94 protein-coding genes, 1 tRNA gene and 2 pseudogenes (2 of these 97 cut by a window edge) are annotated in these 115343 nt (G+C 58.6%); 57 read left to right on the top strand and 40 right to left on the bottom strand.

The features are described 5' to 3' along the window. Together BLQ41_RS28745 and BLQ41_RS28740 are read right to left on the bottom strand one after the other, a co-directional pair. Nucleotides 1-1725 carry the 5' portion of a sensor histidine kinase gene (locus BLQ41_RS28745; protein WP_090187541.1) on the bottom strand. 42 nt of this gene lie to the left of the window's left edge, so only the first 1725 of its 1767 coding nucleotides appear in the window; its start codon is at nt 1723-1725; its stop codon lies off the left edge, out of view. A 269-nt stretch (nt 1726-1994) separates the two neighbouring features. Then, on the bottom strand, nt 1995-3518 hold the full coding sequence (locus BLQ41_RS28740; RefSeq protein ID WP_090187537.1) for a fumarate hydratase: 1524 nt from the start codon (nt 3516-3518) through the stop codon (nt 1995-1997). Between the two features lie 462 nt (nt 3519-3980). Between BLQ41_RS28740 and BLQ41_RS28735 the strand changes: the two genes are divergently transcribed. The 3 genes from BLQ41_RS28735 to BLQ41_RS28725 are packed head-to-tail and all read left to right on the top strand — an operon-like array spanning nt 3981 to nt 6798. Then, nucleotides 3981-5087, top strand: coding sequence for a GGDEF domain-containing protein (locus tag BLQ41_RS28735; protein WP_090187534.1), 1107 nt, complete (start codon nt 3981-3983; stop codon nt 5085-5087). Then, on the top strand, nt 5080-6015 hold the full coding sequence (locus BLQ41_RS28730) for an iron-sulfur-binding ferredoxin reductase (RefSeq protein WP_090187531.1): 936 nt from the start codon (nt 5080-5082) through the stop codon (nt 6013-6015). Before BLQ41_RS28735 ends, BLQ41_RS28730 begins: the two co-directional genes overlap by 8 nt. A gap of 33 nt (nt 6016-6048) precedes the next feature. After that, the gene (locus tag BLQ41_RS28725) at nt 6049-6798 is read left to right on the top strand and encodes an enoyl-CoA hydratase-related protein (protein ID WP_090187529.1); all 750 of its coding nucleotides are present in this window, start codon (nt 6049-6051) and stop codon (nt 6796-6798) included. Nucleotides 6799-6990: 192 nt separating this feature from the next. Here BLQ41_RS28725 and pyk read toward each other — a convergent pair whose 3' ends face one another. Then, nucleotides 6991-8442, bottom strand: a complete 1452-nt coding sequence (gene pyk, locus BLQ41_RS28720) for a pyruvate kinase (protein WP_090187526.1) — start codon at nt 8440-8442, stop codon at nt 6991-6993. Nucleotides 8443-8678: 236 nt separating this feature from the next. Between pyk and BLQ41_RS30600 the strand changes: the two genes are divergently transcribed. The 3 genes from BLQ41_RS30600 (at nt 8679) to BLQ41_RS28710 (ending at nt 10084) form a co-directional block, all read left to right on the top strand. Continuing rightward, on the top strand, nt 8679-8978 hold the full coding sequence (locus tag BLQ41_RS30600) for a hypothetical protein (RefSeq protein WP_157695053.1): 300 nt from the start codon (nt 8679-8681) through the stop codon (nt 8976-8978). 124 nt (nt 8979-9102) lie between these two features. Next, complete coding sequence (locus BLQ41_RS28715) at nt 9103-9486, top strand: tetratricopeptide repeat protein (protein WP_090187523.1); 384 nt, start codon at nt 9103-9105, stop codon at nt 9484-9486. 238 nt (nt 9487-9724) lie between these two features. After that, the gene (locus BLQ41_RS28710; protein ID WP_090188900.1) at nt 9725-10084 is read left to right on the top strand and encodes a PilZ domain-containing protein; all 360 of its coding nucleotides are present in this window, start codon (nt 9725-9727) and stop codon (nt 10082-10084) included. Between the two features lie 109 nt (nt 10085-10193). Here BLQ41_RS28710 and BLQ41_RS31245 read toward each other — a convergent pair whose 3' ends face one another. Continuing rightward, a complete protein-coding gene (locus BLQ41_RS31245; RefSeq protein WP_408003526.1) occupies nt 10194-10394 on the bottom strand; it encodes a DUF6124 family protein in 201 nt (66 codons plus the stop codon). A 706-nt stretch (nt 10395-11100) separates the two neighbouring features. Here BLQ41_RS31245 and BLQ41_RS28700 point away from each other — a divergent pair. The 5 genes from BLQ41_RS28700 (at nt 11101) to BLQ41_RS30780 (ending at nt 27538) form a co-directional block, all read left to right on the top strand. Beyond that, entirely contained in the window at nt 11101-14475 is a 3375-nt protein-coding gene (locus tag BLQ41_RS28700; protein WP_157695052.1) for a hypothetical protein, read from the top strand. Nucleotides 14476-14691: 216 nt separating this feature from the next. Then, nucleotides 14692-19347, top strand: a complete 4656-nt coding sequence (locus BLQ41_RS28695; RefSeq protein WP_090187517.1) for a Tc toxin subunit A — start codon at nt 14692-14694, stop codon at nt 19345-19347. A gap of 79 nt (nt 19348-19426) precedes the next feature. Beyond that, nucleotides 19427-23938: a Tc toxin subunit A-related protein gene (locus BLQ41_RS28690; protein ID WP_090187515.1), complete on the top strand. Its 4512-nt coding sequence runs from the start codon at nt 19427-19429 to the stop codon at nt 23936-23938. After that, on the top strand, nt 23935-26769 hold the full coding sequence (locus BLQ41_RS28685) for an Ig-like domain repeat protein (RefSeq protein WP_090187512.1): 2835 nt from the start codon (nt 23935-23937) through the stop codon (nt 26767-26769). Before BLQ41_RS28690 ends, BLQ41_RS28685 begins: the two co-directional genes overlap by 4 nt. A 37-nt stretch (nt 26770-26806) precedes the next feature. Beyond that, nucleotides 26807-27538, top strand: coding sequence for an Ig-like domain-containing protein (locus BLQ41_RS30780; RefSeq protein WP_197678907.1), 732 nt, complete (start codon nt 26807-26809; stop codon nt 27536-27538). A gap of 24 nt (nt 27539-27562) precedes the next feature. Here BLQ41_RS30780 and BLQ41_RS28675 read toward each other — a convergent pair whose 3' ends face one another. Genes BLQ41_RS28675 through BLQ41_RS28650 form a run of 6 tightly spaced genes read right to left on the bottom strand, consistent with a single transcriptional unit; the run spans nt 27563 to nt 34279 of the window. Continuing rightward, complete coding sequence (locus tag BLQ41_RS28675; protein ID WP_090187509.1) at nt 27563-28894, bottom strand: DUF58 domain-containing protein; 1332 nt, start codon at nt 28892-28894, stop codon at nt 27563-27565. Continuing rightward, nucleotides 28891-29892 carry an AAA family ATPase gene (locus BLQ41_RS28670; RefSeq protein ID WP_090187506.1) on the bottom strand — a complete coding sequence of 334 codons (1002 nt, stop codon included), beginning with the start codon at nt 29890-29892 and terminating at the stop codon, nt 28891-28893. The genes BLQ41_RS28675 and BLQ41_RS28670 overlap by 4 nt, the downstream gene beginning before the upstream one ends. Then, the gene (locus BLQ41_RS28665; RefSeq protein WP_090187503.1) at nt 29889-31052 is read right to left on the bottom strand and encodes a DUF4350 domain-containing protein; all 1164 of its coding nucleotides are present in this window, start codon (nt 31050-31052) and stop codon (nt 29889-29891) included. The genes BLQ41_RS28670 and BLQ41_RS28665 overlap by 4 nt, the downstream gene beginning before the upstream one ends. Beyond that, entirely contained in the window at nt 31049-32593 is a 1545-nt protein-coding gene (locus BLQ41_RS28660; protein ID WP_090187500.1) for a DUF4129 domain-containing protein, read from the bottom strand. Before BLQ41_RS28660 ends, BLQ41_RS28665 begins: the two co-directional genes overlap by 4 nt. Next, a complete protein-coding gene (locus BLQ41_RS28655; RefSeq protein ID WP_090187496.1) occupies nt 32580-33557 on the bottom strand; it encodes a stage II sporulation protein M in 978 nt (325 codons plus the stop codon). Before BLQ41_RS28655 ends, BLQ41_RS28660 begins: the two co-directional genes overlap by 14 nt. Then, entirely contained in the window at nt 33554-34279 is a 726-nt protein-coding gene (locus tag BLQ41_RS28650; protein ID WP_090187493.1) for an RDD family protein, read from the bottom strand. Before BLQ41_RS28650 ends, BLQ41_RS28655 begins: the two co-directional genes overlap by 4 nt. Before the next feature lie 182 nt (nt 34280-34461). Here BLQ41_RS28650 and sbcB point away from each other — a divergent pair, with 182 nt between their 5' ends. Next, the gene (sbcB, locus tag BLQ41_RS28645; RefSeq protein WP_090187490.1) at nt 34462-35892 is read left to right on the top strand and encodes an exodeoxyribonuclease I; all 1431 of its coding nucleotides are present in this window, start codon (nt 34462-34464) and stop codon (nt 35890-35892) included. Between the two features lie 99 nt (nt 35893-35991). Here the strand turns inward: sbcB and mvaT are convergent, their stop codons facing one another. Then, nucleotides 35992-36369, bottom strand: coding sequence for a histone-like nucleoid-structuring protein MvaT (mvaT, locus tag BLQ41_RS28640; protein ID WP_007933316.1), 378 nt, complete (start codon nt 36367-36369; stop codon nt 35992-35994). 338 nt (nt 36370-36707) lie between these two features. Here mvaT and purU point away from each other — a divergent pair, with 338 nt between their 5' ends. Together purU and BLQ41_RS30760 are read left to right on the top strand one after the other, a co-directional pair. Beyond that, nucleotides 36708-37556 (top strand): formyltetrahydrofolate deformylase, encoded by an 849-nt coding sequence (purU, locus tag BLQ41_RS28635; protein WP_090187487.1) that lies wholly within the window; start codon nt 36708-36710, stop codon nt 37554-37556. A gap of 86 nt (nt 37557-37642) precedes the next feature. Further along, nucleotides 37643-37819: a hypothetical protein gene (locus BLQ41_RS30760; protein ID WP_167360512.1), complete on the top strand. Its 177-nt coding sequence runs from the start codon at nt 37643-37645 to the stop codon at nt 37817-37819. Here the strand turns inward: BLQ41_RS30760 and BLQ41_RS28630 are convergent. The 5 genes and pseudogenes from BLQ41_RS28630 to BLQ41_RS31520 form a co-directional block, all read right to left on the bottom strand. Then, the gene (locus BLQ41_RS28630) at nt 37806-38801 is read right to left on the bottom strand and encodes a lysylphosphatidylglycerol synthase transmembrane domain-containing protein (protein ID WP_090187484.1); all 996 of its coding nucleotides are present in this window, start codon (nt 38799-38801) and stop codon (nt 37806-37808) included. The two genes, BLQ41_RS30760 and BLQ41_RS28630, sit on opposite strands and share 14 nt — an antisense overlap. Continuing rightward, nucleotides 38798-39574, bottom strand: a complete 777-nt coding sequence (locus tag BLQ41_RS28625) for a DUF2334 domain-containing protein (protein WP_090187481.1) — start codon at nt 39572-39574, stop codon at nt 38798-38800. The genes BLQ41_RS28630 and BLQ41_RS28625 overlap by 4 nt, the downstream gene beginning before the upstream one ends. Further along, nucleotides 39567-40688 (bottom strand): glycosyltransferase family 4 protein, encoded by a 1122-nt coding sequence (locus tag BLQ41_RS28620; RefSeq protein WP_090187477.1) that lies wholly within the window; start codon nt 40686-40688, stop codon nt 39567-39569. The genes BLQ41_RS28625 and BLQ41_RS28620 overlap by 8 nt, the downstream gene beginning before the upstream one ends. Nucleotides 40689-40906: 218 nt before the next feature. Next, entirely contained in the window at nt 40907-41671 is a 765-nt protein-coding gene (locus BLQ41_RS31525; RefSeq protein WP_405046053.1) for a methyl-accepting chemotaxis protein, read from the bottom strand. A 93-nt stretch (nt 41672-41764) separates the two neighbouring features. Next, nucleotides 41765-42796: pseudogene (locus BLQ41_RS31520) on the bottom strand (HAMP domain-containing protein); the annotation flags it as partial. A gap of 187 nt (nt 42797-42983) precedes the next feature. Here BLQ41_RS31520 and BLQ41_RS28610 point away from each other — a divergent pair. Next, the gene (locus BLQ41_RS28610; RefSeq protein ID WP_090188895.1) at nt 42984-44471 is read left to right on the top strand and encodes a helicase HerA-like domain-containing protein; all 1488 of its coding nucleotides are present in this window, start codon (nt 42984-42986) and stop codon (nt 44469-44471) included. A gap of 38 nt (nt 44472-44509) precedes the next feature. On the opposite strand, the gene BLQ41_RS28605 is transcribed toward BLQ41_RS28610, so the two are convergent. Then, nucleotides 44510-44965: a DUF721 domain-containing protein gene (locus BLQ41_RS28605; RefSeq protein ID WP_090187471.1), complete on the bottom strand. Its 456-nt coding sequence runs from the start codon at nt 44963-44965 to the stop codon at nt 44510-44512. 307 nt (nt 44966-45272) lie between these two features. On the opposite strand from BLQ41_RS28605, the gene secA reads away from it, so the two are divergent. The 4 genes from secA (at nt 45273) to BLQ41_RS28585 (ending at nt 51105) form a co-directional block, all read left to right on the top strand. Continuing rightward, nucleotides 45273-48011, top strand: a complete 2739-nt coding sequence (gene secA / locus BLQ41_RS28600; protein ID WP_090187467.1) for a preprotein translocase subunit SecA — start codon at nt 45273-45275, stop codon at nt 48009-48011. A 122-nt stretch (nt 48012-48133) separates the two neighbouring features. After that, on the top strand, nt 48134-49351 hold the full coding sequence (gene argJ, locus BLQ41_RS28595; protein WP_090187464.1) for a bifunctional glutamate N-acetyltransferase/amino-acid acetyltransferase ArgJ: 1218 nt from the start codon (nt 48134-48136) through the stop codon (nt 49349-49351). A 174-nt stretch (nt 49352-49525) separates the two neighbouring features. Beyond that, nucleotides 49526-50158 carry a glutathione S-transferase family protein gene (locus BLQ41_RS28590; protein ID WP_090187461.1) on the top strand — a complete coding sequence of 211 codons (633 nt, stop codon included), beginning with the start codon at nt 49526-49528 and terminating at the stop codon, nt 50156-50158. After that, complete coding sequence (locus BLQ41_RS28585; RefSeq protein WP_090187458.1) at nt 50155-51105, top strand: Nudix family hydrolase; 951 nt, start codon at nt 50155-50157, stop codon at nt 51103-51105. The genes BLQ41_RS28590 and BLQ41_RS28585 overlap by 4 nt, the downstream gene beginning before the upstream one ends. Nucleotides 51106-51226: 121 nt before the next feature. On the opposite strand, the gene BLQ41_RS28580 is transcribed toward BLQ41_RS28585, so the two are convergent. Genes BLQ41_RS28580 through BLQ41_RS28570 form a run of 3 tightly spaced genes read right to left on the bottom strand, consistent with a single transcriptional unit; the run spans nt 51227 to nt 54810 of the window. Then, the gene (locus BLQ41_RS28580; RefSeq protein ID WP_090187455.1) at nt 51227-51808 is read right to left on the bottom strand and encodes a cob(I)yrinic acid a,c-diamide adenosyltransferase; all 582 of its coding nucleotides are present in this window, start codon (nt 51806-51808) and stop codon (nt 51227-51229) included. A gap of 2 nt (nt 51809-51810) precedes the next feature. Beyond that, nucleotides 51811-53847 (bottom strand): sensor histidine kinase, encoded by a 2037-nt coding sequence (locus tag BLQ41_RS28575; protein WP_090188892.1) that lies wholly within the window; start codon nt 53845-53847, stop codon nt 51811-51813. Nucleotides 53848-53892: 45 nt separating this feature from the next. Further along, nucleotides 53893-54810, bottom strand: coding sequence for a putative 2-dehydropantoate 2-reductase (locus tag BLQ41_RS28570; RefSeq protein WP_090188890.1), 918 nt, complete (start codon nt 54808-54810; stop codon nt 53893-53895). Between the two features lie 140 nt (nt 54811-54950). Between BLQ41_RS28570 and BLQ41_RS28565 the strand changes: the two genes are divergently transcribed. Together BLQ41_RS28565 and BLQ41_RS28560 are read left to right on the top strand one after the other, a co-directional pair. Further along, nucleotides 54951-55436, top strand: coding sequence for a YajQ family cyclic di-GMP-binding protein (locus BLQ41_RS28565; protein ID WP_008029244.1), 486 nt, complete (start codon nt 54951-54953; stop codon nt 55434-55436). Between the two features lie 154 nt (nt 55437-55590). Then, a complete protein-coding gene (locus BLQ41_RS28560) occupies nt 55591-56433 on the top strand; it encodes a mechanosensitive ion channel family protein (protein ID WP_090187452.1) in 843 nt (280 codons plus the stop codon). 144 nt (nt 56434-56577) lie between these two features. On the opposite strand, the gene BLQ41_RS28555 is transcribed toward BLQ41_RS28560, so the two are convergent. Beyond that, nucleotides 56578-57909, bottom strand: coding sequence for an OprD family porin (locus tag BLQ41_RS28555; protein WP_090187449.1), 1332 nt, complete (start codon nt 57907-57909; stop codon nt 56578-56580). A 916-nt stretch (nt 57910-58825) separates the two neighbouring features. Here BLQ41_RS28555 and BLQ41_RS28550 point away from each other — a divergent pair. Together BLQ41_RS28550 and BLQ41_RS28545 are read left to right on the top strand one after the other, a co-directional pair. Further along, nucleotides 58826-59251 carry an HIT domain-containing protein gene (locus tag BLQ41_RS28550; RefSeq protein WP_090188887.1) on the top strand — a complete coding sequence of 142 codons (426 nt, stop codon included), beginning with the start codon at nt 58826-58828 and terminating at the stop codon, nt 59249-59251. Nucleotides 59252-59254: 3 nt separating this feature from the next. After that, on the top strand, nt 59255-59461 hold the full coding sequence (locus BLQ41_RS28545; protein WP_090187446.1) for a SlyX family protein: 207 nt from the start codon (nt 59255-59257) through the stop codon (nt 59459-59461). 63 nt (nt 59462-59524) lie between these two features. Here BLQ41_RS28545 and BLQ41_RS31190 read toward each other — a convergent pair whose 3' ends face one another. Continuing rightward, nucleotides 59525-60127, bottom strand: coding sequence for a cold-shock protein (locus BLQ41_RS31190; RefSeq protein ID WP_090187443.1), 603 nt, complete (start codon nt 60125-60127; stop codon nt 59525-59527). Between the two features lie 530 nt (nt 60128-60657). Here BLQ41_RS31190 and BLQ41_RS28535 point away from each other — a divergent pair. The 18 genes from BLQ41_RS28535 (at nt 60658) to nadA (ending at nt 75111) form a co-directional block, all read left to right on the top strand. Then, nucleotides 60658-60996 carry a ribbon-helix-helix domain-containing protein gene (locus tag BLQ41_RS28535; protein ID WP_090187441.1) on the top strand — a complete coding sequence of 113 codons (339 nt, stop codon included), beginning with the start codon at nt 60658-60660 and terminating at the stop codon, nt 60994-60996. A 136-nt stretch (nt 60997-61132) separates the two neighbouring features. Then, nucleotides 61133-61354, top strand: a complete 222-nt coding sequence (locus tag BLQ41_RS28530; RefSeq protein ID WP_010457489.1) for an FmdB family zinc ribbon protein — start codon at nt 61133-61135, stop codon at nt 61352-61354. A gap of 122 nt (nt 61355-61476) precedes the next feature. Continuing rightward, complete coding sequence (gene aspS, locus BLQ41_RS28525; RefSeq protein ID WP_090187437.1) at nt 61477-63252, top strand: aspartate--tRNA ligase; 1776 nt, start codon at nt 61477-61479, stop codon at nt 63250-63252. A gap of 119 nt (nt 63253-63371) precedes the next feature. Beyond that, the gene (locus BLQ41_RS28520; RefSeq protein ID WP_090187435.1) at nt 63372-64118 is read left to right on the top strand and encodes a YebC/PmpR family DNA-binding transcriptional regulator; all 747 of its coding nucleotides are present in this window, start codon (nt 63372-63374) and stop codon (nt 64116-64118) included. A 155-nt stretch (nt 64119-64273) separates the two neighbouring features. Continuing rightward, entirely contained in the window at nt 64274-64798 is a 525-nt protein-coding gene (ruvC, locus tag BLQ41_RS28515) for a crossover junction endodeoxyribonuclease RuvC (protein ID WP_090187433.1), read from the top strand. A 115-nt stretch (nt 64799-64913) separates the two neighbouring features. After that, nucleotides 64914-65531 (top strand): Holliday junction branch migration protein RuvA, encoded by a 618-nt coding sequence (gene ruvA, locus BLQ41_RS28510; protein WP_090187430.1) that lies wholly within the window; start codon nt 64914-64916, stop codon nt 65529-65531. Further along, entirely contained in the window at nt 65532-66593 is a 1062-nt protein-coding gene (gene ruvB, locus BLQ41_RS28505; RefSeq protein ID WP_090187427.1) for a Holliday junction branch migration DNA helicase RuvB, read from the top strand. 127 nt (nt 66594-66720) lie between these two features. Then, nucleotides 66721-67188 carry a tol-pal system-associated acyl-CoA thioesterase gene (gene ybgC / locus BLQ41_RS28500; protein WP_090187424.1) on the top strand — a complete coding sequence of 156 codons (468 nt, stop codon included), beginning with the start codon at nt 66721-66723 and terminating at the stop codon, nt 67186-67188. After that, entirely contained in the window at nt 67178-67873 is a 696-nt protein-coding gene (gene tolQ / locus BLQ41_RS28495) for a protein TolQ (RefSeq protein ID WP_008147369.1), read from the top strand. The genes ybgC and tolQ overlap by 11 nt, the downstream gene beginning before the upstream one ends. A 23-nt stretch (nt 67874-67896) precedes the next feature. Continuing rightward, nucleotides 67897-68349 (top strand): protein TolR, encoded by a 453-nt coding sequence (gene tolR / locus BLQ41_RS28490; protein WP_167360554.1) that lies wholly within the window; start codon nt 67897-67899, stop codon nt 68347-68349. Next, the gene (gene tolA, locus BLQ41_RS28485; RefSeq protein WP_090187419.1) at nt 68349-69428 is read left to right on the top strand and encodes a cell envelope integrity protein TolA; all 1080 of its coding nucleotides are present in this window, start codon (nt 68349-68351) and stop codon (nt 69426-69428) included. The genes tolR and tolA overlap by 1 nt, the downstream gene beginning before the upstream one ends. Continuing rightward, complete coding sequence (tolB, locus tag BLQ41_RS28480; protein WP_090187416.1) at nt 69425-70726, top strand: Tol-Pal system beta propeller repeat protein TolB; 1302 nt, start codon at nt 69425-69427, stop codon at nt 70724-70726. The genes tolA and tolB overlap by 4 nt, the downstream gene beginning before the upstream one ends. 52 nt (nt 70727-70778) lie before the next feature. Further along, complete coding sequence (pal, locus tag BLQ41_RS28475; protein WP_090187413.1) at nt 70779-71276, top strand: peptidoglycan-associated lipoprotein Pal; 498 nt, start codon at nt 70779-70781, stop codon at nt 71274-71276. 6 nt (nt 71277-71282) lie between these two features. Then, nucleotides 71283-72134 (top strand): tol-pal system protein YbgF, encoded by an 852-nt coding sequence (gene ybgF, locus BLQ41_RS28470; RefSeq protein WP_090187410.1) that lies wholly within the window; start codon nt 71283-71285, stop codon nt 72132-72134. Nucleotides 72135-72299: 165 nt separating this feature from the next. Next, on the top strand, nt 72300-72947 hold the full coding sequence (gene queE / locus BLQ41_RS28465; protein ID WP_090188884.1) for a 7-carboxy-7-deazaguanine synthase QueE: 648 nt from the start codon (nt 72300-72302) through the stop codon (nt 72945-72947). Nucleotide 72948: 1 nt separating this feature from the next. Then, nucleotides 72949-73641 carry a 7-cyano-7-deazaguanine synthase QueC gene (gene queC / locus BLQ41_RS28460; protein WP_090187408.1) on the top strand — a complete coding sequence of 231 codons (693 nt, stop codon included), beginning with the start codon at nt 72949-72951 and terminating at the stop codon, nt 73639-73641. Nucleotides 73642-73704: 63 nt separating this feature from the next. Next, nucleotides 73705-73780: transfer RNA gene (locus BLQ41_RS28455), tRNA-Lys, on the top strand. A gap of 272 nt (nt 73781-74052) precedes the next feature. Next, on the top strand, nt 74053-75111 hold the full coding sequence (gene nadA / locus BLQ41_RS28450; RefSeq protein WP_090187405.1) for a quinolinate synthase NadA: 1059 nt from the start codon (nt 74053-74055) through the stop codon (nt 75109-75111). 124 nt (nt 75112-75235) lie between these two features. Here nadA and BLQ41_RS28445 read toward each other — a convergent pair whose 3' ends face one another. The 12 genes from BLQ41_RS28445 to arcD (BLQ41_RS28390) all read right to left on the bottom strand — a co-directional run bounded on the left by BLQ41_RS28445 (nt 75236) and on the right by arcD (BLQ41_RS28390) (nt 89727). Beyond that, nucleotides 75236-75724: an RDD family protein gene (locus BLQ41_RS28445; RefSeq protein WP_090187401.1), complete on the bottom strand. Its 489-nt coding sequence runs from the start codon at nt 75722-75724 to the stop codon at nt 75236-75238. Nucleotides 75725-75818: 94 nt separating this feature from the next. Beyond that, on the bottom strand, nt 75819-76031 hold the full coding sequence (locus tag BLQ41_RS28440) for a cold-shock protein (protein ID WP_003175786.1): 213 nt from the start codon (nt 76029-76031) through the stop codon (nt 75819-75821). Nucleotides 76032-76434: 403 nt separating this feature from the next. Further along, nucleotides 76435-77559: a glycine cleavage system aminomethyltransferase GcvT gene (gene gcvT, locus BLQ41_RS28435; RefSeq protein WP_090188880.1), complete on the bottom strand. Its 1125-nt coding sequence runs from the start codon at nt 77557-77559 to the stop codon at nt 76435-76437. 38 nt (nt 77560-77597) lie between these two features. After that, a complete protein-coding gene (locus BLQ41_RS28430) occupies nt 77598-78974 on the bottom strand; it encodes an L-serine ammonia-lyase (RefSeq protein ID WP_090187398.1) in 1377 nt (458 codons plus the stop codon). 119 nt (nt 78975-79093) lie between these two features. After that, entirely contained in the window at nt 79094-81946 is a 2853-nt protein-coding gene (gene gcvP / locus BLQ41_RS28425; protein WP_090187395.1) for an aminomethyl-transferring glycine dehydrogenase, read from the bottom strand. An 11-nt stretch (nt 81947-81957) separates the two neighbouring features. Next, nucleotides 81958-82341, bottom strand: coding sequence for a glycine cleavage system protein GcvH (gene gcvH, locus BLQ41_RS28420; RefSeq protein ID WP_090187392.1), 384 nt, complete (start codon nt 82339-82341; stop codon nt 81958-81960). A gap of 455 nt (nt 82342-82796) precedes the next feature. Next, nucleotides 82797-84305 carry a sigma-54-dependent transcriptional regulator gene (locus BLQ41_RS28415; protein WP_090187390.1) on the bottom strand — a complete coding sequence of 503 codons (1509 nt, stop codon included), beginning with the start codon at nt 84303-84305 and terminating at the stop codon, nt 82797-82799. A 135-nt stretch (nt 84306-84440) separates the two neighbouring features. Then, on the bottom strand, nt 84441-84809 hold the full coding sequence (locus BLQ41_RS28410) for a DUF5064 family protein (protein ID WP_090187387.1): 369 nt from the start codon (nt 84807-84809) through the stop codon (nt 84441-84443). A 12-nt stretch (nt 84810-84821) separates the two neighbouring features. Continuing rightward, entirely contained in the window at nt 84822-85751 is a 930-nt protein-coding gene (arcC, locus tag BLQ41_RS28405; protein WP_090187385.1) for a carbamate kinase, read from the bottom strand. Nucleotides 85752-85927: 176 nt separating this feature from the next. After that, a complete protein-coding gene (locus BLQ41_RS28400; protein WP_090187383.1) occupies nt 85928-86938 on the bottom strand; it encodes an ornithine carbamoyltransferase in 1011 nt (336 codons plus the stop codon). Nucleotides 86939-87007: 69 nt separating this feature from the next. Then, nucleotides 87008-88264 carry an arginine deiminase gene (gene arcA, locus BLQ41_RS28395; RefSeq protein ID WP_090187380.1) on the bottom strand — a complete coding sequence of 419 codons (1257 nt, stop codon included), beginning with the start codon at nt 88262-88264 and terminating at the stop codon, nt 87008-87010. Between the two features lie 35 nt (nt 88265-88299). After that, a complete protein-coding gene (gene arcD, locus BLQ41_RS28390; RefSeq protein ID WP_090187378.1) occupies nt 88300-89727 on the bottom strand; it encodes an arginine-ornithine antiporter in 1428 nt (475 codons plus the stop codon). Nucleotides 89728-90168: 441 nt separating this feature from the next. On the opposite strand from arcD (BLQ41_RS28390), the gene arcD (BLQ41_RS28385) reads away from it, so the two are divergent. Beyond that, nucleotides 90169-91596, top strand: coding sequence for an arginine-ornithine antiporter (arcD, locus tag BLQ41_RS28385; RefSeq protein ID WP_090187375.1), 1428 nt, complete (start codon nt 90169-90171; stop codon nt 91594-91596). A gap of 77 nt (nt 91597-91673) precedes the next feature. Here the strand turns inward: arcD (BLQ41_RS28385) and BLQ41_RS28380 are convergent, their stop codons facing one another. The 5 genes and pseudogenes from BLQ41_RS28380 to gap all read right to left on the bottom strand — a co-directional run bounded on the left by BLQ41_RS28380 (nt 91674) and on the right by gap (nt 97201). Then, nucleotides 91674-93005 (bottom strand): CoA transferase, encoded by a 1332-nt coding sequence (locus BLQ41_RS28380; RefSeq protein ID WP_090187373.1) that lies wholly within the window; start codon nt 93003-93005, stop codon nt 91674-91676. Between the two features lie 141 nt (nt 93006-93146). Continuing rightward, complete coding sequence (locus BLQ41_RS31515) at nt 93147-93902, bottom strand: methyl-accepting chemotaxis protein (protein WP_456239014.1); 756 nt, start codon at nt 93900-93902, stop codon at nt 93147-93149. A gap of 102 nt (nt 93903-94004) precedes the next feature. Beyond that, nucleotides 94005-95012: pseudogene (locus BLQ41_RS31510) on the bottom strand (PDC sensor domain-containing protein); the annotation flags it as partial. A gap of 566 nt (nt 95013-95578) precedes the next feature. After that, nucleotides 95579-96043 (bottom strand): methylglyoxal synthase, encoded by a 465-nt coding sequence (locus BLQ41_RS28365; RefSeq protein ID WP_090187370.1) that lies wholly within the window; start codon nt 96041-96043, stop codon nt 95579-95581. Between the two features lie 156 nt (nt 96044-96199). Next, nucleotides 96200-97201: a type I glyceraldehyde-3-phosphate dehydrogenase gene (gap, locus tag BLQ41_RS28360; RefSeq protein WP_090187367.1), complete on the bottom strand. Its 1002-nt coding sequence runs from the start codon at nt 97199-97201 to the stop codon at nt 96200-96202. A 220-nt stretch (nt 97202-97421) separates the two neighbouring features. On the opposite strand from gap, the gene edd reads away from it, so the two are divergent. The 11 genes from edd (at nt 97422) to BLQ41_RS28305 (ending at nt 110904) form a co-directional block, all read left to right on the top strand. Then, nucleotides 97422-99248 carry a phosphogluconate dehydratase gene (gene edd, locus BLQ41_RS28355; protein WP_090187365.1) on the top strand — a complete coding sequence of 609 codons (1827 nt, stop codon included), beginning with the start codon at nt 97422-97424 and terminating at the stop codon, nt 99246-99248. After that, on the top strand, nt 99245-100195 hold the full coding sequence (locus BLQ41_RS28350; RefSeq protein WP_090187362.1) for a glucokinase: 951 nt from the start codon (nt 99245-99247) through the stop codon (nt 100193-100195). The genes edd and BLQ41_RS28350 overlap by 4 nt, the downstream gene beginning before the upstream one ends. 156 nt (nt 100196-100351) lie before the next feature. Continuing rightward, nucleotides 100352-101083: a response regulator gene (locus BLQ41_RS28345; protein ID WP_090187359.1), complete on the top strand. Its 732-nt coding sequence runs from the start codon at nt 100352-100354 to the stop codon at nt 101081-101083. Continuing rightward, a complete protein-coding gene (locus BLQ41_RS28340) occupies nt 101073-102542 on the top strand; it encodes an ATP-binding protein (RefSeq protein WP_090187355.1) in 1470 nt (489 codons plus the stop codon). The genes BLQ41_RS28345 and BLQ41_RS28340 overlap by 11 nt, the downstream gene beginning before the upstream one ends. 234 nt (nt 102543-102776) lie before the next feature. Next, entirely contained in the window at nt 102777-104036 is a 1260-nt protein-coding gene (locus BLQ41_RS28335; RefSeq protein ID WP_090187353.1) for a D-mannose isomerase, read from the top strand. A gap of 117 nt (nt 104037-104153) precedes the next feature. After that, complete coding sequence (locus BLQ41_RS28330; protein WP_090187350.1) at nt 104154-105455, top strand: ABC transporter substrate-binding protein; 1302 nt, start codon at nt 104154-104156, stop codon at nt 105453-105455. A 93-nt stretch (nt 105456-105548) separates the two neighbouring features. After that, complete coding sequence (locus tag BLQ41_RS28325; RefSeq protein ID WP_090187348.1) at nt 105549-106457, top strand: carbohydrate ABC transporter permease; 909 nt, start codon at nt 105549-105551, stop codon at nt 106455-106457. Next, on the top strand, nt 106450-107295 hold the full coding sequence (locus BLQ41_RS28320; protein WP_090187346.1) for a carbohydrate ABC transporter permease: 846 nt from the start codon (nt 106450-106452) through the stop codon (nt 107293-107295). Before BLQ41_RS28325 ends, BLQ41_RS28320 begins: the two co-directional genes overlap by 8 nt. 2 nt (nt 107296-107297) lie before the next feature. Beyond that, nucleotides 107298-108458, top strand: a complete 1161-nt coding sequence (locus BLQ41_RS28315; RefSeq protein WP_090187344.1) for an ABC transporter ATP-binding protein — start codon at nt 107298-107300, stop codon at nt 108456-108458. A 128-nt stretch (nt 108459-108586) separates the two neighbouring features. Continuing rightward, complete coding sequence (locus BLQ41_RS28310; RefSeq protein WP_090187342.1) at nt 108587-109933, top strand: carbohydrate porin; 1347 nt, start codon at nt 108587-108589, stop codon at nt 109931-109933. Nucleotides 109934-110049: 116 nt separating this feature from the next. Next, complete coding sequence (locus BLQ41_RS28305; RefSeq protein WP_090187339.1) at nt 110050-110904, top strand: D-hexose-6-phosphate mutarotase; 855 nt, start codon at nt 110050-110052, stop codon at nt 110902-110904. Nucleotides 110905-111011: 107 nt separating this feature from the next. On the opposite strand, the gene BLQ41_RS28300 is transcribed toward BLQ41_RS28305, so the two are convergent. After that, a complete protein-coding gene (locus BLQ41_RS28300; protein WP_173667542.1) occupies nt 111012-111872 on the bottom strand; it encodes a MurR/RpiR family transcriptional regulator in 861 nt (286 codons plus the stop codon). Between the two features lie 239 nt (nt 111873-112111). Between BLQ41_RS28300 and zwf the strand changes: the two genes are divergently transcribed. The 4 genes from zwf to BLQ41_RS28280 form a co-directional block, all read left to right on the top strand. Beyond that, a complete protein-coding gene (zwf, locus tag BLQ41_RS28295; protein WP_090187336.1) occupies nt 112112-113581 on the top strand; it encodes a glucose-6-phosphate dehydrogenase in 1470 nt (489 codons plus the stop codon). Next, on the top strand, nt 113568-114281 hold the full coding sequence (pgl, locus tag BLQ41_RS28290) for a 6-phosphogluconolactonase (RefSeq protein WP_090187333.1): 714 nt from the start codon (nt 113568-113570) through the stop codon (nt 114279-114281). Before zwf ends, pgl begins: the two co-directional genes overlap by 14 nt. 17 nt (nt 114282-114298) lie before the next feature. Further along, a complete protein-coding gene (locus tag BLQ41_RS28285) occupies nt 114299-114964 on the top strand; it encodes a bifunctional 4-hydroxy-2-oxoglutarate aldolase/2-dehydro-3-deoxy-phosphogluconate aldolase (protein WP_090187330.1) in 666 nt (221 codons plus the stop codon). A gap of 264 nt (nt 114965-115228) precedes the next feature. Further along, nucleotides 115229-115343 carry the beginning of an intradiol ring-cleavage dioxygenase gene (locus tag BLQ41_RS28280; protein WP_090187327.1) on the top strand. 611 nt of this gene lie beyond the right edge of the window, so only the first 115 of its 726 coding nucleotides appear in the window; its start codon is at nt 115229-115231; the stop codon falls past the right edge of the window.

The following is a 115343-nucleotide window of genomic DNA, read 5'->3' as shown; positions in this document are numbered from 1 at the left end:
GGTGAACACCGCGCCGTTTGCATGATTGTCGGCGCTCAGGCGTCCGCCCGATTCGTGAACGATGGCAAACGATACCGCCAACCCAAGACCCAGGCCATCGCCCACCGGTTTGGTGGTGAAGAACGGATCGAACACGTTCGCCAAGTGTTCTTCGGCGATACCGCCACCGTTGTCGCTGACGCTCAGGCGCCAGAGTTGTTCGTCGGCCTCGATGCGGATTTCCAGGCGCTTGCAGGGTTTGTCGCGCATGGCGTCCAGGGCGTTGCGCAGCAGGTTGATCAGCACCTGCTCCAGACGAATCGCATCACCGCGCACCCACGCCGGGCGTGTCAGGTGCAGCACGGTGCTGACCTGCTCGTCACGCAGACGGGCGTCGAGTAATTGCAGCGATTGGTCCACCACTGCCGCCAAATCGAGCCGCTCGCGCAGGCCGCTCGGGCTTTTGCGGGCGAAGGTTTTCAGGTGGCCGGTGAGGGCGGCCATGCGGGTCAGCATGTCATCCACCGGTTTCAGCGCCTTGTAGGCGTCGTCGACCCGACCGTGATCGAGCAATAGGCGCAACGTCGCCAATTGCATACGCTGGGCGGTCAATGGCTGATTGATTTCATGGGCGAGGGCGGCTGACATCTGGCCGAGCGCGGCGAGTTTGGCCGATTGCACCAGACCGTCCTGAGCGGTGCGCAGGTCGCGGGTGCGCTCTTCCACCAGTTGCTCAAGCTCTTCGCGGCTGCGCTGGCGCATTTTTGCCAGGCGCCAGCGTTGATTGAGGAACAGCAGCAGAAACACCAGCGCCAGCCACAACCCTGCAGCGGCGAGCGCGGCGTTGCGGCTGTCTTCGAACGCGACTTGCGGGCGACGCAACAGGTGCAAGGTCCAGCCTTCAGTGGCCAGCGGCAGCGATTCCCAGAGGTAATCCGCCGTACCGTCAGGCCCGACGACGCGCGACAGATTGCTGTTGTCGTCAAAGTGCTGCAGCGCTTGATGGTCCAGCGGTGTCAGCGGTTGTTTGTCGTATTGCCGGGTGACCTTCAGCTCGCTGTGATCGCTGTCGCTCAGCGGTTTCAACAGGCGATAGCGCCAGCCCGGCTGATTGGCGATGAAAATGATGCCGCGTGCATCACTGACCAGCAGCGTGTCGCTGCCCTGACGCCACTCGCGCTCCAGCTCCGGAAACTCGAGCTTCACCACCATCGCGCCGAGAAACTCGCCGCTGTCGCTGGTCACTGCACTGGACAGGAAATACCCCGGAATCCCACTGGTCACGCCAACCGCATAAAAGCGCCCGGTGCCCTGGGTACGGGTCTGGCTGAAGTAAGGGCGAAAACCATAGTTATGACCAACGTAACTGCTGGGCAAACGCCAATTGCTGGCGGCCACGGCGAGACCGTTACGGTCGAGCAATTCCAGGGTCGAGGATTGCGCAGCGCCGTTGATTTTTTCCAGTTTGAGGTTCAATGCGTCTTGTTGGTCGGCAGAGACCGAGCCATTGAGGGCCGCGCGTAATTCCGGGTCCAACGCCAATACGGCGGGCAGGGCTCGGTAGCGGTCGATCAGGGTGTGCAGGGAATTGGCGTACAGCGCCAATTGCTGATTGGCGCGCGCGGCGTCTTCAACCAGGGCCTGGCGTTCGGTGTGGCGCAGGGCGACACCGGCTGCCAATGCGGTACCGGCGATGATCAGCAAGGTGTACAGCGACAGTCGCAGGGTTCGAGAAATCGGCAGCATTCTGTGGGAAACAGGAAGAGATATGGGCACGCACCATAGCATGCCGTCCGCACTGGATACTGTCGTGACAACGACCTGTTTCTCAAGCAACAGTGACTCTGGACGACCGAGAGTGCAGCTTGTGTATGGGAATCTCTGAGTTCGCTACACGGCCTTGTCTATCTGATGAATAAAGGCTGGGAGTTTTGATTGCCAAGAGCTTTACGAACCAGCAAAAAAACGGCCGGGTCGTCATTTGACGAGCCGGCCGTTTGGGTCAATCGAAGCGCTTACTGCACTTCAACCGCCAGGCTTTCACTGATCTTTTTCTGCCAGATGGCAGGACCGGTGATGTGTACCGATTCACCTTTGCTATCCACTGCAACGGTTACCGGCATGTCTTTGACGTCGAACTCGTAGATCGCTTCCATGCCCAGTTCGGCGAATGCCACCACGCGGGATTTCTTGATCGCTTGCGCCACCAGATAAGCCGCGCCGCCGACTGCCATCAGGTAAACGGCTTTGTGGTCCTTGATCGCTTCGATTGCGGTCGGGCCGCGCTCGGATTTGCCGATCATGCCCAACAGGCCGGTTTGCTCGAGGATCTGACGGGTGAACTTGTCCATCCGCGTTGCGGTAGTCGGACCGGCAGGGCCCACCACTTCTTCGCGTACTGGATCAACCGGGCCGACGTAGTAGATGAAGCGACCTTTGAGGTCCACCGGCAAGGTTTCGCCCTTGTTGAGCATCTCGACCATGCGCTTGTGCGCGGCGTCGCGACCGGTGAGCATCTTGCCGTTGAGCAGGACGGTTTCGCCCGGCTTCCAGCTCTGCACTTCTTCAGGCGTCAGGGTATCGAGGTTGACGCGGCGGGCCGATGGGCCGGCTTCCCAGACGATTTCCGGGTAAGCGTCCAACGATGGCGCTTCCAGCGAGGCCGGGCCGGAACCGTCGAGCACGAAGTGCGCGTGACGGGTGGCGGCGCAGTTCGGGATCATGCACACCGGCAACGAAGCAGCGTGGGTCGGGTAATCCATGATCTTCACGTCGAGCACGGTGGTCAGGCCACCCAGGCCCTGGGCGCCAATGCCCAGTTGGTTGACCTTCTCGAACAACTCCAGGCGCATCTCTTCGATACGGTTGGACGGGCCGCGCTTTTTCAGCTCGTGAATGTCGATGGATTCCATCAACACTTCCTTGGCCATCACGGCGGCTTTCTCGGCGGTGCCGCCGATGCCGATGCCGAGCATGCCCGGTGGGCACCAGCCGGCGCCCATGGTCGGAACGGTTTTCAACACCCAGTCGACGATCGAGTCGGACGGGTTGAGCATGGCCATTTTCGACTTGTTCTCGGAACCGCCGCCCTTGGCTGCCACGTCCACTTCCACGGTGTTACCCGGAACGATGGAGTAGTGGATAACGGCCGGGGTGTTGTCCTTGGTGTTTTTACGAGCGCCCGCCGGGTCGGCGAGGATCGAGGCACGCAGGACGTTTTCCGGCAGGTTATATGCCCGGCGCACGCCTTCGTTGATCATGTCGTCCAGGCCCATCGTGGCGCCATCCCAACGTACGTCCATGCCCACGCGAACGAAGACGGTGACGATGCCGGTGTCCTGGCAGATCGGGCGGTGGCCGGTGGCGCACATCCGCGAGTTGATCAGGATTTGCGCGATGGAGTCGCGGGCTGCCGGCGATTCTTCGCGCAGGTAGGCCTCGTGCATCGCCTGGATGAAGTCAACGGGGTGGTAGTAGGAAATGAACTGCAGGGCGTCGGCAACGCTCTGTATCAGGTCGTCTTGCTTGATCACGGTCATGAGTCGCGCTCCTCTAAAAGACGGGAACATTCAATAAGGTGCTTGCAGCTTGGGTGCATCGGTCGGTTGCAAGCACCTTTCAAGGCACGCCGGGCATGCTGGCGCGACGCTAAAAAGGCGCGGCAGTATAACGCGCCTCGCTGGCGGGTACACGCGCCAACGGTCAATCGTTGGTCGCATACGCGTGAACCCGATTCCCTTTAGGAGCTGTCGAGTGAAACAAGGCTGCGATCTTTTGACTTTGCTTTTTTTAGATCAAGATCAAAAGATCGCAGCCTTGTTTCACTCGACAGCTCCTACACAGTTCTGCGCAGCGTTTGCGGGGGGGAGTCAGTCATGGTTCTGACGCCAGTTTTTTGCCCCGAAAATTGGATGGTCATTTGTCAGACACCCCACTAAAGTGGCACTCGGTCTGTAGAGTAGGACACTCGATCAGCCTCCTTTCGCACGGTGAGTCAACGATTGACCCATAACGCCATCCAACGGCTTCTGCTCAAACGCTTTGCCCTCGCAGCCGGCACCTACGCCCTGGCTCTGGTATTGCTGTGGCTGGCTTTTTTTACCGGGCATTACGATCAATCGTTGACCAACGTGGCCGTCGGCAGTGCGCTGGTGGTGATCAGCCAAGCCGCGTTGTTCGCGATGTTTTACAGCGGCTGCAACCTTAAGTGCGCCGATCCGAGCCTGACCGAAGTGCAAGTGTTGATGGGCCTGGGTTGGCAAACATGGCTGATCGCCAATCTGGATGAAGCCCGCGGTTCGTTTCTGGTGTTCTACGTGCTGATCCTGCTGTTCGGTCTGTTTCATCTTTCGCGCCGGGCCTTTTTGCGCTGCACGCTGCTGGTGTTTTTCAGTTTCAGCGCAATCACGCTGTGGGAGGGTTACCACTTCCAGCTGACGGATCCGGCACTGGCCGCGCTGCAGGTGTGCGTGCTGTTCATCGTGCTGGTGTGGCTGGAGCTGTATGCCCGTTACGTCCAGGCTTCGCGCCAGCGTATGCGCCAGCGTCGATTTGCCTTGCAGGCGCACCAGGACACCTTGCGTGGGATGATGCGCCAGCTCGAAGACCTGGTCGCCACCGACGAACTGACCGGGCTGTTCAATCGCCGCCATTTCCTGCGCCTGGCCTCTCGTGAATTGAACGCCATGGACGCCGGCGTGGTGCACGGCCTGGCCTTGATCGACCTCGACCACTTCAAGCGCATCAACGACATTCATGGCCACGCAGCGGGTGATCAGGTGCTGCAAGCTTTTGCGGCGGTGGCGAGTGCCTGCCTGCGTGAAGGCGATGTGCTGGCCCGTTATGGTGGCGAAGAGTTTGTGGTGTTGTTGCCCGACTGCAATCCCGAGCGGCTGACTTCCTGCTGTGAACGACTGCGCATCGCCTTCACCGACGTCGAGTTGATCGGCCTGAAAGTGGGTAACCTCAGCTTATCCGCAGGCATGACGCTGCTGGAGCTCGGTGATGATCTGGACGACGCCTTGCAGCGAGCCGATCAGGCGCTTTACCGGGCCAAGCGCGATGGCCGCAATCGTTGCGCGGCGGCGTGGGAGAACGTCGATGCCTGAGTTGCGCGTCGGCGAGCGTCATTGGTCCGTGGCGCCGGGCAGCAACCTGCTCGATGCCCTGAATCAAAATGGCGTGGCCGTGCCCTACAGTTGCCGCGCCGGCAGTTGCCATGCCTGCCTGGTGCAATGCGTCCAAGGAGCGCCCAGCGACAACCGCCCCGATGCCTTGAGCGCCGAGCAACGTCAGCAAGGCTGGCGTCTGGCGTGTCAGTGCCAGGTAGTCGAAGACCTGCAGGTGCACACGTTTGATCCGCAGGTGGACGGTCGCCCGGCCAAGGTCGCTGCGGTCGATTGGTTGAGCGCCAATGTGTTGCGTTTGCGCCTGACAACCGAGCGTCCGTTGCGCTACAGCGCCGGCCAGCATCTGGTGCTGTGGGCGGGCAACGTGGCTCGGCCCTATTCCCTGGCCAGTCTGCCGGAAGAAGACCGTTTTCTGGAATTTCACCTCGATTGTCGTCAGCCGGGAGCGTTCAGCGATGCGGCTCGCCAGCTGAAAATCGGCGATCCGATCCGCCTCGGCGAACTGCGCGGCGGGGCGTTGCAATATGACCCGGACTGGCACACTCGGCCCCTGTGGCTGCTGGCCGCGGGCACGGGGTTGGCGCCACTGTTCGGCGTGCTGCGCGAAGCACTGCGTCAGGATCACCAAGGCACCATCCGCGTCATTCACCTGGCCCATGAGGCGAGCGAGCATTACCTCGCCAAACCCCTGCAAGCCATGGCTGATGGGCGTTCCAACCTCAGTGTCGAGTTCTGGACCCCGGCCGGGTTGCCACAGGCATTGGCGCAACTGCGGCTTGTTTCCCGGCAAACCCTGGCCTTAGTCTGCGGAGCCCCCGACAGTGTCGATGCCTTTGCCCGACGTTTGTACCTGGCCGGATTGCCGCGTAACCAACTGCTGGCGGATGTCTTTGTTCCCCGTGGTTGAGCGCTGATCGTTTAACGACGCGAGACTCGCCACATGCCCAATGCCATTGAAGTTGAACGCGAGCGCGGTCTGCTGACCCTGCGCCTGAATCGCCCCGAGAAGAAAAACGCCCTGACCCGCGCCATGTACAGCCACTTGAACGAGGCGCTCAAGCAGGCCGATGCCGACCCTGAAATCAACGCCGTGCTGATCACCGGCAGCGCCGAATGCTTCACCGCCGGCAACGACATCGCCGACTTCATCCAGCAACCACCGGGCAACCTCGACAGCCCGGTGTTCCACTTCATGCTCAATTTGCTGGAATGCCGCAAACCGGTGATCGCTGCGGTGGCGGGCGCGGCGGTGGGGATCGGCACAACAATGCTGCTGCATTGCGATCTGGTGTATGTCAGCCGTGATGCACGGTTGCGTATGCCCTTCGTCAATCTTGGCTTATGCCCGGAGTTCGGCTCCAGCCTGATCCTGCCTCGAATGCTCGGCCATGCCAAAGCGGCAGAGCTGTTGCTGCTGGGTGAAGGTTTCAGTGGTGAACAAGCCGCGCAGTGGGGCATTGCCACCGAGGCGCTGGGCAGTGGCGAAGCGGCGTTGGCCAAGGCGCGGGAGATGGCGCTGCGCTTTGAGTCGTTGCCTCCGGAGGCGGTTCGCATTAGCAAGCAATTGATGAAAGCGCCGGACCGGGAATTGTTGCGCAAAGTGATAGAAGAAGAGGGCGCGTTGTTCACGCAGCGGTTGCGCTCACCGGAAGCGATGGCGGCGTTGTCGGCCTTTATCAACCGGCATTGAATAGGCGGTGACTGGGCTTACGTCATCGCGAGCAGGCTCGCTCCCACATTGGATCTGTGGCGTTTCACAAATCCCCTGTGGGAGCGAGCTTGCTCGCGAATAGGCCAGCCCAGACAACACACCTTCCAGATCAAAAACCAAAAAGCCCCGCCATTCACATGGCGGGGCTTTTCTATTTCAGCAACCGGTCACTCAGACCATCGGGTCGCCAACGTGCAGGATTTTCATCCCGTTGGTGCCGCCGATGGTGTGATAGCTGTCGCCCTTGGTCAGGATGACCCAGTCGCCTTGCTGGACTACGCCGCGCTTGAGCAACTCGTCCACTGCGGCCTGGCTGACTTGCTCAGGCGGCAAGGAAGCCGGGTCGAACGGTACGGTGTAGACGCCACGGAACATGGCCGCGCGGGCCTGGGTTTCGCGGTGCGGGGAGAACGCGTAGATCGGCACCGAAGAACGGATGCGCGACATGATCAACGGCGTGTAGCCACTTTCGGTCAAGGCGATGATCGCTTTCACGCCCGGGAAGTGGTTGGCGGTGTACATGGCCGCCAGCGCGATGCTCTGGTCGCAGCTTTCGAAGACCTTGCCGATGCGGTGGCTGGAGGTCTTGCTGGTCGGGTGCTTTTCAGCGCCGACGCAGATGCGCGCCATCGCCTGCACAGCTTCCAGCGGATACAGACCGGCAGCACTTTCGGCCGACAGCATTACGGCGTCGGTGTAGTCGAGCACGGCGTTAGCCACGTCGGACACTTCAGCGCGAGTCGGCATCGGGTTCTGGATCATCGACTCCATCATCTGGGTCGCCACGATCACAGCCTTGTTGTGGCGGCGTGCATGCAGAATGATTTTCTTCTGAATGCCCACCAGCTCGGCGTCGCCGATTTCCACACCCAAATCACCACGGGCAACCATGACCGCGTCGGACGCCTGGATCAGCGCGTCGAGGGTTTCATCGTCGGCCACGGCTTCGGCGCGTTCGATCTTCGCCACCAGCCATGCAGTACCGCCGGCCTCGTCGCGCAGTTGACGGGCGTATTCCATGTCGGCGGCGTCACGCGGGAAAGACACGGCGAGGTAGTCGACTTCCATCTCGGCGGCGAGCTTGATGTCAGCCTTGTCTTTCTCGGTCAGGGCTGGAGCCGTCAGGCCACCACCGCGACGGTTGATGCCTTTGTGGTCGGACAGCGGGCCGCCGATCAGCACGGTGCAGTTCAGTTCGGTGGCGGTGGCGGTATCGACGCGCATCACCACGCGGCCGTCGTCGAGCAGCAGCTCGTCGCCCACGCCGCAGTCCTTGACCAGGTCCGGGTAGTCGATGCCGACCACTTGCTGGTTGCCTTCGGTCAGAGGATGGCTGGTGGAGAAGGTGAATTGATCACCGATCTTCAGCTCGATCTTCTTGCCGGCGAATTTGGCGATACGGATTTTCGGGCCTTGCAGGTCACCCAGCAGGGCAACGAAGCGCCCGTGCTTGGCAGCGAGGTCCCGCACCAGCTTCGCGCGAGCCTTGTGCTCGTCGGGGGTGCCGTGGGAGAAGTTCAGGCGGGCGACGTCCAGGCCAGCCAGAATCAGCTGTTCGAGAACTTCCGGCGAGTTACTGGCCGGGCCAAGGGTAGCGACGATTTTGGTGCGACGGACGGACATTCAAAGACTCCTGAGTTCAAGCGCTGAGTGAGGCTACTATGGTCTCGGGGTGTAGTCATTGTTCGTTTGCACTACTTTTCATTTGTTTCTTTAAACGAACATTCCTGAAGATTTCCCGGTGTGGTGGTGTGCACCGTTTGTCGGCACTGTCAGTTCTGTCAGGTAGGCAGGCATCCGAGGGGAGGCTGTAATGCTCCGGAGCCTCGTCAAGGGTGACGAGACATGGAGATGAAAATATGACCACGGAAAACAAAGATCTGCCCGTTCCAGTCATTGTTGCACCCATAATCAACGAGCCCGCACATAATCCGATCCACTCTTGGGGAACCGCTCGAGTGGAAGAAGGTACCCTCGTGACCGTCCGGAAATCAGGGTCAGATGAGGTTTGGTTGAGAGCCCGCGTTTCAAATAGCGGTGAGTGGTCGGGAATTTTTTCTGTAGATTTACCCAAGGGAACTCACTCGATAGAAGCACGCCTGACCCTTGGTAATGAGCATTCGGCCTGGTCGCCAGTGCGCCAGTTTGTAGTCGGATGATTTAGCATTCTTTTGCTTCAAAGCCCGCCGAGCCCCTGAAGCTCCGTGGGCTTTTTTCGTTTGGCGTGATGGCTGAAGATTTCCGCCAACGGGTCGATACAGAGCTCAAGACAGGAGATCCCCCATGCGATTCGTGCCCATTGCCGCCCTTGCCCTCAGCGTTCTCAGTGTGACGGGCTGCGCCCGTTGGTCGATGAACCATCATTTGAATAACGCCTACAGCGCTTACGATCGCGGCAATTGCGAGCAAGTCATGCTCGAACTGTCGAAAGTCGAACGCTCCAGCCGTGCGCGGCAATATGTGTGGCCGGAAGTGTCGATGATGCGCGGCCAGTGTCTGGAACGGCAGAAGCTGTTCATCGATGCGGCGCAGACCTATCAGTTCATCATGGCGTCGTACCCGCAAAGCGAATACGCCTACCGTGCCCGCGCCCGTCTGGAAACCTTGCAGAGCCTGGGTCATTACCCGATGCGCAGCACAGCGACCGTTCGCCCGACCCAGTTCTGATGACGCAGATCATGCAAAGTCTGGCCTGCCGGCGTCGGTGAGCTATAGTCCAATGGATCGGTTTTAGAGCCTTGCTTCTAAACCGAGGTCACACCTGTGATCGGCAGGAGTAAGCGTCAGCGGTTTGATGGACTGACGCACCGGGATCGGGGAGAGCGTGCCAGGCTTTTTTAAGAAACCGGCCCGTTCCGAAGCATTAGTGCGGCCCTGCTTAAGGGCCTTGCTGGGCCATTTGCGCATGTTCACCGACCGCCGGATCGAGCGGCATCAACTGCCGTATTTTCTGAGAGTGTTCAACAGTGTCACCGACAAACCCATCGGCTTTCTGGGCAACGTGTCCGCAGACGGACTGATGCTCATCAGCCAGTTGCCGATGATGGTGGGCGTCGACTTTGACCTGCGATTAAAAATCCCCGCGAGCAACGGCTGCCAACAGATCATCGACCTGACGGCGTGTTGTCTGTGGTGCCATGAAGACGCCACGCCGCACCACTACGACGCCGGGTTCAGCCTGCAACGGGCACCGCCGGAGTATGAGCAGTTAATTCAGGCGTTGACGCAGTATTTCAGCTTTCAGTCGTTGCCTGCTTCGGCCTGACAAGCAAAAGATCGCAGCCTCGTTGCACTCGACAGCTCCTACTGGGATATCGCATACATCCTGTAGGAGCTGTCGAGTGCAACGAGGCTGCGATCTTTTGATCTGCGCCTTACCTCACCTTGATCGCCTTCTCGTTATCCAGCGACCGCTCCACCCGCATCAACCCCAACTCACTCATCCGATAAATCACCCATCGCCAGGTGCCGTGGCTTGTCGTCCAGGCTTCCGCCATGTCGAGCAGAAGGATACTGACCGTCGAAAAGTTCTCGTAGATCTCGATAGTCAATGCTTCGGGGTTGGCATCTGGGATAACGGCAAGAGATCCACACGCCGCTCGTCGGAACTGTCAGATTTTACAGGTAGGCAGCATCCCAATACGCGACGTAAAAAGGAAACCTAGGAGTTTTCCACATCGAGCGGCGACGGAGCGGACCATGTCTGAGGACGAAAGCAAGGCAAGTGAGGCTGGGCGTAGCGGTATTGAAGAGCGCAATGAGGGAGGGCCGTTGTCGTCAACCGACCTTGCTAACCCGGAGGTCGCTGCGATTGAACCGCTAAGTATTAGAAATATAGAATACAGGAGCATCGTGGATCCCGGTCACACGTTCCAATACTATGTGGGTGCGATGGGCCACCATGATGTTTCCATGTACGTCTATGTGGGTGGCGTCATGGAATCGTTGCGGGATAAGGAGTTTACGCCAGCGTGGGTATGGCACCCTTCTAAACTCACTAATTCTAGCGGGACAGGTCTCGTACAGCTCTTCCATAGGTTAAGGTATAATAATCAGGACTCAGATTGGCATAACTTTAATTGTGTGATTAGTCCCCTTCCTAAAATTGACCCCCAGTTAGTGTATACAAACGCCATTACGGGGTCGGGTGGTGATTCAACTTCGGTGAGTGTTTGGGTGCATGAGGGTAGTCAAATATCCCCAGAAGTAACACCTACTAATAGTAGATGGTCGCTACCTTTGTATTCGAGTGTGCACCCTGGGACGTATGTCATCACCGTTATGCAACATGTCTCAGGTTATAAGCAGCGGTACGCTTTAGGAAAGACAATTACCTACCTTACCTATCCAAAAATTCTGGTGCCCGCTAATGAAGCCGTGATAAGACTCAGTGCGGAATTGAAAGTCAGTGGCAATTTCGGAGCAGCACGTCGAAAAATTCAGCTCGCGAATGCTAGTAAAGATCGTGAGCTAGGAACGGCTTTTGCGGATGACAGCGGCCGCTGGGAAATTAAGTTTGATGCCGCGGCTCATTTCCCTGTCGGAGGTTCGATAACCCTCAATGCACGGCACATCGAGTCAATCGATGCTGCATGGACGACATTGAACGTAGTTCTACTGGCTCCGCCCATTATCGATACAATTCCTTTAGAAGTAGAGATGAATGCTCTCATCGAGGGGACGGGGCATACAGATATTGATGGACATTCCGTAGATTTATATTTCCATGGGGCAACGGAGAGGATTACCGGTAATTGGGTTAAAAATGGACGTTGGTCTATAGTTGTGCAATTGCTTCCTGGTAAACACACTCTTACGGCGGAACAGGTGCACAATGAGGTGACATCCCTACGTGCACCATTGCGTGTCGTTCATGTTCGGCCGCCCATGCCTGGTCCCCTTCAATCCAGGCGTGAAGGCGATTTTATAATCCTGCACGGTACCGGATATAACGGCTCCGGCGTTCAAATTCACATTAATATTCACAACGTCGACGCGAACTACCTCTCTGCACCGGTCACGAGCGGTGAGTGGAACATTGCAATTCCGGCCACTTTAGCCCCAACCAAATACGCATTCTCCTGCAGACAAAGCGTCGACAATGGAGAAAACACGCGTATTTACAGCAACGGTTGGACTTCTTTAGTCGAGGTCATTGTCCCCACCCCCAAACCGACCGTCGCTACTCCCGCTGTCAGCACTCAGGGTGTAACTTTTTCTGGATTAGGTCGTCAGTGGGGCAATGCCGTAGTTCAAGTGGTCATTTTTAATGGTAATGGAATAACGCCAGCGGACGTGATAGTGAAAGCCGATGTGTCTCCTTCGCTTGCCTGGACGAAGCTTGTAAGTCTGGCCCCCGGTACCTATAGCAACTTGAACGCCCGGCAATGGGTAAAATCTCAATTTTCCGACCCCGTTGCCATCCCGCAGGTGATTGTGCCCTCTGCGGTTCCGGGCCTGGAAAAGCCTGGGGTAGGTGCTATCGTCGGGCAGACTCCGCAACTAAAGGGCAGCGCCTACAAAGGTTCCGTAGTCACTTTTTCCATTCCAGGGATAGAGCCCTTCACGGCTACCGCTAGTGCCGAAGGAATATTCGATGTAACTGCTGAAGAACTGCCTCCAGGTACTCACACTATGGCGGTAACAGCGCACTTTGGAGGGCAGACATCCCAGGCGCTCACGAGAACGTTTACGGTAAAAACTCCGGTGCCGAAGATCAGTATGTCCGACGGCGATAAATTGGACCCCGTCCCAACGATTAATGGCCGAGGTTATAAGGGGTGCTGGCTGATTATTCGTTCGGCGGTAAATCATAGAGACCTGGGGAAAGGGCCTGTGGGCCAGAATGGCGATTGGTCAGTGGAGTTGGCTGAACAACCCTTGGGTGAGTTAAAGTTTTATGCCCTTATGTTCGAAAAAGAAAACAGCCCTAATGTGTCCGATGCAACTGAAGTAGTAACGGTGGATATTCAATTAAAACCCCCCACCATACTCCAGCCAGCCCCCAACGGGAAAACGGAGCGTGTGTCTGAGTTTTCTGGAAAAGCAGTGTATCGTTCCACCGTCGAGTTGTATGTAAAGGGGCAACTCCAACCGTTTATTAAAGACATTGTGGTGGGAAGGGACAATACATGGAGGCACATAGTTACACTGCCCGCAGGCCACACTGACCTCGAAGTTGCTGTTCGCTATGACGGTACCCTGAGTACCAAGGCCGACCATCCCGTTATCGTAGTGCCTGCTGCGCCGAAGATCGATACGCCGTTAAGGGCCGAGAAGGTAGGCACGCGGCTTACGATATCCGGGTTCGGTTACGAGGATGATGAAATAGTTATTGAAAGCCGCGATCCTCGCGCCATCCTGGGTAGCACGACAGTACTGGCTGATAAAACCTGGTCGACCACCATCGAGCAGACCATGGCCACTGACCTGCGTGTTGCGGTGATGGCGCGAGCCGGTGCGGGGCTGGATTCCGCCTATACAGACACTATTCCGTTCACCAAGCTGACACCCGCTCCGAAAATCGTCGAGCCTCAGCCGGGCGACTGGACCGGGGTCAGGCCGCTGTACAGTGGGTTGGCAGAGCCCGGCGCGACTATCACCGTGGCCTTATGGTTTAACTCCGATACCCTGCTCACCGAACCAACGGTGGCTGATGAGAATGGACGATGGTCCGTGTGGGGAAACAAGGATCTCGTTGAAGGCGCCGTGTGGGTGGTCATGCGTCAAACCCTGAACGGTATTCTTTCCGAGTGGGGCGAAAGCGGGCGCTTTATGGTGGAGCGAATGCCCGCCGACTTTGAAGCGCCGACAGTGTCCTTCCCGCTCCACGGGCAAGACGTCGGCCGATGGCCGATGTTCAAAGGGACTGGCGTGCCGGGATCAGAGGTAACCATTGTCAAGAAGGGTGACAGTAACACTGTATTGGGTACTGCAAAGGTCGAGCGCAATGGCGCATGGGAAATGCGCTCGCAGATTGAGTTGCCAGTTGCGGATAACTACGAGTGTTCGGTGTGGCAAACCCGCGATGGTGTGACATCCACGTGGTTAATGCCCGATCGCAAGTTCAATGTGATCCAGGTTCCCGACGGCTTTGGGGCTGCGATCATCCAGGCGCCGCAAAACGATTCATTGGAGTCTCACGAACAACAACCAGAGTTTTCTGGTACCGGCATGGCCGGGGCGGAAGTAGTAATACGTATATATAACAAGACGGATGTTCTCGCCAAAACGATAGTGGATGCACGAGGCAAATGGCGAGTTCGCAGCGAGGTGGTGATGACGGTGGGACAGCACGAGATCGTGGCTGACCAGCACAGGGACGGTCAACGCTCGGCCCTTTCAAACACGGTGACGTTCGCCGTTGCCGAAAAACTGCACGTACCAATCATCGTGAGTCCGAATCACAACGCGCATATTTCGCCTTATGGGGTGATAGAAGGCAGGGCTTTGCCAGGCACGGTGGTCAGGTTGGTCGATGCGAATCAGGTCTCCGTCGACTACGGAACAGGCGTTACCGATGCGCACGGGAGGTGGCTGATTGTCCTCAAAGGACTTCCCGTGAGGAAAATTTCGCTTACTGGGGACGGCAAAAAGAATGAGCTGAAAGCCCACTGGATCCTGGCTCGCGTATTCAGGGTGATCGATGTCGGGTGAAGCGAAGATGTATTAAAACCCTGGCCCTCTTGCGAGGGCCTTTTTTTTGTCCATCCGACGTATCCAGCTGTTTTGGTTCCGACAGGCGGTCGTTAAACCTGTCAGATATGACAGTAGATATTCCCGGGCAGGCAGCGCTAAATCCTCTTGACGATCACCAGGGCAAACTCGCTGGCCGTGCTCAGCATTCGTTTTGTCTGCTAAGGAAATAGCGCAATGACTGCATCCGACAATCTCCCGATTCATCAGTTGGTCAAGACGGTGCTGGGCGAGCAAGGTATTGGCGTGTTCACTCGTTTGTATACACACATCGAGCAACATCCCAGTGTGTTTGAATTGATCAAATTGCGGCCTGATGAATTGCAGGCGCTGGGCTTGAGCCCGATAGAAGCCAAATCCTTGCTGGCACGAGGCAGGGCGTTGGCGTCATACATGGCCAGGGTTTATCGCGAGCAGAAATTGCGCACAGCTCCACCGACAGGCGATGAAAAAGCATTGGTCCCATTGCCCACGTTTAACAAACTGTTCAAGCCGGATATCGACGGTAGCGCCCCAGTGGACGGCATGGACAACCGAGCGTCTACCACCGCTTACCTGGTGTATCTGGCGGAGTGGGTGCGGGACAAGATAGAACCGCGAGGCAATAACGCTATACCGCTGCAGGAGCGTCGCCCGGACGTGCACAAACTGTTGCTTGACAACGTGGCAGTCAACCAGCAGCAGTCGAGGCTGGCGATTGTTAACACGGTGCTCGAAGCGCAGATTAAGGCCAGACTCAATATCACGGATGTAAAGGCCTACCTTCGCACCATCCGGTATCAAAATAGCCTGCCCTTCGACCATGATTGGGCAGGTATCTGCCATGTTGCTCAATCCGTCCTGAAGGACGGGGTATTGGGAGATGTGATCCGCCTGGTGGATCCCAGTTATCCTTATTTCAAGAATCCGGGTGCCGTGGGGGATCGCGCTAACGTTGCCTTGCAATTGAGCATCGGGCTTGGGCCGCTTCTATTGTCTTTGCTTCTGGAGTCACCGTATGAGTTGACTGCCGATCAGGCCAAGGCCGGACTGCGCAGGGTGGATCCGCTGACCCGTTTGGTTGATCCGGACCCAAAAAAATCCGCCGACGATTTCTATAGAGATAATTTCGGTCCCTTGGCGGTGGGGGCGTCCAGTCTGCGGATGCTTTGGATCTTCGCTCATGTAACGCGCCTTGACCAACGAGGGGTGGAATCTTTACTGGGACTCGGCGCCTTTACCCCTACGCTCTCTGCCAACGCGCCAGCCATGGGTAACCCGGATATTCCTGTGACAGGCGTCTTGTCAGGTGCCCGGTATATCCATGGAGGGGAAGGGCCGGCCATCGAGTTGATCAGAAGCGGCGTGGCAAACGAGATCCGCTTGCACCATGTGGGGGAGCCCCCTTTCCGGTCGCTGGAATCGCGCTTTGATCGCATCAACCGCAAGTGTCGTCTGGACCGCGCGCTGCAATCATCAAGCGATGGGGTCGACGAGTTGCTTGATGCCGCGAATCAGGCCGAACGCCGTGGAACCGGAGAGGACTCACTGTGGATCAGGACGAATACCTTGCGATGCCTGGGGCTGTTCAAAATGTTGAACCGCACGCATGGCTGCCTGGCCGAACAGTTTGCAGCGCTCCTTAACGTACTGTCGGTATACGGTCGAGACGGCCAACTGTCGCACTTTGATCGCGTTTACAACCGGACCGCCACGTATGAGGAACCACTGCGCATCGATGACAAGGAGTTTGCGATTGTGCCGTCGACCAAGGCCGACGACATGACGGTTCATCAGATTTGCGGTGCCCTTGAGATTAACTTCGAGACCTACCGCTTCCTGGCGACAGTCATTGCCAGGGCCTATGGGCTCACGACCCATTTGAAACGAAGTCTGGCGATTTTTTCCAGTTTCTGGCGGTTGGTCTGGCTGGCACGGTTGTTCAAGCTGACAGCCATTGAAGCGACGGCGTTGCTCCAGACGCTCAGCAATGGTGAAGGGCTGGTAGCGCAACTGGCCGGAGAACCTGCGGTGTCCAGTCAGGGGGCGGGTGATGGCGCGGATGCCTTGAGTGCAATACATGCGTTGATGACGTGTGCGGCCTGGTTGCAAGAATACAAGGTGCCGATCCTGTGGTTAGTGGAAAATGTGAACCCGGTCTATGTTCCAACCGTCTGGTCCGAGGCACAGGAGTATTTTTTGCGCACATTGCGCAGCCAGGTCCTGCCGGTGCTGGTATTGCAAGCCACGCTGCTGGAGGAAGGTGCACCGCTGCGTGACGTCCATGAAGAGCTCATCATCTGGATCCCACGCTTGAAAAACCTGGTGGACGACCACGGGCTGGTGATCGGGCGTCACGATCAGACCGAAGCGCAATACCTGGAGTATGCCGGTAAAGAAATCGGGGAGGTCGTGTCCGTGGTGCTTGGGAAAGACGCAGATGACCCTGAGCACAAGCGCCTGCATAACATCATCAGCGCGATCGTACTTCGATGCCGGGACGAACAACGAGTGGTGGTGGAGCAAGGCCTTTCGGTTTACCTGAAAATGGATTCATTGCTGGCAGCGCAGGTGCTGTCCTGGGCTCAGGGGCATCCATATGATTTTCTGGCCAAGGCCATGCCATTGTCATCCGATCATCTGTCGCTGGTACGTCAGGAGCTCAATGAACCTGACGAGTTCTTGAACATGCTGGCGGAGCTGGAGCGACGCGGGCGGATTGCCGACAAGCTGGACTTGACGCCACAACTGCTGCAGACACTCCTGACGGGTGAACAGTACCAATGGTTCAGTCTCGAGAGCCCTTACGAGATTTCGATCCAGTCGGTGTACTACCTGGCGTTTTACCGTCGAATGATCACCCAGGCCCAACAGCCCGAAGAAAAAATGCTCGACTATCTGCGTCAGGTCAACCTGTTGCCCGACGACTTGAGTCCTGACGCGTTGCAGCTGATTCGTGATGCCGCTGCCAGCAAGCTGGCCGCTTATTTTGGCTGCGGGATCAAGCACGTTCTGACCTGCGCAGAGCACATCAGCGAGGAAACCGAGGGCAGTGACCGTCCAGGCAGGCCGATTTTGTGCACGCTGGCGCACCTTGATTTGTTGAGCCGAACCCTGGAACTCGCCAGGAAGGGGATGGATGCTACCGCCGCGTTTGGTTTAGGCAAGCTGGACCCTTTGGATCAGGAACCGGTCTATGCCAGCGCCGCACAAAACGCTCTGGAAAGCCTGGCCCGATTCACCACCCTGACCACCCCGCCAGATTCGGCTGAAGTGGGTCAGAGCATCACCACCCATTGTGTGGTTGACAACGAAAAATTGATCGCGAACGTGTCACAGGAAGTCGCAGAGTTCAGACTCAAGCTGCTGGACTTTTACGGTGAGCCACTCAAGGGGGTCGTTGTTCACTGGATGACAGACCTGGGGGCCATGCTTACACCCGAAACCACCACAGATAATCAGGGGTGGACCACGGCGCTATTGCAGGCGGGCAGGACGACTGGCACTGCTCATGTTTCATACTTTCTGCCACTGCACGAGCCGACTTACGCTCCCTCTGTGCGGATTGACTGCGACGAAGCGACCCTGTCTTTCCCTTCAGAGCTGGCATCGCTGCTGCCTGAACACCCGGTGCTTGCAGGTCACCTGTCGGTGCAAACGCTTTGGGCTGTACTACGCGATCGTTATGGAAACAGTGGTATGCACCGAGAGGTTGCATGGTCCACGACCCTTGGGGAAATCCGGCCAACCGTAACATTTACGGACGAACAAGGAATGACCCCCGTGCGGATTTCCAGCCTGAGCCCGGGCGACGCCATAATTTCCGTTCGGGATGTAGAAAGTGGCGCCAGCATGGATTTCAACGGCAGCATCAAATATCTCGACAGACCGCGAATTATCGAGCCCGAGGCCATTACCGTGGCCATGGTCGGTCACCTACTGGAAGTGCGCTGCAAGGTGGTCAAACTTGATGACAGCCCTGCCGTAGGAGAGTCGGTGCGATGGTGGACGAGTGACCAACCGGATAAGACCAATCAACCCACCGATCAAGACGGTTTTTCAATTTTTACTGTAACCCCTTCGGAAGACGGGGATCTGACGTTCTTCGCGACGCTGAGCGGCGATCCGTCAGAGAAACAGCCGGTGGAACAGCTGGTGGTGCGGGTTGCGAGCTATGTAGTTATTCGCAACTTTTCGAGCGACTTCAAGTATCCGGTTGTTGACGACCCGATGGCGACTTATTTCTGGGTGGATGTGACGGGAAGACCGCCAGAGGTTTCAACGCCGGTGCCCATGTGCTCGGTCATGTGGGAATGCGAGCCGTCAACTGAAGGCATTGCGCCTATCCTGACGGATGCCCAAGGACGGTCGGTGTATCCCTTCAGGGCGAAGAGCGCTGGCGAGTTCAAGATAACTGCTCGGTTGGAACATGATCAGCGTCAGACCAGGACCTTCACAGTGAAGGCCATTCCCGCCATCGGCTGGAAAATTGTTTTGGAATCCGAAGGCGAACGGAAACCGTTTGACCCCGCTAAAGACAAGCTCACCTTGCTCAGAAATCGCCGCTACAGCCTGGAAATAACGCCCGTCGAAACCGAATTGGTGGACAGCAAGGCCGCTGTGGGCTGGGGCTCTGACTATAGCACCCAGGCGCTGGGGATGGTTTTCAATCCCCCTCTGGCCACGCGCTTCACCTTCGAAGAAGGCAAGCCCTACATCTTGAGTTTTTCCACCGGTGACATCAGAAACGGCCGGTTCGAATTGAGCCTGGTCTGCGACCGGCTGACCCGGGCCCTTGTGTTCAAGGGCGAGTTGCTCAAGCGCCTCCCCACTCGACGGCCACCGCGGTCATGACGGATTGATTGTCTGGTCGTCAGCTGCCCACACAGGATTTGGCAGCTTGGGTCATCACGCAGCGACAGGAAGAACACCAATGGAACTCGAAATCAATGAACTGACACAACGTTACACCGCAGCGATGGCTGAAGCGTATCTGGGGCAGAAGCTGTGGGAAGCTCCGGTCACCCTGTACACCCTGGATGACCTGTATGAGTACTTGATGATGGATACCCAGGACAGCCCTGAATTGCAGGCGACCTGGCTTTCCACGAATGTGCGGTGTCTGCAGCAACATATCCAGTCGGTTTACAGCGGCATGGAGCCGGGCTACGAAGAAGCCTATTTTGAAGAAGACGACCTCGATTACTGGTACCAGATACTGAGTCACTACAGCACGTGGTCCGCGAACGTTATCCTTCAAGACATGGCGGCCAATTACATTGAGCCTTCACTTCGCCTGAATAAAACGGAGCTGTTCCGGAAGCTTGAAAACAGTCTGCAGCAGATGCGCCTGACCACCGACTCGGTGCAGGAAGGCTTGATGGAGTATGTCCAGGCCCTCCAGGGCATCTTTGATCTTGACGTGAAAAGCGGCTACATCAATGGCTCGGATATACAGGACGCGGACTACTGTCTGATCGGCCAGGAGCGAACATCGGCGCGTGCCTACTATTGGCGCACGGTGAAGGTTGAACTGGACAATGCCAGTGAAAGGATCAATCCCATAGCCTGGGGCGAATGGAAAAAGATTGATTTGGCCATCACCGACAAGGTGATCGATATCCGCGCTGTTTATTGGGGGGGGCGCCCCACCATTGTCTGGTGTGAATGGCGCGAGCGGGCAATCGATTCGAACGGCGTTGTGCAGAGCCCTTGGAAGCTTGAGCTCAAAGCTTCCTTCTGTTCCCTGAACGGTCGGTGGTCAGCCCCACTATCATTGCATCAGCGCAACTGTGAGTTCGATGTTTCCAATGGCCGGTTGACGGTCGTGTCGCTTGGCGACGGTGACCCGCGCGATGATCTGTTGGCTGTTTGCTATACCAACCGCCATTCCCTCGACACAGCACCTTCGTACCATGAGATAGAGATTCATGAGATCCGCGATGCCTTGTTCCGCGAAGTGAATGAAGACACTGCGACCGCGACTTTGCTGGAAGTGACATTTGCGCGCTTCCGGAACCCGCAGAGCCTGCAGCAAAAAGTGGTGCCCCAGGATTATTCGAAAGTCACTATCAATATCATTCCGGAGAAACTGGGGCTACTTAACCCACATTTAGTGCTGGACGTCATTTATACCCGTGAAATCGGCCTGGGCAACAAGCCCTATGAGGTGCTCAGAGTTCGGGGACGTTGTGATGCCGTGAAGGAAACCGGCCGTGTTCTGGAACGTCTGTTTATCAGCTGGAAGGCGCAGGAAGGCACTAACTCCTTTGATATCCACATTGTGGAGGCCGGTGCAAAGCTGCTCAAAATCACGCTCACCGCGGAGGATGAACCGGGGAAACCTTATGAACTACAGCGCGTTGGAAAGGAGGGCAAAGTAACGATCCATAAGTTTGCCGCGGACGCCTTCAAGGAAACATCTGACGGGATGTGGGTGGCAACTGCTGTCGCCGTGCTGACCCCGGATTCATTAGAGTATCTGCTCGGAAAAAACCATGAAGAAATTCGGGCTGGCGCCGGTTTGTCGGTTACCGGCCTGGGGGATGCAGTCCTTAACGAGCAGAATCAGGTCGTGCCACGAATCCAGTACGCCTCTATCAATTTTTCGCTCAAATGGTCGGCTCGACAGCCAGACCAGAACGACCCGCTGGACTGGACTTCGAAGGGCTTACTGGACGGCACATTCTCAACGTCATGGCTCACCTATACCCGCGACGTTGGAAGGGACTTTGATTTTCCCATCAACTCCCCTCTCGTATTTACATTCGGTGAGGAAAGCTCAGACCCAGAAACATATGGACGCAATAACTTCGAGGTGTCCCTGAACGAACACCCTCGTTTGTACATCACGCCTTCCATCGACAAAACCGACCTCAAGGGCGCGCAATTCCTGAGTTTCAACAACCAGAGCCAGGCGCTGGAATTTGTACGGTTGAACACACTTTTCGCTGCAGTATTGATTAGTCGCGCCGCCATCTCGGTGCGGGAGTTGCTGGGCTGGGGGACTCAGCATATCGAGGAGTCTCACCGGCCAGACGGAACGATCGAGGAAAATGGTCCGTTCGACGGGTGCAACGGGCGATATTTCTGGGAGCTGTTTTTTCACCTGCCTGATCTGGTGGGCTCACGCTTGATGGCGGAAGGGCGTCACCGTGAAGCGCAAGACTGGTTCGAGTACATCTTCAACCCGTTGGCACGCGAGATCGGGCTTGTTGTAAATCCTGATCCCACGGTCACTCCTGCACCCGCCTACTGGCGTTGCCGGCCACTTCAAAATGACATTGATCCTTCGTATGAAAACGACAGCCCGACAGACCCCGACGCGATCGGTTATTCCGCGCCGATACACTTCAGGATGGCAATCTTCCTGCGTTACGTGGAGAACCTGATTCGCGAAGGTGACGCTCTGTATCGGCATCTTGACTACGACAGTATGGTTGCCGCCAAGCTGAATTACAGAAGGGCATTGTCGCTGATGGGCGATGAGTCGGATGCTCGAGCCGCCAGTATCTGGAAACCCGAGACGCTAGAAGAGTTGATGACGAAGATTCGCGGACGTGAACCGCTCCTGGCCTTCGAAGCAAACTTCAAGATCAGTCTTGCCCAGGTGCCCACTGGCATGAAAAGCACGCCGCGTTTCTGTCTACTGGGTTCGAGCGCGTTTCGTCGCGGGATAAACCCAAGGCCCAAAGCGTTGTGGGCGTTGCTCAAATCGCGGTTGACCAACCTGCGTAAAAATCGATCGATTGATGGTCAGCCTCTGAACATCTCGCTTTTCAACCCGACCATGGATCCGAAGGAGCTGATGCTTGCACAGGCCAATGCAAACTCCGGCATATCGCGCAATCTGGGCGGGCAGGTACAGGTGGTGCCATATAAATGGCAAACCGTTTACAACCTTGCGTTGCAGTGCGTCGAGTTCCTGATACAGCAAGAGGAACAACTCAAATCGTGGTTGGAAAAGCGCGATCAGGGGAAGCTGGAAGAGTTGGTGCATGGGCATCTGGTCGAGCTTGATGAATATACCAGGGCGATCTATACGGCGACGATTGCCCAGCAGGAGGCTTTGGCTGCGTCGTTGCGGCAAAGCGAGAGCATGCTCGATGCCAGAGCGCAGCATTATCAAAATCTGTTGACCGAGGGAATTTCGCGCGATGAACGCAACGTTCAGAATACATACCGGACGGCAGCCATTCTCGGCGCGGGCGTGGGGGTGTTTCGGACACTGAGCTCTGGACTGGACGCTGTCCCCAGAATCTTTGGGACGGCCAATGGTGGCGCGCGTTTTGGCGCTGTCCCGCAGGCGGTGGGTGATGTCATCCAGATAAGCGCAGACGCTCTGAGATTTGAAGCCGACCAGCTCAACACCAATGTGCAATATATGCGCAGGGAGGAGGAGTGGGCGTTTGCACTCGATCAGTCGACGCGTGAGGTAAAGGTCGTGCGCGAGCAACTGGCTGCCCAGAAACATGCGATCGACTCCGCGCGTGCCAGTTTGCAACAGGTGCAAATGGCCAATGCTCAGGCCAGAGAGGTGTACGCGTTTTACAAAAATCGCAGTACCGGCCTGGAATTAAGCAATTGGGTTGTTGGACAAATCAAGACGTTGATCTATCAGATTAACGATCTGGCAGTCGGCCAGTGCCTGACGGCTGAAACCTGTTGGCGGTATGAAATGGCCGATTACAGCGCCCGATTTATCCGTCCCAATGTCTGGAAGGATTCCTGTCATGGGTTCACTGCCGGCTACTCGTTGAAACTGGATTTGCTGAAGATGGCGACGGCGCGTATCAAGCGTGACGAGCGCAGGTTGCAATTGGTCAAGACGATTTCACTCAAAAACCTGGTGACTAAGGACGAGTGGGATAGATTCCTTGCGGACGGAAAGCTGCCATTCAACCTCAACGAAAAACTCTTCAATCAGGATTACCCGGGTCACTACTGCCGTCAGGTCAAGCGCTTGTCTTTGACTTTTCCTGGCCTGTTGGGGCCGTATCAGAATATCTGTGCAGTTCTGGTGCAGACCAGTAGTGCGACGATTCTTGAGTCTGATATCAAAGCCGTTGAATACCTGCACAGCAATAGAACGTCCCCCGCTCCGGACGGTGGTTCATTAGTACAGAACGTGCGCCCTTATCAACAAATAACACTGTCCCGTGGGTTGCACGATAACGGTGGTAGCGACAATGTCGATGATGGCCGTTACGAGCCTTTCGAAGCGACGGGTGCCCATGCCAGCTATGTCTTGACGCTGCCCAGACCTGGGGAAATTGCGCAACAACAGACTTTGAAATCGCTGACAGACATCATTCTGACGTTGGAATATCAAGCCAGGGATGGTGGTGGGGATTTCGCCATACTTGTTGAAGATACGCTTAAATCTCCCACCAATAAAAATGTATTGGCCGGCAGGGCAACACGTGCAAGGAAGGTTCAGCCATGAAAAAAGAGAATGTTCAGGCTCACTATAACTTTGTCGTCAATGGCAGTTTTATCAACCCCGGCCTGGACGGCTGGATCATTAATGACAGGCTGAAGGTCACTCGACAGACAGGACAGTGGCAGGGGCAGAATATCGGGTTTTTACACGCCGTCAATGAAGGTACTGCCAGCCAAACGATTACGCTGGCCGGGCTCCCGCGCCCGACGCCGGGACAAGCTGAGTATAAGTTGTTCTTCCTATACGAGGCGATTGAAGGGGCACAATGTACGGTGCGTATTGTTCGCAGCCTCGGCGGACAGGTCGAGTATGAGCTTTTACCTTCGCTCAATATCGAAACAATCCAGCAGCCCGATTCCGACGAGCCACAGACAGCCCCGGAATTCAGAGCGTTCGAGGAAATGATCGAGCTGGATTCTCAAGAAACAACCGTCACGTTGGAATTCATCACTCCGGAGAATGAAAGACCTGGCATGTTACGCGGACTGCGGGTTGCCTTTGTGCGCCTGGAGCTTTTGCTGGAGCCTTTGGAGCTCGATAGCGTGACCATCGATGGCATCGTATTGCCGCCCAATGAAAAACTGCGCTTGTGCCTGGGCGCGCAAGACCACGACGCCCATCAGGTTACCTTGCAACCGGTGGCCAATAGTATTTGGCGTGAAACAGATGTTTCGTTGAAGATTGAGGGGGTCGATACAGATCCGCAGAGCATTGTTACGGCTGAGCCACGGTGGGGGGTTGATCAATCCATTGATGGACTGTGGAAGATCGGCAGCGCCGGAATTGATGAAGATGCAGAGTTCCCACACGAACTGTCGGTACACAGCCAATACACCGCCGCCGCTTACCCGCGGGAAGCTGTCTCGGGGCATTTTCGACTCGATATCGTTGCGCTCCAGGAGGCTGCCTACTTCCCTGTGATCGACCTCAATCAAAGTGTGGAGTTGCGTGTGCGGGTTGAGTCCCATTACACACGAAGAGCCATGGCTAATCGTGAGGTCACCTGGACCCTCTTGGGCTCCAATCAAGAAGACGATATCGAGTTGTGCAAGGGGCTTTCGGACTCAAATGGTGAGTGCACCTATACCTATACCCCGGATAAAGCGGGTGTGATTGAAATCGTTGCTCGTGTTGACAGCTATTATCAAAGGGCAGAGTCCAAGCATACATTCTTGTTTCTAGCCCTACAGAAAGATCCGTGGCTCGACGCAATTCTTTCATTTGATTCACTGAATCCGTTTATCTGGGGAGGCCAGGACGCCTATCCCTGCCGTGGCGACACTCATACGGTGACGCTGGCGTTCCCGGGTGATCACGCCTTCGCCGGTACCGACCTGATGCTGCTTTGGTCGGGGGACGACGCGCCTGAAGAACTAGGTGTGGAGTTCAGCCCCAAGCGCGATACGTGGGAGGGCATTGAGGGGGCGGGCGTAACGTGGAACATGTCGTGTGAGAATCGAAGAAACAGCGAATTCAGGTTCCGCGTCAGTTGTTCGAAATTGTTGGAGGCTTCGCCTTTCCAGGTGCTGAAACTGGCGCATAACAAACTGGCCGTTGGGGGTACGAGGGAGTCTTCGAGATTCCCTGTGGTGGACGGTCTAGCCACTCTGCTGGAAATTCAGATCATGTCGACGGTTCCCGGTGTGGGTGGTGTGTCGGACATTGAGGTCGATTGGTTGTATGACCGGGGAAAAAAGACACTGCCCACTGGGTTGGAAGGTTGGTGTGAATACCCGTTTAAGCCTGTCATGGAAGGACCTTTCGAAGTCAACGTTAAAGCGTATAGCCATTACGACAGAAAGGAGGTCGGTCATCGCTTCACAGGCACCGTGTTGGGTGAAGATCCCTGGAACGCATTGGCCACTGTGACCTTGAATGGCAGGCCGTCCGGACAAACCGGACTGGTCTGCATTCGCGGCGCAGACCCGGTAGAACTGCGGATTAAACCGATTGGCGAGACGCTGGTGGGCGAGAAAGTGTTCCTGAATCTGGTTGGCGAGGTGGAGGATCTCAACATTCATGTCGACCCTCCGATGGAGTGCGAGCAGGTATTACCTGAGGCAGGGATGGTCTGGGACGTTTATTCAACCTCCGCGATCAGCGCTCGTTTTGATTTGCACGTGCGTCATGATCAGCTCCCTGATTATGTAGTGCCTGGGCTGCTTCTTTCACCGTCGCTCGAGGGGGAGGGAACACTCACCCTTGATGAGAACACGTTGAATCCTAAAAACATGGTCTATCCCTGCGTGGGTGCTTTTCACAGGTTAAAGTTTGTTCCAAAGCCTCGCAGCCCGTTGACCAGTCTTTTAGTTGCCGCGAAGTGGGATGATCCGACAGGCATTGGGCTGGATTTGACGCTGGCCCCACCAGCAGGGGAAGGGCGAGACCTGGTGTCGGCGGGCCGTGAGTGGTCGCTGGATGCCTCTCTCAGCACCAAGCCTGGACAATTGGGTCTCTCACTGGATTTCCCTCAGGTCGCCTTGACTTATCCTCCGATGCTTTTGTCTCTGGGGGATAACCGAGTCGGTATTGAAGGAGTTCGTGAGGCCAGTTTCGATCCTGAAGTGGGCCAAACCGTCTCTTTGGAGCTCCAGGTCAAGTCCTATTACACCAAGGTGGCCGTGCAAAGTCTCGCCGTAAGCTTTGAGCATGGGGGCACTCAAGAGGTGGTTCCAACGGACGCGAACGGTTGGGCACACTTTGACTTCACCGCCACAGAAGCGGGCAATGCAGAGGTGATTGCTACAGTGCCAAGCCCATTCGATGGCGATAAAACACACACATTCCACATCAAGGTACTGCCGCTGCAGTCCGCAGCATTTGTACATCACTGACCGTCTTTAACAAATGCTGGCCCAAGAGGGATTAATCATGCTGGACGATATGGATTCGACACACAGCGGTATGGTGATTGAGGGGCGTGAGGTAAGTAGTGATCTGGAGGTAGGTCAAAGCATCCGGTTGGAACTTATCGTTTTTTTTGATGGCCCGTCCGACCCTCGACTGGCTGCTTCCGATATAACCGTGATCTTTAACGCTGGGGAAACGCCCACACGGGTGGTGACGGACAGCCATGGCAAGGCGGGCTTTTTCTATACCGCCACACAGCCAGGGCCGGTTGCGGTGACCGCCATCCTGGATATCGAAAACAAGGGCGATGCGGCTCCCTCCCATACCTTTCATTTCGTGGTGCTTACCGCAGGTGTCTGGGACGATGCGTACAGTGAACTTCTGAACGGCGGCGAGCCAAGAGGGTGGGGCGGCCCGCCCCTGTTTCCTCCGATCGGGCAGACGTTTTTCCTTAAGTTATCGGTCGCCAATGTGGATAGCGCTTTGATCGGCCGTGACATCTGTCTTGGACAGAAAGGCGATATTTCGGTCAGTGAGCTGGGATTAACGGTGGAGCCTGCATTGGGTGTTTCACGAAAAATGCTCCTAAGCGGTTTGACTTGGCAGTGCCGCGGCACCGCTGGAGGTGCTTTTGGATTCCAGCTGGCGGCGTCCCGCCTACTCAATCTATCGCCGATCCATCGGATGTCTTTGGGCTCCGCGTCGCCTGACAGTAATCTCAAAAGCGACATAGAGGTGCAAGTCCCTGGTTGAAGGGGCGCTTGACTAATTTTAGGGTTAGAAGACCCCAGCCTTCTTCCACCCCAAATACCGCGTCACCAACTCGGCCCCCAGCTCCTGGGGCCGAGCATCCACCACCAGCACTCCATGAGCCTTCAACCGCTCATGGAGCTGCGCCCGGTCATTTAAATAGTCCACCGTCCCGCAATAGGTCAGCGCCTCCGGCAAAGTCTCCACTGGCGTGTGCCGTAGATTGTCGAGCAAATCTTCACGCAAACTCGCCACCAACACCCGATGCAGTTTGCTTAGGCGTTTGACCGCAGTAAGCAATTCTTCATCGTCTTCATCCCGCAGGTTGGTGACCAGCACTACCAGAGCCCGGCGTTTTTGTCGGGCCAGTAGCTGTGTGGCGGCAGCCTGATAGTCGGCGGGGCGTTGTGTGCTGTCGAGGTCGTAGACGGTGTTGAGCAACACGTTGAGCTGGCCCGTGCCTTTGACCGGGGCGAGGTAGTGTGGTCGGTCGCTGGCGAAGGTGCTCAGGCCGACGGCATCACCTTGGCGCAGGGCGATGTAACTGAGCAACAGGCAGGCGTTGAGTGCGTGATCGAAATGGGCGAGTTCGCCATCCTGGCTGCGCATGCGCCGGCCGCAATCGAGCATGAAGATGATTTGCTGATCGCGCTCGTCCTGGTACTCGCGGGCGATGGGGGTGCGTTGGCGTGCGGTGGCTTTCCAGTCGATCTGGCGCAGGCTGTCGCCTTCGCGGAATTCGCGCAGTTGATGGAATTCCAGACCCAGGCCGCGACGTTGTCGTTGGCGCACCCCGAGCTGGTTGAGCCAGTTGTCCACCGCCAGCAGTTCGCCGCCATAGAGGCGGGCGAAGTCGGGGTAGACGCGGGTGTGGTCGAGCAGGTTGAGCAGGCGTTTGTCGCACCACAGGCCCATGGGGCTTGGCAGGTTGATTTCGCAGTGTTCGAAGCTGAAGTGGCCGCGCTTGAGCGGACGCAGGCGATAGCCGATCTGGCTCTGTAGACCGGGTTGCAATTCGGCCGACAGGGGAAGGTGTTCGAAGCTCAGGCCGTCAGGGACGTGGTCGAATATCTGAATGTTCAGTGAGTGGGCAAAGTCATGCGCGACTTCCAGGCGCACTTCGCTCCATCGACCCAGTGCGAGGCTGCCGGGCATTTGTCGCTGGATGCGCGGTGACGGCAGGCGCTTGAGGCGCACGGCGTCGAGAACGGCCAGTGCCAGCAATGCCAGGAGCAGTCCCCAGTTGATCGACAGCAGGGTGGAAGGCACGTCGAATTCCAGCGCCCGCAAGGTGCCAAGCGCGATGCCGATGCCCAGCAGGATCGCGAGCCAGATCAACAGCAGGCGTGACGGTTTCACAAACGCGGCGCCGACACTTGGTCGAGCAGTTGCTTGAGCACCTGATCGACGTCCAGCCCTTCGATGTCCAGCTCCGGGGCAATCCGCACCCGGTGGCGCAGCACCGCGAGGGCGCAGCCTTTGATGTCATCGGGAATCACGAAGTCGCCACCGCGCAGCAGCGCACGGGCGCGGGCGCAACGCACCAGGGCGATGGACGCCCGTGGCCCGGCGCCAAGGGTCAAGCCCGGCCAGGTGCGGGTGGTGCGGGCCAGGCGCACGGCGTAATCGAGCACCTGATCGTCCAGCGGCAGATCGCTGGCGATGCGCTGCAAGGCCAGCACGTCCTTGGCTTGCAACACGGTGCGTAGCGGTTGCACGTCGAGCATGTCGGCGCGGGTCGAGCGGCTGACCTGACGGACCATGTCCAGTTCTTGCTCGGTGTCGGGGTAATCCATGCGGACCTTGAGCATGAAGCGGTCGAGCTCGGCTTCCGGTAACGGGTAAGTGCCTTCTTGTTCGATGGGGTTCTGCGTGGCCAGGACCATGAACGGTTGCGCGATGGGCAGGGCGCGGCCTTCGAGGGTGACCTGGCGTTCCTGCATGGCTTCGAGCAACGCGGCCTGGGTTTTCGCCGGGGCTCGGTTGATTTCGTCGGCCAGCAGCAGGTTGGTGAACAGCGGGCCTTTGCGCAGCTTGAACTGCTCGGTGTTCAGGTCGTAGACCGCATGCCCGGTGACGTCGCTGGGCATCAGGTCGGGGGTGAACTGGATGCGCGCGAACTCGCCACCGAAGCAGCGGGCCAGCGCCCGCACCAGCAATGTCTTGCCCAGCCCCGGCACGCCTTCGAGCAGCACATGGCCGCCGGCGATCAGCGCGGTGAGGACGTCATCGATCACGGTATTCTGGCCGATCACCGCTTTGCGCAATTCAGTTCTGACCGCTTGGGCCAACTGACTGGCGCGCTGGCGTTGCTGGGCGGCGTGGGTCGCGCTGCCAGGCTCGATCTGTTGACTCATAGCGTGTTCCTCAAGGTTTGCAGGTGGGCGACCTGACGGCTGAATTCAGCGCTGGACAGCCGCTGCTTCGGTCGCGGGCTCATGGCCTGGCTGATGGCGCGTGTGGGTTGGCCGGTCAGGCGTGCGAGCACCAGCCATTGTTCGGCGACGCCGAGTTGTTCAAAGCCGGGATGACGGCGGCGAACCCGGCGCAGGATGTCTTGCTGCAAGGCTTGCAACAGGGTGTGCTGACCGCTGCGGCGCAGGATGAAATCGGCGCTGGCGCGCAGGTGCTCCTGAAGTTGTCGGCGGGCTTTGGGGGCCGGTTCCAGCAGCGGACCATGACGGACCCCGACGCGCCAGATCGCGAGACCGATCAGGGCAATGAGCGCCACCAGTGCCTGGGGGAAGTTGCGCAACAACAAGGTCGGCAAGCTGTCGTGATCGGTATTGAACAGCAGCGTCACGCTCGTGTCGGCGGTCAGGTACCAGAGCAGCCAGGCGTTGTCGTACTGTTCGATGGCCGGGTTTTTCCACAGTTCGGCATCGGTTACCACGGTGATCGAGCCGAGGCCGTGGTTGAGCTGCATCATGTGCGTGGCCTTGGCACTGTTGGCCCAGGCTTGCGCGAGGTTTTTCGGGTCTTCGAGATGGAACGCGGTGTCGAAGCTGGCGTAGGCCGGTGCTGTTTCATCTTCCAGATACAGCTTGGTCAGTTTTGGGTAGGGGTCGTCGAGGACGTCCGGCGGTGGCGCCTTGAGGTCTTTACTCAGCAACTGGTGCAACTGCACGCGATCGAGCAGCAGGTCGTTGCTCTGACCGGTCTTTTCATCCCACACGGATTGGGCCACAAACAAAAGTCGTCCGCCGGCCCGGGTCCAGTTCAATACCTGATCAATCTGTCGCGGCGACATGTTTGCGCGATCACCGAGCAACAGCAGGCTGTGTTGACGTGGATCGAGGATCGGCAAGATGTCGAGGCTGTTGGCGTGGCTGACGGTCAAGCCCTGTTTGCGCAGGAAATACTCGGCGGCCAGATACGGATTTGCCTGGGCTTCGGGGGATGGGCCGTGATCGATTTCTACCTGATAGGGCATGGCCTTGAAATACAGATAGAGGCTCAGCGCGCCAAGCAGCAGGGCGATGAGCGCGCCGCCACCGAACCACAAACGCCGGCTCAACGGGCTGCTCCCGGGCCGAACAATGCACGCCAGCCATCACACAGTTCCTGCTGCAAATGCGCGGGTGGCAGTCGATGCCCGTAGGCCATGTTTTGCCAGTGCAAGGTCAGGGTTTTGCTGAAAGCGAGCAAGGCCGGTTGGTGCAGTTGTGCGACGCGCTGGAGCACTTCGCCTTCGGTGTCAGCCGCTTTTAGCGCCATGTGGTGCTCATGCAACAGGTGGCTGAGCAGAGCGCGATACAGCAATCCGAGGGCGGCGCGCGGGTTGTCCGGCCAGAGACTTTCGGCGCTAGCTGCAATGTCGGCGGGCAGGGTTTCGCGATCCAGCTCCAGGCCGAAAGCGCGTTGCGGCACGGCACGCGCAACCCGGCGGTTTATCCGTGGTCGACGGCTGACGAACGCCTGCAACCAGTCGCGGTAACGCCAGATCAGCAAGCCGATGGCCCCGATCACGGCGCCCCACAGCAGCACCTCGATCAAGTTGGCGAGAAAACCGAAACGCTGGCTGTCGAACAGGCTGGCCAGCGCTTTCAGCCAGCCAGGTGTCTTGCCGTCGTTCGGGTTGTGGCGGGCGGGTTCGTCTTCGCCAAATCGATAGCGGGTGACCGTTTCCTCATTCTTGAACGGGGGCTGGGCGAGGAGGGTTTTGATGCTGTCTTTGGAGGCCTGGCTGGTCAGCGGTTGCTCCAGCAGACGCGGGCTGTCCGGCGTAATGGCCGGCTCGTCGGCCCAGACGTTTTGTGCCGCCGGCACCATCAGCATGGCGGCCAGCAGCAGTGTGACCGCCGTGCTCATGAGGCGTTGGCGCAGTCGTCGGAACACCAGCTCGATATCCCAGGCTTCCAACACGGTGCGTCGATTCAGGTAAAGGCTGAAACCACAGGCCACATAAACCGGCTCCCAGACAATCAGCACCAGTACGTAAAAGGTATTGGTCAGGTGCTCCAGCCATCGCCACTCCTGCACGGCGGCGGTAATCAGGGTTTGCCATCCCCAGTCCAGTTCCACCTGTTGTGGCAGGAGCATGTAGAACAGCACCAGCAAACCAATCCACAGCGCACTTTCCAGATGCACGCCAATAATCGTCAACCATTGCGCGGCGCCAGCGTTGCGCTGCAGCAGCACGGTTAAACGTTGTTGGCGTGCTTCGCCCCCAAGGCCTTCGAGTTGCACCACCGGCATCAGAAAACTGCGGCTCAGGCTTAGGCGTCGCCAGGTCAGGCTGGCGAGCAATTGTGGTTTGAGCAGGCGCGGCCACTGGCGCAGCGCCTGTTTCAAGGTCGGCGTTTCACCGAACATTGCGCTCGACAGGATGTACAGCGGCAGTCGTTCGAAGGCCGGTTTGAGCCACCAGAAGATGAACAGCGCGAGGGACGGTGAATCCCACAGAAACAAGGTGAGCAGAGCGAAGACCGGCAAGGTGACGATGGCCCAACTGGTCATCAGCAAGCGTCGATGGCGCTGGCTCATGAGGACGCCCAGGTCCATGGCTTCCCATGTCGAGCGGGGGCGGATCACGACCGTGGCGTCACTCAGGCGCATGGCGAGTCCGTCCGGCAAACAGCAGATAAGTCGCCATCATCACCCATAGCGCCGCGCCGACCAGGTATTTGGTCATGGGGGCCGGGGCGGTCATTGATGACCAGTACGCTTCGATAAATGCCGCAATCAGTAGAAACAGCATGACGCCGCAGATCAGTAACACGCTTTTGCGCGCCGCCAGTCGCAATGCTTCGGCACGGGGCAGGCGTCCCGGTGCGATCAAGGCCCAGCCCAGTTGCAGGCCGGCGGCACCGGCCAGGGCAATGGCGCTCAGTTCGAAGGCACCGTGCCCGATGACAAAGGACCAGAAGGTTTGCCCGTAGCCGATGTGCGTCAAATGCCCGGCCACGGCCCCGATCATCAGCCCATTGAAGAACAGGAAAAACACGCTGCCCAGGCCAAAGAACAATCCGCTGGCAAACGTCTGAAAGGCGATGCCGATGTTGTGCATGATGTAGTAACCGAACATCACCCAGTCTTCACTGGCCGCACGCTGCGCCGAACGGCCCAGATGGCCGGCGACGGGGTCGTACATGCTTTGCATCTCACTGATCTGCTCGGCCGGAATCAGGTTGTAGACGAGGTCCGGGAACAGGTACACCAGCAGCGCGAAGCCGATCAGGCTGCCAAAAAATATCAGGCCGGCGGCGAGCACGAAGCGCCATTGCTCGCGCACCAGTCGCGGGAAATCGGCCAGGATGAAGCCCAGGACATTGGCGCCCAGCCGACTGCGATGCCGATACAATTGCTGATGCCCGCGCAGCACCTGTTGCTGCAACGAGTCGATCAGGAAACTGCTGTAGCCGCGTTCCTGAGCCAGCGCCAACTGGTGGCAAAGGCGTCGATAGTCTTTGGGGAAACTTGCGATTCGGGTGGTTCCCTTGCCCCGTTCCAATTGCTCGAGCATCAGCGAAAACTGCGCCCATTCGGCCTGGTGACGATTTTCGAAAAGACTTTGCTTCATGCCGGACCCAACAAACCACGGGCAATGCCATTGAGTTCGGCCACGGCCCGTGGCTCTGATACCTGCAACGGCTGGGCGAGGATGGACGCCAGTTCATTGACCCGCGCCGCCGAGAGTTCACCCTGGCGCTCGGCGAAACCGAGGATGGCGCGCTGTTCGGTCAGCGTCAGCGCAAAGGCCGGGCGCTGGGGAGGCGCATCCGGTAATTGCGGACGGGCAAGCGGTTGCTCGCGGTAAATCACCAGCGTGCCGGCGGCCAGGTCTCCGAGTCGTTTGAAGGAGGGGTGTTGCAGGCAGCAGATGGCCCCGAGGAAATAGCCGAAGGGCAACAGGTCAACGAATCGCAACAGGTTGCGCAGCAGCGAAGCGGACCAGCCGACCGGCGTGCCGTCGTCGTGCACCACGCGCAATCCCATCCATTGTTTGCCCGGTGAGCGGCCCTGGTTGAGCACCTCGAACAGCACCATGTACCACCAGCTCACCGCGAACAACAGAATCGAGCCAAGCCCTGCGCCGAGTTTTCCCAGAAACGCCAACACGATAAAGAGGACGCCGAGGATCAGTCCGCGTAGCCCCAGGTCGATGGCAAAGGCCAGCGCACGGACCATCAACCCGGCCGGGCGCAGTGGCAAGTCGATGCCTTCGGGCGTTTCGACTTGATACCGCGTGTCCAGTGGCGGGGACAGCGTCGCTTTCCTTTGCAGTGCTGTGGTCTCGAGCATGGGCAACCTTATGTGACCTGTTCGGGATTCGATGTTCGTCCGATGCTAGCAGCCTCTCGGGGGGAAACGACATAACTATGTATTGCACGGTGAGTAGGCATAGGTGATTGAATGACAAGATTACTGGCCGGGGCGGGATGTGAACGCCTAGACTTCGCCGATCTTCAGTTCAGGAACAGCCCGTGACCTCGATCTTCTGGTACGACTACGAAACCACTGGCATCAATCCGCGATGCGACCGCCCGCTGCAGGTGGCGGGGATTCGCACCGACTTCGATCTCAATGAAATAGACGAACCGGTCAACCTCTTTTGCCAGCCCAGTGAAGACATCCTGCCGCATCCGGCCGCCTGCGCGATCACTGGCATTACCCCAGGCCAGTTGGCCGAACAGGGTTTGCGCGAAGCCGACTTCATGACCCGGGTGCATGCCCAGCTCGCTGCACCGGGGACGTGCGGAGCGGGGTACAACACGCTGCGCTTCGACGACGAGATGACGCGTTACAGCCTGTATCGAAATTTTTTCGATCCGTATGCCCGTGAGTGGCAGGGCGGTAACAGTCGCTGGGACCTGATCGACGTGGTGAGGGCGGCGTATGCGTTGCGTCCCGACGGCATCGTCTGGCCAACCGATGAGGAAGGGCGGGTCACGCTCAAGCTCGAACGGCTGACCGCAGCCAATGGCATTGACCACGGCAGTGCCCACGAGGCGTTATCGGACGTTCGCGCCACCATCGCGTTGGCGCGCCTGATTCGTGAAAAGCAGCCGAAGTTGTATGACTGGCTGTTTCAGTTGCGCGGCAAACAAAAGGTCATGGACCAGATTCGCCTGTTGCAGCCGATGGTGCATATCTCCGGGCGTTTCTCGGCCGCGCGAAGTTACGTCGGTGTGGTGTTGCCTTTGGCCTGGCATCCGCGCAACAAAAACGCATTGATTGTCTGTGACCTGCACCTCGATCCCCAGGGTTTGCTCGATCTGGATGCCGACACCTTGCGCCAGCGGCTGTATACCCGTCGCGATGACCTGGCGGAAGGTGAACTGCCGGTGCCGCTCAAGCTCATCCATATCAACAAGTGCCCGGTCGTGGCGCCGTTGTCGGTGCTGCGTCCAGACGATCAGCAGCGACTGGGGCTGGACATGGCGCTTTATCAGGAACGCGTGCTGCGGCTAAGTGACGCACAACAGGTTTGGCGGGATAAGGTACTGGCGGTTTATGCCGGCGAAGACTTCACTCAGAGCCAGGACCCCGAACAACAGTTATACGATGGTTTTATCGGTGATCGGGATCGGCGTCTATGCGAGCAAGTCCGAGCGGCCGACCCTGTCCAATTATCACAAGAGCAATGGCCTTTCGATGACGAACGTTTGCCTGAATTATTGTTTCGTTATCGCGCACGTAACTTCCCTGATACGTTGAATTTCGAGGAGCAAGAGCGCTGGCGAATATTCTGTCAGCAACGTTTGTCAGATCCAGAGTGGGGGGCGCCAAATACGCTGCAAACTTTCATGGAGGCTGCTGCCCAATTGGCAATTACCGCTACATCGTTTCAGCGGGAGGTGCTCAATGAATGGCAGAATTATGTCCAGGGAATACGCAAACGTTTAAATCTTTGAAAACGAAAATACCGCAGCCTGAATTGCAGGCATAAAAAAACGCCAGCATCTGCTGGCGTTATTTTTTGTCGCGGATAAGTCTTTGACAAACTCTGCGGCTTAGCCCAGCAGAGTAGCCCAGCCTTCCACCACGTCACCGCCCCACTTGGCTTTCCACTCTTTCAGAGTCTTGTGGTTGCCACCTTTGGTTTCGATGACTTCGCCGTTGTGCGGGTTTTTGTATTGCTTAACTTTACGGGCGCGTTTGGTGCCAGTAGTTTTTACTGCGCCACCGCGTGGAGCTTTGGTTTTGGATTCTGGATCCAACAGCGCGATGATGTCACGCAGGGACTTGGAGTATTCGCCCATCAGGGTGCGCAGTTTGCCTTCGAATTCCAGCTCGGTTTGCAGTTTGTCGTCTTGGGACAGATTCTTCAAACGGGCTTGCAGCTCTTTGATAGCTTCTTCGGTGGCGCGGTATTCGTTGATCAAGGACATGGGGACTACCTTATGTTTAGCGCTGGATGGCAGGTGACAGTGCCGCAATAATAGTCAGGGTGTTTCATCAAGTAAACATTTAACCGGTGTTTTACTTAAATTAGTTGCTGGGATTAGGACGCGAGTTTCAGGTGCAGTTGAAAGTGTGATGCAGTCATCACAGATATTCACAATTGTGCTCTTGAAGAGTGCGTGCAAGAACACCATCGCGCGGGCAGGCGAGGTGCTGATTGAACCTACTCCGCTGGCCTGCGTGCGCGAACGTGTCATCAATACTGCAGTTTTGCTGCGCAATCGCTAGAATAGCCGCCTTTGCGAAGTTCTGGAGTTTTACCCTCATGCGCACTTTTCGGCTGGTGATTGCTTGCCCGGACCGCGTCGGCATCGTTGCTAAAGTCAGTAACTTTCTGGCGTCACATAACGGCTGGATCACGGAAGCGAGCCATCACTCTGACAATCTGAGTGGCTGGTTCTTCATGCGTCACGAGATTCGTGCCGATTCGTTGCCTTTCGGTATCGTAGCCTTTCGCGAAGCGTTTGCACCGATTGCCCAAGAGTTCTCGATGAACTGGCGCATCACCGATACCGCGCAGAAGAAGCGTGTGGTGTTGATGGCCAGCCGTGAGTCCCACTGCCTGGCCGACTTGCTGCACCGCTGGCACAGCGATGAACTGGACTGCGAGATCTCCTGCGTCATTTCCAACCACGACGACTTGCGAAGCATGGTCGAGTGGCACGGCATTCCTTATTACCATGTACCGGTCAATCCGCAGGACAAAGAACCGGCCTTCGCCGAAGTCTCGCGCCTGGTTAAACAGCATGACGCTGAAGTGGTGGTACTTGCCCGTTACATGCAAATCCTGCCGCCTGAGTTGTGCCGTGAATATGCCCACCAGGTCATCAATATTCACCACAGCTTCCTGCCGTCGTTCGTTGGGGCCAAGCCGTATCACCAGGCTTCCATGCGTGGCGTGAAGTTGATCGGCGCGACGTGCCACTACGTGACCGAAGAGCTGGACGCCGGTCCGATCATCGAGCAGGACGTGGTACGTGTCAGCCACAGTGACAGCATCGAAGACATGGTGCGTTTCGGCCGTGACGTCGAGAAAATGGTACTGGCGCGCGGTCTGCGTTATCACCTGGAAGACCGGGTGTTGGTTCACGGCAACAAAACCGTGGTCTTCTGATCGCTACACAATACGGTTGAAATTCGAAGGGCCTGGGCGTTCAATCGCTTCAGGCCCTTCGCCGTTTCTGCATTGAGGACATGACCATGGCCGATCCACTCGACAAAGCCACTTCAAAGGCCCCCGCCACAGTGGGAGAAGGTTGTTTGAGTCGTTACGACCCGGATGACATGAGCTCCGAAGACGGCACGGAGTTTCCCGGTGCCGCCGAGTTGTGGGAGCAATTGCAGCAAGAAGCCGAGGACACGCCTAAGCCTGCTTGAGACTCATCAACTTCTTCAGCAGCGGTCGGCCCAGCATCAGCAAAAACACCGGGCCACCCACCACCAGGTAAAAGTAATAGGTCACCGCACGCCAGATCAGAATGGCCGCCGCCGCGGTGGATTTGCCCACCATCGGCGCCAGCAGCGCCGCCGACGTTAATTCCGCCGCGCCGGCACCGCCCGGCAGCAGGCTGAATTGCCCGGCACTCAGCGACAGCATCTGGATCAGAAAGCACCAGGCCCACTGCAAATCCGCGCCGAGGCCGCGCAGCGCCAGATACAACACGCTGTAACGCAGGAGCCAATGCACGCAGGTGAGCGCAAACACCTTGATCAGTGTCTGCCACGGCAACTTCAATGTGTCAGTGAACGCCGCCAGGAAGTGCAGGAGTTTTCGCGCCCAGCGCAGGCGTGTGGTGCCTTTGACATTCAGGCGGGCGAGCAACCGGCCGCTCAGACGAATCAGTCGTCGATGGTAGCGGGCGACCACCAGGCAAGTGATCAGTCCGCCGAACATCGAGATGGCGCTGACGGTCAGCAGCCACTCCAGGCGTTCGCTGAGGTGCTGGAACAGCGCGTAAATCAGAATCGCGCTCAATGCGCAGAGGAAAAACAGCAGATCGCTCAGTTGGTCCATGGCGAACACGGCGCTACCCCTTGCCGGCCGCACGCCGTTACGCGCCAGCAACGCCATGATGGTCAGCGGTCCGCCGCTGCCACCGGGGGTGGCGCAATAGGCAAACTCCGCCGCCATAACCACGCCCAGGCTTTTGACCTTTCCGACCTTGTCGCATTGATCGCCCAGCAACAGGCGCAAGCGCAGAGTGTTGACTCCCCAGCACAGAAAGATCATGCCGAACATGATCAGCAATTCATTCAGCGGAAAGTTTTGCAGCCGCGACCATGTCTGATTGCCGCCGAGCAGCAATGGAATCAGCACCGCGGCAAGCAGGGCGAGAAACAGCAGAATCCCGCGACTCATGCGACGCGACCGATACGGTCACTTTGCAACGAGAGCCATTGGGCCTTGGTCATTGGCACACGCCCCTCATCCAGCAGGCGCTTGAGGGTCTGCAGCCAATAATTGCGTGAAAACCCGTGGCGCATGTCCACCGGATGCACGCCGAGTCGAATCACTGGAGCTTGCCGCCAGTGCTGTGCGCGTTGGTCGCTGAGAACTTTTGACAAGCCTCGACGCCAGGCGCTGCGCGCACTCCAGACCAGGCCGGGGGCATCGATGGCAGTGAAGTCCGGCAGGCGATAGAGGTGCTGGGGATCGCTGGTGTACTTGAGCGGTAACTGGCGCAGCGCCTGACGAGTGCCGTCGCTCATCAGCCACGCCGGGGCAACAAAGCCCTCCAGCGGCCACTGATAGCGATGGAATACCTCGATTCCAGCACGCAGACGGGCGAGAGCGGCGGCTTGCGACAAGCTGTAAAACTCGCCTTCGTGGGTGTAGATCCTGCGCATGAACCAGTCTCTGGGATTGTGGGGGGATGGGCCTTCGTCGCAATGAAAGTAACCGTGCAACGCCAGTTCGTCACCTCGGGCGACTCGACGGGTGAGCAAACGCCTGAAGTCTGGATGGGCGTCGAGATCGTTGTGCCTGTGAAAGTCGGGCACCACAAGCCAGGTCATCGGCACCTCGCCCAAGGCATCGACGGCTTCGACAAAAGGTTGGTAATCGGTCCAGGTTTGCGGCGCAACATCGTGCAGCACGAGTAACAGGCTGGGCGGGTTCATGGATTCAACCATTGGCGGTCAGCGGCCATTGGCTGCCGAGAACTGCGTGATAGTGGCCCAGCAGACTGTTGACCACGGTGTCCCAGGCATAGTGCTGTTCGACATGACTGCGGGCGCTTTTGCCTAGCGCGGCGCTGCCCATGCTGAACAGTTCACGCACAGCGTTGGCCATCGCCATGGGATTGTTGGGCGTGCACAGCAAGCCGCAAGACTCCGTAACGATTTCCCGAAAGGCCCCGGCGGCGACCGCTATGACCGGAATGCCGCTGGCCATGGCTTCGAGAATCACCAGGCCGAACGTTTCCTGATCGCCGGCATGCAGCAGCGCATCGGCGCTGGCCATCAAGCGTGCGACTTGCGTGGCCGGGCAGAACTCGTCGACGACGGTCACGTTGTCCGGCACCACGGCGGGCATCGAGGAGCCGACCAGGAGCAGGTGATAACGAGGCCCCAGACGCTTCATGCAAGCCAGCAGGACCGGCAGGTTTTTTTCCTTTGAGCCACGGCCGGCGAAGATCAGCAGATGGGTGTTTTCATCGATGCCCAGTTCGGCACGCAGGCCGGGGTCCCTGGCGCCGGGATTAAAGGTCTGCAGGTCGACGCCCAACGGCTGTACGAACACATTCTTCACGCCCAGGCCGATCAACTTGTCGGCCATGACCTGGCTCGGTGCCAGGACCCGATCAAAGTTGCCATACAGTTTGCTGACGTAGGCTTCGACATTGGGGGTCACCCAATTGCCCATTCGATTTCTGGCCAGTAACGGCAGGTCCGAGTGGTAGAAGCCGATTACCGGCACGTCCAGTTGCCGACGGGCATCCAGCGCAGCCCACGCGGTGAGGTACGGATCGCCAACTTCGATCAGATCGGGCTGCAAGACTTGCAGGACATTTCGCCATGGGGCCAGGCGGAGGGGGAAGCGATAACCCTTGCCGAAAGGCAGGGCAGGGGCCGGAACCTTGTAAACGCCATCCTGTTCACTCAAATGAGCGCCCGGGATCAGCAGACTGTGGCGAATGCCTGGCTTGATGCTCAGGCGCCGGTGCTTGGCATCCAGATACGTGCGCACGCCGCCGCTGGCCGGGGCGTAGAACATGGTTATGTCCGCGATATGCACAATGAGCATCCCTCCGGTCCGTTGTTCTCCCTTGATTGACCTTAATGAAGGATAGATGTTCGTTTGGGGTTTTGTGGCGCGGGGATCGGCGAGGTTTTTTGCGGTGTGTTTCAGACCGCTATCGTCGGAACGCCGCCCGGAGCAAGCTCGCTCCCACATTTGATCTCCAGTGCGACAAAGATCCGTGTGGGAGCGGGCTTGCCCGCGATGAGGCCGGTGAGAGCGCCTTAAATTCGGAAACTGCCTACCAACTGCTTAAGACGCGCCGCCTGCTGCTCCAGGTCCGAACACGCCCGCAAGGTCGCCTGCAGGTTTTCTACGCCTTCCTGGTTCAGCGTGTTGATCTCGGTGATGTCGACGTTGATCGACTCCACTACAGCGGTCTGTTCTTCAGTTGCAGTGGCCACCGACTGGTTCATCCCGTCGATCTCGCCAATGCGCTGAGTCACGCTATTCAAGCGCTCGCCCGCCAGGTTGGCGATTTCCACGCTGTCCTGGCTGTGGCGCTGGCTGTCGCTCATGGTGCTAACCGATTCCCGGGCGCCGACTTGCAGCTCCTCGATCATGGTTTGCACCTGTTGGGCCGACTCCTGCGTGCGGTGGGCGAGGTTGCGCACTTCATCCGCCACTACCGCAAAACCGCGTCCTGCCTCACCGGCACGGGCCGCTTCAATGGCGGCGTTGAGCGCCAGCAGGTTGGTTTGCTGGGAGATGCTGGTGATCACTTCGAGAATCTGCCCGATGTTCACGGTCTTGCTGTTCAGCGATTCGATGTTGGTGCTTGAAGCACTGAGCATGCTCGACAGCTGATTCATCGCTTTGATGCTGCGATCCACCACTTGCTGGCCGTCTTCGGCCAGGCTGCGGGCATCGCTGGCCTGGCTGGAAGCCTGGGCGGCGTTGCGGGCGATTTCCTGCGCCGCAGCGCCCAGTTCGTTGATGGCGGCGGCAACACTGCTGGTGCGCGAAGCTTGCTGGTCGGAGTTGAACATCGACGAGTTCGACGCAGCCACCACGCGCAGCGCGACTTCGTTGACCTGGCCGGTGGCCGAGGACACTTCGCGAATCGAGCTGTGAATACGCTCTACAAAACGGTTGAACGCGGTTCCGAGAACGCCGAATTCATCGTTGCTCTGTATGGTCAGGCGCTTGGTCAAATCGCCTTCACCGTCGGCGATGTCTTCCATGGCTCGGGTCATGACGTGCAATGGCTGAATCAGGATGCGGATCAGCATGCCGAGCAAGGCGAGAATAATGGCCACGGCAATGACCGTCGCGATAATGGCCGAGGTGCGGAACTCGCTGAGCATGGAGAAGGCTTTGCCCTTGTCCACGGAAAGGCCGATGTACCAGTTGACCGAGGACAGCCCCTTGATCGGGGTGAAGGTCACGATGCGGGTTTTGCCGTCGACCTCGATTTCGCTCGGTTGACTGCCGATTGTCGGGGTGTCTTGCGGGTAGGCCTCCTTCAAGGTCTTCATCACCAGCGCTTTGTCTGGATGGACAAGGATCTTACCGTCGGCGCTGACGAGGAACGCATAGCCCATGCCGTCGAAGTCCAGGGCGTTGAGGCTGTCGGCGATCACTTGCAGGCTCAGGTCGCCACCGACCACACCAATGTTCTGGCCATCCTTGAGGACGCTGTTAACGATGGAAATCACCAACTGGCCGGACGCCAGATCGATATACGGTTCGGTCAGGGCAGAACCGCTGGCGCTCTGGGCACTCTTGTACCAAGGGCGGGCGCGCGGGTCATAGCCGTCGGGCATCTTGCTGTCCGGGCGGATGATGAACGAACCATCCTTGTTACCCAGGTAGGCGCCCATGAAGGTCGACGTCACGGCCTTTTGTTCAAGCAGCTTGGCGACGTTGCCCGTTTCGGGGTTCAGCGCAACGGTTTGCGCCATGTTTTCGATCAGCAGGCTGCGACCGGCCAGCCAGGTTTGAATGTTGTTGGCGGTGACACCACCCATCTCTTGTAGATAGTTGTCCAGATCCCTTCGGATTGCATTGCGTTGTAAATAGTCGTTGTAGAGGGTGAATGAGGCAAAGGCGGCAATAACGATGAGGGCGGCGGCAAGCAAGATTTTGTGGCTGAAGCGCAGGTTTTTGTTCATGGCTTGGGGGTTCCGCTAAGGTCTTTATGTCCTGAGCGTGCTTTTATAAAAACACGCAAACTGGGCAATGTTGAAAAAGCTGATATTTCCGTCCTCTCCTTAGGGAATTACCGACGCTTGTTTCGCATGGGTCTCACAACTATTTGTATCGGCCGTGCAGGATCAAAGATTAACCATGGGTGACAAAATGCCTGACTCATCGCAACTCGTTATCGGCGCCGACCTTGCCGGCCAGCCTGTCGCCCAGGCCATGCGCCTGACCAATCGTCACGGTCTGATCGCGGGGGCGACCGGGACCGGTAAAACCGTCACGTTGCAACGCCTCGCCGAAGCCTTCAGCGATGCGGGCGTGGCAGTGTTTGCCGCAGATATCAAGGGCGACCTGTGTGGCCTGGGGGCTGCCGGCAACCCTCAAGGCAAAATCGCCGAGCGAATCGCCGGGATGCCGTGGCTGAACCATAAGCCGGCGGCCTATCCGGTCACTCTGTGGGACATTCATGGTCAGTCCGGTCATCCATTGCGCACGACCTTGAGCGAAATGGGCCCGCTGCTGATCGGCAGTCTGCTGGAACTGACCGACAGCCAGCAGTCGGCGTTGTACGCGGCCTTCAAGGTCGCGGACCGCGAAGGGCTGTTGCTGCTCGACCTCAAGGATTTGAAGGCGCTGCTCAATCACCTGCGCGACCACCCCGAATTGCTGGGGGACGATGCGGCGTTGATGACCACCGGTTCCAGCCAGGCGCTGTTGCGGCGTCTGGCGACGCTGGAACAACAGGGCGCCGAAGCGCTGTTCGGCGAACCGGCACTGCAACTGGAAGACATTCTGCAACCAACGGTCGACGGGCGCGGGCGCATTCACCTGCTGGATGCCAGTCGTCTGGTTCACGAGGCGCCGAAGGTGTATGCGACGTTCCTGCTGTGGTTGCTGGCTGAACTGTTCGAGCAACTGCCCGAACGCGGCGACGCGGATAAACCCCTGCTGGCGCTGTTTTTCGACGAAGCCCATTTATTATTCGCGGGCACGCCCAAGGCATTGCAGGATCGTCTGGAACAAGTGGTGCGGCTGATTCGCTCCAAAGGAGTGGGCGTGTATTTCGTCACTCAATCGCCGGGCGATTTGCCGGACGACGTGCTGGCCCAACTCGGCCTGCGTATCCAGCATGGTCTGCGCGCCTTCACGGCCAAAGAACAGAAGTCCTTGCGGGCGGTGGCCGATGGCTTCCGGCCGAATCCTGCGTTTGACGCCTTGTCGGTGCTGACTGAGCTGGGAATCGGCGAGGCGCTGGTCGGCACGTTGCAGGACAAGGGCACGCCGGAGATGGTCCAGCGTGTATTGGTTGCGCCGCCGCAATCGCGGATCGGGCCGTTGACTGAAACCGAGCGCACGATGCTGATCGCCGGGTCACCGTTCAAGGGGCGGTATGACAAGCCGATTGATCGGGAGTCGGCGTATGAAATATTGATGGGCCGCAAAGGACTGGCGCCGGAGCCCGAGGCCGTGCCGGGCAAACCTGCGCCAGAGGAACCTAGTTTTACCGATAAGGCCGGGGAATTCCTCGGGACGGCGGCGGGGCAAGCGCTGAAATCGGCGATGCGCCAGGCGGCCAATCAATTGGGCCGACAGCTGGTACGCGGTTTGATGGGTTCGCTGCTCGGAGGCAGCAAACGCCGCTAAACAGATCGTTCCCACGCAGAGCGTGGGAACGATCAGGATCAGTCCTTGGGTTTGGCGTGCGCCGCCAGTCGTTCCAGTGCCGCCCGCAGATTCGGATCGCTGATCCCGTCGGCCGTGGCCTGAATGGTCGCGCCGGCATCGGTCGACAAGCTTATGGTATGGCCTGCCGCGCCTTGCTGAACGGTCGGCGGCTGCACCTTGAACAAAATCCGCGTCAGGCTGGCGAACTCATCAAACATCTGTAGCTGCCGTTGCAGACGTTTTTGCTGGTAGCGCAGGCGGGTCGCCCAATGGCCGTCGGTGACGATCAGCAATAAACTGCCTTCGCGCCACGACGCCACATGGCAGTGCTCGCGGGCGGCAGGCTGCAATTGGCTTTCGAGCAGACGTTGTAAATGACCCAGGCGTTGAGCGTGGCCGAAGATGGCTTTCAGCGGTTTGGCTTCGCGAAGCAGAACGGCGGGTGCTCTGGCCGTAAGAGGGCGAAATGCCATGATCAGACACCTGAAGTAACAGAGCCGCCATGGTAGCAGAAAGCGCTGCATGCACCCGACCCATTGCTTTGCGCGCGCTTTACCCATTAAATCAACAAGTAACTTCTGCCTTGAATGGCTTGAAGTTGCGCAAAAAGCCCTTATTTTAAGTGAGCCCCGTCATAGCGCAGTGCATGCATCGTGGAACAACGCCACTTTCCTCACCATCGTTTCCGGGTAGAATGCTCGTTCGCATGCGGCCATGAGGGCTGCACGGGCGACTCACGGGGCCGCCCTCCATCCCTTTAGTGTGGAAGATCCTGCCGATATGTTTGCGCCTTTGTTAAAGAAACTTTTTGGAAGCAAGAACGAGCGTGAAGTCAAACGCATGCTCAAGACGGTGCAACTCGTCAATGCCTTCGAAGAGCAAATGGTAGCCCTTTCGGACGATCAATTGCGTGCCAAGACAGATGAGTTCAAGGCCCGCATCGCCAAAGGGGAAACCCTCGACAAGCTGCTGCCAGAAGCCTTTGCGGTCGCCCGCGAAGCCGGTAAGCGTGTCATGGGTATGCGTCACTTCGATGTCCAGCTGATCGGCGGCATGACCTTGCATGAAGGCATGATCGCGGAAATGCGTACCGGTGAAGGCAAGACCCTGGTGGCAACACTGGGTGTTTACCTCAACGCGCTGTCCGGCAAAGGCGTGCACGTTGTGACGGTGAACGACTACCTGGCCCGACGCGACGCCAACTGGATGCGTCCGCTCTACGAATTCCTCGGCATGACGGTCGGCGTGGTTACGCCATTCCAGCCGCCGGAAGAGAAACGTCTGGCTTACGCCGCCGATATCACCTACGGCACCAACAACGAATTCGGGTTTGACTACCTGCGCGACAACATGGCGTTCAGCATGGAAGAAAAATTCCAGCGCGAACTCAATTTTGCCGTGATCGACGAAGTCGACTCCATCCTCATCGACGAAGCCCGTACCCCGCTGATCATTTCCGGTCAGGCCGAGGACAGCTCCAAGCTGTACATCGAGATCAACAAACTGATCCCGCAGCTGGAATTGCACGTCGAAGAAGTGGAAGGCGTCGTCACCAAGGCCGGCCATTACACCGTCGACGAGAAGACCCGCCAGGTCGAACTCAACGAAGCCGGTCACCAGTACGTCGAAGAAATGCTCACCCGTATCGGTCTGCTGGCCGAGGGCGAGAGCCTGTACTCGGCGCACAACCTGGGCCTGCTGACCCACGTTTATGCCGGTCTGCGTGCGCACAAGCTGTTCCATCGCAACATCGAATACATCGTGCAGGACGGTCAGGTTGTCCTGGTCGACGAACATACCGGTCGTACCATGCCGGGTCGCCGTCTGTCCGAAGGCCTGCACCAGGCGATCGAGGCGAAGGAAAACCTGAACATCCAGGCCGAAAGCCAGACCCTGGCGTCGACCACGTTCCAGAACTACTTCCGTCTGTACAACAAGCTGTCCGGCATGACCGGTACCGCTGACACCGAAGCGTTCGAATTCCACCAGATCTACGGTCTGTCGGTGATGGTTATCCCGCCGAACAAGCCGCTGGCGCGTAAAGACTACAACGACCTGGTGTTCCTGACCGCCGAAGAGAAATACGCGGCGATCATCAATGACATCAAGGAATGCATGACCCTGGGCCGTCCGGTGCTGGTGGGTACTGCAACCATCGAAACGTCCGAGCACATGTCTGCGCTGCTGCAGAAAGAAGGCATCGAACACAAGGTCCTGAACGCCAAGTTCCACGAAAAAGAAGCCGAGATCATTGCTCAGGCCGGTCGTCCGGGCGCATTGACCATCGCAACCAACATGGCCGGTCGTGGTACCGACATCCTGTTGGGCGGTAACTGGGAAGTTGAAGTTGCGTCGCTTGAAGACCCGACCCCTGAGCAGATTGCCCAGATCAAGGCCGATTGGCAGAAACGTCACCAGCAAGTACTGGAGTCGGGCGGCTTGCAGGTGATCGCTTCCGAGCGTCACGAATCGCGCCGTATCGACAACCAGCTGCGTGGTCGTGCCGGTCGTCAGGGTGACGCCGGTTCCAGCCGTTTCTACCTGTCGCTGGAAGACAGCCTGATGCGCATCTTCGCCTCTGACCGGGTGAAGAACTTCATGAAAGCGTTGGGCATGCAGTCCGGTGAAGCGATCGAGCACCGCATGGTGACCAACGCCATCGAGAAGGCGCAGCGCAAGGTTGAAGGCCGTAACTTCGATATCCGCAAGCAATTGCTCGAGTTCGATGACGTCAACAACGAACAGCGTAAAGTGATCTATCACATGCGTAACACGTTGCTGGCCGCCGACAACATCGGTGAAACCATCGCTGACTTCCGTCAGGACGTGCTCAACGCTACCGTCAGCGCACACATTCCACCGCAATCGCTGCCTGAGCAGTGGGACGTGGCCGGTCTGGAAGCTGCGTTGCAGAGCGACTTCGGTGTGGCGCTGCCGATCCAGAAATGGCTCGACGAAGACGATCACCTGTACGAAGAAACCCTGCGCGAGAAGCTCATGACCGAGCTGCTGGCGGCGTACAACGAGAAAGAAGAGCAGGCGAGCGCCGAAGCGCTGCGCACCTTCGAGAAACAAATCGTTCTGCGTGTGCTGGATGACTTGTGGAAAGACCACCTGTCGACCATGGATCACCTGCGTCACGGCATCCACTTGCGTGGTTATGCGCAGAAGAACCCGAAGCAAGAGTACAAGCGCGAGTCGTACACGCTGTTCTCCGAGTTGCTGGATTCGATCAAGCGCGACTCGATCCGTGTGCTGTCGCACGTTCAGGTTCGCCGCGAAGATCCGGAAGCCGAAGAGCAACGCCTGCGTCAGGAAGCCGAAGCACTGGCCGCCCGCATGCAGTTCGAACACGCCGAAGCTCCTGGCCTGGAAATGCAACCGGAACTGGTCGGTGAAGAGATTGATGTAGCCCTTGCCACCGCCCCTGTCCGCAACGAACAGAAGCTGGGCCGTAACGAACTGTGCTACTGCGGTTCGGGCAAGAAATTCAAGCATTGCCACGGGCAGATCCAGTAAAACCCGTTTCAATCGCTGAAATACCCGCGCCGCGACCGGCATTAGCCGTCGCGGCGTTTTGCCATTTAAACCACCGTTCTTCCTGAAAGCGGTGCTGACATCATTTATTAAGGAGCGCATTCATGGCTGTTGGTCTTGGTCCTTTGCCAACGTTGCACCCGGTTGCCGGTTTTGAACTCGGTATTGCCTCGGCCGGCATCAAGCGCCCTGGGCGCAAGGATGTCGTGGTCATGCGCTGCGCCGAGGGTTCCACGGTCGCGGGCGTGTTCACCCTGAACGCCTTTTGTGCCGCTCCGGTGATTCTGGCCAAGCAGCGCGTGCAAGGCCCGGTGCGTTACCTGCTGACCAACACCGGCAATGCCAACGCAGGTACTGGCGAGCCAGGCCTGGCTGCCGCCGAGCGTACGTGCGCCAAACTGGCTGAACTGACTGGCGTCGATGCAAGTCTGGTGCTGCCGTACTCCACCGGTGTCATCGGCGAGCCGCTGCCGGTAGAGAAAATCGAAGGCGCCCTGCAGGCAGCCCTGGATGATCTGTCGGTCAACAACTGGGAAGCAGCCGCCACCGGCATCATGACCACTGACACGTTGCCAAAAGGCGCGAGCCGTCAGTTCCAGCATGACGGCGTGACCATCACCGTCACCGGTATCAGCAAAGGCGCGGGCATGATTCGCCCGAACATGGCGACCATGCTCGGCTACATCGCCACTGACGCCAAAGTCTCCCGCGATGTGCTGCAGAACCTGTTGCTGGATGGCGCCAACAAGTCATTCAACCGCATCACCATCGACGGCGACACGTCGACCAACGATTGCTGCATGCTGATCGCCACCGGTCAGGCGGCGCTGCCGGAAATCACTTCGTCCAACGGTGAGTTGTTCGCCAAGCTCAAGCAGGCTGTGTTTGAAGTGTGCATGGACGTGGCCCAGGCCATCGTTCGCGACGGCGAAGGCGCGACCAAGTTCGTCACCGTTGAAGTCAACGGCGGCGGCAATCATCAAGAGTGCCTGGACGTTGCTTACACCGTGGCCCACTCGCCGCTGATCAAGACCGCACTGTTTGCTTCCGACCCGAACTGGGGCCGCATTCTGGCCGCTGTCGGTCGTGCCGGCGTGCCGAATCTGGACGTGAGCAAGATCGACGTGTTCCTCGGCGAAGTGTGCATCGCCAGCCGTGGCGCCCGTGCCGCGACCTACACCGAAGCCCAGGGCGCGGCGGTGATGCAGCAGGAAGAAATCACCATCCGGATCGAGTTGGGTCGCGGCGATTGCAGCGAAACCATCTGGACCACCGACCTGTCCCACGAATACGTGAAGATCAACGCCGAGTACCGTACTTGATTATTCGTTAGACCGAGTCGCTGCCATCGCGAGCAGGCTCGCTCCCACAGGAGATCTCCAGTGAATACAGCATTTGTGTTCGGCGGGATCAAATGTGGGAGCGGGCTTGCCCGCGATGACGGACTGCCAGTCACCACAAGACTGGCCTGCTTCCCTCATTAAAAGGTCCCGAACATGAGCCTCCACCTGATCATCGGCGACAAACTGCATTCCTCCTGGTCCCTTCGCGGCGCGCTGGCACTTGACCTCACCGGCGCTCCCTACACCGAAGAACTGATCAAACTGGGCAAGCCGGACACCCGCGAGCGGCTGCTCAAGCACTCGCCGACCGGCAAGGTTCCGTTGTTGAAAACCGAACACGGCACCATCGCTGACTCCCTGGCGATTGCCGAATACCTGGCCGAGCAATTTCCCGACGCCGGCCTCTGGCCCAAAGACACCGCGGCCCGTGCCCAGGCACGTTCAGCCTGTGCGCAGATGCATGCCGGGTTCTTCGCCATGCGCGGCAACATGCCGTTCGACCTGAGCCACGATGCTCCTTTATCGCCGACCCCCGCTGACGTTCAAGCAGACATCGAGCGCATGCTGGCGTTGTGGGCCGAATGCCGAGCGGCGTCGACTGAAACCGGTCCGTTCCTGTTTGGTGACGCGACCCTGGCAGATGCATTCTTCGCACCGATTGCCGTGCGCCTGCGCACCTACCAGGTGAAGTTGCCTGCCGTGGACGAGGCCTACGTCGAAACCCTTTACCAATGGCCAGCGTTCAAGGCCTGGCAGAAGGCAGGCCTGGAGGAGGTTGGACAGTGAAACGAGTACACGTAGCCGCCGCCGTTATCCGTGACAGAAGTGGCAAAGTCCTGATCGCACGCCGCGCCGACACCCAGCACCAGGGCGGTTTGTGGGAATTCCCTGGCGGCAAGGTCGAAGACGACGAATCCGTCGAAACCGCTCTGGCTCGCGAGCTTCAAGAAGAACTGGGCATTGTGGTCAGCACCGCGCGACCGTTGATCAAGGTTCGCCACGATTACCCGGACAAGCAGGTGTTGCTGGACGTCTGGGAAGTCTCGGCCTTTACCGGCGAACCCCACGGCGCCGAAGGCCAGCCTCTGGAATGGGTGTCCCAGCGCGATCTGCTGAGTTACGAATTCCCGGCGGCCAACCGGCCGATCGTTGCGGCGGCACGCTTGCCAGCCGAATATCTGATTACCCCGGAAGATCTGGAAACCCCGGCGTTGCTGCGCGGTATTCAGAAAGCCATCGCCAACGGTATCAAGCTGATCCAGTTGCGCGCGCCTAACGGCTACGACCCGAAATACCGCGATCTGGCCGTGGATGCAGCGGGGCTGTGTGCCGGCAAGGCGCAGTTGATGATCAAAGGGCCGTTCGAATGGTTGGGCGACTTCCCGTCCGCCGGTTGGCACATCACCGCCGCGCAATTGCGCAAATACGCAGCAGCGGGGCGTCCGTTGCCGGCGTCGCGCTGGTTGGCGGCGTCTTGCCACAATGCCGAAGAGTTGGCGCTGGCCGAAGAGATGGGGGTGGACTTTGTGACCTTGTCGCCGGTGCAGCCGACCCAGACGCATCCTGATGCGCAGCCGTTGGGTTGGGAGCAGGCTTCGGCGTTGATCGAGGGTTTCAGCAAACCGGTGTTCCTGCTCGGCGGCGTTGGCCCGGCCGAACGGCAGAAGGCCTGGGAAGCTGGAGCACAGGGCGTGGCGGGGATTCGGGCGTTCTGGCCGGATTCTTTGGTGTAGCCGCTGGCCTCATCGCGGGCAAGCCCGCTCCCACAGTGATCGGTGCTGAACACAAAGTTTGTGCACACCACTGAACCTGTGGGAGCGGGCTTGCCCGCGATGGCGTCCTTGAATACGCAAACTAATCCAGGGGTTTAGCCGCCGGCTGCCACAAAATCTCGGCAATCCCCTGCCGCTTGGCGATCACCCTGGCCATCACAAACAGCAAATCCGACAACCGATTGATGTACGCCAGACCTACCCCGGCCAACGGCTCAATCGCATTCAACTGCTGACACCGTCGCTCCGCACTGCGCGCCAGGCTTCGGCACACATGGGCCTGGGCAATCAGCGCCGAGCCGCCTGGCAGAATGAAATTCTCCAGCGGTCCCAACTCCTCATTCCACAGATCTATCGCCGCTTCCAGCCGTTCGATTTCCGCAGTGTTCAATGCCTGATACACCGGCATCGCCAGTTCACCCCCCAGGTCGAACAAACGATGCTGGCAAGGCGCCAAGACTTCGATGACTTCGTTCAACCCCGGATACGTCGCACTTTCAGTCGTCAGCCCGGCCAACAGCACGCCCACCTGACTGTTCAGTGTATCGACTTCGCCAATGGCTTCGATCCGCGGATGGTCCTTGGGCACGCGGCGGCCATCGCCCAGTCCGGTTTCGCCCTTGTCGCCGGTGCGGGTGTAAATTTTCGACAAGCGAAAGCCCATGGTTACCTCGATAGCTGATTGAGTTCTTGTGAGATCACTGGGGTGCCCGCCAGCGGCAGGCGCAATGTGAAGCAGGTGCCTTGACCCAGTGTCGATTGCACCTCCATCTGTCCCTTGTGGTTGTTGGTGATGATGAAATACGAGACCGACAAGCCAAGGCCGGTGCCCTGGCCGATTTCCTTGGTGGTGAAGAATGGCTCGAAGGTGCGTTTGCGCACGTTCTCGCTCATGCCTATGCCGTTATCCTCGACCTGGATCTCGGCCCACGGCGGATTCAGTTTGGTGCGCAGGATGATCCGCCCGGGTTCGCTGTCGTCTTCACGCTGGTGAATGGCCTGGGCGGCGTTTTTGAGCAGGTTGAGCAGCACCTGTTCCAGTTCGTTGGCGGTGCCGGGCACCGGTCCCAGCGCCGGGTCGAACTGGCGAATGATTGCCTGGCCCTTGAAGTCGAAGCCGATGGCCAGGTCGAAGTCGTTGCCAGCGATTTCCACCGCTTGATCGATCAACGCCGGCAGGTCGCACGGGGCCATTTGCCGGGTGCTGCGGCGGCTGAAGCTGAGCATGTGGGTGACGATCTTTGCCGCGCGGGCACCGGCCTGTTGAATGCCGTCGAGCAACTGTGGCACTTCCCGCGCTTGCAGGTATTTGTTGACCGTTTCGAGTGGGATACCGATTTGCTCGGCTTGTTCCAGGTTTTTCGGCAGATCAGGTGACAGGCGTCGGCGGATGTTCTGCACGTTGTGCAGGATCGCGCCCAACGGGTTGTTAATCTCGTGGGCCATGCCGGCGGCGAGACCACCGACCGAGAGCATTTTTTCCGACTGCACCATCATTTCTTCCAGGGACAGGCGCTGGGTGATGTCGTCGATACGGATTACCACACCACGTCCGGCACCGCCCATCAGGGGGTAGAACGTTAGGGCGTAATGCTTGGGTTCGTCGTCCTTGAACCAGGTCACGCGCTCGATCTTGGCCACGGTGTGTTGTTCAACGGTTTGCTTGAGCTGCGGCAGAAACGGTTTCAGTGGCTCGAAGGCGAGGAAGATCGGCTGGTTCAACGCTTCGTCCAGGCGCGTGCCGGACAGGGCGCTGGCCTCCTGATTCCACTGGGTCACGTAAAGCTGCTCGTCGAGGGCGATCAAGGCCGACGGCATGGAGTCGATGATGCTGTTGAGGTAGTTCTGGAAGCCCGTGAGCTTTTTCTCGATCTTGCTCCGCACCTGGACTTCGAGTTCCAGTTTGCGATTGGTGTGGCGGGTTTCTTCAGCCAGTCCTTGGGCCTGATCGTAAGCTGCCTGGGAGTCATCCCGAGCACGCTTGAGCTGCTGCTCCCGGGCCTCGATGCGCGAGAGCATGGTGTTGAACGCCTCGGCGAGGCTGCCGATTTCGTCGTGGTTGCCGCGGGAGGCGCGCAGGGCGTAGTTCTCTTCACGGGTCACTTGCCGTGACAACTCTTCCAACTGATGGATCGGTCGTGTAATCAGGCGTTTGATCTGGCGGGCGATCACCAGCCACAACAGCACACTGAAAATCAGGATGCCGAGACTGGCGGTCAGGGTTCCGGTGTAGAACGCCACCGGCAATTCGCTGCTGGCCACCAACAAAAGGTGCCCTGGCGCGGTGCCGGGGCGGGGCAGGGTGATCACCTGATTGCTGCGAAATTCGGTGGCTTGCCAGGCTTCGATGTGCCGGTAGCGGTCCGGAAGGTTCAGCCTGTCGCCATGCTGCAGCTGTGCCAGCCGCTCACCCTTGCCGTCATAAAGGGCGGCGGCACGCAGCGGTGAATAGCTGTTGAGTTCGTTGAGCAAGCGTTCGGCGTTGTCCGGCGACTTCAAGGCATCGGCCACCAGACTCGGGTTGGACACCAGTCGGCCGATGGTTTGCAGCGCCTGGGGGGCCATGCTTTCTTGGGAGATGTAGTACGCGGCACTGATAAAGGTCAGGTTGGCGACCAGCAGGATGGTGATCAACAACACCAGCAGGGCGGCCAACAGTTTCTGGCCGACGGGAAGGTTTTCGAGACGCTGGCGCAGTGGCATCAGGTTCATCGCTGAAAAGGAACAAGTGGCCAGCGTAGCCGCTGCTCAGTCGCTGGGCAATCCAAGGCTGCGCAGATGCGCAATCAGCCGCTGCTGTAATTGATTGAGGTGGGGCAGGTTCAACTGGTGGCGCGCCGCTAATTTGCAGACATAGCCCAACAGATAACTGATTTCGGTTCGGCGCTGATTGGCGACGTCCTGGTGCATCGAGGAGTAATTGGCCGCTGTGGCGTGGATCACTCGCTCAACTTCCTGTTGAAGGTCTTGCGCCGCTGCGGGCTGACCGCAACGCTCCAGCAAATCAGTCAGTTCGCTGCACAGGGTGGCGACTTCGCAGTGATGTTCCTGCAAGCCACCATTGCGACAGTCGTGCAGCACAGTCAGGGGATTGATCGCACAGTTGAGCGCCAGCTTTCGCCACAGCCGGGTCAGGATATCGGTGCTCCACTCATGTGGAATACCGGCGACGGTCAGGTCATCCAGCCAGATTGGCGCCACCGGATGGCCGGCATCGCCGAGCCAGGTGTAACCATGACCGGCGAACACCACACGCCAATCGCCGTCGCGAAACGCGCCTTCGGTGCTCGATGCGAACACGCAGCGCGCCTGCGGGACCTGCGCGGCAACGGCATCCTGACTGCCGAGGCCGTTTTGCAACAGGATCAACTCGGCATCAGGCGTCAGGCGCGGCGCCAGTTGGGCGATGGCGCTCTCGGCGTCGTAAGCTTTACAGGCCACCAGCAAGCGGCTGATCGGTTCCTTGCTGTGTGCCGTTTCACCGGGGATTTCATAGGTGCGGGCTTCGCCGTGCTCCACCAGCGTCAGCCCGCCGGCTGCCTGATAGGCCTGCAGTCGCTGCTCGTCACGCACGATCAATCTGACCGGTATCCCGGCCCGGGCCAGACGCGTGGCCCACAAGGTGCCGAGACTGCCGGCGCCCAGAACATGCCAGGTGGTAGACATCAGCTTTTTGCTCGGTTTGGCGCAGGCATGTGAGGCTCGCAGTATCGGTTGGAAAAGACCCGTTATAATGAGCCCGATTTTAACCGCAAGCCAAGCGCGCGCCATCGCTATCGAGCGCGCCTTTTTACTGGAGAGATTACATGCCGTCGTTCGACGTGGTATCCGAACTGGACAAACACGAAGTCACCAACGCGGTCGAGAACGCCGTCAAGGAACTCGATCGCCGTTATGACCTGAAAGGCAAAGGCACCTTCGAGTTCAAGGAAAAGGAGCTGACCGTCAACCTGACCGCTGAAGCGGACTTCCAGCTCGAAGCAATGATCGAGATCCTCAAGCTGGCCCTGGTCAAGCGCAAGATCGATGTGCAATGCCTTGAAGTCAAAGACGCCTATGCCTCGGGCAAGCTGATGAAGCAGGAAGCGGTCCTCAAGGAAGGTATCGACAAAGAGCTGGCGAAGAAAATCGTCGCTCACGTCAAGGACGCCAAGCTCAAGGTTCAGGCAGCCATTCAGGGTGAGCAAGTGCGCATCACCGGCAAGAAACGTGACGACTTGCAGGAAGCCATCGCGGCCCTGCGCGCCAAAACCTTCGACATGCCGCTGCAGTTCAACAACTTCCGCGACTGACCTTAGAGACAGAACCTGTGGGAGCGGGCTTGCCCGCGAAGAGGGCGTATCAGTCAACTTCACTGTTGAATGACACGCCGCGTTCGCGAGCAAGTCGTAATTGCCGCAGTTCATTTTTTCGCGTGCCGGGAAGCCGGAAATCAGGAGAAAGAAGATGGATTTGAATACTGAAGTAGACAACCTGGTCAAGGCATCCCAAGCCTGGATTCCGATGATCATGGAATACGGCAGCCGCGTGTTGCTGGCGGTAATCACCCTGGCCATCGGCTGGTGGTTGATCAACAAAGTGGCGCAAAAGCTCGGTGGCCTGCTGGCACTGCGCAACGCCGACCTCGCGCTGCAGGGTTTCATCAGCAGCCTGGCGAACATCATTCTCAAGGTGTTATTGATTGTCAGCGTGGCATCGATGATTGGCGTCGAAACCACGTCGTTCGTTGCGGCCATCGGTGCGGCCGGTCTGGCCATCGGTCTGGCCTTGCAGGGCAGCCTGGCGAACTTCGCCGGCGGCGTGCTGATTCTGTTGTTTCGTCCGTTTCGTATTGGTGACTGGATCGAAGCCCAAGGCGTTGCCGGTACAGTCGACAGCATCCAGATCTTCCACACCGTATTGCGCACTGGCGACAACAAAACCATCATCGTGCCGAACGGCAACTTGTCGAACGGTATCATTACCAATACAAATCGCCAGCCGACCCGCAAAGTTGTTTTTGATGTGGGCGTGGACTACGAAGCGGACTTGCAAAAGGCCCGTGAAGTGTTGCTGGAACTGGCCAACGATCCTCGTGTACTGACTGACCCGGCTCCACAAGCAGTCATTTCTACCTTGGGCGACAGTTCGATTACTGTTTCTCTGCGCGTGTGGGTGAAGACAGCGGATTATTGGGATGTGATGTTCATGTTCAACGAACAGTCCCGGGATCGGTTGAAAACGGCGGGTATTGATATTCCATTTCCACAGCGGGTGATTCGTGTGGTGCAGGAATCTGCAGTGCAGTGATTGTTTTTTGATCAACGTCTGACTTTTTGGTCAGGCATGTTTCTCACGGATCTGATCGTTTAAACACATTGTTTCTAGCCAACGAAAAAGGCCCATCCGAAGATGGGCATTTTTTTTTTATGCTTACTAACTAACCAACTGCGATTACAAGATCGACAGTGGGTAGTCAACGATCAGGCGGAACTCGTCAACGCTACCTTCAAACGCGTCGTCATGGTTGGCGCGATGCCATGCTTGACGAATACGGAAGGACAGATCTTTGGCCGGGCCAGTTTGAACGACGTACTTGGCTTCAACGTTGGTTTCGTGGTGTTTGCCATCTGCACCGTAGAAGCCGGTATAAGCGCTGCCCGCTGGAGTGTTGGTACCGTCGATGTCCCAACCTTTCACGTAACGGGTCATGAAGCTCAGACCAGGTACGCCGTATTCGGCCATTTTCAGGTCGTAACGGGCTTGTACCGATTTCTCGCCAGGGGCGTTGAAGTCGGAGTACTGGATGGAGTTGGCGAGGAAAATCGAGTCGCCACCGCGGTTGTTTTTACCCACACCGATGTAGTCGAACGGGGTATCGCCGTTCACTTTCTGGAAGCCCAGGGTGAAGGTGTGCGCTTTCAGGAACGAGAAAGCAGCAGCGAGCGAGTAGGCGGTGTTGTTGATTTCGCCTGCTTTAGCGCTACCAGTGTCGCGGGTGTTGTAGATGTTACCGTCGAAGTTGATCGACTGATCGCCACCCAGTGCGAGGGTGTAGTTCGCATTGGCGTAGTACTGGTTCCAGATGTCTTCGAGCTTGGCACCGTACAGCGACACGCTCAGGTCTGGGGTAATGCCGTACTTGCCGCCGACGTAGTCGATGGAGTTGGCTTTCACTGCAGCGTAAGTAGCCCACAGATCGCCATCACGGGCGTTGCTGTCCTGGCTGGTAGCCGAAGTGAAGTGACCGCCTTCGAGGTCAAGGTCTTTGACTTCGCTGCTCTGCAGCTGGATACCGGTGGCAGTTTGGTGAAGGATGCGGGAACCGCCTACAGCGAACACCGGAGCGGTGCTTGGCTGCATGTCGCCGATTTTAAGTTCGGTCTTGGAGATGCGGAACTTGGCGGCAGCGCCGGCTTTGCCCTGGCTGTTGTTGACTTCGCCATCAGAGCCCACGGTCATGTTGCCGGTACCGGAATATTTGTCGGAACCGTCCAGCTTAATAGCCAGTTGACCCCAAGCTTCAACGCCAACACCGATCAGACCTTGGGTGTAACCCGAGCTGTACATGCCCTGGATGCCCTGGGTCCAGTCTTTGTCGTCAGTAGCGCCGTCTTTCTTGTTACGGTTGTAGTAGTAGTTGCGAACCAGCAAGTCGAGTTTGCTGTCTTCAACAAAACCTTTGGCTTCTGCCTGGTCGCTTACGAAAGGTGCGGCTACTGCCAACTGAGTACTGGCTGCTGCTGCAACTGCCAGTGCGATCATGCTCCACTTCATCACGCGCATCGTGATTTGCTCCTTTGGTTTTAGAAGAGTACTGCCGTCCCACCTGATTTATTATCTGGGCGGCTCTTTCTTTTTGTGTCGGCGCAAACTTATATCACGCCGACCATGTTGGCGATACTTGCGTATCTAACCTTTCAGCTTCTTTACGACCCTGTCGCAAACAGCTTGGTAGATGTCGCAAATTTACAGCCTCGATGCAAGCGGAATGACAACTTCAGCGTTGTTTTCCAAGACTCGGACATCGGTAAAAAGAGTCCCTGGTGAAACGTTTGAATCTCCATCGGGCAACCCTGCCGCTGTTTTTATTTGCCTTGAGGCTTCCACTTCCAGCGGAGGCCTCCAAGGCGATATGGGTGTGAATGCAACAAGCGTGCACAAATCAGAATTCTGTTGCTATTTTTTTCTGAAGGCCTGCCTGGTGCGGTAAAAACCTCATAAAACCGGGGGGTTCAAGCACCTGTTGGTCAAGCTTGACGCCTCGGTTTACATCGTGTTGCACCCTCCCGTTCAACGGCGTGACAACCAGAAACGTTACCGGTTCACCCCGCCAGTGAGTAATTGGCGGATGCCTGACGCACTCAGCGTAGACGCACTGTACGATTTTGGTGCAAAAAATTTCAATTGCTGTACTGAATTCACACAGTGGGGGTGCGGCTCGTCTGGAAACTCTTCATTGTTTATCAGTCATTTCCGTGCTGATTCTGACGTAACAGGTGCTGTGATGGTGCGTCGTGTTAGAAAATGTCTCACGACAGGGCGTTCGCATGGCAAATGTCGTTTCAGTGGCCTGACGTTGGCAGTGGTTGGTCGTGAAGCAGGCCGCTTTCACAGGTATGCTGGCGTCCTGTCGCTTGGTGCGCAGCCTCTCTGGAGGCGGACTAAGCTGAAAAATGATGACCAGGCGGGAGTGCGCGCGGTGTTCGCTTTAGATCCACGACTTCAACAAGACACACTACCGATCGGGGATTTCCCGCTTTGCCGGCTGCTGTTATCCAATGATTCCAATTACCCCTGGTTCATCCTGGTGCCGCGTCGCGACGATATCAGTGAGATATTTCAGTTGGATGTCGCTGATCAGCAGCGGTTGTGGCAGGAAACGACGGCGCTGGCGGAACTGCTCAAGGACGCGTTCGACGCCGATAAGTTGAATGTCGCAGCCCTGGGCAATGTCGTCAGTCAGTTGCATATGCATGTGATTGTGCGCAAGCGAGAAGATGCCGCCTGGCCCGCGCCGGTCTGGGGTAAACACCCGTCGGTGCCTTACAGCGCAGAGCAGATCGCAACGATTCGCGAGCGGTTGCGCCTGTTGTTAACCGAAGACTTCACGTTTCTGGAGGGGTGAATCATGAACCTGGAAGAGCGCGTTAACGATCTGGAGAGCCAATTGGCCTTTCAGGACGATACCATCCAGTCATTGAGTGATGTGCTGGCGACGCAGCAGCGTGCGGTGGAGCGTCTGCAAATGCAGATGGCCGCGCTGCTCAAGCGGCAAGAAGAAATGGCCGGCCAGTTCGAGTCCTTCGAGGAAGAGGCGCCACCGCCGCATTACTAAGCAGCAGGCAATAAAAAACCGCGAACAGCCTGAGCTGTTCGCGGTTTTTTTTGGGCCCTGGAATCAGCGGCGCGGCAGTGCGGCGATCACATCTTCGGCTTGCAGGCCTTTGTCACGGTTCATGACGGAGAATTCCACGCGCTGGCCTTCGACCAGAACACGGTGACCTTCGCCACGAATCGCCCGGAAATGCACGAAAATATCATCGCCGGAATCACGGGAAATAAAGCCGAAGCCTTTAGAGGTATTGAACCACTTGACGGTGCCGGTATCGCGGTTGCTCATGTCATAGCTTGGCGAGGCGGCGGCCGGTGAAGATTTGTAGAAGCTGATGGCCAGGTGCAGGAGAACGGCGATCAGCGCGGCCAGCAGACTGAACAGAACGGCAGGTTGGCCAGCGATGTCCGGCATTTTCGCGATCAGCGAAACGGTTTGCAGGACGACGGCCAGGACCAGCAGGGCGCTGACCAGGTTTTGCAGTTGATGACGTGGACCTTTGTTCCAGTAAGGAATCACCGGAGCAAGGGTAAGGTTGAGCAGGCCGAAAAAGGCCAGGTACAGCGCAGCGGGTTGTTGCAGGTAAGGAGCAGCTTCGGGTTGCAGACTGGGTATGAAGGACAGCAGCAAAGCTGCTGCGCCCGTTAGCAGGTGAACGATTTTCAACATTTTGATTAACTCACGTTAAGACGGATCACAAGGAAGAGCTGATGGAGCACGGTTCGCTTCAGAACAATAAGAGGCGTTGGACACGTACCCGGTACCAGCCTATGCGCGGCCCCCGGAAAATAGGCGGTAGCGACACACTGCCTATTTAACAGCAAAGCCTGCAGCTACTCAAATCAGGCAGTCCGACGGTGTCCTGAAGCGGGAAGTGGCTCAGGTAGCGATATCTGTGGGGTGACACTGGGTTTGTTGAGTTGTTCTGCGCCGGCTGGATGTCGGGAGGAAGAAAATCGAAAATTTGGTTCGAGTGCTCCCTTCCACTTCGCAAAGTCTGTTTTGCCCACCTCAAAACTCGCCTGACCTTGTAGGAAAATGGCCGGCCTAGGACGGTCTCCATGATCGCCCTTCACCTGTTGGCTTATCCTACGTCGATGGTCATAAAGTCATCTGGATATACCTTTGCGCCTGCGCTTTTATAAGGCGACCGATAGTGCTCTTACAGAAGGCAACGATGGCAAAGGAGTGTCAACGATATGGTGTACGAAGACAGGCTAGGCGAAGGGAAGGGAGGCCCGATCAAGGAAATAAGGGTTGATCCGTTTGTCAGCGAATTTGATATGGGGCTGGCCCAGCCGTTATCCCGCTCGGTGCGCTTGAATGGTTTTGCCACCTGTTTGCGGCTTGAACAGGTGTACTGGGATATTTTGGGTGACATGGCCAAGGTCAATTGCTGCTCGGTCAGTGCCTTGTTGTCGCATGTGGACCGCGAAGTGCATCTGCGTCACGGTGGCGTCAGGAACTTCACCGGGCTGGTGCGGGTTGTCTGCGTGGTGCGCAGCCTGAAGGAGGGTGGCTGCGTCGCAATGCCTTAGCCACTGCGGTGTATCGGGCAGAGTGTCGGTCTGTGCAGTCTTACGGCTGCACAGGCTGCATTTAATGGATATAATCCCGCGCTTTGCCGCAAAACCCAGCGTGCGCGGTAGCAACCTGATCGCCGAGACAACCCCCATGCCGATGTACGACTATCAATGTGCTTCCTGTGGTCATCAGTTGGAAGCCATTCAAAAGATCAGCGCAGCACCGCTGGTCGACTGCCCTGCCTGCCAGGCGCCAGAGCTTAAAAAGATGCTGTCCATGCCGGGCTTCCGCCTTAGCGGCACCGGTTGGTACGAAACCGATTTCAAGACCGGTTCGAAGAAGAACCTGGCCGGCGGCGACAAAGCTGACTAGGGTCTAGGGCCTGAGTTGAACGACACGTGCGAGTTCTTGGCATATCGGGCGCCTTATTCAAGTGCCGGGTATGAACAAGGTCTCCAACCGAATTTCGAATTACGAGAAGTGAAACCACTACCATGATGCGCAGCCATTATTGCGGCCAACTGAACGAAAGCCTGGAAGGCCAGGAAATTACCCTTTGCGGATGGGTTCACCGTCGCCGTGACCACGGTGGGGTGATTTTCCTCGATATCCGTGATCGTGATGGTCTGGCCCAGGTGGTGTTCGATCCGGACCGCGCCGAAAGCTTCGCCGCCGCCGATCGTGTGCGCAGCGAATACGTCGTGAAGATCACCGGCAAGGTACGCCTGCGTCCGGCCGGTGCAACCAACGCCAACATGGCGTCGGGCATGATCGAAGTCCTGGGCTACGAGCTGGAAGTGCTGAACGAGTCGGAAACCCCGCCGTTCCCGCTGAACGAGTACTCGGACGTGGGTGAAGAAACCCGTCTGCGTTATCGCTTCCTCGACCTGCGTCGCCCGGAAATGGCCGAGAAGCTGCGTCTGCGTTCGCGCATGACCACCAGCATCCGTCGCTACCTGGACGAGAACGGCTTCCTCGATGTCGAGACGCCGATCCTGACCCGTGCGACCCCTGAAGGTGCGCGTGACTATCTGGTGCCGAGCCGTACTCACGCCGGTTCGTTCTTCGCCTTGCCGCAATCGCCGCAGCTGTTCAAGCAACTGTTGATGGTGGCCGGCTTCGACCGCTACTACCAGATCGCCAAGTGCTTCCGTGACGAAGACCTTCGCGCTGACCGCCAGCCGGAATTCACCCAGATCGACATCGAGACCAGCTTCCTCGATGAAAAAGACATCATGGGCCTGACCGAAGGCATGATCCGCAACCTGTTCAAGGAAGTGCTGGATCTGGAATTCGGCGAATTCCCGCACATGACTTTCGAAGAAGCCATGCGCCGCTACGGTTCCGACAAGCCAGACCTGCGTAACCCGCTGGAACTGGTGGATGTTGCCGATCAGCTCAAAGAAGTCGACTTCAAGGTCTTCAGCGGTCCTGCCAACGATCCGAAATGCCGTGTTGCCGCCTTGCGCGTGCCCGGTGCAGCGAGCATGCCGCGCAAGCAGATCGACGACTACACCAAGTTCGTCGGCATCTACGGTGCCAAGGGCCTGGCGTACATCAAGGTCAACGAACGCGCGAAGGGCGTCGAAGGCCTGCAGTCGCCAATCGTCAAGAACATCCCTGAAGCCAACCTCAATGTGATCCTCGATCGCGTTGGCGCGGTTGACGGTGACATCGTGTTCTTCGGTGCCGACAAGGCCAAGATCGTCAGCGAAGCCTTGGGCGCGCTGCGTATCAAGGTCGGTAACGACCTGGACCTGCTGACCTGCAAGTGGGCGCCAATGTGGGTCGTCGACTTCCCGATGTTCGAAGAGAACGACGACGGCAGCTTCACCGCCTTGCACCACCCGTTCACCGCGCCGAAATGCACACCGGAAGAACTGGAAGCCAATCCGGCGACCGCTCTGTCCCGTGCCTACGACATGGTCCTGAACGGCACCGAGCTGGGTGGCGGTTCGATCCGTATCCACCGCAAGGAAATGCAGCAGACGGTATTCCGCCTGTTGGGTATCAATGAAGCAGAACAGGAAGAGAAATTCGGCTTCCTGCTCGATGCCTTGAAGTACGGCGCGCCGCCGCACGGTGGCCTGGCCTTCGGTCTGGACCGTCTGGTTATGCTGATGACTGGTGCCCAGTCGATCCGTGAAGTGATCGCTTTCCCGAAAACCCAGAGCGCGGCTGACGTCATGACTCAGGCTCCGGGTGCTGTAGATGCCAAGGCATTGCGCGAATTGCACATTCGTCTGCGCGAAACGCCAAAAGCAGAGTAAGACTGACCCTGAAGGCGCATCCTTATGGGATGCGCCTTTTTTACAGGTCGAGATTTTTTTCTTGCTGGCCTGCGTTAATACGCGGCGGGCAATGTTTCAAAGAGAATTCGGAGCGAGTTATGGCGGGTCATTCCAAGTGGGCGAACATCAAGCACCGCAAAGAACGTCAGGATGCCAAGAAGGGCAAGATTTTTACCAAGTGGATTCGTGAACTGACCGTTGCTGCCCGTCAGGGCGGTGGTGATCCGGGTTCCAATCCGCGTCTGCGTCTGGCGCTGGACAAGGCCCTGGGCGCGAACATGAGTCGCGACATCATCGATCGCGCGGTGGCCCGCGGTGCTGGCGCTGCCGACACCGACGACATGGTCGAACTCTCCTACGAAGGCTACGGTCCGGGCGGCGTTGCGGTGATGGTCGAGTGCATGACCGATAACCGCAATCGCACCGCAGCTGCCGTGCGCCATGCCTTCAGCAAGTGCGGCGGCAACCTGGGGACTGACGGGTCGGTGGCGTATCTGTTCGAGCGCAAGGGGCAGATCTCCTTCGCGCCGGGTGTCGATGAAGATGCCCTGATGGAAGCGGCCATGGAAGCCGACGCTGATGACGTGGTGACCCATGAAGACGGCTCGATCGACGTGTTCACCTCGTTCGCCGGTTTCTACTCCGTGCGCAACGCGCTGGAAGCGGCCGGTTTCAAAGGTGATGACGCGGAAATCGTGATGCTGCCGACCACCAGCGCCGGACTGGACCTGGAGGGCGCCGAGAAGGTGCTCAAGCTGATCGACATGCTCGAAGACCTGGATGACGTACAGAACGTCTACTCCAACGCGGACATTCCGGAATCGGTCGCCGCGCAGCTGGGTTAAGGGCGGCTAAGATCTAATGTGGGAGCTGGCTTGCCTGCGATGCCATCACCTCGGTGTATAAGACAGACCGAAGTGATGCCATCGCAGGCAAGCCAGCTCCCACAATTGTTATTTGGTGTATTGGATATTTTGCTTTTACTCAACCCGCAGGCGTTATGACTTTAATTCTTGGTATCGACCCTGGTTCGCGCATTACCGGGTATGGCGTGGTTCGCGATACCGGGCGGGGTTGCGTGTACGTGGCGTCGGGCTGCATTCGCACCGGTTCCGGCGAATTGCATGAGCGTCTGCAAATCGTCTATCGCGGTGTCCGGGAAGTCATTCAGACCTACGGTCCTGTGACCATGGGGATCGAAAAGGTCTTCATGGCGCGCAATGCCGATTCTGCGTTGAAACTCGGACAGGCGCGGGGGGCGGCGATTGTTGCCGGTGCCGAAGAAAGCCTGGAAATCGCCGAGTACACCGCGACCCAGGTCAAGCAGGCGGTGACCGGCACGGGGGCGGCGAATAAAGAGCAAGTGCAGATGATGGTCATGCACATGCTGAAATTGACCAGCAAGCCGCAAATCGATGCCTCGGACGCCCTGGCCATTGCCATTTGCCATGCCCACACCCGATCGAGCCTGTTGCCGCACGGTCTGGGAGCGGCACGCAGTCGTGGCGGGCGCCTGCGTCTCTGATAGCATCAGCAGTCGTTTTTAGGGAATGAGGGTTTTGCGCCTGTGTTGCCGGCGAAAAACCCTTGTTCTGTCAGTCGCCAGTCATTGATCTGGCCAACGCTCAAGGATCTGAAACGTGATTGGACGCTTGCGCGGCACACTGGCTGAGAAACAGCCGCCGCACCTGATTCTGGATGTAAACGGTCTGGGGTATGAGCTGGAAGTGCCCATGACTACGCTTTATCGCTTGCCGTCGGTCGGTGAACCGCTGACCTTGCACACCCATTTGGTCGTACGCGAAGACGCGCAGTTACTCTATGGTTTCTATGGCAAACGTGAGCGAGACTTTTTTCGCGAGTTGATCCGTCTCAATGGTGTAGGGCCCAAATTGGCCCTGGCGCTGATGTCGAGCCTGGAAGTCGACGAGTTGGTCCGTTGCGTTCAGTCCCAGGACACTTCGGCATTGACCAAGGTACCGGGCGTGGGCAAGAAGACCGCCGAGCGTTTGCTGGTTGAGCTCAAGGACCGCTTCAAGGCCTGGGAAACTGTACCGGCGATGTTTGCGTTGGTGCCGAACCAGCCGGGCGGGCCTGATGCGCCAGCGCCGGTCGCCACCGCCGAAAATGATGCAGTCAGCGCGCTGATTTCCCTGGGCTACAAGCCGCAGGAAGCCAGCAAGGCGATTTCTGCGATCAAGGAGAAAGGCTTGAGCAGTGAAGACATGATTCGTCGTGCCCTGAAGGGAATGATTTAAGTGATTGAAGCTGATCGTCTGATTACCGCCACGCCTGGCCCTCGCGACCGCGAGGAAGTCCAGGACCGGGCGATTCGCCCTGTCAGCCTGGCCGAGTACATTGGCCAGCCGACCGTACGCGAGCAGATGGAGTTGTTCATCCAGGCGGCTCGCGGGCGTAACGAGTCCCTGGACCACACGCTGATTTTCGGCCCGCCGGGCCTGGGCAAGACCACCCTGGCCAACATCATCGCCCAGGAAATGGGCGTGTCGATCAAAAGTACCTCGGGACCGGTGCTCGAGCGCCCGGGCGATCTGGCCGCGCTGTTGACCAACCTTGAGCCGCATGACGTGCTGTTCATCGACGAAATCCATCGGCTGTCGCCAATCGTCGAGGAAGTGCTGTACCCGGCGATGGAAGATTTCCAGCTCGACATCATGATCGGCGAAGGACCGGCCGCGCGCTCGATCAAGCTTGATCTGCCGCCCTTCACCCTGGTTGGCGCGACCACCCGCGCCGGCATGCTGACCAACCCGTTGCGCGACCGTTTCGGGATCGTCCAGCGCCTGGAGTTCTACAGCACGGCTGACCTGGCGACGATTGTCAGTCGTTCGGCGGCCATTCTCGGTTTGCCACTGGACCCGGAAGGCGCTTTCGAAATCGCCCGCCGTGCTCGCGGCACTCCGCGGATCGCCAATCGTCTGCTGCGTCGGGTGCGCGATTTTGCCGAAGTTCGTGCCAAGGGCCACATCACCAAACCGATTGCCGACCTGGCGTTGAACCTGCTGGATGTCGACGAGCGTGGCTTCGACCACCAGGACCGGCGTCTGCTGTTGACCATGATCGAGAAGTTCGACGGTGGGCCGGTCGGTGTCGACAGTCTGGCGGCCGCCATCAGTGAAGAACGCCACACCATTGAAGACGTGCTGGAGCCGTACCTGATCCAGCAGGGCTACATCATGCGTACGCCGCGGGGACGAGTCGTTACCCGGCATGCGTATCTGCACTTCGGTTTAAACATTCCGTCACGATTGGGCGAGATGCCCGTGGTAGACGAGTTCCTCGATGCCGTGGACGATTAATCACCTTTGCGCGCTGATTTATTCGGAGTTTGTGCGGTCTCAGGACCGTGCTTTCGCCAGAAAGCCGCGAATCAATGAAAAACAGTTGCCTGGCTGGATTGGCAACCTGAGGAGTAAGCACTAGAGTATGCGCGCGCAAAACGGGCTTGAGCCTTTCGCAATTCGTTGTCGCGTTTATTACGAGGACACCGATGCGGGCGGCATCGTGTATTACGTCAATTACCTCAAGTTTATGGAACGGGCTCGAACCGAGCGGCTCCGGGATCTGGGCTTTGCCCAATCGGCGCTGGCAGGGGAGGACCTGTTGTTTGTCGTGCATTCCAGCGAAGCGCGTTACCACGCGCCGGCGCGACTGGACGACGAGCTTTTGGTAAGCGCTGAAGTAATCGAATTGAACCGTGTCAGCCTGCGCTTTAAACAGCAGGTCAGGCGGGCAACGGATAATGTGCTGCTCTGCGAAGGGCAGTTTTTGGTGGCCTGTGTGCGCACTGACAGTTTGAAACCCCGGGCCATTCCCGAAGCTCTACGTGCGGCCTTTGCCGACGTGAGCGGCGCGGGTACACACTCAAAGCAGGAGATAAAGCGTGGAAGCTAACGTCGTCGACCATTCCTCCATGTGGAGCCTGGTCAGCAATGCCAGTATCGTGGTGCAACTGGTAATGCTGATCCTGGTAGCCGCATCGGTGACCTCATGGATCATGATCTTTCAGCGCAGTAACCTGCTGCGCGCCGGTCGACGTGCCCTGGAGAGCTTTGAAGAGCGCTTCTGGTCGGGTATCGACCTGTCCAAACTCTACCGTCAGGCCGGCAGTAACCCTGATCCGGATTCGGGCGTCGAGCAGATCTTCCGTGCCGGTTTCAAGGAATTCTCCCGTCTGCGTCAGCAGCCTGGCGTAGATCCGGAGGCGGTCATGGAAGGTGTGGCCCGTGCCATGCGTGTTGCCATCTCTCGTGAAGAAGAAAAACTCGAGCAGAGCCTGCCGTTCCTCGCCACCGTGGGTTCCGTCAGCCCGTACATCGGTCTGTTCGGTACTGTCTGGGGGATCATGAACTCCTTCCGTGGCCTGGCCACTGCCCAGCAAGCGACCCTGGCCACTGTGGCTCCCGGTATCGCCGAAGCACTGATCGCCACCGCGATCGGTCTGTTCGCCGCTATTCCGGCCGTTATCGCTTACAACCGTTTTGCTGCTCGCAGCGAAACCCTGCTGGGCCGTTACTACACCTTCGCCGATGAATTCCAGGCGATCCTGCACCGCAAAGTGCACACCAGCGAAGAATAAGCAGGTAATTTCCAATGGCTTTAATCGCTCGAGCTCGCAAAAAGCGCAAGCCGGTTGCCGAGATGAACGTGGTGCCCTACATCGACGTGATGCTGGTGCTGCTGGTCATCTTCATGGTGACCGCGCCAATGCTCAATCAGGGCGTGAAGGTTGATCTGCCCAAGGTTTCCAGCGAAGCCTTGCCGCAGGACAACAACACCCAGGTCCTGACCATTTCGATCAAGGCTGACAAGACCTACTACTGGAACCTTGGCAGCGAAGTCGACACCGAAAAGCAGCAGGACAAGGCCATGACCTTGCCGCAGATGACCGAGGCGGTGACCAAGATCATTCGTGCCGGGACCGAAGGCGGCAAGCGTACCCAGGTGTTCATCCGTGGCGACAAGACCGTCGATTACGGCTCCGTGATGGGCGCCATGGGCGGATTGCAGAAAGCCGGGGTCGGTAATGTTGGCTTGATTACCGAGGCACCCTGATGCAGCAAATGCGAGAGCCGTCCGCCTCGGAAAGCTACTTCTGGCCTAGTGTCTGGGCGATTGTCTTGCACGTGCTGGTGTTCGGCATGCTGTTCGTCAGTTTTGCCTTCACACCGGAGCTGCCGCCGGCCAAGCCGATTGTCCAGGCGACCTTGTACCAGCTGAAATCGAAAAGTCGGGCGACCACCCAGACCAATCAGAAGATTGCGGGTGAAGCGCAGAAATCCGCTGCGCGTCAGACCGAAGTCGAACAGATGGAACAGAAAAAGATCGAGCAGGAAGCGATCAAAGCCGCGGAACAAAAGAAGGAAGACGCGGCTCAAAAAGCCGAAGAATCCAAGAAGGCCGACGAGACGAAGAAAGCCGAAGAGGCCAAAAAGGCTGATGAAGCCAAGAAAGCCGATGAAGCCAAGAAGACCGCCGAAGCCAAAAAGGCCGAAGACAAAAAATTGGCTGATATAGCCAAGAAGAAATCTGAAGAAGAAGCCAAGAAAGCAGCTGAAGAAGAGGCCAAGAAAGCGGCCGCTGAAGAAGCCAAGAAAAAGATCGTCGAAGACGCGAAGAAGAAAGCCGCCGAAGAGGCCAAGAAGAAATCTGAAGCTGAAGAGGCGAAGAAGAAAGTCGCCGAAGACGCGAAGAAGAAAGCTGCCGCCGATGCTGCGAAGAAAAAATCGCAGGAAGCGTCACGTAAATCCGCTGAAGAGAAAAAGGCCCAGGCCTTGGCAGATTTGCTTTCCGACACGCCTCAGCGTCAACAAGCCTTGGCGGATGAGCAAGGTGACGAAGTCGCCGGCAGTTTCGATGATTTGATTCGTGCTCGTGCAGCGGAAGGCTGGGCTCGTCCACCTTCGGCACGCAAAGGCATGACGGTCGTGTTGCAAATCGGCATGTTGCCGGACGGTACAGTGACTTCGGTCAGTGTGGCCAAGTCCAGTGGCGATGGTCCGTTCGACGCGTCGGCAGTTGCGGCGGTCAAGAATATTGGACGTTTGACAGAAATGCAGGGAATGAAGCCGAGCGATTTCGCTCCGTATCGTTCATTCAAGATGACATTCACACCTGAGGATCTAGCCTTGTGAGAAACCTTCTTCGAGGAATGCTTGTCGTTATCTGCTGCCTGGCAGGGATAGCGGCGGCCGATGAAAAAAACATTCTGGTCACCAGCGGCAGTGATCGGGCAACCCCGATCGCGGTAGTGCCGTTCGGCTTCCAGGGCGGCACCGTGCTGCCAGACGACATGGCTGAAATCATCGGTAACGACCTGCGTAACTCGGGTTATTACTCGCCGATTCCAAAGCAGAACATGATCAGCCAGCCGAGCCAGGCCAGCGAAATCATTTTCCGTGACTGGAAGGCCATCAGCGCCCAGTACATTATGGTCGGCAGTATCGTTCCAGCGGGCGGTCGCCTGCAGGTTCAATACGCGCTGTTCAACGTCGCCACCGAGCAGCAAGTGCTGACCGGCAGCGTATCGGGTAGCGTCGATCAACTGCGCGACATGGCGCACTACATCGCCGACCAGTCGTTCGAAAAACTCACCGGTATCAAGGGTGCGTTCTCGACACGCCTGCTGTACGTAACGGCCGAGCGTTTCTCCGAGAAGAACACGCGCTACACGCTGCAACGTTCGGACTATGACGGTGCCCGCGCCGTGACCCTGCTGCAATCGCGTGAGCCGATCCTGTCGCCGCGTTTCGCACCGGATGGCAAGCGCATCGCTTATGTCTCTTTCGAGCAGAAGCGTCCGCGTATTTTCATGCAGAACATCGACACCGGTCGCCGTGAGCAGATCACCAACTTCGAAGGCCTCAATGGCGCGCCAGCCTGGTCGCCGGATGGCAATCGCCTGGCATTCGTACTGTCCAAGGACGGCAACCCGGACATCTACGTGATGAACCTGGGTTCGCGTCAGATCAGTCGTGTCACCAACGGTCCTGGCATCAACACCGAACCGTTCTGGGGCAAGGATGGTTCGACCATCTACTTCACTTCCGACCGTGGCGGCAAACCACAGATCTATAAAACCAGCGTCGGTGGCGGTGGTGCGGAGCGTGTGACCTTTATTGGTAACTACAACGCCAACCCTAAACTGTCGGCTGATGAAAAGACTCTGGTAATGATTCACCGCCAGGATGGTTTCACTAATTTCAAGGTCGCGGCCCAGGATTTGCAGCGCGGTAGTGTAAAGATCCTCACTGATAGCACTCTGGACGAGTCGCCTACTGTTGCGCCCAACGGCACCATGGTAATCTACGCCACCCGCCAGCAGGGCCGGGGAGTCTTGATGCTCGTGTCCATTAATGGACGCGTAAGGCTCCCGCTTCCTACCGCACAAGGCGAAGTCAGAGAACCTTCCTGGTCCCCTTACCTGAACTGACGCGGCGCTACACGTTTTACTTAACACACTGGGGTTCATTAGGAGTTTCACGATGGAAATGCTGAAGTTTGGTAAATTTGCTGCGCTGGCTCTGGCCATGGCTGTAGCTGTAGGTTGCTCGTCCAAAGGCGGCGACAATGCCGGTCAAGGCGCTGTCGATCCAAACGCTGGTTACGGCGCAAACACTGGTGCCGTTGACGGTTCCCTGAGCGAAGAAGCTGCTCTGCGCGCAATCACCACCTTCTACTTCGAATACGACAGCTCGGACCTGAAGCCAGAAGCCATGCGCGCTCTGGACGTTCACGCCAAAGACCTGAAAGCAAACGGCGCTCGCGTTGTTCTGGAAGGCAACACCGACGAACGTGGTACTCGTGAGTACAACATGGCACTGGGCGAGCGTCGTGCGAAAGCCGTTCAGCGTTACCTGGTACTGCAAGGTGTTTCCCCAGCTCAGCTGGAACTGGTTTCCTACGGCGAAGAGCGTCCAGTTGCTACCGGCAACGACGAGCAGTCCTGGGCTCAAAACCGTCGCGTCGAACTGCGTAAGTAATTCGTCATGCGAACGTGCCGTCGTGCTGTAACTGTTTTGGCTCTCAGTCTCACATCGCTTGCGGTGTGGGCTGCGGTTCCTGTGGTCGATAACAACTCCGGTTATAACAATAGCGGGAGCAGTTATCCGCCTGCGGGTTACGGTACGAACGGCGCCTATGCCGGGGGAGGGGTTTCGGCCCCTGTCTCGGCACAGGGCGAGCTGTTCAACCAACTGCAATCGATGCAGGAGCAGATTTCACGTCAACAGGGCGTGATCGAAGTTCTGCAAAATGATGTAGCGCGCATGAAGCAAGAAAACCTGGAGCGATACCAGGATCTTGATCGGCGCATAGGATCCGGCGTAGCACCAGCCGCAACTCCTGATAATTCTTCCACCGGTGGCAATTTGAATGCCCCCGGTGCTGCAGTCGGCGCAAGTGCAGGAGCGGCAGCCTCAGCTGCAGCCGCGCAGGCACCCGCTGCGGGTAGCGAACCGGCCGATCCGGCGAAGGAAAAGCTGTACTACGACGCAGCCTTCGACCTGATCAAAGCCAAGGATTTCGACAAGGCCAGCCAGGCTTTTGCCGCATTTCTGCGCAAATACCCGAACAGCCAATACGCGGGCAATGCCCAGTACTGGTTGGGCGAAGTGAATTTGGCCAAAGGTGATCTGCAAGGCGCGGGTCAGGCTTTTGCCAAGGTTTCGCAGCTGTATCCAAAGCATCCAAAAGTGCCTGATTCGCTGTACAAGCTGGCTGATGTAGAACGCCGCCTCGGTCATACCGACAAGGTAAAAGGCATTTTGCAGCAGGTGGTGTCGCAATACCCGGGCACTTCCGCTGCTCAACTGGCCCAGCGTGATCTGCAAAAAATGTAGGCCTGTGAAACTCGTTTTGAAGAAACCCGCGCTTGTCGCGGGTTTTTTCGTTAGAATTCACACCCTTTTTTGAAACACGCTTCTTGGGATCTGCGCGATGGCGGGGTTCCTTGAAGTGCCTGACGGAGGCGGACAGCCTGTTTAGCTGTCATGCCCGTGGCGACTATGCAAGACACATTGAGAATCACCGAAGTTTTCTACTCGTTGCAGGGGGAAACGCGGACTGCCGGGCTGCCCACTGTTTTTGTGCGCCTGACCGGTTGCCCATTGCGTTGCCAATACTGCGACAGCGCTTATGCGTTCACTGGCGGCACCGTGCGCACGCTCGACGACATCCTCGAGCAAGTGGCCGGTTTTCGTCCGCGTTATGTCTGTGTCACCGGCGGCGAGCCGTTGGCCCAGCCGAATGCCATCCCATTGCTCAAGCAGTTGTGTGATGCCGGTTACGAAGTGTCACTGGAAACCAGTGGTGCTCTCGACATCTCGGCGGTAGATTCCCGGGTCAGTCGTGTTGTCGACTTGAAAACCCCGGGTTCAAAAGAAGCGCACCGCAACCGCTACGAGAACATCGAACTGCTCACGCCCAACGACCAGGTGAAGTTTGTCATCTGCTCGCGGGAAGACTACGACTGGGCGGTGTCCAAACTCATCCAGTACGGTCTCGACCAGCGAGCAGGCGAAGTCCTGTTCTCGCCAAGTCATCACGACCTGAATGCGCGGGACCTGGCTGACTGGGTGGTGGCGGACAACCTGCCAGTGCGTCTGCAATTGCAGCTGCATAAATATCTTTGGAATGACGAGCCGGGGCGCTGAGATGACTGAACAACTGAACACTACTGAAAAGCGTGCGGTCATCCTGCTGTCCGGCGGCCTGGATTCGGCGACTGTCGTGGCCATGGCCCGTGCCGAAGGCTACAGCTGCTACACCATGAGCTTTGACTACGGTCAGCGTTCCCACGCCGAATTGCACGCGGCTGAGCGTGTTGCCCGCGACCTTGGTGTGGTCGAGCACAAGGTGATCGGCCTGAACCTGAACGGTATCGGCGGTTCGGCGTTGACCGATAGCAGCATCGACGTGCCGGAGGTGCCGGGCGAAGGTATTCCGGTGACTTACGTGCCTGCGCGCAACACGGTGTTTCTGTCCCTCGCGCTGGGTTGGGCTGAGGTGCTGGGCGCACGTGACATCTTTATTGGTGTGAACGCCGTGGATTACTCCGGTTATCCAGACTGCCGGCCTGAGTTCATCGAGTCCTTCGAGCGCATGGCCAATCTGGCGACCAAGGCGGGTGTAGAAGGCAATGGCTTCCGTATTCAGGCGCCACTGCAGAACCTCAGCAAGGCGCAGATCGTGCAGGCAGGCGTGAAGCTGGGTGTCGATTACGGGCTGACCGTTTCTTGCTATCAGGCCGACGACAATGGCCGTGCGTGCGGCAAATGCGACAGCTGCCGACTGCGTGCGGAAGGCTTTGCAGCAGCCGGCGTAAGCGACCCAACACCTTATTTTTGATTTATTTTAAATTAGGTGTTGAATAGTCCTTAAAAATCAGTATTATACGCGCCACCACACAGCGGGTCGTTAGCTCAGTTGGTAGAGCAGTTGGCTTTTAACCAATTGGTCGTAGGTTCGAATCCCACACGACCCACCATTTTTGTAGCAGTTTTAAAAGTCTGGAAGGCCCACGCAAGTGAGGATTTCCGGATTTTTTTTTGTCCGCGATTTGTGCTGGCCTCCTGGCGGGGCTGCACCACATGGCACAGGTCAGAATCATCTTTTGCATCCAGCCGATATTCTGTAGCCTTGCGCCTCTTCACCGCTGTCCGTGCCTGATGAATACTCACTCTCCGGCGGTACCCTGAAGGGTCCGGAGCCGGGTGTATACTCGACTTTCGCGCGAATGCGCCTGCAGGTCTTGCAAACATGACGCAGATTTCCGAACGCCTTCTGGTTCAAGCTCACCTCGACGCCAAGCAGCCCAAGCCGCTGACCGCCGAGGAGGAAGCTTTCTATCGTGCCGCCATCGCTGCCGAGCTCAAGGCTCAGGACGCGGTGCTGGTTGCTCACTTCTATTGCGATCCGGTGATTCAGGCCCTGGCCGAAGAAACCGGTGGTTGCGTCTCCGACTCACTGGAGATGGCTCGTTTCGGCAGCGCTCACCCGGCCAAGACCGTGGTCGTTGCCGGTGTGAAGTTCATGGGCGAAACCGCTAAGATCCTCAATCCTGAAAAACGCATACTGATGCCGACCCTCGAAGCGACGTGCTCGCTGGACCTGGGTTGCCCGGTGGACGAGTTTTCGGCGTTCTGCGATCAACACCCGGAACGTACTGTGGTGGTCTATGCCAACACCTCAGCGGCGGTCAAAGCGCGTGCGGACTGGGTAGTGACGTCCAGCTGCGCGCTGGAAATCGTCGAAAGCCTGATGGATAACGGCGAGACCATCATCTGGGGCCCGGACAAACACCTGGGCACCTACATCCAGCGTCAGACCGGTGCGGACATGCTGCTGTGGGACGGTGCCTGCATCGTTCACGAAGAGTTCAAGTCCGAGCAGCTCGAAGACATGAAGGCGCTATACCCGGACGCCGCGATTCTGGTGCACCCGGAGTCGCCGACATCAGTGATCGAGCTGGCAGACGCCGTGGGTTCCACCAGTCAGTTGATTGCGGCGGCGAAGAGCCTGCCGAACAAGACCCTGATCGTCGCCACCGATCGCGGCATCTTCTACAAGATGCAGCAGCTGTGCCCGGACAAGGTCTTCATCGAGGCGCCAACGGCCGGTAACGGCGCGGCCTGCCGCAGTTGCGCGCACTGCCCTTGGATGGCGATGAATACCCTTGAGCGCTTGCTCAAGAGCTTGAAGGAAGGGGCGAACGAGATCTTTGTTGACCCGGCGTTGATTCCGCAAGCGATTCGACCGTTGAAGCGGATGCTCGACTTCACCCAGGCTGCGCGGATGAAGCTGGCTGGTAACGCTTAAAATCACGCAAAAAACTGTGGGAGCGATCCTGCTCGCGATTGCGGTCTATCAGTCGACATCAATGTTCGCTGTCAGTCCGCATCGCGAGCAGGCTCGCTCCCACAGTGGTTTCTGCATGGCTGAATTACTTGGTCTTTTTCGGGACGCGCACAATCCGGGTGTTGGAGTAGATGTCATGCCAGCTGCGTTTCTGTTTATCGAACAGCGACCAGATGAAGCCCAGGCCAACGCACAGCAACGACGCGATCGACACCACAAACCGCAACAGCGCCTGCCACAGGCTGATGGACGAGCCGTCGGCGTTCTGCACGCGGATGCACCACACCTGCATGCCCAGCGTCTGACCGGACCAGGTCCAGAACTTGGCAAAGAAGCCAAACAACACGAACAACAGCACCGTCGACAGCAACGGATCGCCGTCCAGCGCGCCGGCTTCGGTGAGGGCGCGCATCTTGTCTTCGCCGATGATTGCCATCTGGATCATCTTGTAGATGCCGCTGGTGACGATCAGCAGCGCGGTACACAACAGAAAGTCATAGAACATGGCTGCCAGGCGCCGACCCAAGGTGGCGGCGGGGAAGTCGCCCTGGGGAGTGAGCAGGTGTTTGGACATCGCAGCCTCTGGACACAAAAGAAGCCATTTTACGGATTTACGCGCACAAAAAAGCCCCTGATGTCAGCATCAGGGGCTTTTTCGTTACAGAAGATTAAGCTTCTGCTTGTACTTCGTCAGCCTGCATGCCTTTCTGGCCTTGCACAGCAACGAAAGTCACTTTCTGGCCTTCTTTCAGGCTCTTGAAGCCGTTGCCCTGGATGGCGCGGAAATGCACGAACAGATCCGGACCGCTTTCAGGAGTGATAAAACCAAAACCTTTCTCGTCGTTAAACCACTTGACGGTACCGCTCTGACGTTGGGACATTTCTTATTTCCTTTGACGCAAAAATTAATGACAGTCTCTTTCTCATGAAAGAGTACTGGGGCTGGTTGCAGGAGAGTAAGAAGACGTCGAACGGGATGTAGCTAACTTGTAGGCTACTGCCCAGGTCACGATTCCAAGCGACCCATGCAAACACAGTGAACAAACTCTACGCCAACTACGAGAGAAAAAACAAGCCCTGTGAGAGGCCCGGTTTTGCTGAGGTTGCGGGATTAGCGTGTTCACTAGTGCGGGCTTATTCGATAAGGAGGTTCAATTGTTTTCGGACGTTATAAGCAAAGTTCATAAACGAAGCTTAGAGCCAACGACATGCACTATTTTATGGCGGTTGCGTTACACATTAGTGCACTGTTAACGCAACCGCGTTACTTATAGAAACAGTCAATCAGCCGCGATAGTAGCGTTGTGCAACAAATGGCATTTTGCTTACAAGCAAAGGCACCTTTTTCCCACGAACAATCGCCCAAACGGGTGTGTCGATGGCGATGTACTTGCTGTCGAGGTAACCCATCGCCAAAGGACCGCCCAAGGTGGGGCCAAAACCGCCGCTGCACACGGTGCCGATGATGTCGCCTGCTTCATTGACGATTTCAGCGCCTTCGCGCACCGGAGTGCGTTCCTGGGGCAGCAAGCCGACGCGTTTGCGGCTGACGCCGTTTTGCTGTTGCGCGAATACGGTTTCAGCGCCAGGGAAGCCGCCAGCCCGTGCGCCATCGGCGCGACGTGGCTTGGAGATGGCCCACAACAGGCTGGCTTCGATTGGGGTGGTGTCGGTGTTCATGTCGTGGCCGTAGAGGCACAGGCCGGCTTCCAGGCGCAGCGAATCGCGGGCGCCAAGGCCGATGGCTGCCACTTCAGGCTCGGCCAGCAGGGCGCGAGCCAGGGCTTCGGCGTTGGCCGCCGGCACGGAGATTTCGAAACCGTCTTCACCGGTGTAGCCCGAACGGCTGACAAAGCAGTCCACGCCCAGCAGTTTCACACGGGTGAACTGCATGAAGGTCATCTTCGCCACTTCAGGCGCCAGGCGCGCGAGCACAGTGACTGCCGCCGGACCTTGCAACGCCAGCAACGCGCGTTCTTCGAAGAGTGGCTCGATGGTGCACTGATCGCCGATGTGTTGGCGCAGGTGCGCCAGGTCCTGATCCTTGCAAGCGGCGTTAACCACCAGGAACAGCTCGTCGTTACCCAGATTGGCGACCATCAGGTCGTCGAGGATGCCACCGGTTTCGTTGGTGAACATCGCGTAGCGTTGCATGCCCACCGGCAAGTCGATGATGTCTACCGGCACCAGGGTTTCCAGGGCCTTGGCGGCATTGGCGCTGGTCAGGCGGATCTGCCCCATGTGCGAGACATCGAACAGCCCGGCCTGATCACGGGTGTGCTGGTGTTCTTTCATCACGCCCAGCGGGTATTGCACGGGCATGTCGTAGCCGGCGAACGGCACCATGCGGGCGCCAAGTTCGATGTGCAGAGCGTGCAACGGGGTTTTCAACAGGTGTTCGGTGGACATATTCAGCTCCTGAAAAAGTAGGCCGATGCGCGGGCGCATCAGCACTCGATAATGTTGACCGCCAAACCGCCGCGGGCGGTTTCCTTGTATTTGCTTTTCATGTCGGCGCCGGTCTGGCGCATGGTGCGGATGACCTTGTCGAGCGAGACAAAGTGCTGACCGTCGCCGCGCAGGGCCATGCGTACCGCGTTGATCGCCTTGACGGAGCCCATGGCGTTACGTTCGATGCAAGGCACTTGCACCAGTCCGCCAATTGGGTCACAGGTCAGGCCGAGGTTGTGTTCCATGCCGATTTCCGCAGCGTTTTCCACTTGCTGTACCGTGCCGCCCAGCACCTCGCACAAGGCGCCCGCCGCCATGGAACAGGCCACGCCGACCTCACCCTGGCAGCCGACTTCGGCGCCGGAGATCGAGGCGTTTTCCTTGTAGAGAATGCCGATCGCAGCAGCGGTCAGCAGAAAGCGCACGACGCCGTCTTCATTGGCTCCGGGAATGAAGCGCATGTAGTAGTGCAAAACGGCGGGGACGATTCCTGCTGCACCGTTTGTGGGCGCGGTAACGACACGTCCGCCGTTGGCGTTTTCTTCGTTGACCGCCAAGGCATACAGGTTGACCCAGTCCAGCACCGACAGCGGATCGCGCAATGAGGATTCCGGGTTCTTGCACAGTTGCCGATGCAATGCGGCGGCGCGGCGTTTGACCTTCAATCCACCGGGCAGGATTCCTTCGTTGCGGCAACCGGCGGCGACGCAATCCTGCATCACTTGCCAGATATGCAGCAGCCCGGCGCGGGTTTCCGCCTCGGGGCGCCAGGCGCTTTCGTTGGTCAGCATCACCTGGCTGATGGATAAGCCGTAGGTGGTGCAATGAGTCAGCAGGTCCTTGGCGCTTTTGAACGGAAAGGTCAACGGCGTGGCGTCTTCGACGATGCGGTCGGCACCGGCCGCGTCTTCATCGACGACAAAACCACCGCCGACCGAGTAATACTCGCGGCTGCGGACCTGCAAGCCGGCAGCATCGAACGCGCGAAAAATCATGCCATTGGGGTGATACGGCAATGGTTTGCGAATCATCGCCAGGTGTTCTTTCTCGTTGAACGCAATGCTGTGTTCACCGAGCAGGTTCAAGCGACCGTTGCCGCGGATTTCTTGCAGGCGGGCGGCGACGGTTTCGGTATTCACGGTGTCCGGGTGTTCGCCTTCCAGGCCGAGCAACACAGCCTTGTCGCTGCCGTGGCCTTTGCCGGTGGCGCCGAGCGAGCCGTAGAGCTCGACTTTGACGCAGGTGGTTGCCGTCAGCAGCCCTTCACGGCGCAAGCCTTCGGCAAAACGCGCGGCTGCGCGCATCGGGCCGACGGTGTGGGAGCTGGAGGGGCCGATGCCAATCTTGAACAGGTCGAACACGCTTAACGACATGGGGGGCTCCTGCGGCGCAGTTGTAAGCTGCAAGCTCCAAGCTGCAAGTAAAAGCAGTTAGCTTTTGACTTGTCGTTTGAAGCTTGCAGCTTGAGGCTCGAAGCTTATTGCTGCTTCTTTTAAGCGTAGCTTTCGATCGACGGGCAGGCGCAAACCAGGTTGCGATCGCCAAACACGTTGTCGACGCGGCCGACCGGTGGCCAGTACTTGCCTTCGATCAGCGACGCAACCGGGTACACCGCTTGCTCACGGCTGTACGGGTGCGTCCACTCGCCGACGATTTCCGCGGCGGTGTGCGGAGCGTTTTTCAGCGGGTTGTCTTCCTTGTCCAGGGTGCCGTTTTCCACGGCGCGGATTTCTTCGCGGATGCGGATCATGGCGTCGCAGAAACGGTCCAGTTCCTCCTTGGATTCGCTTTCGGTCGGCTCGATCATCAGCGTGCCGGCGACCGGGAACGACATGGTCGGGGCGTGGAAGCCGAAGTCGATCAGGCGCTTGGCGACGTCATCGACGCTGATGCCGCTGCTGTCTTTCAGCGGGCGCAGGTCGAGGATGCATTCGTGCGCCACCAGGCCGTTGCTGCCGGTGTACAGCACCGGGTAGTGCTCTTCGAGGCGGCGGGAAATGTAGTTGGCGTTGAGAATCGCCAGTTGCGAAGCACGCTTGAGACCCGCGCCACCCATCATCCGAATGTACATCCAGGTGATCGGCAGAATGCTCGCGCTGCCGAACGGTGCCGCGCAGACCGCGCCTTCCTTGCGTTCCATGGTGCCGTGACCCGGCAGGAACGGCGTCAGGTGCGACTTCACGCCAATCGGGCCAACGCCCGGGCCGCCACCGCCGTGCGGAATGCAGAAGGTCTTGTGCAGGTTCAGGTGCGACACGTCGCCGCCGAACTTGCCCGGCGCACACAGGCCGACCATTGCGTTCATGTTGGCGCCGTCGATGTACACCTGGCCGCCGTGGTCATGAATGATGCCGCAGATTTCGCGGATGCCTTCTTCGAACACACCGTGGGTCGACGGATAAGTGATCATCAGCGCAGCGAGGTGTTCGCGGTGCTCGATGGCCTTGGCGCGCAGGTCTTCGATGTCGACGTTGCCACGGGCATCGCACGCGGTGACGACTACGCGCATACCGGCCATGTTGGCGGTCGCCGGGTTGGTGCCGTGGGCCGAGGACGGGATCAGGCAGATGTCGCGACGGTCTTCGCCACGGCTCTGGTGATAGGCACGAATCGCCAGCAGGCCGGCGTATTCACCTTGGGAGCCGGCGTTCGGTTGCAGCGAGATCGCGTCATAGCCAGTCGCGGCGCAGAGCATCGCTTCCAGTTCGTCGGTCAGTTGCTGGTAACCAGCGCTTTGCTCGGCCGGAGCGAACGGGTGCAGGGCACCGAATTCAGCCCAGGTGACCGGGATCATTTCGCTGGCAGCGTTGAGTTTCATCGTGCACGAACCCAGCGGGATCATGGTGCGATCCAGCGCCAGGTCCTTGTCGGCGAGCTTGCGCAGGTAGCGCATCAGCTCGGTTTCCGAATGATAACGGTTGAACACAGGGTGGCTGAGGATCGGCGATTGGCGGACCAGTGCGGCCGGGAAGGTGCTGACCACGGACGCGGCGAGGGCGGCGAAGTCCGGCAGGGTTTTGCCGTCGGCGAGCAGGGCCCACAGGGTTTCCACGTCGGCTTGCGAGGTGGTTTCGTCGAGGGACAGGCCCAGACGCTCAGCATCGACCACACGCAGGTTGATCTGCTGGGTGCGCGCCTTGTCGTGCAATGCGGCGGTGTTGGCGCCGGTCTTGATCGTCAGGGTGTCGAAGAAGGTTTCCTGCTCGACGTTCAGGCCGATGGTGCTCAAGCCTTTGGCCAGAATCGCGGTCAGGTGATGCACGCGGTTGGCAATCTGCGTCAGGCCTTTCGGACCGTGGTACACGGCGTACATGCTGGCGATGTTGGCCAGCAGCACTTGTGCGGTGCAGATGTTCGACGTGGCTTTCTCGCGGCGGATATGTTGCTCGCGGGTTTGCATCGCCAGGCGCAGGGCCGGCTTGCCGAAGCGGTCCACGGAGACACCGACCAGACGGCCCGGCATGTCGCGCTTGAACGCATCTTTGGTCGAGAAGTAAGCGGCGTGCGGACCACCGAAGCCCAGCGGCACGCCGAAGCGTTGCGCGCTGCCGATGGCCACGTCGGCGCCGAATTCGCCCGGCGGGGTCAGTACGGTCAGGGCCAGCAGGTCAGCCGCGACGGCGACCAGCGCGTTGGCGGCGTGGAAGCGTTCGGTCAGTTCGCGGTAGTCGAAGACATCACCGTTGCTCGCCGGGTATTGCAGCAGCGCGCCGAAGAATGGCGTCACGTCGCTCAGTTCACGCTCGTCGCCGACCACCACGTCGATGCCCAATGGCTCGGCACGGGTGCGCAGTACGTCGAGGGTTTGCGGGTGGCAATGCACGGACGCGAAGAACGCGTGGCTGCCCTTGTTCTTGCTCAGGCGTTTGCAGAAGGTCATCGCTTCAGCGGCGGCGGTGGCTTCGTCGAGCAGCGAGGCGTTAGCGATCGGCAGGCCGGTGAGGTCGCTGATCAGGGTCTGGAAGTTCAGCAGCGCTTCGAGACGGCCTTGGGAAATTTCTGGCTGGTACGGGGTGTAGGCGGTGTACCAGGCCGGGTTTTCCAACAGGTTGCGCAGGATCGGCGACGGCGTGTGCGTGCCGTAGTAGCCCTGGCCGATGAAGGTCTTGAACAGCTGGTTTTTACCGGCGATGGATTTGATCAAGGCCAGGGCATCGGCCTCGCTCAGACCGTCTTCGAGGCCGAGGACGCTGGTGCCTTTGATGCTGTCGGGAATGACGCTGGCGCTCAGGGCTTCCAGGGAGTCAAAACCGAGGCTGTTGAGCATTGCTTGCTCGTCGCCAGCACGCGGACCGATGTGGCGGGCGATGAATTCGTTGGCGGTCGAAAGGTTTACTTGAGTCATGTCTGCGCTCCTCAGGCTTCGGCGTTGGCTTTGATCAGGCGGTCGTAGGCGTCCTGATCCAGCAGGTTGGCGACAGCCGAAGCGTCGGCTGGCTTGAAGCGGAAAAACCAGCCTTCGCCCAGCGGATCTTCGTTGACCAGTTCCGGGCTGCTGTCGAGCGCCGGGTTCACTTCCAACACTTCACCGTCGAGTGGCATGTACACGCCGCTGGCGGCTTTTACCGATTCCACTGTGGCGGCTTCAGCGCCTTTGTCGTAGGACTGCAGCTCAGGCAGTTGTACGAAAACCACGTCGCCCAAGGCGTTCTGTGCGAAGGCGGTGATACCGACTGTGACGCTGCCGTCAGCTTCGGTGCGCAGCCATTCGTGATCTTCAGTAAAACGCAATTCGCTCATGGAAACTCCTAAGGGGGCCAGACTCGTCTGGTGGACGCGATGGAATGCTGGGGCTAAAGCCCTGCTTTATAGATGGTTACTAAGCAAAATCGCGGCCAATGTTGTTAAACCCTTATGAATCAATGGTTTGTGAATAAACCTGGTCCGAGCGAATTAAATGACTGTAGCGAAATCGCTACAGCTGGAAGCAAAGAAAAAAGCGTAGTGGGATCAAAGCCTTGCACAGCGGTGATCAGGAGAGGATGTATCGATATCGTTCCGCTGTAGCGCTTTCAGTACAGATGGAGGTCGTTTTTGAGCTCGGTGCCAAGGCGGCGCAGAACTTTGTGGGAGCCGGGCTTGCCCGCGATGAGGCCATCACACCCAACAAAGATGTCGAATGTCAGATCGCTATCGCGGGCAAGCCCGCTCCCACAGGGTTTATGGTGTCGGGGGAATTATCTTTCGGCCACAAGCTACGGCTTGTTGGGAATCCCGTACTTGCGCAACCGATGGGCAATCGCGGTGTGGGAGGTTTGCAGACGACTGGCCAGTTGCCGGGTCGAGGGGTAGCTGACGTAGAGTTTTTCCAGCAGGGTTTTTTCGAACTCTTCCATCGCTTGCTCAAGGCTGTCGACATCGCTGTCGCTCTGGCGCGCCACCGAGGTGCCGGCGATATCGAGATCGCCGATGTCCACCAGGCTGCTTTCGCAGATCGCCGCGGCGCGGAAGATGACGTTCTGCAATTGCCGGACGTTGCCCGGCCAGCGATTACCCAGCAGCGCCGGATAAGTGCCTGGCGCCAGGCGGCAGACCGGGCGCTGGATCTGCGCGCAGGCCTGCTGCATGAAGTAGCGGGCCAGTAGCAGGATGTCCTGACCGCGTTCGCGCAGGGGCGGGACTTCGACGTTGAGGACATTGAGGCGGTAGAACAGGTCTTCGCGGAACGAGCCTTCGCTGACCATTTTTTCCAGGTCGCGATGGGTCGCGCTGAGGATCCGCACGTTGACCTTTACCTCACGGTCACCACCCACTCGACGGAAGCTGCCGTCATTGAGGAAACGCAGCAGTTTCGCCTGCAAGTACGGCGACATCTCACCGATCTCATCGAGAAACACCGTGCCCTGGTTGGCCAGTTCCATCAGCCCCGGTTTGCCGCCCCGTTGCGCACCGGTGAAGGCGCCGGGGGCATAGCCGAACAGTTCACTTTCAGCGAGGTTCTCCGGCAGTGCCGCGCAGTTCAGCGCCAGGAAAGGTGAGCTGTGCCGAGCGCTGATAGCGTGGCAGGCCCGCGCCACCAATTCTTTGCCGGTGCCGGTTTCACCTTGGATCAACAGCGGTGCATCGAGTGCCGCCACGCGTTGGGCGCGCGCCTTGAGCGTACGAATTGCCGGGGACTCGCCCAACAGCGCGTCGAAACCTTCGGCGTGATCATGGTGCAGCGCCGACAGGCGTTCGCCGATGCGGTTGGGTTGGTACAAGGTCAGCAGGGCGCCCGCGTCGGTGATCGGCGTGGCGTCCAGCAATAGGGTCTGACCGTTGACGGTGATCTCGCGCAGCGGCAGGCGAAAGCCGTTTTCCAGCAGCGCGTCGAGCAATGCCGGATCGGCAAACAGGTCGGCGACGCTTTCACCGGCCGGTTCGCGACCATACAAGGCGATCAATGCCGGGTTGGCCAGCAACACCTTGCCGGCGCTGTCCAGCGCCAGCACCGGGTCGGTCATGGCGGCGAGCAACGCATCGAGTTGCAAGTGCCGACGCTGGCCGGGAAGGATGTCGACCACCGTCATCGTTTGCACGCCGCGCACGCTGAGCAGCGCGTCGCGCAGTTCGTCGAGCACCTCTGGACTCAAGGTCGGGGCGTCGATGTAGACGTTCGGCGGCACCATCTCCACCGCATCCAGATTGAGATTGCGCCCACCGAGCAGAGCCAGGACTTCCTGGGTAATGCCGACGCGGTCGATGAAGCTGACGTGGATACGCATGGGGCGATTTTTGGTTCTGGAGTGCGGAGGGTGGCAAGTATGCCTTGGGGCGGGCCAATGGTGAAATCCCGTGCAGGACTTCAGTGCAGAGATGTGCACCTGTGGGAGCAAGCCCGCTCCCACAGGGTCAGCGGGTTAGTCCAGGTGCTCGGGATTGACTGGGTCGCCCGACTTCATGTTGAGTTGCACCCGCACATCCTCAAACATCAGGTCGTAATGTTTGTGCGCCGAGCCGATGCTGCTATGCGTCTTGGGAATCCCGTACTTCTCGGCGATTTTCGTCACGTTGCTGGCGAAGTTGTACGCCTGATCCTTTGGCAGGAAAAATTCTTCGTTGAAATCCTTACCCTGAATGCTGCCGTGCATGGTGAACAGCATCCCTTTTTCTTTTCCGTCCTTGGGATCCTGAGCAACTTTGTAGTCGATGCACACGTTGTAGTTGACATCGTCATCGGTCAGCGCATGGCGCTCAATGTGTAAGTGACCGGGCTCGAACTGTGCCATTGACGGTTCTCCTTATAAATAAGTAATGCCAGGTTTGGCCGTGCTGATGCGGGTACCGGCTTTGCCCAGGACGATGGCTTCGATGTCCGAGAGTGAACCGATCACTGCAGTTTTTCCAGTATGGCGGGCAAACTCGCAGGCGGCCTGTACCTTCGGTCCCATGGAGCCGGCGGCGAAGCCGAGTTTTTCCATTTCGTCCGGGTGCGCCTCGGCGATGGATTTCTGGGTTGGTTTGCCGAAGTCGATGAACGCCGCGTTGACATCGGTGGCGATCACCAGCAGATCGCTTTCAAGCTGTTCGGCCAGCAGCGCCGAACACAGGTCCTTGTCGATCACCGCTTCCACGCCTTGCAGCTTGCCGTGGGGCCCGTACATCGTCGGGATACCACCACCGCCGGCACAGATCACGATGCTGCCTTTTTCCAGCAGCCACTTGATCGGGCGGATTTCGAAGATGCGCTTGGGTCTCGGGCTGGCCACCACGCGACGGAATTTGTCGCCATCGGGAGCAATCGCCCAGCCTTTCTCGGCGGCGAGTTTTTCAGCTTCAGCCTTGGTGTAGACCGGGCCGATGGGTTTGCTGGGGTGCTGGAACGCCGGGTCGTTGGCGTCGACTTCGACCTGGGTCAGCAGGGTTGCGAACGGTACTTCGAAGTCCAGCAGGTTGCCCAGTTCCTGTTCGATGATATAGCCGATCATGCCTTCGGTTTCGGCGCCGAGCACGTCCAGCGGGTAAGGGGAAACCGAGGTGTAGGCGGCGGCTTGCAGCGACAGCAGACCCACCTGCGGACCATTACCGTGGGCGATGACCAGTTCATTGCCAGCATGGATCTTGGCGATTTGTTCCGTGGCGATCCGGATGTTGGCGCGCTGGTTGTCCGCGGTCATGGGTTCACCCCGGCGGAGCAGGGCGTTACCGCCCAGAGCAACGACGATACGCATAATGCAATCCTTCTGAATGAGGTGACTCGGTCTTCCTGTCGAAACCCGGTCAATGTGGGAGCTGGCTTGCCTGCGATGGCATCACCTCGGTGTATCTGACAGATCGAGGCGATGCCATCGCAGGCAAGCCAGCTCCCACAGGGTTTGTGTTCCTCCAGGAGGAGCCGCGTGAGCCGTTAGATATCCGCCAACGCCGACACCAGGATCGCCTTGATGGTGTGCATGCGGTTTTCCGCTTGCTCGAAGGCGATGTTGGCCGGCGATTCGAAGACTTCTTCAGTCACCTCCACGCCGTTGGCCAGGTGCGGATACCGCGCGGCAATGTCTTTGCCGACTTTGGTTTCGCTGTTGTGGAAGGCCGGCAGGCAGTGCATGAACTTCACGCGCGGGTTGCCCGAGGCCTTCATCATGTCGGCATTGACCTGGTACGGCAGCAGTTGCTCGATGCGTTCGTCCCACGCTTCAACGGGCTCACCCATCGACACCCAGATGTCGGTGTGGATGAAGTCCACGCCCTTGACCGCAGCTTTCGGGTCTTCGGTGATGGTGATGCGGGCGCCACTTTCTTCGGCGAAGGCTTTGCACTGGGCAATGAAATCGGCGTGTGGCCACAAGGCTTTCGGTGCGGCGATGCGCACGTCCATGCCCAGTTTGGCGCCGATCATCAGCAATGAATTACCCATGTTGTAGCGGGCGTCGCCCAGGTAGGCATAGCTGATGTCATGCAGCGGCTTGTCGCTGTGTTCACGCATGGTCAGTGTGTCGGCGATCATCTGCGTCGGGTGGAATTCAGCGGTCAGGCCGTTGAACACCGGCACGCCGGCGAACTTGGCCAGTTCTTCGACGATTTCCTGTGCGAAGCCACGGTACTCGATCGCATCGAACATCCGCCCCAGCACCCGGGCGGTGTCCTTCATGCTTTCCTTGTGGCCGATCTGCGACGACACCGGGTCGATGTAGGTGACGTGGGCGCCTTGGTCATGGGCCGCCACTTCGAAAGCGCATCGGGTACGGGTCGAGGTTTTTTCGAAGATCAGCGCGATGTTTTTGCCTTTCAGGTGCGCCCGTTCGGTGCCGGTGTACTTGGCGCGCTTGAGGTCCCGGGAAAGGTCCAGCAGGTAATTGAGCTCACGCGTCGTGTGGTGCATCAGCGAGAGCAGGCTGCGGTTGCGCATGTTGAAAGCCATGATGGGATCTCCTTGGGTTTCGGTTATCCGCCTGCTTCACGCTTTATGAGCGTGAAGCAGGGCATAAAATTAATAGTCGATTGGGTCGCGAATGATCGGGCAGGTCATGCAGTGGCCGCCGCCACGTCCGCGTCCGAGTTCGCCGGCACTGATGGTGATGACTTCCACACCGGCCTTGCGCAGTAGGGTGTTGGTGTAGGTGTTGCGGTCATAACCGATCACCACGCCCGGCTCCAAGGCCACCACGTTGTTGCCGTCGTCCCATTGTTCGCGCTCGGCGGCGAAGCTGTTGCCGCCGGTTTCCACCACGCGCAGGGTCTTGAGGTTGAGGGCCTTGGCCACGGTGTCGAGGAAGTTGGTTTCTTCGCGACGGATGTCGATACCGCCCGGTTTGCTTTCGTCAGGGCGCAGGGTGAAGGCGACGATCTGGTTCACCACTTCCGGGAATATCGTCACCAGGTCGCGGTCGCAGAAGCTGAACACGGTGTCCAGGTGCATGGCCGCGCGGGATTTTGGCAGGCCGGCGACGATGACTTTCTCGACGGCTTTGTTCTTGAACAGGTTGACCGCCAGTTGGCCAATGGCTTGACGGGACGAGCGCTCGCCCATGCCGATCAACACCACACCATTGCCGATCGGCATCACATCGCCGCCTTCAAGAGTGGAGCTGCCGTGCTCCTGGTCGGGGTCGCCGTACCAGATCTGGAAGTCGGCGTTGGTGAACTGCGGATGGAATTTGTAGATGGCAGTGGCCAGCAGGGTTTCCTGACGACGCGCCGGCCAATACATCGGGTTGAGGGTCACACCGCCGTAGATCCAGCAAGTGGTGTCGCGGGTGAACTGGGTGTTAGGCAGCGGCGGCAGAATGAAGCTGGAGTGACCCAGGAAATCGCGGAACATCTGAATGGTCTTGCCGCCAAAGCTGTCCGGCAAGTCATCGGCGGAAACGCCGCCGATCAGGAACTCGGCAATGTGGCGAGGCTCAAGGCTACGTAACCACGAACCCACTTCGTTGATCAGACCGAGGCCGACGGAGTTGGCAGTGACCTTGCGTTCCAGAATCCAGTCGAGGGCTTCAGGGATGGCAACGATGTCGGTCAGCAGATTGTGCATTTCCAGCACGTCGACATTGCGCTCGCGCATCTTGGTGACGAAGTCGAAATGGTCACGTTTAGCCTGTGCGACCCACAGCACATCATCAAACAGTAACTCGTCGCAGTTGTTCGGGGTCAGCCGCTGGTGGGCCAGACCGGGGGAGCAAACCATGACTTTACGCAGTTTGCCGGCTTCGGAATGTACGCCGTACTTAACTTTTTCCGTGGTCATTACAGTGATCCTCCAGATGACAAATAAGTCGGGTGTTACAGAGTCAGGAAGCCGTCATACAGCCCGTAAGCCGCCACCAGGGCGCCCACGACGACGGCTGCAAAAATCAGCTTCTCGACGTTGGTGAAAACGGTTTTGTTGACTTCAAGCTTGGCCTTGGCGAACAGGATCGCGCCGGGCGCATAGAGCAGGGCGGACAGCAGCAGGTATTTGACGCCGCCGGCATAGATCAGCCAGATCGCGTAGATCAGGGCGACGGCGCCGATGAACAGGTCTTTGCTGCGTTCGCTCGCTGCGTTTTCATAGGTCTCGCCGCGCACCGCCAGCAGAAAGGCGTAAGCCGCCGACCACAGATAGGGCACCAGAATCATTGAAGTCGCGAGGTAGATCAGCGACAGGTAGGTGCTGGCCGAGAACAGCGTGATGATCAGGAACAGCTGCACCATCGCGTTGGTCAGCCACAGCGCATTGACCGGCACTTGCTTGGCGTTTTCCTTGCGCAGGAACGCAGGCATGGTGTGGTCCTTGGCCGCGGCGAACATGATTTCGGCACACAACAGCACCCACGACAGCAGTGCCCCGAGCAGTGAGATCACCAGGCCGACGCTGATCAGCACCGCGCCCCAAGGACCGACTACGTGTTCCAGCACCGCCGCCATCGACGGGTTCTGCAGTTTGGCCAGTTCCGGTTGGGTCATGATGCCCAGCGACAGCACGTTCACCAGCACCAGGAACAGCAGCACGGTGATGAACCCGATCACGGTGGCTTTACCCACATCGGTGCGTTTTTCTGCCCGGGCCGAGAAGATGCTTGCACCTTCGATGCCGATGAACACCCACACGGTGACCAGCATCATTTTGCGTACCTGGTTCATCACGCTGCCCAGGTCCGGGTTTTTCAGGCCCCAGATGTCAGCGGTGAAGATGTCCAGTTTGAACGCGAAAATCGCGATCAGGATAAACAGCCCCAGCGGCACAACTTTGGCGACGGTGGTCACCAGGTTGATGAACGCCGCTTCCTTGATGCCCTGCAGTACCAGGAAATGCACACCCCAAAGCAACACTGAGGCGCCGATCACGGCCGCGACGGTGTTGCCTTCGCCGAAGATCGGAAAAAAGTAACCGAGGGTACTGAACAACAGAACGAAGTAACCGACGTTGCCCAGCCAGGCGCTGATCCAGTATCCCCAGGCGGAAGAGAAACCCATGTAGTCGCCGAATCCGGCTTTGGCGTAGGCGTAAACCCCGGCATCCAGATCAGGTTTGCGGTTGGCGAGTGTTTGGAAGACGAAGGCCAGGGTCAGCATGCCGACTGCCGTAATGGCCCAGCCGATGAGCACGGCACCGACGTCGGCACTGGCGGCCATGTTCTGGGGCAAGGAAAAAATCCCGCCGCCAATCATTGAGCCGACAACCAACGCAACGAGTGCGCCGAGTTTCAGTTTTCCGGGGGATTCAGACATTGCATGACTCCAGTGCAGGAGGAGAAGAAGGCCAGTTTAATTTTATGGGCTGTTCAATCATCTGACTTAGATCAAGTTATTCTCATGTTTTCATTGCTGATTAATGACTTACGCCAACTATAGGGGCATAAGTCTGTTGTCTGGGAAGCCCGTTCCAGAGGCCCTTGGTCAAGGTTTAATAAATAAAGCGTAGCAATTGAGGTTTAGACGCTAGTCCGTTTTTCTGCTTTGGCAAGGGTTAGTTTTTGATAGTCGGGTGATATTGATTAATTAGGATCTACTATTCATTCGCTATTTTCAGCGTGGCCTCATAGAGTGATCGGTTATAAATAGACTGGTTGGCGTTAATTGATAAACGTCATTACGCTTTATCCATTTAGTTAAAACCGATTATGTGACGTTCGCGTGGCGATGGTCGCGATGGGAAATGGAGACGCAGGAATGTCGCAACCGATGCAAAAGCTCGGCTTGAGCGCGCTGATCGCTTTGGTGGTGGGGTCGATGATTGGCGGCGGGATTTTTTCCTTGCCGCAAAACATGGCGGCGCGCGCCGATGCCGGGGCCATATTGATTGGTTGGGCAATTACCGCCGTGGGCATGTTGGCGCTGGCCTTCGTATTCCAGACGCTTGCCAATCGCAAACCTGAACTGGACTCCGGGGTGTACGCCTACGCCAAGGCCGGTTTTGGCGATTACATGGGGTTTTCATCGGCCTGGGGATACTGGATCAGCGCCTGGCTGGGCAACGTCGGTTATTTCGTTCTGCTGTTCAGCACGCTCGGTTATTTCTTTCCGGTGTTCGGCCACGGCAACACACCAGTTGCCATCGGCTGCGCCTCGGTGCTGTTGTGGGCGGTACATTTTCTGGTGATGCGCGGGATCAAGGAAGCGGCGTTCATCAACCAATTGACCACCGTGGCCAAGATCGTGCCGCTGATCATGTTCATCGTCATTGCCGCCGTGGCGTTCAAGGCCGACATCTTCACCCGTGACATCTGGGGCCGCAGCAACCCCCATTTCGGCGGTGTGATGGAGCAGGTGCGCAGCATGATGCTGGTGACCGTGTTCGTCTTCATCGGCATTGAAGGCGCCAGTGTGTATTCGGCCCGCGCGCAGAAACGTTCTGACGTGGGCCGGGCGACGGTCATCGGTTTTGTCGGTGTGTTGGCGCTGCTGGTGCTGGTGAATGTGTTGTCACTGGGGATCATGAGCCAACCCGAATTGGCCACCCTGCAGAACCCTTCGCTGGCGGCGGTGCTGGAACACATTGTCGGCCCCTGGGGCGCTTTGCTGATCAGCATTGGCCTGGCGATTTCGCTGCTCGGTGCGTTGTTGTCCTGGGCACTGTTGTGCGCCGAGATCCTCTTCGCCACGGCCAACGACAAGACCATGCCAGCCTTCCTGAAGAAGGAAAACGCCAACCACGTGCCGGTCAATGCGCTGTGGCTGACCAATGTGATGATTCAGATTTTCCTGCTGATCACGCTGTTTTCGGCCGGGACATACACCAGCCTGATCTACCTCGCATCTTCGATGATTCTGGTGCCGTACCTGTGGTCGGCAGCGTATGCAGTGCTGTTGAGCGGGCGTGGCGAAACCTACGAACACGCCTCGGGCGAACGCACCAAGGACCTGATGGTTGGCGGCATCGCGCTGTGTTACGCAATGTGGTTGCTGTATGCGGGCGGGGTGAAGTACTTGCTGCTGTCGGCGCTGCTGTATGCGCCGGGCGTGATTCTGTTCGCCAAGGCCAAACATGAGCAGGGCGAACCATTGTTCACCCATGTCGAGAAGGGGATTTTTACCTGCGTGAGCATCGGCGCGGGGCTGGGTGCGTACGGGTTGTACAGCGGCTTGCTGTCGTTGTGAGGTTGTTGCTGGCGTATCAAGCGGTCGATGGCGTTTACTCACGCAGCATCGACCTGCTCGCGATAGTTGTCTGAAAGTCACCGCCACTTCGGAAGATGAGAACCCAATTCAGCCGCTGGAAGCGCCCACTGCAGCGGCGTCCCGATGATTTTCAGTGGCACATGAAGCCGATGCGCCGGCCCCCAAGGCGTCTGCTCAATTAACAACCCTTGATCGTTTTCATCTTCTGCCCGCAACGCTTCATCTGTGCCCGGGCCATTTTCAATCAGCAGTTTTGCGGTGCGTGCCAGCGACAATCTGGCCGACCCGCCACGGCCCAACAATGTAATCGCTGTTGCCGCCATCAAATATCCGGTCGCATGATCCAGCGCCTGCACCGGCAATGGCGTCGGCTTGTCTGCGTTCTTCCACCGCATACCCGCTTCAGCGATCCCGCTGCTCATCTGCACCAGGCTGTCGAACCCTCGACGGTTCTGCCACGGGCCGCTCCAGCCGTAGGCGTTGAGGCAGACATCAATCAGCCCCGGTGCCAGTCGTTGTCGCTCGGCGACGCCGTAGCCCAAGCGTTCCAGTGCATCGGCGCGGTAGCCGTGGAGCACGATATCGGCGTCCTTGAGCAGGCTGTCGAACACCGCTCGATCGCTTGTGTCGTGCAGGTCCAGGCGCGCGCAGCGTTTGCCCAGCGTGACTTCCGGCACCACGCCCGGTTCGTTCCAGGTTGGAGGGTCGATGCGCAAGACTTCGGCACCTAGACCGGCGAGGAAACGGCTGGCGATGGGGCCGGCCAGCACACGGGTCAGATCCAGCACCTTGATGCCCGCCAGCGGTTGCGCCACCGAACCTTGCCAAGGTTTTGCGGCTGGGCTGTTGCCGGCACTGAATTGAATCAGCGGTTCGGCGTTCACTGCCATACCTTGGGGATGCGTCTGCCATTGCGCCCAGGTGCGCATTTCGGCGGCGCAGCCACCGGCGTCGACCACGGCCTGCTCCAGATCGGATTTCGCCCATTGCGCAACCTGGGCTGCCATCGCGGCGCGGTCGGCACAAGCGCCGAGCACCCGTTCGGCGGCGGCACGATGATGCGGGGCATTGGTGTGCAAGCGGATCCAGCCGTCCTGGGCCGCGTAGTCACCGGCCACCGGGTCCCACGGCGGTGGAACGCTCCAGCCAACAGGACGGATCGAGGTTGCAAACCAGAAAGACGCCAGACGGCGATCGACTTCAAGTGTGGGTAAACGGCCGGTGTGTTGTTGCAGCAGTTCACTGACCGCCTGGCCGGCCGCGGCAATGCTGGCGCACGCCAGGTCAGTGATGGCAAACGCCGAGGGCAGGGCGCCGCTCGACGTGAATGGAATCGGCGTATGGGGCAAGCCGAGTGCGGCTTGAATGGACGTGAGTAAACCAGTCATTGAAGGCCCTCCGGAAGAGGGCTTCATGATAGATCGTTCCCACGCTCTGCGTGGGAATGCCTCAAGGGACGCTCCGCGTCCGCTTCTGAGACGCAGAGCGTCTCGGGCTGCATTCCCACGCAGAGCGTGGGAACGATCAGGTTACACGCGGAACTGATCCATCAATTTCATCTGCTGGTTGGTCAGGGAGTTGAGCTGGTTGCTGATCTGCGCCGATTGGGTGGCTTGGCCCGTCAGGGTTTCGGTGACGGTACGGATCGCCGAGACGTTGCGATTGACCTCTTCGGCCACGGCGCTTTGCTGTTCGGCGGCGCTGGCGATTTGCAGGTTCATGTCGCTGATCACGGTGACCGCGTCGCTGATTTTGCTCAAGGCCTGGACCGCTTGTTGAATCTGCCCGGCGTTGCTGTGGGCCTGGGTCTGGCTCGAATGCATGGTGGCGACCACGCCGCGGGTGCCGGACTGGATGCGCTCGATGACGATGCGAATTTCTTCCACCGAATCCTGGGTCCGTTTGGCCAGGTTGCGCACTTCATCGGCCACCACCGCAAAACCACGACCGCTCTCACCGGCACGGGCCGCTTCAATGGCCGCGTTGAGGGCCAGCAGGTTGGTCTGCTCGGCGATGCTGCGGATCACTTCCAGTACCGAACCGATCTGTTCGCTGTTGACTGCCAGCGCTTCGACTTCGGTCACCGCTTTGCTGACTTCGTCGGCCAGTTGATTGATGTCACGGGTGCTGCGCTCGATGATCGACATGCCGTCGCGGGCCGATTGATCGGCGCCTTTGGCGGCATTGGCTGCGTTCGACGCGCTGTTGGCGACGTCGTGGGCAGTGGCGCTCATCTCGTTGGACGCGGTGGCGACTTGGTCGATTTCGCGGAACTGCACCTGCATGCCTTCGCTGGTCTGGCGGGCGATCTCCGAAGACTGGTCGGCGGTGCCTCGGGCGTCGTTGATGCTTTGTTTGATCTGCGCGATGGTCGGTTGCAGCTTGTCGAGGAAGCGGTTGAACCAGCTCACCAGTTCGCCCAGTTCGTCTTTCTTGGTGTAATGCAGGCGCTGCGTCAGGTCACCGTCGCCGCTGGCAATCGCCTTGAGCATTTCGGCGACGCTGTTGATCGGCCGGGTCACGCCGGACGCGGTGAGCCAGATCAGCAACAGGCCAATCAGCCCGGCAACGACAGCCACCAGCACAGCTTTGATCGTGCCGCTTTGCTGGGCCTCATCGAGCACTGTTTGCAGCTTCACCGAGTCGGCCAGCAGTACTTGTTTGGGCAGATCGATGACCACGCCCCAAGCCTTGGAATCGTTGATCGGGCTGACCGGGTACACCGCGCGAATCAGGTCGCCCTGTTCGAGGATCTTCGGCGTGCCGCCATTGAGCAGTTGCAAGATATCCTTGCCGTCTGCGCCCAGGGTTTCGCCGATGTTTTTACCGACCTTGCTGGCGTCGACACTGTAACCGGCGAGCACGCCGCTGCCGGAAACAATCAGCATGTGCCCGGCGCCGTTGAACAGCTCACGCTGGGAGTCGATCGCGGCGGCTTGCAGTGCGTCCAGAGCAATGTCCACACCGACTACCCCGATGGATTTGCCGTCCACCAACAGCGGTACGGCAATCGTCGTCATCAGCATTTCCTTGCCACCGACGGTGTCCGCATACGGGTCGAGCAGGCAGGTGCGCTTGCTGTCGCGAGGGCAGGTGTACCAGCTGTTGTAGGGTGTGCCGCTGAGGCTCAAGGTGGTTTTGGTCATGTCGTCTTCGACCATGATCGTGTTCAGCCCGGTCCCACCGGCGCGGCTCCAGTAACTGGCGAAACGTCCGACTTCGTTGGACTGGCGGGCGGCATCGTTGGCGAACTCGCTGTCCTTGCCGTCCAGGCCGTTGGGCTCGAACGCCAGCCAGATCCCCAGCACCTTGCTGTTGCGCTCGAAGGCGGTTTTCAGGCTCTGGTTCAGCTCTTCACGCAGGGCGCCGGCTTCAATCGAACGCTTGGCGGCCATGTTGCGCATGTCTTTGATCTGGTCGGCGAGGGCGGTCACCACCAGCAGGTTTTCACCAAACGTCTTCTGCACCCGCACCGCTTGCTCGGCCGCTTTGGACTGCAGCAGGTTCTGCACGCTGTCCGTCAGCATCTTGCTGCTGGAGGCGCTGACCAGCTCATCGTTCTGATTGGTCTGGTAGAAGTTCATGCTGACGATCAGCGCGATCACACCCAGCAGGCACAGACCGGACAGCAGGACAATTTTCAGGCGGATGGAGAGTGAGTCGAACATAGGGCGAACTCGCAAATGGATGAGGTGTTGGCTGTGAGTCGAAGTCGACCCGATCGCCAAATCCATTCAGCGCCATTCAATGCACATCGGCGTGGGGCGAGGATGCATGATGGTGGCTCCGACGAGCGGTCATGGTTGAACGTTTGCGCAGGAAAATGCCCTGAAAATGGCAAAAAAATCAGGAGATTATGCAGAGTTGCAACAATTGAATCTGCTGGTGGCAAGCCATTGATTCGAGCGAATGACAACGGCTTGTCATCCGCTCGAGTGATCAATGATTGAGGGGGGAGGGGTTAGGCGCGACCCAGCAGATAGGTCGCGTAATCGGGGATGCGGTGCTGGTGCGCCTGATCCATCATCGGGCTGCTGAGCAGGTAGTCGGCGCTGCATTCGTTGCAGGCCACCGGAATGTTCCAGACTGCCGCGACCCGCAATAACGCCTTGATGTCCGGGTCGTGTGGCTGCGGTTCGAACGGGTCCCAGAAAAACACCAGCATGTCGACCCGCTGTTCGGCGATGCGCGCGCCGAGCTGCTGATCACCGCCCAGAGGGCCGCTGATCATGCTTTCCACCGGCAGATCCAGGCGTTGCTGCAATAACAACCCGGTGGTGCCGGTGGCGACCAGCTCATGTTGCGCGAGCCTGTCTTTGTGCCGTTCGGCCCAATCCAGCAAAAACACCTTGCAGTGGTCGTGGGCGACCAGGGCGATGCGCTTGCGCGCCGCCATGGTCTTTTGCGTGAAACTGATACCGATCATCGGTGCTGCTCCCAGACGTCATTCGACCTGTAGGAGCTGTCGAGTGAAACGAGGCTGCGATCTTTTGACTTTGATTTTTTAAGATCAAGATCAAAAGATCGCAGCCTCGTTTTACTCGACAGCTCCTACACACCTCCTACAGCTTTGCGTCAGCGCTTATTCGGCGTTGCACAGCGCCAGGCAGTTATCGAGCATGCGGTTGGAGAAGCCCCACTCGTTGTCGTACCAGGCCAGTACCTTGAGCAGCTTGCCGCTGGACTTGGTGTGGTTGGCGTCGAAGATCGACGACAGCGGGTTGTGATTGAAGTCGCTGGAGACCAGCGGCAGGGTGTTGTAGCCGAGAATCTTCGAGTGCTGGCTGGCTTCTTTTAGCAGCGCGTTGACTTCGTCAGCGCTCGCTTCGCGTTTGAGCTGCACGGTCAGGTCCACCAGCGAGACGTTGATCACTGGAACACGCACTGCCATGCCGGTCAGTTTGCCCGCCAGTTCCGGCAGCACCAGGCCGACCGCTTCAGCGGCGCCGGTCTTGCTCGGGATCATGTTCTGGGTGGCCGAACGGGCACGGTACGGGTCAGTGTGGTAGACGTCGGTGAGGTTCTGGTCGTTGGTGTAGGCGTGGATCGTGGTCATCAGGCCGCTTTCGATGCCCAACTCGCGGTGCAGCACCTGAGCCACAGGCGCCAGGCAGTTGGTGGTGCACGAGGCGTTGGAAATAATCTGGTGCGATTGGCGCAGAATGTCGTGGTTGACCCCGTAGACCACGGTGGCGTCGGCGCCTTTGGCCGGTGCCGATATGATCACTTTGCGTGCGCCGGCCGTAATATGCGCGGCGGCTTTGGCCCGGTCGGTGAACAGACCGGTGCATTCGAGCACCACATCAATTTTTTCCGCGGCCCAGGGCAGGTCGGCCGGGTTACGAATGGCGCTGACAGAAATTCGGTCGCCATTGACGGTCAGGCTTTCCTGATCGTGCTGGACATCGGCGTCGAATGTGCCGTGAACAGTGTCGTACTTGAGCAGATGGGCATTGATCGAGCTGTCGCCCAAGTCATTGATGGCAACGATCTGCAGATCCTGGCGATAGCCTTGGGTATACAGTGCGCGCAGGACGTTGCGGCCAATTCGGCCAAAACCATTGATTGCGATTCGAAGAGTCATTTAACAGGGCCGCCGTCGTTTTGTTGTTGGAATTACAAGATTATTCGCATAAAAATAGAAAACAAGCCTTTTTAATGGCAATATTTTGTTCAATCTACAACGAGTGACCTGAATCAACTGGTCCGACCGAACAAGCAAACCGTCTGTCATCCCACACACAACGGTCCTTGTTCAGCATAGACAATCAGGTCGCCACATCCGTTAGCCTGGAGTTCTACACATGCATCCCCGCGTCCTTGAGGTCACCGAACGGCTTATCGCCCGCAGTCGCGCAACTCGCGAGGCTTACCTTGCACTCATTCGCGGTGCAGCCAGCGACGGCCCGATGCGCGGCAAGCTGCAATGCGCCAACTTCGCCCACGGCGTGGCCGGTTGCGGCACCGAGGACAAGAACAGCTTGCGGATGATGAACTCCGCGAACATCGCGATTGTTTCGTCATATAACGACATGCTCTCGGCGCATCAGCCGTATGAAGTCTTTCCTGAACAGATCAAAAAGGCCCTGCGCGAAATCGGCTCCGTCGGCCAGTTCGCTGGCGGCACCCCGGCCATGTGCGATGGTGTGACCCAGGGCGAGCCGGGCATGGAACTGAGCCTGCCGAGCCGCGAAGTGATCGCGCTGTCCACCGCCGTGGCGTTGTCCCACAACATGTTCGATGGCGCGCTGATGCTCGGCATCTGCGACAAGATCGTGCCGGGCCTGATGATGGGCGCGCTGCGTTTCGGTCATCTGCCGATGATCTTCGTGCCGGGCGGGCCGATGGTTTCGGGCATTTCCAACAAGCAGAAAGCCGACGTGCGCCAGCGCTACGCCGAAGGCAAGGCCAGCCGCGAAGAGCTGCTGGAATCGGAAATGAATTCCTATCACAGTCCCGGCACCTGCACCTTCTACGGCACCGCCAACACCAACCAGTTGCTGATGGAAGTCATGGGCTTGCACTTGCCGGGTGCTTCCTTCGTCAATCCGAACACGCCGCTGCGCGATGCCCTGACCCGCGAAGCGGCGCATCAGGTGACGCGCATTACCAAACAGAATGGCAATTACCTGCCGATCGGCGAAATCGTCGACGAGCGCTCGCTGGTCAACTCCATCGTCGCCCTGCACGCCACCGGCGGTTCGACCAACCACACGCTGCACATGCCGGCCATCGCCATGGCGGCGGGCATCCAGTTGACCTGGCAGGACATGGCCGACCTCTCCGAGGTGGTGCCGACCCTGAGCCACGTCTATCCGAACGGTAAAGCCGACATCAACCACTTCCAGGCAGCGGGCGGCATGTCGTTCCTGATCCGCGAACTGCTGGAAGCCGGGCTGCTTCACGAAAACGTCAACACGGTGCTGGGCCACGGCCTGAGCCGCTACACCAAGGAACCGTTCCTCGACAACGGCGAACTGGTCTGGCGCGAAGGCATCACCGAAAGCCTCGACGAAAGCATCCTGCGTCCCGTGGCTCGTGCGTTCTCGCCAGAAGGCGGCCTGCGGGTGATGGAAGGCAATCTCGGTCGTGGTGTGATGAAGGTTTCGGCCGTTGCGCTGGAGAACCAGATCGTCGAAGCGCCGGCCATGGTGTTCCAGGATCAGCAGGACCTGGCCGATGCGTTCAAGGCCGGTTTGCTGGAGAAGGATTTCGTTGCAGTGATGCGCTTCCAGGGCCCGCGCTCCAACGGCATGCCGGAACTGCACAAGATGACGCCGTTCCTCGGCGTGCTGCAGGATCGCGGCTTCAAAGTGGCCTTGGTAACCGACGGGCGCATGTCCGGCGCGTCGGGGAAAATCCCGGCGGCGATTCACGTCAGTCCTGAAGCCTATGTGGGCGGCGCACTTGCGCGGGTGCAAGAGGGCGATATCATCCGCGTCGATGGCGTCAAAGGCACCCTGGAGCTTAAGGTGGACGCCGAAGAATTCGCAGCGCGCACGCCGGCCAAGGGCCTGTTGGGCAACAACATCGGCACCGGTCGCGAACTGTTTGGTTTCATGCGCATGGCTTTCAGCTCCGCAGAGCAGGGCGCCAGCGCCTTTACTTCTGCCCTGGAGACGCTTAATTGAAACTGGCTTTGGTCGGTGACATCGGTGGGACCAACGCACGTTTCGCGTTGTGGAAAAACCAGCAACTGGAATCGATCCAGGTGCTGGCGACGGCAGATTACGCCAGCCCTGAGGAAGCCATTGGTGTCTACCTCAGTGGCTTGGGGCTTAAGGCGGGCGACATTGGTTCGGTGTGCCTGTCGGTCGCCGGTCCGGTGAGCGGTGATGAATTCAAGTTCACCAACAATCACTGGCGCCTGAGCCGCAAGGGTTTCTGCAAGACTTTGCAGGTCGATCAACTGCTGCTGATCAACGATTTCTCGGCGATGGCCCTGGGCATGACCCGTTTACAGCCCGGCGAGTTTCGCGTGGTGTGCGAAGGCACGCCGGAACCGTTGCGTCCCGCTGTGGTGATCGGGCCGGGCACGGGGCTGGGTGTCGGCACCTTGCTCGACCTTGGCGAAGGTCGCTTTGCGGCATTGCCGGGCGAGGGCGGTCACGTTGATTTGCCCCTGAGCAGCCCGCGGGAAACTCAGCTGTGGCAGCACATCTTCAATGAGATCGGTCATGTCAGCGCGGAAACCGCGTTGAGCGGCAGCGGCTTGCCACGGGTTTACCGGGCGATCTGTGCGGTGGACGGTCATACGCCGGTGCTCGAAACACCGGAAGCGATCACCGCTGCCGGGTTGGCAGGCGATCCGGTGGCACTGGAAGTGCTGGAGCAATTCTGCTGCTGGCTCGGTCGCGTGGCCGGTAACAACGTGTTGACCACGGGCGCGCGCGGCGGTGTGTACATCGTCGGTGGGGTGATTCCACGGTTTGCCGATTTCTTTGTCGAAAGCGGTTTCGCCCGGTGCTTCGCCGACAAGGGTTGCATGAGCGATTACTTCAAAGGCATTCCGGTGTGGCTGGTGACGGCGCCGTATTCCGGCCTTGTCGGTGCGGGTGTCGCGCTCGACCAGGCCTGAAACCGAGTCGACTTCATCGCGGGCAAGCCCGCTCCCACAGGATCACCTAAATCCCTGTGGGAGCGGGCTTGCCCGCGATGGGGCCAGAACAGACAACAAATATTCAAGGTCCATCAGGCATAATCCGCACAACTCAAACAACAAGGACGCCGCCCCGTGAGCTCAGTCAACAAGTCGATTTTGTTGGTCGATGACGATCAAGAGATACGCGAGTTGCTGGACACCTACCTGACCCGCGCCGGTTTCCAGGTCCGCACCACGCCCGATGGCGCAGGCTTTCGCCAAGCCATGAACGAGGCCCCGAGCGATCTTGTGATCCTTGACGTGATGCTGCCGGACGAAGACGGTTTCAGCCTGTGTCGCTGGATCCGCCAGCACCCGCGTCAGGCTCAGGTGCCGATCATCATGCTCACAGCCAGTTCCGACGAGGCCGACCGCGTCATCGGCCTGGAGCTGGGTGCCGACGACTACCTTGGAAAACCCTTCAGTCCTCGTGAATTACAGGCACGGATCAAGGCCTTGTTGCGCCGTGCGCAATTCGGCCAGGAGCGCTCCGGCGGCGAAGTGCTGGCCTTCGACGACTGGCGCCTGGACATGGTCAGTCATCGACTGTTCCACACCGACGGTGAAGAAGTGATTCTCTCCGGCGCCGACTTCGCGTTACTGAAACTGTTCCTCGATCACCCTCAGCAAATCCTTGACCGCGACACCATCGGCAACGCCACCCGTGGCCGTGATCTGATGCCGCTGGATCGCATTGTCGACATGGCCGTCAGCCGTCTGCGTCAACGCCTGCGCGACACCGAAAAGCCACCGAGGCTGATCCGAACCGTACGCGGCAGCGGCTACCAACTGGCCGCCAATGTGGTTGCCAGCAATGGTCACTGAGTTTTTCCGCAAGCTCGCTGCCCGGGTGCCGGTGCCGCGTTCGCTGCTTGGGCGCATGTTGCTGCTGACCTTGCTGGCGGTGCTGTTCGCGCAGACGTTGTCGAGCGTGATCTGGGTTTCGCAACTGCGCGCCACCCAGCTCGAGGGCCTGGTCACCAGCGCCCGCAGCCTCGCCCATTCGATGACCGCCAGCGTCAGTTACTTTCGCTCGCTGCCGGTGGCGTTTCGTCCGTTGGTGCTCGACCAGTTGCGCAGCATGGGCGGCACCCGGTTCGTGGTGACCCTCAATGACAAGCCCCTGGGCATGGAAGTGCTGCCGATCACCCCGCGTAAAGCGGCGGTCCTCAAAGCGGTGGACGAAGTGTTGCGCGATTCCCTGGGTCACGACACGGATATCTCCGTGACCTTCGTCAGTCCCGCCGACCTGCGGATCTTCAATAGCGGGTTGAAACTTGATGAATTGCCACGCTCCTGGGCGCACTACGCGCTGACCCTGGAACCGATCAACCCGCCGGTGCTGGTCACGCAGATCCAGATGGCGCCGGGGGAATGGCTGTACATCGCGTCGTTGCTGCCCGAGCCCTACACCAGTCTTGAAGAGCAGGGCCTGCCGGCGCAACAGGTGTGGTTCATCGTCCTCACCAGCGGCTTCTTGCTGTTGTTCATCGGCCTGTTGGTGCATTGGCAGAGCCGGCCGCTCAAGCGCCTGGCGCGGGCGGCGCGGGACATGTCCCTGGGCGCCGAAGTCGAGCCGGTGGCTGAGGGTGGCGGCAGTGAAGTGGTTGAAGTGGGGCGCGCCTTCAATGCCATGCGCGAGCGCATCAGCCGTTACCTGACTGAGCGCAGCCAGTTGTTCAGTGCGATCTCCCACGACTTGCGCACGCCCATCACCCGTTTGCGGTTGCGCGTGGAGTTGCTTGAAGACGAAAAGCTGCAAGCCAAGTTCGGTCGCGATCTGGATGAGCTGGAGTTGTTGGTCAAAGGCGCGCTGCAATGCGTGAAAGACACCGACATCCACGAAAATATCGAACCGGTGGATCTCAATCACGTGCTGGATTGCCTGGTGGAGCCGTACCTGGCGCCCAATGGCAATGGTCGCGTGACCCAGCAGGGGCGGGCGATGGCGGCTTATCCGGGGAAACCGCTGGCGCTCAAGCGCTGCATCGGCAACCTGATCGACAACGCGTTGAAGTATGGGCAAAACGCGCACCTGCACATCGATGACGATGAAAGCGCGTTCATCCTGCACGTCGACGACGAAGGACCTGGCGTGCCGGAGCAGCGGCTGGAGCAGGTGTTCGAACCGCACTTCCGCCTCGCCGGGCAGCAGCAGGGTTATGGCCTGGGGTTGGGGATTGCACGCAATATTGCCCATAGTCATGGCGGGGAAGTCAGCCTGCAGAATCTGCGTGAGGGCGGGCTGCGGGTGACGTTGCAGTTGCCGCGCAGTGTTGATTAGCGAGACCGCGTCATCGTTCATCGCGAGCAGGCTCGCTCCCACAGGAATACCTGCATTTTGAAAATGTGCACATAACCTGTGGGAGCGGGCTTGCCCGCGATGGCGTCAGCCCAATCAACACAATTCCTCAAAGAAATGTCACAGGGCGGTGACATAACTCGCCCCCTTCGTTACAAGCCCGCCACCCGCCGTTGTTTAGACTGCGACCAGTCATAACAACAAAAAAGGCACCCCATGGACACCTTCCAACCGGCTTTCAGCAGTTGGCTGAACGCACCTGCCCATCAACACTGGCTCGCCGCCGAAGGCCTGCGCCTGTTGGCGTTCGCCAAGGCTTCAAAGCTCCCGGAAGGCTTTGGCAACCTCGATGAAAAGGGCCGCCTCCCGGCCGATGCCCAAGCCGAAACCATGAACACCGCGCGCATGACCCACAGCTTCGCCATGGCGCATATCCAGGGGCTGCCGGGTTTTGCCGAGCTGGTGGATCATGGCGTCCGGGCCCTCAGCGGTCCGTTGAAAGATGCCGAGCACGGCGGCTGGTTCGCCAGCGCCCATCCTGTTCACGACAACACCGGTAAGGCCGCTTATCTGCATGCCTTCGTTGCGCTGGCTGCCAGTTCCGCAGTGGTCGCTCAACGCCCCGGTGCGCAGGCCTTGCTCGATGACGCGATCAACATCATCGACACGCATTTCTGGAGCGAGGAGGAGGGCGCGATGCGCGAATCCTTCAATCGCGACTGGAGCGAGGAGGAGGCCTACCGCGGCGCCAACAGCAACATGCACACCACCGAAGCCTTTCTCGCACTGGCCGATGTCACTGACGACAACCGCTGGTTAAGCCGCGCCCAGCGCATTGTCGAGCGGGTGATCCATGGTCACGCCGCGGCCAACGATTACTTGGTGGTCGAGCATTTCGACCGCAACTGGCAACCGCTGCGCGACTACAACCACGACAATCCGGCCGACGGTTTTCGTCCCTACGGCACCACCCCGGGTCACGGTTTCGAGTGGGCGCGTTTGTTACTGCACCTCGAGGCCGCGCGGGTCCAGGCCGGGATGCTCACGCCGGGCTGGCTGGCGACCGATGCGCAAAAACTCTTCGATAACAATTGCCGCCATGGCTGGAATGTCGACGGGTTGCCCGGGATTGTCTACACGCTGGACTGGAGCAATCGCGCCGTGGTCAGCCATCGCCTGCACTGGACCCATTGCGAAGCGAGCGCCGCTGCCAGTGCACTGCTCAAACGCACCGGCGATGAGCAATACGAAGCCTGGTACCGACTGTTCTGGGAATTCTGTGACAGTCATTTCATCGACCGTGAAGGTGGCAGTTGGCACCATGAACTGGACCCGCAAAACCGCCCAAGCGCTGATATCTGGGGTGGCAAACCGGATCTGTATCACGCCTGGCAAGCCGTTTTGATCCCGCGCCTGCCATTGGCGCCGAGCATGGCCACGGCCTTGGGGCAGGTGTCCCAGAGCGCTCCTGTGTAACCATGCGGTGACATTCCAGCGTCCCTTCGTTACCTGCGAGGGGATGACTCCTGTTTAAAATCCTATGCAGCGCAAGCACCAGACTTGCATGCATAACAACAAGAAAGGTACTACTAGATGAATGCGATTTCTCGCCTCGCTACTGTCATTTCTCTCGCTTCACTGCTTCCTCTGTCTGCATTCCCCCTGAGTACGCTTGCCGCCGATTCCAAAGGTTCGGTAGAAGTCGTTCACTGGTGGACGTCCGGTGGTGAAAAAGCTGCTGTCGATGTCCTCAAGGCCCAAGTCGAAAAAGACGGTTTCACCTGGAAGGACGGTGCTGTCGCCGGTGGTGGCGGTGCTACGGCCATGACCGTACTGAAAAGCCGCGCCGTTGCCGGTAACCCGCCAGGCGTAGCGCAAATCAAAGGTCCGGACATCCAGGAATGGGCGTCTACCGGTCTGCTCGACACCGACGTCTTGAAAGACGCTGCCAAAACAGAAAAATGGGACAGCCTGCTCGACAAGAAAGTCTCCGATACTGTGAAGTACGACGGTGATTACGTGGCCGTGCCGGTGAACATTCACCGCGTCAACTGGTTGTGGATCAACCCGGAAGTCTTCAAGAAAGCCGGCATCGAAAAAGCGCCAACCACCCTTCAGGAATTCTACGCAGCCGGTGACAAGCTCAAGGCTGCAGGCTTCATTGCGCTTGCCCACGGTGGCCAGCCTTGGCAGGACAGCACTGTGTTCGAAGCGGTGGTCCTTTCGGTCATGGGCGTCGACGGCTACAAGAAAGCCCTGGTCGACCTCGATAACGCTGCACTGACCGGTCCTGAGATGGTCAAGGCGCTGACCGAGCTGAAGAAAGTCGCGACCTACATGGACGCCGACGGCAAAGGCCAGGACTGGAACCTGGAAGCGGCCAAGGTCATCAACGGCAAGGCCGGTATGCAGATCATGGGCGACTGGGCCAAGAGCGAGTGGACAGCGGCCAAGAAAGTCGCCGGCAAAGACTACGAGTGCGTAGCCTTCCCGGGCACCGACAAGGCTTTCACTTACAACATCGATTCCCTGGCCGTCTTCAAACAGAAAGACAAGGGCACTGCTGCCGCTCAGCAGGACATTGCCAAGATCGTGCTGGGTGAGAACTTCCAGAAAGTCTTCAGCATCAACAAAGGCTCGATCCCGGTTCGGATCGACATGCTGAACGACATGGGCAAGTACGGTTTCGACTCCTGCGCCCAGACCGCTGCCAAGGACTTCCTGGCGGACGCCAAGTCCGGCGGCTTGCAGCCAAGCATGGCGCACAACATGGCGACCACGCTGGCGGTACAAGGCGCGTTCTTTGATGTCGTGACCAACTTCATCAACGACCCGAAAGCCGATCCGGCCACTGCGGCCAAGCAACTTGGCACAGCGATCAAAGCGGCCAAGTAACCGTTAGCGTCGCAGTTCCTGGTGGGAGCGGGTTTGCTCGCTCCCACCAAGGAATACGCTTGTAATCCTTATTTCTACGTACTGGATCTTCCCATGAGTTCTGTTGCTGTGTTCAGCAAGGCCTCGCCGTTCGATGCATTGCAGCGCTGGCTCCCCAAACTGGTGCTGGCGCCCAGCATGTTCATCGTCCTGGTGGGGTTCTATGGCTATATCCTGTGGACCTTCGTCCTGTCGTTCACCACGTCGACTTTCCTGCCGACTTACAAATGGGCAGGTCTGGCGCAATACCAACGGCTGTTCGACAACGATCGTTGGTGGGTAGCGAGCAAGAACCTGGCGCTGTTCGGCGGCATGTTCATCGGTATCACCCTGGTGATCGGTGTGCTGCTGGCGGTGTTTCTTGACCAGCGCATTCGTCGTGAAGGTTTCATTCGCACCATTTACCTGTACCCGATGGCGCTCTCGATGATCGTCACCGGTACGGCGTGGAAGTGGCTGCTCAACCCGGGCATGGGCCTGGACAAATTGCTGCGTGACTGGGGCTGGGAAGGCTTTCGCCTGGACTGGCTGATCGACCCGGATCGCGTCGTGTATTGCCTGGTGATCGCTGCGGTCTGGCAAGCCTCGGGCTTTATCATGGCGATGTTCCTCGCCGGTCTGCGTGGCGTCGATCAATCGATCATCCGTGCAGCCCAGATCGATGGCGCGAGCATGCCGCGCATTTACCTGAAAGTGGTGTTGCCGAGCCTGCGCCCGGTGTTCTTCAGCGCAGTGATGATCCTGGCCCACATCGCGATCAAGAGTTTCGACCTGGTGGCGGCAATGACGGCCGGTGGCCCGGGTTATTCGTCCGACCTGCCGGCGATGTTCATGTATTCCTTCACCTTCAGTCGCGGCCAGATGGGCATGGGTTCGGCCAGTGCGATTCTGATGCTCGGTGCGATTCTCGCAATCATCGTGCCTTACCTGTACTCCGAGCTGAGGACCAAGCGTCATGACTAGTTTCGCTGCCAAACCTTCTATCAGCCTGAGTCGCATCGCGATCTATGGCGTCCTGATCCTTGCCGTATTTCTGTACCTGATACCGCTGGTGGTCATGCTGTTGACCAGTTTCAAGACGCCCGAAGACATCAACTCCGGCAACCTGCTGAGCTGGCCGACCGTGGTCAGCGGCATTGGCTGGGTCAAGGCCTGGGGCACGGTTGACGGGTATTTCTGGAACTCGATCAAGATCACCGTTCCGGCGGTGCTGATCTCCACCGCCATCGGTGCGCTGAACGGCTATGTGCTGTCGATGTGGCGCTTTCGCGGCTCGCAATTGTTCTTCGGCCTGCTGCTGTTCGGTTGCTTCCTGCCGTTCCAGACCGTGCTGCTGCCGGCCTCGTTCACCCTCGGCAAGATGGGCCTGGCCAGCACGACCACGGGCCTGGTGTTCGTGCACGTGGTGTATGGCCTGGCGTTTACCACGCTGTTCTTCCGCAACTACTACGTCAGCGTGCCCGATGCGCTGGTGAAGGCGGCGCGGCTCGATGGCGCGGGCTTCTTCACCATCTTCCGCTTGATCATCCTGCCGATGTCCACCCCGATCATCATGGTCTGCCTGATCTGGCAGTTCACCCAGATCTGGAACGACTTCCTGTTCGGCGTGGTGTTCTCCAGCGGTGACTCGCAACCCATTACGGTGGCGTTGAATAACTTGGTCAACACCAGTACCGGGGCCAAGGAATACAACGTTGATATGGCGGCGGCGATGATCGCCGGGCTGCCGACCCTGCTGGTCTATGTGGTCGCAGGCAAGTATTTCGTGCGCGGGCTGACGGCCGGCGCAGTCAAGGGGTAATCATGGCAACGCTCGAACTTCGCAATGTAAACAAGACCTATGGCCCTGGCCTGCCGGACACCCTCAAGAACATCGAACTGTCGATCAAGGACGGTGAGTTCCTGATCCTGGTCGGACCTTCGGGTTGTGGCAAATCGACCCTGATGAATTGCATCGCCGGCCTGGAAACCATCACTGGCGGCGCGATCATGATCGGTGATCAGGACGTCAGCGGCATGAGCCCCAAGGATCGCGACATCGCCATGGTGTTCCAGTCCTACGCGCTGTACCCGACCATGAGCGTGCGCGAGAACATCGCCTTCGGCTTGAAGATCCGCAAAATGCCCGCCGCCGACATCGAAGCGGAAGTGGCGCGGGTGTCCAAGCTGCTGCAGATCGAACACTTGCTCAACCGTAAACCCGGCCAGCTCTCCGGTGGTCAGCAACAGCGCGTGGCGATGGGCCGTGCCCTGGCGCGTCGGCCGAAGATCTACCTGTTCGACGAACCGCTGTCCAACCTCGACGCCAAGCTGCGCGTCGAGATGCGCACCGAAATGAAACTGATGCACCAGCGCCTGAAAACCACCACGGTCTACGTGACCCACGACCAGATCGAAGCGATGACGCTGGGCGACAAGGTGGCGGTGATGAAGGACGGGATCATTCAGCAGTTCGGCACGCCGAAAGAGATCTACAACAACCCGGCCAACCTGTTCGTGGCGAGCTTCATCGGTTCGCCGCCGATGAACTTCATCCCGCTGCGTTTGCAGCGCAAGGAAGGTCGTCTGCTGGCGTTGCTCGACAGCGGCCAGGCGCGTTGCGAATTGCCAATGGGCATGCAGGACGCCGGTCTGGAGGATCGCGAAGTGATCCTCGGCCTGCGCCCGGAACAGATCGTGCTGGCTGGCAGCGAGCCTAATGGTTTGCCGACCATTCGCGCCGAAGTCCAGGTCACCGAGCCAACCGGTCCCGACACCCTGGTGTTCGTCAATCTCAATGAAACCAAAGTCTGCTGCCGTCTGGCGCCGGACGTTGCACCGGCCGTGGGCGAGACCCTGACCCTGCAATTCGATCCATCGAAGGTGCTGTTGTTCGATGCCAAGACGGGTGAGCGCCTGGGCGTGGCAGGTCAACCAAAAGCCGAGAGCCATAGCGCCAACGTCGCTCAGTTCAAAGGCCGCTGATGATGAAGAAATGTGGGAGCAAACCTGCTCTCACAGGGGGATATGCGCAGAACGGCCTGTCGCTCTGCGCAAAAGATGTAACCGCGTTAAATAAAAACAGTTAATAACAATAAAACGAGGATGTAGGGATGAAGAAGAAGAACAACGCTCAGCTTATCTGCCAATTGTCAGCTGTTGCGGCAATGATGATGGTCGGTAGTGTGCATGCGGCTGACGCGTTCAGCGCCGATTCCAAGTGGATGACCGGTGATTGGGGTGGCGAGCGGACCAAGCTGCTTGAGCAAGGTATCGACATCAAGGCCGACTACGTCGGTGAAGTCGGCGGCAACCTGCATGGCGGCTACAACGACGACAAGACTGCCCGTTACGCTGACCAGTTTGGTCTGGGCGTGGCGCTGGACCTGCAAAAGCTCTGGGGCTGGGATAACACCCAGGCCAAGATCCAATTCACCAACCGTAACGGTCAGAACATCTCCAATGACCGCGTTGGTGACCCGCGTGCCGGGACCTTGAGTTCCTCTCAGGAAGTCTACGGCCGTGGTCACATGGTCCGTCTGACCCAGCTGTGGGTTCAACACCAGTTCCTCGACGGCAAACTGGACGTCAAGGCCGGTTACTTCGGCGAAGGCGAAGACTTCAACACCTTCCCGTGCGAATTCCAGAACCTGGCGTTCTGCGGTTCCCAGGTGGGTAACTGGGCCACCAACATCTGGTACAACTGGCCGATCAGCCAGGCGGCGTTGCGCGTGAAGTACAACATCACGCCTGAGTTGTATGCGCAGATTGGTGCCTACAACCAGAACCCGTCGCAGCTGGAGCACGGTAACGGCTTCAAGCTCAGCGGCAGCGGTACCCAGGGCACCGTGTTGCCAGTGGAATTGGTCTGGTCGCCGAAGGTCAACGGCCTGCCGGGCGAATACCGTGTGGGTTACTACAAGAGCACGGCTGACGCTAATGACGTTCTCAAAGACGCCAACGGCAATGACGCAGCGACCACCGGTAACGGCTACCGCGTTCACGACAGTAAGCACGGCTACTGGGGTGTCGTGCAGCAGCAACTCACCACCCACAATGGCGACGCTTCCCGTGGTCTGAACGTTGCGGCGAACGCCACGTTCCACGACAAGGACACCAACGTTGTCGACAACTACCAGTCGCTGATGTTTGTGTACAAGGGCCCATTCGACGCACGTCCAAAAGATGACGTCGGGATCGGTTTTGCCCGTATCCATGTCAACGATGACGTGAAGAAAAACGCTGAGCTGGTCAACGCCAGCAACGGTGTCTCCGACTACAACGATCCGCTGTTCTCGCCGCTGCGTAGCACCGAGTACAACTACGAGATCAACTACGGCTTCCACGTGACCAACTGGCTGACCGTGCGTCCGAACCTGCAATACGTCACTCACCCAGGTGGTGTTGATGAGGTCGACAACGCGCTGGTCGCCGGCCTGAAAATTCAGTCGGTGTTCTAACGTTGTTGCGATAAGCTCCTCTCTATGTGCGCATTTTTGCGGACAGCCTTGGCTGTCCGCTTTTTTTTGGGGGCCGCGCACGCCCTGGTGACAGATGTTTTTCAGGACCGTGGCACATGCATGAGCATCCGCTACAACGCTTCTTCAAATCGTTGCGCGAACGACCGGTGTTTGCGTGGGAGCGCTATCAGAAGCGCGACGTGCTGGTGATCGACCATCCGCTGTGTCAGGCGGTGTTCAGTCGTCAGGGCGCGCAGTTGCTGCACTTCCAGCCCACAGGCCAGAAACCCTGGCTCTGGTGCGCGGCGAAGTGGCCGCAGGTCGGTGCAATTCGTGGCGGCGTGCCGGTGTGCTGGCCGTGGTATGGCCGTCATCCAAGCGAAAACGCCTGGCCTTCCCATGGCTGGGCACGATTGATCGACTGGAAGCTGCTCGACAGCCGCCATGACGACGATGGCGTGCACCTGCATTGGCAACTTCAGCTATGCGACTGGCAAGTGGACTTGCACGCACACCTTGGCGAACGAATGGATTTACGCCTGAGCACCGAGCATCAGGACAGCTTGCCGTGCCAATTGAGTCAGGCGTTGCACGCTTACTGGCGTATTGGTGACGTGGGTGAGGTAGCGCTGTCTGGGCTCGATGGCGCGCAGGGATACGACCAGTTGAACCGCCAGGTTTGCCAGCAGGAAGGTGAATTGCGGGTCGAGGGTGGTTGTCAGCGGGTGTTCCAGCATGACGGCGAATTGCACATCAAGGACCACGCCTGGCAGCGCGAGTTGTGCATCGACACCGGCGATCATGCGGACACGGTGGTTTGGCATCCGGGCACACGGCCGTTGCTGGGGGTGAGCTGGAACGAGATTTCCGAGTTTGTGTGCGTTGAAGCCGCGAGTGGAGGAACCGATAGCCTAAGTCTGGCGCCGGGGCAGAGGGCCCATTTGAGTTTGCAGGCGCGGGTCGGGGCGTAAGATCAAAAGATCGCAGCCTCGTTTCACTCGACAGCTCCTACAAGAGCTCGTGTAAACCTGTAGGAGCTGTCGAGTGAAACGAGGCTGCGATCTGTCAAGCGTAACGCTTAGTTGAACTCATCCCCAATCGGATACCGGCTGGCATTCAGGCTCTCTTTGATCTTGCGCAAATGCGGCTGGAAATCCACGCCTCGGCGCAAGGTCATGCCGGTGGCCAGGACATCCAGCACTGTCAGCTGAATAATCCGCGAGGTCATCGGCATATAGATGTCTGTGTCTTCGGGCAACGGAATGTTCAGGCTCAACGTACTGGCCTTGGCCAATGGCGAACCTTCGGCGGTCAACCCCAGCACCGAGGCGCCGTTCTCCCGGGCGATACGCGCCACTTCCACCAGTTCGCGGGTGCGGCCGGTGTAGGAAATGATCACGAACAACTCGCCGGTGTGTGCCACCGACGCAATCATGCGCTGCATCAGCACGTCGGCGTGGGCGGTGACGGCCAGGTTGAAGCGGAAGAACTTGTGCTGCGCATCGAGCGCCACTGGGGCCGAAGCGCCGAGGCCGAAGAAATGGATCTGCCGGGCCTGGATCAACAGGTCGACGGCGCGGCTGATCAGGTTCGGGTCCAGTGCCTGCAACGCGCTGTCCAGGGACGCGATGGCGCTGCCGAAAATCTTCTTGGTGTACGCTTCGGGATTGTCATCGGCCTCGACCGCGCGGCTGACGTACGCGGCGCCACTGGCCAGGCTCTGGGCCAATTGAAGCTTGAGTTCCGGGTAGCCGCTGACGCCGAACGAACGGCAAAAACGGTTGACCGTCGGCTCGCTGACTTTAGAGGCCTGGGCGAGCGCGGCGATGCTGAACCGGGTGGCCTGCTCTGGGTTGAGCAGGATGACTTCGGCGACTTTGCGTTCTGCCTTGTTCAGGTCTTCAAGGCGATTCTGGATCTGTTCCAGTAAATTTCGCACGCGGTCCATATATGTTCCTTAGCTCCGCAAACATGAGAGCAATGCAAATAAGAGCCCCGGCTATGCAAATTGGGACTTTGATCGGGCCCGTAACGGTGGCCTATCCTACTGATGGCTCCGACCGTCCACCACTCGGAATCTGTATTTTGCGAAAATGTTGTGGTTATTACTACATTTTCCCTTGAGTGATGCCTTGAAAAAAGGTATTTGTAGCTTAACTTGATAAAAGAACAAACATCATGCCTTCGATTACGGTTGAACCGTGCACCTTTGCCTTGTTCGGCGCCCTCGGCGACCTGGCCTTGCGCAAGCTGTTTCCTGCCCTTTATCAACTCGATGGCGCAGGCCTGTTGCACGAGGATACGCGCATTATCGCGCTGGCCCGTGAGCCTGGCAGCGAGCAGGAGCACCTGGCGTTCATCGCCTCCGAGCTGCGCCGCTACGTCGGTGCCAAAGAGCTGGACGAAGCTGTGGTCGAACGCTTCCTGGCCCGTTTGAGCTACCTGCATGTGGATTTCCTCAAGGCCGACGATTACGTCGCCCTGGCTGAAATGGCTGGTAGCGCTCAGCGCGTGATTGCCTACTTCGCCACCCCGGCGGCCGTTTACGGCGCGATCTGCGAGAACCTCTCTAAAGTCGGCCTCGCGGAAAACACCCGTGTGGTGCTGGAAAAACCCATCGGTTCGGATCTGGAATCCTCGCGCAAGGTCAACGATGCCGTGGCGCAGTTCTTCCCGGAGAATCGCACCTACCGCATCGACCACTACCTGGGCAAAGAGACCGTCCAGAACCTGATCGCCCTGCGGTTCGCCAACAGCCTGTTCGAAACCCAGTGGAACCAGAACTACATCTCCCACGTGGAAATCACCGTGGCCGAGAAGGTCGGGATCGAAGGCCGTTGGGGCTATTTCGACAAGGCCGGCCAGCTGCGGGACATGATCCAGAATCACTTGCTCCAGCTGCTGTGCCTGATCGCCATGGACCCGCCGGCTGACCTGTCCGCCGACAGTATTCGTGACGAGAAAGTCAAAGTACTCAAGGCGCTGGCGCCGATCAGTCCGGAAGGCCTGACCACGCAAGTGGTGCGCGGCCAGTACATCGCCGGCTACAGCGAAGGCAAACCGGTGCCGGGTTACCTGGAAGAGCCGAATTCGAACACCCAGAGCGACACCGAAACCTTCGTCGCCCTGCGAGCTGACATCCGCAACTGGCGCTGGGCTGGCGTGCCGTTCTACCTGCGTACCGGCAAGCGCATGCCGCAGAAGCTGTCGCAGATCGTCATCCACTTCAAGGAACCGTCGCACTACATCTTCGCCCCCGAGCAGCGTCTGCAAATCAGCAACAAGCTGATTATCCGCCTGCAACCGGACGAAGGTATTTCCTTGCGCGTGATGACCAAAGAACAAGGCCTGGACAAGGGCATGCAGCTGCGTAGCGGCCCGTTGCAGCTGAATTTTTCCGACACCTGGCGTAGCGCGCGGATTCCCGATGCCTACGAACGGTTACTGCTGGAAGTGATGCGCGGCAATCAGAACCTGTTTGTCCGTAAAGATGAAATCGAAGCCGCGTGGAAGTGGTGTGACCAGTTGATCGCCGGGTGGAAAAAATCCGGTGATGCGCCCAAGCCGTACGCGGCCGGGTCCTGGGGACCGATGAGTTCCATTGCACTGATCACGCGGGACGGGAGGTCGTGGTATGGCGATATCTAATTTGAAACTGCTTCAGGGTGTCAGCGCCCATGAGTTCAAGAGCCCGGTGCTGTTGGCTGAGGGCTTGGCGCTGAATGTGGCCAAGCAACTGAGCGAGGCAATCGATGCACGCGGCACGGCGACCCTGGTGGTTTCCGGTGGTCGCAGCCCGGTGGCGTTTTTCCAGCACCTGGCCAAGCAAACGCTGGACTGGTCCAAGGTTGTCGTGACCCTGGCCGATGAGCGTTGGGTGCCGGTCGAGCACGCCGACAGCAATGCCGGTCTGCTCAAGCGCTATCTGCTGCAAGGCCCGGCGGCCAAGGCCCAGTTTCTGAGCCTGTACAGCGCCACCGCGAACCTTGAGCTGGCGGCCGAGCAGGCTGACCGTTTGCTCGCCGAATTGCCTCCGATCGACGTGTTGATCCTCGGCATGGGCGATGACGGTCACACCGCGTCGCTGTTTCCGAACAGCCCGAACCTGGCCGATGCCTTGAAAGTCGACGGCACGCGTCGTTGCTACCCAATGCTGGCGCCTACCGTGCCGCATCAACGCCTGACGATGAGTCGTGCGCTATTGGCCTCGGCCAAGACCACCGTTCTATCGATTTCCGGTCAGTCCAAGCTGACCACTTTGAGTGCCGCATTGGCCGGTGACGATGTCGCCGCCATGCCGATTCGCGCGTTTCTGCAACCTACGTTAGAGATTTACTGGTGCCCATGAGCCAAGGAACAGCCGCTATGAAAAACACATCCCCGACCGTTTCCATGGCGGACAAAGTTGCCCTGATCGACAGCCTCTGCGCCAAGGCGCGGATTCTGCCGGTGATCACCATCGCTCGCGAACAGGACGTCCTGCCACTGGCCGACGCCCTGGCTGCCGGCGGCCTGACAGCCCTGGAAGTGACACTGCGTTCGCAGTTCGGCCTCAAGGCTATCCAGATCCTGCGTGAGCAGCGTCCGGAACTGGTGACCGGTGCCGGTACGGTGCTGGATCGCACCATGCTCGCCGCTGCCGAAGCGGCGGGTTCGCAATTCATCGTCACGCCGGGCATCACCCGTGACCTGCTTGAAGCCAGCGTCGACAGCCCGATTCCGCTGTTGCCAGGCATCAGCAACGCCTCCGGCATCATGGAAGGCTATGGCCTGGGTTATCGCCGCTTCAAGCTGTTCCCGGCGGAAGTCAGCGGTGGCGTCGCGGCCATCAAGGCGCTCGGCGGCCCTTTCGGCGAAGTGAAATTCTGCCCGACTGGCGGCGTCAGCCCGGCCAATATCAAGAGCTACATGGCGTTGAAAAACGTGATGTGCGTGGGCGGTAGCTGGATGCTTGATCCGGAGTGGATCAAGAACGGCGACTGGGCCCGCATTCAGGAATGCACCGCCGAGGCCCTGGCGCTGTTGGACTGATCGGCTTTTACCTGACACCTCGTTGTGTGTTCTACGGCTTTTCGGTGCGCTTGGTCGGTGCACCGTTTTTTTTTGCCCGCAAAAAAAACGTGTGGGAGCGTGGCTTGCCCGCGATGAACGATGACGCGGTATGTCTGTCGGACCGCGGTGTCTGAATCGCGGGCAAGCCACGCTCCCACAGGGGACATCAGGCGATACATAGTTACCGCCTCACGCCCTTCGGTCAGCGTTAACCTGCGTTCATCTTATGGAAGAGAGAACGTCATGGACGACAACACTTCAGTTGCACCTTCACACCCGGTCTACCTGCTGTCTCCCGAGCAAATCGCCGGTCCGTATTTTCGCAATCCCCAATTGATCAGACGCAACATCAGCGAAA

Origin of the sequence: Pseudomonas arsenicoxydans (assembly GCF_900103875.1) — a bacterium.
GTDB lineage: Bacteria > Pseudomonadota > Gammaproteobacteria > Pseudomonadales > Pseudomonadaceae > Aquipseudomonas > Aquipseudomonas arsenicoxydans.
This window is presented reverse-complemented; position numbering and strand designations above follow the sequence as displayed.

Bases quoted from the DNA above. Each gene is read 5' to 3' on its own strand.
- BLQ41_RS28740 (WP_090187537.1), bottom strand. From the start codon at position 3,518: ATGACCGTGATCAAGCAAGACGACCTGATACAGAGCGTTGCCGACGCC.
- BLQ41_RS28730 (WP_090187531.1), top strand. From the start codon at position 5,080: ATGCCTGAGTTGCGCGTCGGCGAGCGTCATTGGTCCGTGGCGCCGGGC.
- BLQ41_RS28725 (WP_090187529.1), top strand. From the start codon at position 6,049: ATGCCCAATGCCATTGAAGTTGAACGCGAGCGCGGTCTGCTGACCCTG.
- pyk (WP_090187526.1), bottom strand. From the start codon at position 8,442: ATGTCCGTCCGTCGCACCAAAATCGTCGCTACCCTTGGCCCGGCCAGT.
- BLQ41_RS30600 (WP_157695053.1), top strand. From the start codon at position 8,679: ATGACCACGGAAAACAAAGATCTGCCCGTTCCAGTCATTGTTGCACCC.
- BLQ41_RS28715 (WP_090187523.1), top strand. From the start codon at position 9,103: ATGCGATTCGTGCCCATTGCCGCCCTTGCCCTCAGCGTTCTCAGTGTG.
- BLQ41_RS28710 (WP_090188900.1), top strand. From the start codon at position 9,725: ATGTTCACCGACCGCCGGATCGAGCGGCATCAACTGCCGTATTTTCTG.
- BLQ41_RS28700 (WP_157695052.1), top strand. From the start codon at position 11,101: ATGCAACATGTCTCAGGTTATAAGCAGCGGTACGCTTTAGGAAAGACA.
- BLQ41_RS28695 (WP_090187517.1), top strand. From the start codon at position 14,692: ATGACTGCATCCGACAATCTCCCGATTCATCAGTTGGTCAAGACGGTG.
- BLQ41_RS28690 (WP_090187515.1), top strand. From the start codon at position 19,427: ATGGAACTCGAAATCAATGAACTGACACAACGTTACACCGCAGCGATG.
- BLQ41_RS28685 (WP_090187512.1), top strand. From the start codon at position 23,935: ATGAAAAAAGAGAATGTTCAGGCTCACTATAACTTTGTCGTCAATGGC.
- BLQ41_RS30780 (WP_197678907.1), top strand. From the start codon at position 26,807: ATGCTGGACGATATGGATTCGACACACAGCGGTATGGTGATTGAGGGG.
- BLQ41_RS28670 (WP_090187506.1), bottom strand. From the start codon at position 29,892: ATGAGTCAACAGATCGAGCCTGGCAGCGCGACCCACGCCGCCCAGCAA.
- BLQ41_RS28660 (WP_090187500.1), bottom strand. From the start codon at position 32,593: ATGCGCCTGAGTGACGCCACGGTCGTGATCCGCCCCCGCTCGACATGG.
- BLQ41_RS28655 (WP_090187496.1), bottom strand. From the start codon at position 33,557: ATGAAGCAAAGTCTTTTCGAAAATCGTCACCAGGCCGAATGGGCGCAG.
- BLQ41_RS28650 (WP_090187493.1), bottom strand. From the start codon at position 34,279: ATGCTCGAGACCACAGCACTGCAAAGGAAAGCGACGCTGTCCCCGCCA.
- mvaT (WP_007933316.1), bottom strand. From the start codon at position 36,369: ATGTCCTTGATCAACGAATACCGCGCCACCGAAGAAGCTATCAAAGAG.
- purU (WP_090187487.1), top strand. From the start codon at position 36,708: ATGCGCACTTTTCGGCTGGTGATTGCTTGCCCGGACCGCGTCGGCATC.
- BLQ41_RS30760 (WP_167360512.1), top strand. From the start codon at position 37,643: ATGGCCGATCCACTCGACAAAGCCACTTCAAAGGCCCCCGCCACAGTG.
- BLQ41_RS28630 (WP_090187484.1), bottom strand. From the start codon at position 38,801: ATGAGTCGCGGGATTCTGCTGTTTCTCGCCCTGCTTGCCGCGGTGCTG.
- BLQ41_RS28625 (WP_090187481.1), bottom strand. From the start codon at position 39,574: ATGGTTGAATCCATGAACCCGCCCAGCCTGTTACTCGTGCTGCACGAT.
- BLQ41_RS28620 (WP_090187477.1), bottom strand. From the start codon at position 40,688: ATGCTCATTGTGCATATCGCGGACATAACCATGTTCTACGCCCCGGCC.
- BLQ41_RS31525 (WP_405046053.1), bottom strand. From the start codon at position 41,671: ATGTTCAACTCCGACCAGCAAGCTTCGCGCACCAGCAGTGTTGCCGCC.
- BLQ41_RS28610 (WP_090188895.1), top strand. From the start codon at position 42,984: ATGCCTGACTCATCGCAACTCGTTATCGGCGCCGACCTTGCCGGCCAG.
- BLQ41_RS28605 (WP_090187471.1), bottom strand. From the start codon at position 44,965: ATGGCATTTCGCCCTCTTACGGCCAGAGCACCCGCCGTTCTGCTTCGC.
- secA (WP_090187467.1), top strand. From the start codon at position 45,273: ATGTTTGCGCCTTTGTTAAAGAAACTTTTTGGAAGCAAGAACGAGCGT.
- argJ (WP_090187464.1), top strand. From the start codon at position 48,134: ATGGCTGTTGGTCTTGGTCCTTTGCCAACGTTGCACCCGGTTGCCGGT.
- BLQ41_RS28590 (WP_090187461.1), top strand. From the start codon at position 49,526: ATGAGCCTCCACCTGATCATCGGCGACAAACTGCATTCCTCCTGGTCC.
- BLQ41_RS28580 (WP_090187455.1), bottom strand. From the start codon at position 51,808: ATGGGCTTTCGCTTGTCGAAAATTTACACCCGCACCGGCGACAAGGGC.
- BLQ41_RS28575 (WP_090188892.1), bottom strand. From the start codon at position 53,847: ATGCCACTGCGCCAGCGTCTCGAAAACCTTCCCGTCGGCCAGAAACTG.
- BLQ41_RS28570 (WP_090188890.1), bottom strand. From the start codon at position 54,810: ATGTCTACCACCTGGCATGTTCTGGGCGCCGGCAGTCTCGGCACCTTG.
- BLQ41_RS28565 (WP_008029244.1), top strand. From the start codon at position 54,951: ATGCCGTCGTTCGACGTGGTATCCGAACTGGACAAACACGAAGTCACC.
- BLQ41_RS28560 (WP_090187452.1), top strand. From the start codon at position 55,591: ATGGATTTGAATACTGAAGTAGACAACCTGGTCAAGGCATCCCAAGCC.
- BLQ41_RS28555 (WP_090187449.1), bottom strand. From the start codon at position 57,909: ATGCGCGTGATGAAGTGGAGCATGATCGCACTGGCAGTTGCAGCAGCA.
- BLQ41_RS28545 (WP_090187446.1), top strand. From the start codon at position 59,255: ATGAACCTGGAAGAGCGCGTTAACGATCTGGAGAGCCAATTGGCCTTT.
- BLQ41_RS31190 (WP_090187443.1), bottom strand. From the start codon at position 60,127: ATGTTGAAAATCGTTCACCTGCTAACGGGCGCAGCAGCTTTGCTGCTG.
- BLQ41_RS28535 (WP_090187441.1), top strand. From the start codon at position 60,658: ATGGTGTACGAAGACAGGCTAGGCGAAGGGAAGGGAGGCCCGATCAAG.
- BLQ41_RS28530 (WP_010457489.1), top strand. From the start codon at position 61,133: ATGCCGATGTACGACTATCAATGTGCTTCCTGTGGTCATCAGTTGGAA.
- aspS (WP_090187437.1), top strand. From the start codon at position 61,477: ATGATGCGCAGCCATTATTGCGGCCAACTGAACGAAAGCCTGGAAGGC.
- BLQ41_RS28520 (WP_090187435.1), top strand. From the start codon at position 63,372: ATGGCGGGTCATTCCAAGTGGGCGAACATCAAGCACCGCAAAGAACGT.
- ruvC (WP_090187433.1), top strand. From the start codon at position 64,274: ATGACTTTAATTCTTGGTATCGACCCTGGTTCGCGCATTACCGGGTAT.
- ybgC (WP_090187424.1), top strand. From the start codon at position 66,721: ATGCGCGCGCAAAACGGGCTTGAGCCTTTCGCAATTCGTTGTCGCGTT.
- tolA (WP_090187419.1), top strand. From the start codon at position 68,349: ATGCAGCAAATGCGAGAGCCGTCCGCCTCGGAAAGCTACTTCTGGCCT.
- pal (WP_090187413.1), top strand. From the start codon at position 70,779: ATGGAAATGCTGAAGTTTGGTAAATTTGCTGCGCTGGCTCTGGCCATG.
- ybgF (WP_090187410.1), top strand. From the start codon at position 71,283: ATGCGAACGTGCCGTCGTGCTGTAACTGTTTTGGCTCTCAGTCTCACA.
- queE (WP_090188884.1), top strand. From the start codon at position 72,300: ATGCAAGACACATTGAGAATCACCGAAGTTTTCTACTCGTTGCAGGGG.
- queC (WP_090187408.1), top strand. From the start codon at position 72,949: ATGACTGAACAACTGAACACTACTGAAAAGCGTGCGGTCATCCTGCTG.
- nadA (WP_090187405.1), top strand. From the start codon at position 74,053: ATGACGCAGATTTCCGAACGCCTTCTGGTTCAAGCTCACCTCGACGCC.
- BLQ41_RS28445 (WP_090187401.1), bottom strand. From the start codon at position 75,724: ATGTCCAAACACCTGCTCACTCCCCAGGGCGACTTCCCCGCCGCCACC.
- BLQ41_RS28440 (WP_003175786.1), bottom strand. From the start codon at position 76,031: ATGTCCCAACGTCAGAGCGGTACCGTCAAGTGGTTTAACGACGAGAAA.
- gcvT (WP_090188880.1), bottom strand. From the start codon at position 77,559: ATGTCCACCGAACACCTGTTGAAAACCCCGTTGCACGCTCTGCACATC.
- BLQ41_RS28430 (WP_090187398.1), bottom strand. From the start codon at position 78,974: ATGTCGTTAAGCGTGTTCGACCTGTTCAAGATTGGCATCGGCCCCTCC.
- gcvP (WP_090187395.1), bottom strand. From the start codon at position 81,946: ATGACTCAAGTAAACCTTTCGACCGCCAACGAATTCATCGCCCGCCAC.
- gcvH (WP_090187392.1), bottom strand. From the start codon at position 82,341: ATGAGCGAATTGCGTTTTACTGAAGATCACGAATGGCTGCGCACCGAA.
- BLQ41_RS28415 (WP_090187390.1), bottom strand. From the start codon at position 84,305: ATGCGTATCCACGTCAGCTTCATCGACCGCGTCGGCATTACCCAGGAA.
- BLQ41_RS28410 (WP_090187387.1), bottom strand. From the start codon at position 84,809: ATGGCACAGTTCGAGCCCGGTCACTTACACATTGAGCGCCATGCGCTG.
- arcC (WP_090187385.1), bottom strand. From the start codon at position 85,751: ATGCGTATCGTCGTTGCTCTGGGCGGTAACGCCCTGCTCCGCCGGGGT.
- BLQ41_RS28400 (WP_090187383.1), bottom strand. From the start codon at position 86,938: ATGGCTTTCAACATGCGCAACCGCAGCCTGCTCTCGCTGATGCACCAC.
- arcA (WP_090187380.1), bottom strand. From the start codon at position 88,264: ATGACCACGGAAAAAGTTAAGTACGGCGTACATTCCGAAGCCGGCAAA.
- arcD (WP_090187378.1), bottom strand. From the start codon at position 89,727: ATGTCTGAATCCCCCGGAAAACTGAAACTCGGCGCACTCGTTGCGTTG.
- arcD (WP_090187375.1), top strand. From the start codon at position 90,169: ATGTCGCAACCGATGCAAAAGCTCGGCTTGAGCGCGCTGATCGCTTTG.
- BLQ41_RS28380 (WP_090187373.1), bottom strand. From the start codon at position 93,005: ATGACTGGTTTACTCACGTCCATTCAAGCCGCACTCGGCTTGCCCCAT.
- BLQ41_RS31515 (WP_456239014.1), bottom strand. From the start codon at position 93,902: ATGCAGGTGCAGTTCCGCGAAATCGACCAAGTCGCCACCGCGTCCAAC.
- BLQ41_RS28365 (WP_090187370.1), bottom strand. From the start codon at position 96,043: ATGATCGGTATCAGTTTCACGCAAAAGACCATGGCGGCGCGCAAGCGC.
- gap (WP_090187367.1), bottom strand. From the start codon at position 97,201: ATGACTCTTCGAATCGCAATCAATGGTTTTGGCCGAATTGGCCGCAAC.
- edd (WP_090187365.1), top strand. From the start codon at position 97,422: ATGCATCCCCGCGTCCTTGAGGTCACCGAACGGCTTATCGCCCGCAGT.
- BLQ41_RS28340 (WP_090187355.1), top strand. From the start codon at position 101,073: ATGGTCACTGAGTTTTTCCGCAAGCTCGCTGCCCGGGTGCCGGTGCCG.
- BLQ41_RS28335 (WP_090187353.1), top strand. From the start codon at position 102,777: ATGGACACCTTCCAACCGGCTTTCAGCAGTTGGCTGAACGCACCTGCC.
- BLQ41_RS28330 (WP_090187350.1), top strand. From the start codon at position 104,154: ATGAATGCGATTTCTCGCCTCGCTACTGTCATTTCTCTCGCTTCACTG.
- BLQ41_RS28325 (WP_090187348.1), top strand. From the start codon at position 105,549: ATGAGTTCTGTTGCTGTGTTCAGCAAGGCCTCGCCGTTCGATGCATTG.
- BLQ41_RS28320 (WP_090187346.1), top strand. From the start codon at position 106,450: ATGACTAGTTTCGCTGCCAAACCTTCTATCAGCCTGAGTCGCATCGCG.
- BLQ41_RS28315 (WP_090187344.1), top strand. From the start codon at position 107,298: ATGGCAACGCTCGAACTTCGCAATGTAAACAAGACCTATGGCCCTGGC.
- BLQ41_RS28310 (WP_090187342.1), top strand. From the start codon at position 108,587: ATGAAGAAGAAGAACAACGCTCAGCTTATCTGCCAATTGTCAGCTGTT.
- BLQ41_RS28305 (WP_090187339.1), top strand. From the start codon at position 110,050: ATGCATGAGCATCCGCTACAACGCTTCTTCAAATCGTTGCGCGAACGA.
- zwf (WP_090187336.1), top strand. From the start codon at position 112,112: ATGCCTTCGATTACGGTTGAACCGTGCACCTTTGCCTTGTTCGGCGCC.
- pgl (WP_090187333.1), top strand. From the start codon at position 113,568: ATGGCGATATCTAATTTGAAACTGCTTCAGGGTGTCAGCGCCCATGAG.
- BLQ41_RS28285 (WP_090187330.1), top strand. From the start codon at position 114,299: ATGAAAAACACATCCCCGACCGTTTCCATGGCGGACAAAGTTGCCCTG.